Source organism: Pantoea sp. Ae19-2 (genome assembly GCF_059801205.1).
The window spans coordinates 1-112,625 of the sequence record NZ_JBCHWE010000003.1 but is presented as its reverse complement, the minus strand read 5'-3'; the positions used below and the strand labels follow the sequence as shown (position 1 = coordinate 112,625).

Below are 112,625 nucleotides of genomic sequence, written 5' to 3'. Positions count from 1 at the left end.
CACCCGGCTTCATGCCCTGGCCCTGCAGCGCTTCAATCGCGCCGAGCGCCATATCGTCGTTGGCGGAAAGGATCACCTGAGGCTTTTTCGGCAGAGACGGCAGAACGCTTTCAACGATGCGCATGCCTTCGGAACGCATCCAGTTCCCGGTCTGATCGGCGACGATCTTGTATTTATCGCCCCCGGCTTTCAGACCATCGCGGATCCCTTTAGTACGTTCGATATTGGAGGAGGAGCCAGGCTGCCCGGTCAGCAGCACGATGTCCGCGCCGTCAGGGAATTTGGCTTTCACAAAGTCCGCCACCGCCTGGCCGCCTTTATAGTTGTTGGCGCCAAAGTGCGGCACCGGCTTATCGCTAACAACCGAGCGGTCGAGTGTCACCACCGGCAGCTTGGCATCCTGAATTTCACCTACCGCGCTCGACACGGCGTTAACGTCGTTTGGCGAAACGATAAAGCCCTGAGCGCCACGGGTGATGGCGTTTTCCAGGTCCGCGACCTGCTTAGGAGAGCTGCCCTGGCTGTCGAGAACCTGCAGCTTGACGCCCATCTCTTTGGCGGCCTGCACAGCGGTGCGCTGCATATGCACTTCAAACGGCATCGCAAGGTTGGGGGTGCTAAAAACAATCTGTTCGTTTTCGGCCAGCGCCGGAGCCGTGGCCAGGGCGATGAGGGCGGCGAGGATCAGCTTTTTCATTGTTATCTCTCTTCTATGTGTAGGGTCTTCGGAGGTTACAAAGCAACTTCGCGCTGGCTACGCATTGACTCCAGCGCCTTGTCGGCCAGGTACAGGGCGCGTTCACCGTCATCGCCGCTGCACTCGGGTTTGGCCTCGCCGCGCAGGACGGCAACAAAGTGCTGCCATTCGGCGGCGTAGGCATCTTTGTAGCGCTGGAGGAAGAAGTGTTCTGGCAACGCGCTGGTGTTCCCGCCGTCGCCAAAGAATTGAACCTGGTTTTCCAGGATATTGCCCGCTGTTAGCAGGCCCTTAGCGCCGTGCAGCTCCAGACGCTGGTCGTAGCCATAGGCCGAGCGGCGGCTGTTCACAATGGTCGCCAGCGCCCCGGAGGCATATTTCAGGACGATAAAAGCAGTGTCGATGTCGCCTGCCTCACCAATCGCCGGATCTACCAGATTGCTGCCCTGGGCATACACGGCCACCGGCTCTTCGCCCATGATGAAGCGAGCCATATCAAAGTCGTGAATGGTCATGTCGCGGAACATGCCGCCGGAGACACGCACATATTCAGCGGGCGGCGGCGACGGGTCGCGGGAGATAATCACCAGCGATTCCGGCGTGCCGATGCGCCCCTGTAGCGCTTCGTTTTTCAGCTTGCGGAACTGAGGGTCAAAGCGGCGGTTAAAGCCGATAAACAGCGGCACATTATGAGCTTTCACCACTTTCAGGCAGTCGCGCACGCGGGCCAGATCCAAATGCACCGGCTTTTCACAGAAGATCGCTTTGCCGTGTTTGGCGGCAAGCTCAATCAGGTTAGCGTGAGTGTCGGTCGCCGAGGCGATCAGCACCGCATGAACCTCCGGGTCGCTCATCGCCTCGGCAACGCTCTGCTGGCGCGCCTGGTATTTTTCGGCAATGCGCGCGGCGTTTTCTGCATTAGGATCGACAACGGACCAGAGGGTGGAATGGGGATGGGCGGCAATATTGGCGGCGTGGATTTGGCCGATACGGCCCGCGCCCAGTAAAGCAATGTTAAACATGGCGGCTCCCGAAAGTGGTGTTGCAGTAGGGTCATGAGCCGGATCTTCCGGCTTTCACATGCAGCTGAATAACGACGCCTTAAATAAAACATTTATTTCATTTTAATGCAGAGTGAAAGTTTCATTTTTGCGCAGAGGTTAACATTTTGATAATTTATCGGCTGTATTTTGTTAGCAAAATCACAACACCGAATGAATTAAAACCTGCACAGAGAAGGGATTTGAGAGGAAGAGCGCGCCCATGCTCCAGTACGAGAAGAGAATAAAGCAAAAATGAAATAAACATTCCGCCAGACAGTCCAGCGGAATGCTGAAGGGTTAGTACTGACGGGCGTTTTTGAGCTTAGCGGCGGTTTGTTCAGCGGCATCGGCCACCGTGCTCGAGCGAGCAACCTGAGCGTCTCCGGTACGCCACCAGGCTTGGTAGCCGTGGGTCATAGTTTTAGGCAGCACTTTGATATCCAGCAGCGTTGGCCCAGGCTCATGCCGGGATGCCTCCAGCGCGGCAAGCAGCTCCGCCTCGCTATTGACCCGCCAGGCTTTGCAGCCGTAGCTTTCGGCATTTTGGGCAAAATCGACCTTCACCAGCGGGCCATCCAGCCTGCCGCTGTGTGGATTTCGATGGCGGTTTTCGGTACCAAAACTGCCCATGCCGTGGCCCATCTGCAGGTTATTGATGCAGCCGAACCCGGCATTATCGAACAGCAGAATGGTGATTTTTATCCCTTCCTGCACGGCGGTTTGCAGCTCGGAATGCAGCATCAGGTAAGAACCGTCCCCCACCATCGCATACACTGGCTGCTGCGGCTTCGCGAGCTTTGCCCCCACCGCCGCGGCAATCTCGTAGCCCATACACGAATAGCCGTATTCGAGGTGATAGCTGTCCGGCGTTTTTACCTGCCACAGGCGCTGTAAATCCCCCGGCAGCGAACCCGCCGCGCCCACCACGATAGCGTCATCTTCAATATGCTGATTCACCAGGCCCAGCACGCGGGTTTGAGTCAATGACGTACCTAGCTCACGGCTGTATTCCTGCAAAGTTTCGTCCAGATGGCCCGCCACTTCAGGGGCTTCTCCCGCCTGCCATTGCCGAGTCCACAGCCGCTGGCACTCCTCGCACCAGGCTGCTTGAGCGTTAGCAGCTTCGTTCTGCCAGGCGGCGTGATAGCCAGCCTGATGCAGCCCGGCAGTCAACTGCTCTAGCCCAATCCGAGCATCGGCCACCAGCGGCGTGGCGTCCAGCTTCAGGGCGTCGAATTCGGCTACGTTTAGCAGCAGGTACTCAGCCTCGGGTGAAAACAGCGATTTAGAGCCGGTGGTAAAGTCGGTCAGCCGGGTGCCGACGCCGATGATTAAATCCGCCTGCGGGGCCAGTAGGTTAGCCGCCAGGCCGCCCGTCACGCCGAGGCCTCCCAAATTAAGTGAGTGCTCGCTTACAAGCGCACCTTTTCCGCCCTGGGTTTCGGCAAACGGTAGCCCGAAGCGTTCCACAAAATCCTGAAAAACCTGATGCGCGCCGGAATAGCGAACCCCACCGCCGCAAATAACCAGCGGACGACGCTTGCTGGCAATGAGCTTTAGCGCGGCATGCAGCCGATTTTCATCCGGCGGACGCCGCTCGATATGGTGCACTCGCCGGGCAAAGAAGCTTTGCGGATAATCCCAGGCTTCACCCTGCACATCCTGCGGCAGGCAAATCGTTACCGCGCCGGTATCCGCAGGGTTAGTAAGCACTCGCATGGCGCTAATCATGGCGCTCATCAGCTGCTCCGGGCGGTTGATTCTGTCCCAGTAACGGGACACCGGCCGGAAGCAGTCGTTGGTGCTAATGCTCAGGTCATGAAACTGCTCGATTTGCTGGAGCACCGGGTCCGGCTGGCGGCTGGCGTAAATATCACCGGGCAAGAGCAGAAGCGGAATACGGTTGGCGGTGGCCGTTGCGGCGGCAGTCACCATATTGGCTGCCCCCGGCCCCACGGAGGAGGTCACGGCATAAATACGCTGCCGCCGGTGTTGCTTGGCGAAGCCGGTGGCGATATGCGCCATGCCCTGTTCGTTACAGCCCTGATGCACCTTCAGGTGGCCGGGGTCCTCCTCCAGCGCCTGCCCAAGCCCGAGCACGTTGCCGTGCCCGAAAATGGTCATTACGCCTTCCACAAAGGGCGCTTCCTGCCCGTCGATTTCAACGTACTGCTGATTTAAAAACCTGACCAGCGCCTGCGCCATGGTCATGCGGTGTGTGGTCATCTTTCCTCCCCTTAGCCCAGCGTCGGCATTGAGAATGCAGATCCTTGCTGATGGCTGGTTTCCGGCCAGCGAGCGGTGACGGTTTTCATCCGCGTATAGAAACGCACGCCGTCGCTGCCGTGCACGTTCAGCGGCCCGAAGATAGAACGCTTCCAGCCGCCAAAGCTGTGGAAAGCCATCGGCACCGGGATAGGCACGTTCACGCCGACCATGCCCACCAGAACTTCTTCGGTGAATCGCCTTGCAGTACCACCGTCACGGGTAAAAATCGCCGTGCCGTTGCCGTATTCGTGCTTGTTGATCAGTTCCAGCGCGCTGGCGTAATCCGGCACGCGCACCACGCTCAGTACCGGGCCGAAAATCTCTTCTTTATAAATGGTCATCTCAGGCGTGACATGGTCAAACAGCGTTGGGCCAACAAAATAGCCGCCTTCATGGCCTGCAAGCCTCAGGCCCCGACCGTCCACGCGCAGCGTCGCGCCCTGCTGCTCTCCGCTATCAATATAGCCCAGCACTTTGGCCCGGTGCGGTGCAGAAATGAGCGGCCCCATTTCGTTTTCCGGCTCCTGCCCAAGGCCCGGCCCCACACGCAGCGTAGCAAGCTGTTTTTCCAGCCCCGCGCACAGCGCATCTGCGGTTTCATCCCCCACGGCAACCACCACCGAAAGCGCCATGCAGCGTTCCCCCGCGGCACCAAAAGCCGCCCCCATAATGGCGTTAGTTGCCATCTCCAGATCGGCATCCGGCATCAAAATACAGTGGTTTTTCGCCCCGCCCAGCGCCTGACAGCGCTTGCCGTGGGCAGAAGCGGTCTGGTAAATGTATTCGGCAATCGGCGTAGAGCCGACAAAGCTAACGGCCTGAATCCTTGGGTCGGTCAGCAATACGTCCACGGCTTCTTTATCGCCCTGCACCACGTTAAACACGCCGTCCGGCAGCCCGGCTTCCTTCAGCAACTGAGCCAGACGCAGCGACAGAGACGGATCTTTTTCCGACGGTTTGAGCACAAAGGTATTCCCGGTTGCCAGCGCGATAGGGAACATCCACATCGGCACCATTGCCGGGAAATTAAACGGCGTGATCCCCGCACAGACGCCAAGCGGCTGCATCAGAGAATGGCTGTCCACGCCCGTACCCACGTTGGCCGAATGCTCACCTTTTTGCAGATGCGGGATGCCGCAGGCGAATTCCACCACTTCAAGGCCGCGGGTCAGTTCGCCCACCGCGTCAGAATAAACCTTGCCGTGCTCTTCGCTGATGAGCTTCGCCAGGCCGTCCATGTGTTCCTCAAGCAGGCTTTTAAAGCGGAACATCACGCGGGCGCGCTTAAGCGGAGACTGGCGAGCCCAGCCTGGAAACGCCTGCTGGGCAGCGGCAATGGCCTGCTCCGTCTGCCTGGCCGTGCTCATGGCGACCTGGCGGATCTGCGCGCCGGTCGCCGGGTTAAAGATCGCCTGTACCCGCTGGCCTTCGCCCGCGACGCATTCACCGTGGATAAAATTCGCTACCGTCTCCATCTCTGGCCTCTTGCTGTTAGGGTTGTCTCCCGAACACTGTATATGAAACAAACATTCCATTTTAAGTTCAAATAAAATAAATGTTGATTATTGTGATCAACACTTCGTTTTTATGTTAACCCGCAGAATGAGGTGCAAAGACTGAGACGTCAGTGTCGTTTCAGCCCCCGCCAGTTTTGGTGCATCTGTTTCATTTTTGCCAGTACTACGCTTAAATACGTTTCAGCGAATACTTTTGAGGATGGCAAATTGACCACCGCGACAACCCTGAGCGAACTCCAGCAGCAGATCCGCGACCGCTACGACAGCCTGAGCAAAAGGCTGCAGCAGGTTTCCCGCTACGTGCTGGATAACACCAATAGCGTGGCATTTGATACCGTGGCCGCCATTGCCGAACGGGCGGAGGTGCCGCCCTCAACGCTTATCCGCTTTGCTAATGCCTTTGATTTCAGCGGGTTCAACGAAATGAAACAGCTGTTTCGCATGAATCTGGTGGAAGAGACGGCCAGCTATACCGATCGGGCGAGGCTGTTCCGTGAGCTGGGCAGCGAAGCCGTGCCGGAAACGCCGCTGGATATTTTGCAGGAGTTTGCCCGCTCAAATGCTCAGGCCCTGCAGCAGCTGGCCGCCCGTACCGAACCGGAAATGCTGCAGCGTGCCGTGGAATTGCTGGCCGAAGCAGACACGATCTACGTTGTCGGCCTGCGCCGCTCCTTTAGCGTGGCGGCTTATCTGACCTACGCTCTGAGCCATCTGGATTGCCGCGCCGTGCTGCTGGACGGGCTTGGCGGCATGTTGCGTGAGCAGGTTAACCGGGTGAAAGCGAAAGATATTGTGGTGTCGATAAGCTTCTCCCCGTATGCCGAAGAGACGCTGATGGTGAGTGAAATTGCCGCCCAGGCGGGCGCTCGCCAGATAGTGATCACGGACAGCCAAATTAGCCCATTCGCCACGTTTAGCGATCTCTGTTTTGTGGTGAAAGAGGCGCAGGTAGACGCCTTCCGCTCGCAGTCCGCCACGCTTTGCCTGGTGCAGTCGCTGATGGTGGCGCTCGCGTATTATCAGGGCACGCCCCACAGCGCGCTCTCGCCGGAGGCCTGATTTTCGGATTGCCGAATGTCTCCGCAGGGTTAAGATGGAAACAACGTTTCAAAAATAACTCTTACCCTAAGGAGACACCATGCCCTACGAAGCCAGCCCGTCGCGTTATCAATCCATGCAGTATCGCTTCTGCGGCCAGAGCGGCCTGCAGCTGCCCGCGCTTTCTCTCGGCTTGTGGCACAGTTTTGGCGGCGTGAGTCCGCTGGAGTCCCAGCGCGATCTGCTGCGCACCGCGTTCGATCTGGGTATTACGCATTTCGATCTGGCGAATAACTACGGGCCGCCTCCGGGCTCGGCGGAAGAAAACTTTGGCCGCCTGCTGAAGCAGGATTTTGGCAGCTACCGCGACGAGCTGATTATTGCCACCAAAGCGGGGTATGACATGTGGCCAGGCCCTTATGGTTCCGGCGGCTCACGTAAGTACCTGCTGGCAAGTTTGGATCAGAGCCTGAAGCGCATGGGGCTGGAGTATGTCGATATCTTCTATTCCCATCGCGTGGATGAGAGAACGCCGATGGAAGAAACGGCCAGCGCCCTGGCACATGCGGTGCAAAGCGGCAAAGCGCTTTACGTCGGGATCTCCTCTTACTCCGCCGAAAGAACAGAGAAAATGGCCGATCTGCTGCGAGAATGGAAAATTCCGCTGCTTATTCACCAGCCCTCCTACAACCTGTTAAACCGCTGGGTCGATAAAAGCGGCCTGCTGGACACGCTGCAGCACAACGGCAGCGGCTGTATCGCCTTTACCCCGCTCGCCCAGGGCCTGCTGACCGGCAAATACCTGAACGGCATCCCGGAAGGCTCAAGGATGCAGGTGGAAGGCAATAAAATTCGCGGGCTGAATGAAAAGATGCTGACCGAGGCGAATCTCAGTAGCCTGCGCTTACTCAACGAGATGGCGCTGGAGCGTGGCCAGACAATGGCACAGATGGCGCTGAGCTGGCTGCTGAAAGATGAGCGCGTCACCTCAGTGTTGATCGGTGCGAGCCGGGCAGAACAGCTGAAAGAGAATGTGAAAGCGCTGGATAATCTGCACTTTACCGCAGAAGAGCTGGAGCGAATTGACCGCCACGTCGCCGATGGCGAGCTAAATCTGTGGCAGGCATCGTCCGACAAATAAAAGCCTAAGCCCCTGTAAACAGGGGCTTAGTTTTTAATATTTCCCGCTGCGGGAAAGCTTGTCGAGATAGCCCATCACAAACGCCGACAGCACAAACGTCAGGTGGATGATCACGTACCACATCAGCTTGTTGTCCGGCACGTTTTTAGCGTCCATAAAAATACGCAGCAGATGGATAGAAGAGATGGCCACGATGGATGCCGCGACTTTATTCTTCAGCGAGCCAGAGTCCATTTTCCCCAGCCAGCTTAGTTTCTCTTTGCCTTCATAAATATCCAGCGTCGAGACAAAGTTCTCATAGCCGGAAAACATCACCATCACCAGCAGGCCGCCGACCAGCGCCATATCCACCAGCGAGAGCAGGGTCAAAATTAAGTCAGCCTCCGCAATCGAGAAGATATTCGGGAGAACGTGAATGATCTCCTGGAAAAACTTCACCGTCAGCGCAAGCAGGGCCAGAGATAACCCGAAGTAAACCGGGGCCAGAAGCCAGCGCGAGGCGTACATCGCATTCTCAATAAAACGTTCCATAATGTCCTGTCTGGAAATAGCAAAAGGGCGTCATTATAGCGAATTCCGGCGTTTAAGCGTGAGCCCCGGACGCAGGATTACAGGGCTCACACGCTGTTCAGGTCGATCTCCGGGCGCTGATACTGTGGCCATACCAACGCGACCAGTGCAGGATAAGCGTCTCGGCTAAACTCGTTAAAACACTGGCGCAGGTTCAGCACTTCAATATCTGACAATGGCACCTGCTCACCTTCGGCACAGCGTTTTTTAATATTGTCATAATATTTATACACCGCCGAATTTAAATCACTGCAGCGGCGCTGGGCGCTAAATAAAACCGGCTGGGAAGTCAGTTCATCGATACGCATTTTTTTAATTGTGGCGTGAGTAAAATCAATATACTCACTGTTAATACGCCAATAATAGCTGGGCGTAATTTTAGACATCAGCATGCCAAAATAATCTTCACGCTCTTCGCTGGTGGTGATGGGTTGTATTTCACCCGCCGCACGATTTTTCTTATTATTTGAAGCGCTAAACTCCTTGAGCATAACCAATACAGCACACAACAAAATCAAAATGGTGACAATAGAATAAAATATGCTGTGCATAAGAAACTCCTGTTTTTTTTATTTTTGAATTGAGGCATCATATCGCGAATCTCTGAACCTGAATATTGAACCGATTCCAAAGGATCACATTCGATGCTGCCTGAACACTTCTTACCACGGCGCTATCCCGTTGTTGCACCGTCAACGCTCCCTGCAGAAGCTGAAAATAGTACCACGTCGGAAGTCGTTCAGGACAAGATTTTAACGCTGGAAAAAAACATCCTGAGCGGCAGTCATTATGCCGGGCAGGCCAAGAACCGCCTGCTTGAAGAAACCGACCGTCATATTAAAGAGCGGCTGCTGTGCGCGGTTAGGATAGAGGCGTTACATGCCCTGATAGGCGAACTGGTTGAAAAAGAACTTATTAGTACCGCCGATTTGCAGATGCTTATCGAAGACAAAACCGCCTGGGTGAGTAGCAAGGAGCAGGAAATTTGGGTTAATCAAATGACCCAAGAAAAACCCTGGCCATTATGCTATTCAATTGAGGAGTAGTGCTATGGCAGAACCTCTAAAAAAACAGCCCTTGTTAATTAGCGCTGATGAAAATAAAGACCATGAATTTACGTTAAGTAAAAATATAGCGATTCTGGTTCGCCTTAAGAATGAAAATATCACCCGTAATACGCAGGAAGTTACGGATATTACTTCGGCGCTTATCGATCTGAAGTGGATGAACCGCCGTGAAATCTTCCCGTGGCGCGCCAAAGAAGAGGTGTATGGGGCGGTGCTGGAAGAGATCCTCAGCCATCATCCAAAGCTTAAAGAGCAGATTCTTAAGCGGCTGGAAGGGCATTATCAGCGCCTGAAGGAGCAGGAAGCCCAGACGCTGTCGATGACCCGTGGTCTTGCAGAGAAGACGTGGAAAAGTTCTACGCTGTGAGTGGGGTTTGCCCCTTTCCCAGGCCCTCTCCCCAGTGGGGCGAGGGAATATAAAGAGTAATAAAATTTAACGATTTCTCTCTTTGGCTGTCTGTTAGTCACAAATAAGCTATATGAAGGTTCAGCTAAGGTTCCGTTCACCTCAAGCACAGCTTTTTATGCAGCCCCCAAACTTGTGAACGACTCGGTGGAGTCACCGTCACTCCCCCGAGACCCCGGACTCCCGGCCAAATAAATCGACCGCTGAAGCGGCAGACCTCCGTTTTATCTCCCAGTCCTGGGTCGGCTGAGATGCGCTCCCGACGCTCTCAGCCTCCGGCCGCTCCCGGCGTCCGGAGGCTGGCCAGTCGGAGAGAAAACGCAGGCGATTTAAGCCGGAATCGAGCCTCGCTTTAAGCTCAAAGCAACGCTGAACGCAACAGTCGCTGCAAGTCACACCGACACGCCCTTGTCCCCGGCTCTCATCGCCCCCGGTGATGACCCAACTCAGGCGGGGTTGAGCTGTCGGGAACAGCGAAAGAGAGCGATCGTCAGGAACGAATCGCGAACGACCCCGAATGTTTGGGTGATAGCCGGTGGGTTTACCGCTTCAGCGGCGATGAGCTCGCCGGGCGCCGGGGCTGTCCGGGGGATGGCGTTATCCCCCGGACACGTTCACCGTGCTCTGAACGCGCAGGGGAAACAGATTTACGGGTGAACGTAACAACTACGGAGAGAATAAACTTGAGTTGTTTTCACCCTCTCCCAAGAGGAAGAGGGCCGTGATGAGGGTCATCCCCACTTACTTCGCTTTCGTGACTTCCTGGCCGACCAGGCCAATCTTCAAATACCCTGCCTGGTGCAGCGTATCCATCACGTCCATCAGCGTTTCGTAGTCCACCGTTTTGTCCGCGCGGAAGAAAATGGTGGTGTCTTTTTTCCCTTCGGTTGCGGCAATCAGCGCATTGACCATCGACTCTTTGGTTACCGGGTCATTACCGATAAACATCGAATGATCGGCTTTTACCGACAGATAAACCGGCTTCTCAGGGCGTGGCTGTGGTTCACTGCTGGAGGCCGGAAGGTTAACCTTCACGTCCACCGTTGCCAGCGGCGCCGCCACCATGAAGATGATCAGCAGCACCAACATCACGTCGATAAACGGCGTAACGTTGATTTCGTGCATTTCACCATTGTCATCGAGGTTTTCGTTCAGACGCATTGCCATGGGGCATTAACCTACTCGCAGTTGCTGGGTATTACGCACCGGACGCGGCTGAGCGGTACCATCCAGGTCCAGATCGCGGCTTTGCAGCAGCAGAACCTGCGCGGCAACGTCGCTGAGGCTGGCTTTGTAGCTGCCGATCATACGCGCGAAGATGTTATAGATAACCACCGCCGGGATGGCAGCAACCAGGCCGATTGCCGTCGCCAGCAGCGCTTCTGCGATGCCCGGGGCAACGACCGCAAGGTTAGTGGTCTGGGATTGAGCGATACCGATGAAGCTGTTCATGATGCCCCAAACGGTACCGAACAGGCCGACGAACGGTGAAATCGCACCGATGGTGGCCAGGAAGCCGTTACCGCGCCCCATGTGACGCCCAACGGCGGCCACGCGGCGCTCAAGGCGGAAGCCGGTACGATCTTTAATGCCTTCGTTATCTTCCACGCCGGCTGAAAGTTCCAGTTCGTTCTGGGCTTCGTTGATTAACAGCGTGCTCAGGCTTTTACTGTCAAAGGCTTCTGCCACGCTGCTCGCTTCGTTCAGGGAGCGCACGTTAGCCAGCTGCTGCTGCTCTCGCTTGAGGCGACGTTTCTGGGTGATCAGCTCCACGCTCTTACTGAAAAAGATGGCCCAGGTGACAACAGAGGCCAGAATCAGGCCAATCATCACGATCTTCACTACGATGTCAGCATGTTGATACATGCCCCAAACGGACAGATCCGTCTGCATCAGATTACTCGTCACGTCTTACGCTCCAGCGAGAAATAAATGTCAAAACTGAGACTAATATATCAAAAAACTATCGAATTGATAGTCGTTCTCATTAGTATTTGCAGACTGCCGGAAATTGTTGAAGCATTCCTTGCGCTTACGCAGGAAAAGCGCCCACCTGGCGAAATGATGACTTTTTTCGCCAACCTGAGAAAACGCCATGATGCCCTTTGCCCATTCTGTGTTAATTTACGTCCAGACATCCAGATGGTTAGACGGGGAAGCGGAAATGGCGGAAAAACACATCGAAACGGCGCTGGTCAACGCCGGGCGCAGCAAGAAGTTTACTCAGGGTTCGGTTAACAGCGTGATTCAGCGCGCCTCCTCCCTCGTCTTTGAAAGCGTTGAGGCCAAAAAGCAGGCCACCGCTAACCGCGCTAAGGGCGAGCTGTTCTATGGCCGTCGCGGCACGCTGACCCATTTCTCGTTGCAGGAAGCGATGTGTGAACTTGAGGGCGGCGCGGGCTGTGCCCTCTTTCCCTGCGGCGCCGCCGCGGTGGCTAATACAATTCTGGCCTTTGTTGAACAGGGCGATCACGTTCTGGTGACCGAAACGGCCTATGAACCAACGCAGGATTTCTGTACCAAAATTCTCTCAAAGCTTGGGGTTAGCACTGGCTGGTTCGCGCCGGAGATTGGTGCCGATATTGCCAGCCTGATTCAGCCGAATACCAAAGTCGTTTTTCTGGAATCCCCCGGTTCCATTACGATGGAAGTCCACGATATTCCGGCGATTGTCGCAGCGGTAAGGCGCGTTGCCCCCGACGCTATCATCATGATCGACAATACCTGGGCGGCTGGCGTGCTGTTTAAAGCGCTGGAGTTCGGCATCGACATCTCCATTCAGGCGGGAACCAAATATTTAATTGGCCATTCGGATGCGATGGTTGGCACCGCGGTATCCAATGCCCGATGCTGGGATCAGCTGCGCGAGAATGCCTATCTGATGGGGCAAATGCTGGATGCAGACACCGCGTATATGACCAGCCGCGGTATTCGGACCCTGGGTGTTCGCCTGCGTCAGCATCAAGAAAGCAGCTTAAAAGTCGCCGAATGGCTGGCACAGCATCCGCAGGTTGAGCGCGTGAATCATCCAGCGCTGCCCGGCAGCAAGGGGCATGAATACTGGAAACGTGACTTTACGGGCAGCAGCGGGCTGTTCTCATTTGTGCTGAAAAAGCGGCTGAGTGATGAAGAGTATGAACAGTACCTCAATCATTTCGAGTATTTCAGCATGGCCTATTCCTGGGGCGGCTATGAATCGCTTATTCTCGCTAATCAGCCCGATGAGCTGGCGGAGATCCGCCCGGCAGGCGGCGTCGACTTTAGCGGCACCCTGGTTCGCCTTCATATTGGCCTGGAAAACGTGGACGATCTGATGGCGGATCTGGAAGCGGGTTTCCAGCGTATTGCCTAAAAAATCCGTTTATCGGTAATCGTGGAACAGTTTTTTGCCATTATCGGGATTTTGTTGAGCCTGGGATCAAGGTGTCGAGAAGATTTTAGCAGTACAATGTGTAGAAATTAAGGTGAGCCTAAGTTGCGGGTGTAATACTCGGGGCGAACTCAATAAGCGGTTCCACAGGAATACCTATGGCTGTTATACAAAATATTGTCGAGGCGCTTTGGCATCACGATTTTGCTGCGCTGGCCGACCCCCATGTGATTGGCATTGTCTATTGCGTTATGTTTGCGACGCTGTTCCTGGAAAATGGGCTACTTCCTGCTTCATTTTTACCGGGCGATAGCCTGTTGCTGCTCGCGGGAGCGCTGATCGCCAAAGGCGTGATGGGCTTTGTACCGACGCTGGTGATTTTAACCATCGCAGCCAGCCTGGGCTGTTGGCTTAGCTATTTACAAGGGCGCTGGCTCGGCAATACCCGCACGGTTAAAGGCTGGCTGAAACAGCTGCCAACCCAGTACCACCAGCGCGCCACGCAAATGTTTGACCGCCACGGTTTACTGGCGCTGCTCGCGGGCCGCTTCCTGGCCTTTGTTCGTACTCTGCTGCCTACCATGGCGGGGATTTCCGGCCTCAGCAACCGCCGTTTTCAGTTCTTTAACTGGCTAAGCGGCCTGCTGTGGGTCGGCGTTGTGATTAGCCTGGGCTACGCGCTCAGCATGATCCCCTTTGTTAAGCGCCATGAAGATCAGGTGATGACCTTCCTGATGATTTTGCCGGTTGCTCTGCTGATTGTGGGCCTGGTCGGCACGGTGTTTGTGGTGCTGAAAAAAAAGGTTAGCGCCGCGTAACCCTGCTTGATGAAGAAAGAGCGGATAAGCCCGACTTATTCGCTCTTCGCTTTTGCCTCATTAAATAACCCGCATCCGCGCCATATCTTCCCCCGGCGTCACGCCAAAATAGCGTTTAAACTCCCGGCTAAACTGAGACGCGCTCTCGTAGCCCACGCGGATAGCCGCCGCGCTTGCCTTCATACCGTCATGCAGCATTAACATTCTTGCCTTATGCAGACGGTAAGTTTTCAGGTATTGCAGCGGCGACGTGCTGGTCACCGACTTGAAGTTGTGATGAAACGCAGAAACGCTCATGTTAGCCTCGGCTGCCAGCTGGTCCACCGACAAGTTTTCGGTGTACTGGTTTTCAATCCGGCGCAGCACGCGGCTGATCAGGCTAAAATGCGTCTGGCGGCTTACCAGCGCCAGTAGCGCCCCGCCGCTTGGGCCCGTCAAAACGTGATAAAGGATCTCACGGATAATCTGCTTGCCCAGGACTCGGGCATCGAGAGGCCTCTCTAATACATCCAGCAACCGCTCTGCAGCGCAAAGAATTTCTTCCGACAGTTCGGCAGAATTTATCCCGTCGGTACAGGACTGCGGACGGAAGAGATCGTCTTCTCCGATGTCCATCAGCAAATCCTGCAGTTGCTGGATATCCACTTTCACACGCATTCCGGCGAGCGGTACGTCTGCCGTCGCAAAAGTTTCGCACTCGAAGGGTAAAGGCACCGTCAGCAGCAGGTATTCATTGGCGTCATAGCGGAATACGCGGTCATTAAGATAACCTGTTTTATGACCCGAAAAGAGAAAAACAATGCCCGGCTCGTACATGACCGGGGTACGCGCCATCGGTTTGGTGCCGTACATCAGCCGTACGCCATCAAAAAATACATCACTCTTTTCTTTTAAAATCAGCTGATTGATTTTATCCGTCAGCTGCTGGCAGATAGCCTGGCGGTTCATTTCCTACGTCTCCACGGCGCTTTTTATCCGGCTTACAGTGTGCGATGGATTCTGCGATTTCTCCAGTCATTTGGAGAAACAGGCAAGATAAAGGCAGGAATATGCATTGAGAGAGGCAGCGTGGCGGACCACAATAAGCGCCATCAGATTTAGCAATGTGACTCATCTAACGAACGGGAAACCCATCATGAATAACTTCAATCTTCATACCCCAACCCGCATCCTGTTTGGTAAAGGCTCCCTGGCAGAACTGCGTGACCAGATCCCAGCCGACGCTCGCGTACTGATTACCTACGGCGGCGGCAGCGTGATTAAAACTGGCGTACTGGACCAGGTTAAAGACGCGCTGAAAGGCCTCGACGTGCTGGAGTTTGGCGGCATCGAACCTAACCCGTCTTACGAAACGCTGATGAAAGCCGTAGAGATTGCGCGTAAAGAAAACGTGACTTTCCTGCTGGCAGTCGGCGGTGGCTCCGTGCTCGACGGCACTAAATTTATCGCCGCTGCGGCGCACTATCCGCAGGATATCGATCCGTGGAACATTCTGCTGACCCGCGGTAGCGACGTGAAAAGTGCGATCCCAATGGGTTCCGTGCTGACGCTGCCGGCCACCGGCTCCGAATCTAACAAAGGCGCAGTGGTTTCCCGCCGCTCTACCGGCGACAAACAGGCGTTCATGTCTGACTTCGTGCAGCCTGTCTTTGCGGTTCTGGATCCGGTTTACACCTACACCCTGCCGCCTAAACAGGTTGCTAACGGCGTGGTGGATGCCTTTGTTCACACCATCGAGCAGTACCTGACCTACCCGGTCAACGCCAAAGTGCAGGATCGTTTTGCGGAAGGCATTCTGCTGACGCTGATCGAAGACGGCCCGAAAGCGCTGAAAGATCCTGAAAACTATGACGTGCGTGCGAACGTGATGTGGGCTGCAACAATGGCGCTGAACGGCCTGATCGGGGCTGGCGTGCCGCAGGACTGGGCGACCCACATGCTGGGCCACGAACTGACCGCGATGCACGGCCTGGATCACGCTCAAACGCTGGCGGTGGTTCTGCCTTCGCTGATGAATGAAAAGCGTAACGAGAAGCACGCCAAACTGCTGCAATACGCAGAACGCGTCTGGAACATCACCTCCGGCAGCGAAGAAGAGCGTATTGATGCGGCCATCGAAGCAACCCGCAATTTCTTCGAGAAAATGGGCACCGCGACTCGCCTGTCCGCCTACGGCCTGGACGGCAGCTCCATCCCTGCTCTGCTGGTGAAACTGGAAGAAAAAGGCATGACTAAGCTGGGCGAACATCAGGACATTACGCTGGACGTTAGCCGCCGCATTTACGAAGCCGCGCGCTAAGAGAATCCAGGTTAGCGATTTGATCGCCTGAGTTTCGACTAGACTTAATACAAAACTTACACCGGGCTTGCCCGGTGTTTTTCGCACTATTAAGGAGGTACGCATGACTCATCCAACCTTAATCAAGCTCCAGGATGGCAACGTAATGCCGCAGCTTGGGCTCGGTGTCTGGCAGGCCAGCAACGACCAGGTCAGAACGGCCATTGAGAAAGCCCTGGAAGTGGGATACCGCTCCATTGATACCGCCGCCGCCTACAAAAACGAGGACGGCGTAGGTGCCGCGCTGAAAAGCGCAGGCATTGCGCGTGACGATCTGTTTATTACCACCAAGCTCTGGAACAGCGACCAGCAGCGGCCCCGCCAGGCGCTGGAAGACAGCCTTGAAAAACTGCAGCTTGATTATGTCGATCTCTACCTGCTGCACTGGCCGGTGCCGAGTAAAGATCATTATCTCGAAGCCTGGAAAGGGCTGATTGAGCTGCAAAAAGAGGGACTGGCGAAGAGTATTGGGGTGTGTAACTTCAATCTTAATCATCTCCAGCGGCTGATCGACGAAACCGGCGTTAGCCCGGTGATCAACCAGATTGAGCTGCACCCTCTGCTGCAACAGCGCCAGCTCCACGCCTGGAACGCGACCCACAAAATCCAGACCGAGTCCTGGAGCCCGCTGGCCCAGGGCGGTGAAGGCGTGTTTGATCAGAAAATCATTCGTGATTTAGCGGACAAATACGGTAAAACCCCGGCTCAGGTGGTGATTCGCTGGCACCTCGATAGCGGGCTGGTGGTTATCCCTAAATCGGTCACGCCTGCCCGTATTGCTGAAAACTTTGACGTGTTCGACTTCCGCCTGGACAAAGAAGAACTGGCTGAAATTGCGAAGCTCGACAGCGGCAAACGCCTTGGGCCAGACCCGGACGTGTTTGTCGGCTAAATCCGGCTTCTCTTTTCGTCCCCAAAACCACCTTCGCCTTCACCCGCAGGGTGGTTTTTTATTTCCCGCACACCCCCTGCTCCAGCGCTTTCTACGTGTAACACATCTGTTTGATCGTCGCGTGAATTTTCACGGCGTTCATTATTTGTTCTTTTAGCCGTAATCAAAAAGTCACACAACACCACGATAAATAGGGCCAGCTTCGCTAACTCATTTGGAATGGTTATGAACAGATCCCTTGCCGTAGTTACCAACTCTGACCTGGAGTCGCTGCCGCAGTTTGCGCCCGCGCCGGGGCGTAAAGTCCTGAGCGTTAAGAGTCTGAGTAAGGCCTATAACGCACACCAGACCGTGCTGCACGACATTAACTTCGACCTGCATGCCGGTGAACTGGTGGGCGTGATTGGCCGTTCAGGCGCAGGTAAATCTACGCTGCTGCATATTCTTAACGGTACGCATTCTGCCACGTCGGGCGAGATCCTCAGCTTTCCGGAAGTCGGGATGCCGCACGATGTGTCTAAACTCAGCGGTCGCGCCCTGAACCAGTGGCGCACCGAATGCGGCATGATCTTCCAGGACTTCTGCCTGGTGCCAAGACTGGACGTGCTGACTAACGTCCTGCTGGGTCGCCTGAGCCAGACCTCCACGCTGAAATCCCTGTTTAAGGTTTTCCCTGAAGCAGACCGCGCCCGCGCTATTTCGCTTCTGGAGTGGATGAACATGCTGCCCCACGCCCTGCAGCGCGCCGAGAACCTTTCCGGCGGCCAGATGCAGCACGTCGCTATTTGCCGCGCGCTGATGCAAAACCCAAGCATTCTGCTGGCCGATGAGCCAGTGGCTTCACTCGACCCGAAAAATACCCAACGCATCATGAAAGTGCTGCGTGAAGTGTGTGAGCAAGGCATCAGCGTGATGGTGAACCTGCATTCCATCGAGCTGGTGAAAGAGTACTGCACCCGCGTTATCGGGGTTGCAAAAGGAAATATCGTGTTTGACGGTCATCCGTCGATGTTAACGGACGACGTGCTGCATCTCTTGTACGGCGATGAAATCAATCAAGTGCATTAATTCTCTCTCCAATTGATACAACACAGGCAATGATAATGAAAAAGCAACTGACTGGCGCATTACGTTTATCCGCAGTGATTACTGGCCTTGTGATTGCAGGCCACGCTATGGCTGCTGACCAGCCGCGCGAACTGAACCTCGGGATCCTCGGCGGGCAGAATGCGACCCAGCAAATTGGTGATAACCAGTGTGTGAAGCAGTTCATGGATAAAGAACTGAATGTCGACACTAAACTGCGTAACTCTTCTGACTACTCTGGTGTTATTCAGGGCCTGATCGGCGGTAAAGTCGACCTGGTGCTGAGCATGTCTCCTTCTTCCTACGCTTCGGTGTACATGAACGACCCGAAAGCGGTGGATATCGTCGGCATCGCGGTTGACGATAAAGATCAGTCCCGCGGCTACCACTCCGTAGTGATCGTGAAAGCCGACAGTCCGTACAAAACCATCGAAGATCTGAAAGGCAAATCCTTCGGCTTCGCGGATCCGGACTCCACCTCTGGCTATCTGATCCCGAACCACGAGTTCAAACAGAAACTCGGCGGCACCGCGGACAACAAATACAACAACTTCTTCTCCAGCGTCACCTTCTCCGGCGGCCACGAACAGGACATCCTGGGCGTGCTGAACGGCCAGTTTGCTGGCGCGGTGACCTGGGCTTCCATGGTTGGCGACTATAACGACGGCTACACCGCCGGGGCGTTTAACCGCCTGATCCGTATGGATCACCCTGACCTGATGAAGCAGATCCGCATCATCTGGACTTCCCCGCTGATCCCTAACGGCCCAATCCTGGTCAGCAACAAGCTGCCAGCTGACTTCAAGGCCAAAGTGGTGGATGCAGTGAAGAAGCTTGATAAAGAAGATCACGGTTGCTTCGTGAAGGCAATGGGCGGCACCCAGCACATTGGCCCGGCATCTGTGGCTGACTTCCAGCAGATCATCGACATGAAGCGTGAGCTGGTTAGCGCCCGCTAATTGATGCCCACCGCATAAAAATCGCACCCCGGCAGCCTGCCTGGGTGCTTTTTTATCAGGACGGGGCAACCCGTCACCGGAAACAAACCGGATAATAAGTGATGATGTTGAATACGGAATTTGAGCGTTACTATCACCAGGTCAGAATGCGCCAGAAGCGCGACACCCTGATTTGGTCCCTGCTGCTGGTAGGCCTGTATCTTACCGCCGGTCATATCGCAGAGTTCAGCCTGACCACCATCTGGCAATCGCTGCCAAACTTCCTCGACTACATGTTCGAAACCCTGCCGACGCTGCACCTCCCGGTTCTGCTGGCCGACGTCCACACCAAAGGCTCGCTGGCCTACTGGGGATACCGCCTGCCGATTCAGCTGCCGCTGATTTGGGAAACGCTGCAGCTGGCGCTGGCGTCGACGCTGATTTCGACCTGCATTGCCGCTGTGCTGGCATTTTTGGCCGCCGGTAATACCTGGACACCGCCCGCCGTGCGCTTCGGCGTTCGTGCTTCAGTTGCCTTCCTGAGAACCATGCCGGAGCTGGCATGGGCGGTGATGTTCGTGATGGCCTTTGGTATCGGCGCTATTCCGGGGTTTCTGGCGCTGGCCCTGCACACCATTGGCAGCCTGACCAAGCTGTTTTACGAAGCCATCGAAAGCGCGTCCGACAAACCTGTGCGCGGCCTGGTGGCCTGCGGTGCCACGCCACTTCAGCGCGTGCGCTTCGCTCTGTGGCCGCAGGTGAAACCGATCTTCCTGTCCTACAGCTTTATGCGCTTTGAAATTAACTTCCGTTCCTCCACCATTCTCGGCCTCGTTGGCGCGGGCGGGATCGGCCAGGAGCTGATGACCAACATTAAACTCGACCGCTACGACCAGGTCAGCATCACGCTGCTGCTGATTATCGTGGTGGTTTCCATCCTCGATGTCCTGTCCGGCAGGCTGCGCCGCTGGGTTCTGGAGGGGAAAAAATGAGCATTTCACAGGCAACACCGGATATCGCTAAAAGCCGCGAGCAGCACCGCGAACTTTACCGGATGCAGGGACGCTATCTGCGTCACATCGGCCTGCTGGCCGCCGCCATCCTCGGCTACTACGTCTGGTTTTTCTTCACTTTCGGCATCGACTCCGGGCAAATCCTGACCGGCATCGCTCAGCTCGGGCGCTATTTCCTGCGTATGTTTGTCTGGCATGACTTTGTTAACTGGCCGTTCGCCTATTACTTCTCGCAAATCGCTATTACGCTCGCCATTGTCTTTGCCGGGACGCTAACCGCCACTGTGCTGGCGCTGCTGCTGTCGTTCTTTGCCGCCCGCAATATCATGCAGGGCCCGGTGGCAAGGGTCATTGCGCTGCTGGTGCGCCGCCTGTTCGACCTGCTGCGCGGCGTGGATATGGCAATCTGGGGGCTAATATTTGTGCGCGCCGTGGGGCTTGGCCCGCTGGCTGGCGTACTGGCAATTATCATGCAGGATACCGGCTTACTGGGCAGGCTGTATGCCGAGGGGCACGAAGCGGTAGAACGCTCTCCGAGCCGGGGATTAACCGCCGTGGGCGCGGCAGGCATTCAGAAGCACCGCTTCGGGATCTTCACCCAGTCGTTCCCGGCGTTTCTCTCCCTCAGCCTGTACCAGATTGAGTCCAACACCCGTTCAGCGGCGGTGCTGGGTTTTGTCGGCGCGGGCGGTGTCGGCCTGGTTTATGCCGAGAACATGCGGCTGTGGAACTGGGACGTGGTGATGTTTATCACCCTGATTCTGGTCTGCGTGGTAATGGCGATGGATGCTATTTCTGCCTGGCTGCGCCGCCGCTATATCACCGGGAAGCCGGTGCCGCTGTATTCTCCGCAATAACGCCTAAACGGGGCACGGTTTTCACCATGCCCCGGTTTCGCTATAAAGACCAGCTCAGCGTTTGCCAGCCGTAGCGAGCGCCCTGCGCCGCAAGCTTCTGGCAAGGATTTACCATCAGCACTTTATCGGCCTCAAGGCAGAGCGGTAGGTCGTTAATAGAGTCGGTATAAAACGTCAGTTCTCCGCTGTATTCGGGGTTCACCGTCAGCCACTCCTTCAGACGGGTAATTTTACCTGCCTGATAGCTCGGCACGCCGCTTATCACGCTGGTGTAGGCGTTATTGCCGGTCACCAGGTCGATACCGATGGCGTGTTCAATGCCCAGCCGCGGCGCAATGGCCTTCACCAGCAGGCTGACCGACGCAGAGATGATCATCATCTGCTGGCCCTGAGCGTGTAATTGCTCAATCAGGCGCTTCGCCTCCGGGTAAACCAGCGGCAGTACATCATTTTCTACGCAGCGAGCCACCAGCGTATCGATATCGGCAACTGTCATGCCGGCCAGCGGGGCCAGCGTGACGCCAACGTATTCGTGAATGTTCATTTCGCCACGCTGGTAGTCGAGCATCAGCTTGTGCTCTTTGGCCAGATAATCAGGGTCTTTGATCAGCCCTTCGCGAGAAAGGAAGCGGCTCCAGAGAGTGCTGCAATCGGCGTCAATCAGGGTGTGGTCGAGGTCAAAAACGTACAGCGGGTTAGACATGTTCATTTCTCATTTCAGCAAAGAGGCCGCCGGGCAGCTTAGCACCAGACCCGACGGGCAGGGATTCCCACTTCTCTTTGTCGCAGAAAAAAATGACAGCGGCATGAAAGCACGGGTTACTTCACATGCGGCTTCCTCTTTCCTGCTGCTGCCGGACGGCGCTGGTGCGCAAGCGGGGTATGTTTCGTCAGCGCCGGGCGGGCGTGACGAGCATGCCTGCGGGCCTCACGTATCTCTTCCAGGGTCGGGGCAGGCACCAGGCATTCACGTCTGCCGCCAATCAGGTGCTTTTTCCCCATCGCCTCCAGCACCTCACGGATCAGCGTCCAGTTAGCCGGGTCGTGATAGCGCAGCAGAGCTTTATGAAGGCGGCGCTGGCGGTCACCGCGAGGCACAACGATATCCTCGCTTTTGTAGTTCACCTTACTCAGCGGATTTTTACCCGTGTAATACATGGTGGTGGAGTTAGCCAGCGGCGACGGATAAAAGTTCTGAACCTGATCGAGGCGGAACCGATGCTGCTTCAGCCACAGCGCCAGGTTCACCATGTCCTCATCACGCGTCCCAGGGTGCGCGGAGATAAAGTATGGGATCAGATACTGCTCTTTGCCAGCCTGCTTCGAATAGGTATCGAACAGCTCTTTAAAGCGATGATAGCTGCCCATCCCCGGCTTCATCATCTTCGACAACGGCCCTTCTTCGGTATGCTCCGGGGCAATTTTGAGATAACCGCCCACGTGGTAAGTGGCCAGCTCTTTGATGTAACGCGGATCGGCAACCGCCAGATCGTAACGCACGCCGGAGGCAATCAAGATCTTCTTCACGCCCTGCAGATCGCGGGCACGGCGGTAGAGATCGATGGTCGGCTGATGGTTGGTGTCCATATGCTGGCAAATTTCCGGGTAAACGCACGACAGGCGACGGCAGGTTTGCTCCGCGCGCGGCGACTTGCAGCGCAGCATATACATATTGGCCGTTGGGCCACCGAGATCGGACACCACGCCGGTAAAGCCCGGCACGCTGTCGCGCATCGCTTCGATTTCGCTGATGATGGAATCTTCGGATCGGCTCTGAATAATGCGGCCTTCATGCTCGGTGATGGAGCAGAAAGAGCAGCCGCCGAAGCAGCCGCGCATAATGTTCACCGAGAAGCGGATCATCTCATAGGCCGGAATGCGGGCCTTGCCGTAGGAAGGATGAGGCACACGCTGGTAGGGGAGCGCGAACACGCTATCCATCTCTTCGGTAGAAAGCGGGATTGCCGGAGGGTTGATCCAGATATAGCGATCGCCGTGCTTTTGCATCAGCGCTCGGGCGCAACCGGGGTTAGTTTCATGATGCAGGATCCGCGAAGCGTGGGCATACATCACCTTATCGGCCTTCACCTTCTCAAAGGACGGCAGCAGAACATAGGTCTTTTCCCACGGCTTTGGTCGCGGCGGCTGCACGGTTACCGCTTTGGTTTCATCCGCCTTCTTGTCCTTCGGTTTATTGCCGTCGGCACAGGGGAGATCGTCCCCGTAAGGATGCGGAATGGGGTCGATTTTTCCTGGCGTATCAAGCCGGGTGGAATCGACGCCTGCCCAGCCGGGCATCGCTTCTTTGCGCATGATGGCGGTATTACGCACGTCGCAAATGTCAGCGATCCCTTCTCCGTTAGCCAGACGATGCGCCACTTCCACCAGCGGACGTTCACCATTGCCGAAGATCAGCATATCGGCTTTGGCATCAACCAAAATCGAGCGGCGCACGGTATCAGACCAGTAATCATAATGCGCGGTACGGCGCAGGCTGGCCTCGATGCCACCGAGGATCACCGGCACATCACGCCACGCTTCTTTGCAGCGCTGGGTGTAAACCAGAGAAGCACGATCGGGGCGCTTGCCTGCCACGTTATCCGGCGTGTAGGCATCGTCGTGGCGCAGCTTGCGGTCCGCCGTGTAGCGGTTAATCATCGAATCCATGTTCCCGGCGGTCACGCCAAAGAACAGGTTCGGCTTGCCGAGGCGCATAAAGTCCTGTTTAGAAGACCAGTCCGGCTGAGCAATGATACCGACACGGAAACCCTGCGCCTCTAACATACGGCCACAGATGGCCATCCCAAAGCTGGGGTGATCCACGTAGGCATCGCCGGTGACCAGAATGATGTCGCAGCTGTCCCAGCCGAGTTCGTCCATCTCCGCTCGAGACATGGGTAAAAACGGGGCCGGACCAAAACAGGCGGCCCAGTATTGAGGCCATGAAAAGAGTTCGCGTTCCGGCTGGATCAGGCTTTTGACGCTCATAATATTTCCGAAGAGATGATGTAGAAATGAACAAAAGGGCGGCGATTATACGCCTATTAGCAGTAATCTTTGAAGGGTTATTCGGTGTTTTACGCCCCTCACCCGGCCCTCTCACCAAAGGGGCGAGGGGAAAAAGACTCTGCGTAGAGTCCCATGCTATCCCTTCTCCCTTGTAGGGAGAGGGTTAGGGTGAGGGTAAAAACTAGGGTGCGGGCTGAACCAATAGCTGACCGATGGAGCCGCGATCGGCAAGCTCCAGCGTCTGGCTGGAGTAGAGGAACGGGAAATGCTCCCAGGAAGGTTGCCCAAAGTAGACCAGCAGCTCAACCTGCCCGTCTATCCACACGGTATCCTTCCAGCCGCGATCTTCCCCGAACGGCGAAGCCCCGTTGACGTTGCGCACCAGGAAACTAACGCCCTCAATGTGGAAAGACTGCGGCGTATCAGCGCGCACCGTCCAGCGTTCCCAGGTGCCCTGCTGAGTCTGAATATCAATCCGCTTCATATCCCACAGCTGGCCGTTAATGCCAGGATCGTCACCGAGGGTGATTTCACGGCTGCGCGTTGGGTTACCGCCGATAATCTCTTCCGGCAGAAGGCGCATTGGCAGCGTGTCGGTCACCAGCGGCAACAGCCCGGTAGGACGCAGCGTTAACACCAGCGTGGAAATCAAAATGCTCGAGGGCTCAAAGAAACCACGAATGCGATCCATGATCCCCGCCGCTTCACCGGCGGTAATCGAGACCTCTTTGCCTTCGGTCATGTCGATAAGAATTTCTCGCCGCTCTCCCGGGGCCAGCGACAGCTGCTTGACCGAAACGGGTGCCGGCAGGAACCCCTGATCGCTGGAAATCACCGCGATGGAGCGACCATCGCTCATTTGCAGCTGGTAGCGACGCGAGTTTGAGGCGTTCAACAAACGCAGACGCACCCAACCACGGGACACTTCCACGTACGGGCTTTGCACCCCGTTCACCAGCAGCGTATCGCCAACAAAACCGCCGCTGCCTGGCTCCTGATACTCTGGCGCACCGAAGTTGTCGAGTCGCTTGTCCTGGATGATAATCGGGAAGTCATCCACGCCGTAATGGTTAGGGATTGGCAGAGATTTGCTGACTTCATCCTCAATTAACCACATCCCCGCGAGGCCGTTGTAAACCTGCCTTGCGGTGCGATTCGGCGTGTTGGCGTGATACCACAGCGTAGCGGCTCGCTGGCGAATGGGTAAAACGGGCGCCCAGTCTACGTTCGGCGACATCATACGTGCGGCCCCGCCAATCAGCGGCCCCGGCACCTGCAGGCCAGCAATCGTCATCGCAACATTTTCCTGCAGACGGTTGCTGTAGATCATCTTCACGTCATCCCCGCTCCAGACGCGAATGGTTGGCCCCATATAGCGCCCGTTAAAGCCCCAAACGGGCGCCTTAGCGCCGCCGGTAAATGACCAGTGAGCGCGCTGCAGCGTCAGGAATAAGGGCTGGCCGCGACGAGATTCAAGCAGAGGGGGAACAGGTAAAGGCTGCTGCTGCCCTGCCGCGTTTGCCCTCAGCGGCACCGAGCCGGCACATAGCGCAACTCCGGATGCCTGAATAAACTGACGCCGACTGAGTGACATAATTGCTCCATGTAAAACTGAATAACGAAAGGCGATACAAACCGTACCGCCAAAGGCGGCATTTAACTCGCCTGATTCTTTTCAACTTTGCCGGCGGCTTCACGCGCGGCAACTTCTTGATTGAGTTCGTCGATTTTGGCCATCATCAGTTCACGACAGTCAGTGGCCAGCTTACGGACCTGATCTTTCCCATAAGCGCTGGTATCAATTGGCGGCAGCATTTCGACGATGACCAACCCGTTGTTCCAACGGTTTAGCTTAATTTTATTACTGGTATTGGAAACGCACACCGGAATAATCGGCACGCCCGCGGCAATCGCGGCATGAAACGCCCCGGTTTTAAACGGCAGCAGGCCTCGACCACGGCTGCGGGTCCCTTCCGGGAACATCCAGATAGAAACATTACGTTTGCGAATCTGCTCGACAACTTGGGAGATAGTACCGTGGGCTTTTGCCCGGTTATCCCGGTCAATCAACAGGTTGCCAGTCAGCCAGTAAAGCTGGCCAAAAAACGGGATCCACACCAGGCTTTTTTTCCCAACCGTTACCGTCGGCGGCTGCACGATACTCGAAGCCGTCACCATATCGTAGTTGTTTTGATGGTTACCGATGTAAATCGCGGTGGGATGGTTTTCTGCCCCGGCAGGTAAGCGGGTTTCAACCTTGAGACCGAATACCGGCGCCAGACGCCCGAAAAGGTGCCCAAAAGTTGCCACATGGCGCGGATTACGCGGGCTAAACAGACAATAAATTGAACCAAAGATGCATACCAGGATGCAGTAAATAACGACAATAATAAAACGTACAATCGCTAGCATAACTACCTCATGAGCCGAAGCCGTTGATAAGTATATCGGCTTTAGCGTAAAACACACCGGACGGCGGCAACGCTGCCGCCGTACCCCGGATTATTCTTCGCTGTCTCCAGCTCCAGCCCGCATTGGGGAATCGACGTCCACGCGGTCGATACGCTGCAGGCCACGCATCAGCGTCCCGCGGCGGCCTCGCTCACCGGTAATTTTCTGCAACTCTTCAGGGCGCAGCTTAATTTTACGCTTCCCGACGTGCAGCGTCAGCGTACTCTGCGGCGGCAGGATAAACAGATGTGCCAGCTTATCTTCACCTTTCGCCGCTTCGGCTGCCGGGATAGAGATAATTTTATTACCCTTGCCTTTCGACAGTTCCGGCAGGTCACTCACCGGGAACATCAGCATGCGCCCGGCGGCGGTGATCGCCAACAGCATGTCGTCTGCGCTGTGAATTTCCAGCGGAGGGAGGACGCGGGCGTTATCCGGAAGGGAAATCAGCGTTTTACCTGCGCGGTTGCGTGAAACAACGTCGTTAAAGGTACAGACGAAGCCATAGCCTGCGTCCGAAGCCATCAGCAGCTTCTGATCGTCTGCGGCCATCAGCACATAGTCAACCGTCGCACCCGGCGGTGGCGTCAGCTTACCGGTCAGAGGCTCACCCTGACCACGTGCTGACGGCAGCGTGATAGGATCCAGCGCGTAGCTTCGCCCTGTGGAGTCAATGAACGCCACCGGTTGATTGCTCTTACCTTTGGCTGAGCCAAGGTAGCTGTCACCGGCTTTATAGCTCAGGCCCGGCGCGTCAATATCGTGGCCTTTGGCGCTGCGCACCCAGCCCATTTGCGACAGCACAATCGTCACCGGTTCAGACGGCACCATGTCATGCTCGCTCATCGCCTTCGCTTCACCGCGCTCGTGCAGCGGAGAGCGACGGTCGTCCCCGTAGGTATCGGCATCCGACTGCAGCTCTTTTTTCAGCAGCGTGTTCATTTTGCGCTCTGAAGCGAGAATACCCTGCAGCTGATCGCGTTCTTTTTCCAGCTCGTTCTGCTCGCCGCGGATCTTCATCTCTTCCAGTTTGGCGAGGTGACGCAGCTTCAGCTCAAGGATCGCTTCGGCCTGCGTTTCGCTGATATCAAAACGAGACATCAGCACCGGCTTCGGCTCATCCTCGGTACGAATGATATGAATCACTTCGTCGATATTGAGGAACGCTACCAGCAAACCTTCGAGGATATGCAGGCGTTTAAGGACTTTCTCCAGACGGTAGTTCAGGCGGCGGCGCACCGTGTCACGACGGTAGACCAGCCATTCGCTGAGGATCTCCAGCAGGTTTTTCACCGCCGGGCGACCGTCCAGGCCAATCATATTCAGGTTAACGCGATAGCTTTTTTCCAAATCGGTGGTCGCGAACAGATGGTTCATTACCTGCTCAACGTCTACGCGATTGGAACGAGGCACAATCACCAGCCGGGTCGGGTTTTCATGATCCGACTCGTCGCGCAGGTCTTCAACCATTGGCAGCTTTTTCGCACGCATCTGGCTGGCAATCTGCTCCAGCACGCGAGCGCCTGACACCTGATGAGGCAGCGCGGTAATCACAACGTCGCCGTCTTCTTTGCGCCACACCGCACGCATGCGGATGGAGCCGCGCCCGTTCTGGTAGATTTTGCGAATATCTTCACGCGGCGTGATGATTTCCGCTTCGGTCGGATAATCCGGACCGTTGACGATATCCAGCAGGCTGTCCAGCGTCGTTTTTGGCTGGTCAATCAGCGTTATGGCGGCCTGAGCGACTTCGCGCAGGTTATGCGGAGGAATGTCTGTTGCCATCCCTACCGCAATGCCGGTTGTCCCGTTAAGCAGGATGTTCGGTAAACGCGCAGGCAGCATTTTTGGCTCCTGCAGCGTTCCGTCAAAGTTCGGGATGTAGTCTACCGTTCCCTGCCCGAGCTCACTGAGCAGCAGCTCCGCGTACTTCGACAGGCGGGATTCGGTATAACGCATGGCAGCAAAGGACTTAGGATCGTCCGGCGCGCCCCAGTTCCCCTGCCCGTCCACCAGCGGATAGCGGTAAGAGAACGGCTGCGCCATCAGCACCATCGCTTCATAACAGGCGCTGTCGCCGTGCGGATGGTATTTACCCAGCACATCACCCACGGTACGGGCTGACTTTTTGAATTTTGCGCTGGCGTTTAGCCCCAGCTCCGACATCGCATATACGATTCGACGCTGAACCGGCTTGAGCCCGTCGCCAATAAACGGCAGAGCGCGGTCCATGATGACGTACATGGAATAGTTGAGATACGCATTTTCCGTGAATTCGTGCAGCGCAAGACGCTCAGCACCATCATGAGTCAAATCACTCATTGCTCATTCATCCTCAAACTGACGAACCGATTGTGGCCACAATCGGCGTAATTGCCGCCGATAGTACCTTATCTGGCCTGTTGAGTCATAGCGATGAATAGCTTTATACGAAGCGGCAGCCCATATGGGCAAGCCGCATTTTCAGCGTTACTTCAGTTTGTTAATTTGCTTTACGTCGATTTCTATCGAGTTCCAGTCTTTATCCACTTTACCCTGAATTTCCACGGTGTCCTGAGGGGTGACCGTTTGGCCGTTCCAACGCTTATGGTCAATGTCTACGTTGATACTGTCGGTTGCATCGCGGAAAATATAATCTTCACCACCAATGCGCTGCTCAATTTTACCGGTCAGCGTCACCCAAGTGTCATCAGATAACGTTTTGGCCTGTTTTACCGTGGTTTTACTCCCCGTTGGGCCCACAAAGCCGCCCTGCTGTATAGGCTGAGTATGTACCGAGGCATTAGGGTCAACAAACCCCCCGGTCTGAGCAGCAAATAGAGGGGCTGAAGTTAAAGCGATAATGGCAAATAAAGCGGCTGTCTTTTTCATAATGTAATTCTCCTTTCGTTTCTTAGCCCCTAGTAAAGCGCCCAAATCTTAACGAGATCTTAACCCCTCGGCAGGAAGTGTTTTTTTATTACAAATTTGCGGTCTTTGCCGAAGGAGCAGGCTTTTCTTCTGTACACACAAAGACGACAGGTATTTACTGCTCGTCTTAACGGCAGCAACAAGGAGTGCGCCATGCGCCTGTTACTTATTGAGGATGACCCACTAATTGGTGACGGCATTAAAGCCGGATTAATCAAAATGGGGTTTGCAGTTGACTGGTTTAGCGATGGGCCAAAGGGGCAAGCCGCACTTGGCCTGGCCCCCTACGACGCCGTAGTGTTGGATCTCAGTCTCCCGGGCATGGATGGCCTGGATATTCTGCGCGCCTGGCGTAAAGAGGGGCACAGTCAGCCCGTACTAATCCTGACTGCCAGAGACTCGCTGGAAGAGCGCATTGAAGGATTACAGCTGGGTGCGGACGACTACCTTTGCAAACCATTCGCCCTGACAGAAGTGGCAGTGCGGTTGCAGGTACTCATCCGCCGGGCACACGGCCACGCGCAGCCAGAGATTACCCACGGAAATGTCGTACTTTCTCCGGAAAACCATACGGTATCTCTCAACGGCGAGCCCCTACAGCTAAAGCCTAAGGAATTCGCTTTACTCGAGTTGCTTATGCGTAATGTCGGGCGTGTTCTGCCACGTACACTGATCGAGGAAAAAATCTATAGCTGGGACGATGAAGTCTCGCGCAACGCCCTTGAAGTTCACATCCATCATCTCCGTAAAAAGCTGGGCAGCGGTTTTATTCGCACCGTACACGGCATCGGCTATACGTTAGGTGATGCATGCTAAGAACGTTGACCAAAAGCTTACGCACACGCCTGACCGTAGGCTTTATAGTGCTGACCCTTGCAGCAGCAGCCTTTGCCAGTGCCGCCGCTTGGTATGAAGCCCGTAAATCGCTCAACAAGCTCTTCGATACCCAACAACTGCTTTTTGCTAAGCGGCTAAGCGTGCTGGATTTCGATGGCGCAAACAGCGCCGAGCCACAGCTTCCTCGCAGTAAAAACATTCTGAAAAAACATCGCGGTAAGCTCGATGATGACACATTAGCCTTCGCCATTTTTACCGCTGAGGGCAGGCTTGTGCTCAATGACGGCGACAGCGGTAAAGGACTGATCTATTCATGGCATAGGGACGGATTTACTGATGGGCAACTCGATGATGATGACGATCTCTGGCGTCTGGTCTGGCTGACAACGCCTGATGGTCGTTATCGTATCGTGGTCGGTCAGGAGTGGGACTACAGGAACGATATGGCTCTGGATATCGTGTCCGCTCAGCTCACGCCCTGGTTAATAGCACTGCCGCTGATGCTGATCCTGCTGATTGGGTTAGTCAGCAGAGAGCTGGCACCGCTGCGAAAACTGGCGCAAAAACTACAGCGTCGCCCCCCCGGTGACAACAGCAGACTCGAGACTCAGCCTCTCCCGCTGGAAGTCAGGCCCCTTGTGGATGCCTTAAATCAGCTCTTTGAGCGTACAGAAGCATTTATGCAGCGTGAAAGGCGCTTTACGTCCGATGCCGCCCACGAACTCCGAACCCCGCTTGCGGCCCTGAAGGTACAGGCAGAGGTGGCTCAACTGGCGGAAGATGATGCCCAAGTCAGAGATCAAGCGCTGAACCAGCTTCATCAGGGCATTGACCGAGCCTCCCGTCTTGTTGAACAGCTGCTGACGCTTTCCCGGCTGGACTCTCTGGCTGAACTGAATGATGTCCAGGACGTGTCACTGCAGACTCTGCTTCAGGAAAGCGTGATGGAAGCCTGGCACGCGGCCCAGCGAGAGCATATTGATATCCACCTGCAGATGCCGGAAAAACCAGTAACCCAGCTCGTTCAGCCACTTCTGCTTGGGTTGATGTTGCGCAATATCATTGATAACGCCGTCCGCTACAGCCCTGCAGGCAGCGTTGTGAACGTCGTACTTAAGGAGAATGAGCTTGAGGTTACCGACAATGGACCGGGCGTGAACCCTGAATATCTTGCCTCTTTGGGGGAACGCTTCTTCCGCCCACCAGGGCAGCTAAAAACCGGCAGCGGGCTGGGGTTGTCAATCGTAAGTCGAATTGCGGCGTTGCACGGTATGCGGGCAACTTTCGGCAACGCAGAAAGCGGTGGTTTTAGGGTTCGCATCCGTTGGAACTGAGAAATTTCAGCCGGATTATTGCTCGTGCAGCAAAAGTCTTTGCACATCCTGGTCATTTTTTCACAGTAAGGTTCTCATTATAATGATTGGCAAACGTAATTATTTAAGGGCTAACAATGAGCAACATCCTGATTATCAACGGCGGTAAAAAATTCGGTCATTCCAACGGCCAGCTTAATGACACCATGACCGAAGTCGCGGAAAGCTATTTGCGCGACCTCGGGCATGATGTCCAGGTCACCCGCGCAGACAGCGAATATGACGTTAAAGCGGAAGTTGAGAAATTCCTTTGGGCAGACAGCATCATCTGGCAGATGCCGGGCTGGTGGATGGGCGCCCCGTGGACGGTCAAAAAGTACATTGACGATGTGTTCACCGAGGGCCACGGTTCGCTGTATGCCAGCGACGGCCGTACCCGTTCAGACGCCTCTAAAAAATATGGTTCCGGCGGCCTGATTCAGGGCAAAACCTACATGATGTCCCTGACCTGGAACGCACCTTTAGAAGCTTTCACCGAAAAAGATCAGTTTTTCCATGGCGTTGGCGTAGACGGTGTTTATCTTCCATTCCACAAGGCTAACCAGTTTCTGGGCATGGAAGGGCTGCCAACCTTTATCGCTAATGACGTCATCAAGGCACCTGACGTGCCACATTATGTAGCAGAATATCGCAAGCATCTGGCTGGTATTTTTGCTTAACTGTTTGCCGGATAACATAAGGAGTTAGTCATGCTGACAGTGATTGCAGAAATTCGTACACGTCCTGGGTCACACCATCGCCAGGCGGTAATTGCAGCGTTTGAGAAAATTATTCCAACCGTGCTGAAGGAAGAAGGCTGCCACGGCTACGCGCCGCTGGTCGATCATAACGCCCAGGTCGCGTTCCAGACTACCGCCCCGGACTCCATCTTCATGCTGGAAAAATGGGAAAGCGTTGCGCATCTGGAAGCCCATCTTGAGACGGCCCACATGAAAGAACATAGCGCCCGCGTGAAAGACGACGTGCTGGAAGTGCATATCCGCATTCTCGAAGAAGCCGTGAAGTAACTGGCGCCTGAGAATGCAAAAAGGGATGGCCTGAGCCATCCCTTTTACGTTTTGGAGAAAAACGTTTAGCCCTCGATATCGGCCATGTCGCCTTTTTCCTGCAGCCAGTTGCGGCGATCTTCCGAACGCTTTTTGGCCAACAGCATATCCATTGTCGCCAGCGTGCGCTGGTCGTCTTCATCGCTGATGGTCAGTTGAACCAGACGGCGCGTATTCGGATCAAGCGTGGTTTCGCGAAGCTGAAGCGGGTTCATCTCGCCCAGCCCTTTAAAGCGCTGCACGTTTGGCTTGCCTTTCTTGCGCTTAAGCTGTTCCAGCACGCCGGCTTTTTCTTCTTCATCCAACGCGTAATAAACCTCTTTACCCAGATCGATGCGGTAGAGCGGCGGCATCGCCACGTAAACGTGACCACCTTTCACCAGTGCCCGGAAGTGGCGCACAAAGAGCGCGCACAGCAGCGTGGCAATGTGCAGACCATCGGAGTCCGCATCCGCAAGGATACAGACCTTGCCATAGCGCAACTGGCTCAGATCTTCACTGTCTGGATCAATACCGATCGCCACAGAAATATCGTGCACTTCCTGCGAGGCCAGTACTTCGTCAGAAGAAACTTCCCATGTGTTCAGGATCTTCCCTTTCAGCGGCATGATCGCCTGATATTCGCGATCGCGAGCCTGTTTCGCGGAGCCGCCCGCCGAGTCCCCTTCCACCAGGAATAGTTCGGTCCGGCTTAAATCCTGCGCAGTACAGTCTGCCAGCTTACCCGGCAGCGCTGGCCCGCTGGTCAGCTTTTTACGCACAACCTTCTTCGCGGCGCGCATGCGGCGCTGAGCGCTGGAAATAGCCAGCTCTGCCAGCTGTTCTGCCGCCTGTACGTTCTGGTTCAGCCACAGGCTGAAAGCATCCTTCACTACGCCGGAGACAAAGGCCGCACACTGGCGTGAGGAGAGACGTTCTTTCGTCTGGCCAGCAAACTGAGGATCCTGCATTTTGACCGACAGCACATAGGCGCAGCGTTCCCAAATATCTTCCGCAGAGAGCTTCACGCCACGCGGCAGAATATTGCGGTATTCGCAGAACTCACGCATGGCATCGAGCAGCCCCTGACGCAGGCCGTTAACATGAGTACCGCCCTGCATGGTTGGGATCAGGTTTACGTAGCTTTCCGTCAGCAGCTCACCGCCTTCCGGCAACCAGAGCAGCGCCCAGTCAACGGCTTCGGTGTCGCCCGAAAAATTGCCGATAAACGGCGCTTCCGGGAGGGTAATCAGGCCATTTACGGCTTCGCACAGATAGTCGTTCAGGCCGTCCTGGTAGCACCAGCGCTGCTCGGTATTATTCACCTTATCGGTAAAGGTAATCTCAACCCCCGGGCACAGTACCGCTTTCGCTTTCAGCAGATGGCTGAGGCGTGAAACGGAAAAGCGCGGGCTGTCGAAGAAGCTTTCATCCGGCCAAAAATGCACGCTGGTCCCGGTATTGCGCTTCCCGCAGGTGCCAATCACCTCCAGATCCTGCACCTTCTCGCCGTTTTCAAAAGCGATGCTGTATACCTGAGCGTCGCGGCGGACGGTCACTTCAACGCGTTTGGAAAGGGCGTTAACCACAGAGATCCCTACGCCGTGGAGGCCGCCGGAGAATTGGTAGTTTTTATTCGAGAATTTACCGCCCGCATGCAGACGGCAAAGGATCAGCTCAATGGCCGGGACCTTCTCTTCGGAATGGATATCAACAGGCATCCCGCGCCCGTCATCAATGACTTCCAGCGACTGGTCGGCGTGCAGGATGACATCCACGCGCTTAGCGTGACCTGCCAGCGCCTCATCCACGCTGTTATCAATGACTTCCTGTCCTAAATGGTTAGGACGAGTGGTGTCAGTGTACATCCCCGGGCGGCGGCGAACAGGCTCAAGCCCGGTGAGTACCTCTATATCATCGGCATTATAGGATTGCGTCATGGTTTATTCATTCAGATAGCGAAACAGGAAATCGGCCGTCAGGCCTCAGCGCAAGCCGAGGAAGTCGACAATCTGTGTGAAATAATCTTCGAAGCCCGTGAAGGCATGATTGCCACCGGGTTTCACCGTCTGGCGGCAGAGCGCGTAGTAGGCTACGGCCTGGCGGTAATCAAGCACCTCATCGCCCGTTTGTTGCAGCAGCCAAATCAGGTCTGGCGCTTCCAACGGGTCAATCTGCATGACTTTCAGATCGTAAATATGGCGTGACTCTAGCACATATTGCTGCCCGGTGTAGGGGTTCTCGTTTTTACCAAGGTAACCCACAAGCAGCTCAAAAGGGCGAACCGCCGGGTTAACCACCACCGCAGGCAGCGTAAAGCACTGCGAAAGCCAGGTCGCGTAATAACCGCCGAGGGAAGACCCCACAATGCCCAGTGGCTCTCCTCCACGTTTGAGCACCAGCGACTCTAGCAGCTCGGAAGCCTCTGCCGGATAAGGCGGTAACTGAGGCACAATCATCTCAATTTCAGGATGATGCTGAGCCAACCACGCCTTAAAACGGGTCGCTTTTGCGGAGGCCGGAGAGCTATTAAACCCGTGCAGATACAGTAACGCAGGCATTAATAACCCTCAGAAGCCGTATCAGGGCTGAATTTACCGCTTTGCAGACGGCAAACTTCCGTCGTCAGGCTGCCGTCAGGATAAAGATCGAGCCAGCGCCACCCCGGCTCAATGGTGTCGAGCGTGAAATTGGCGCAGTGAGGTTTGAACTGGACGCATGTCGAAGGCGTGGCCAGCATTCTGCGACCGTTCCAGTCGAGATCCAGTTCCTGATGAATGTGCCCACAAAGCAGCGTTTTCACCTGCGGCCAGGGCTTAAGCACGGCATCCAGTGCGGCAGCATTGCGCAGGCTGTGCTGATCCAGCCAGCTACAACCCGCAGGAAGAGGATGATGATGCAGCAAAAGTAGGGTGTGGCGCTCTGGAGCCGCAGCCAGCTGACGCTCAAGCCATTCCAGCTGATAGTCGCTCAGTTCACCGTGGGGAACGCCAAAGACCTGGCTGTCCAGCAGCAAGATTTGCCAGCGATCGCCGATATAAACGCGCTTGGCCGGAGAAATACCCGCTTCCTGCAGAGCGTTAAACATTGCAGGCTGAAAATCGTGGTTACCCGGCAGCCAAACGCAAGGCGCAGAAATGCTGGAGACTCCTTCAGCAAAATGCTGATAAGCCTCCACGCTGTGATCCTGGGCCAAATCCCCGGTTGCCACCAGTAAGTCGCAGGCACGCTGTTCGGCCAGAATAGCGGTCAAGACCGCCTGATAGCTCTTCCAGGTATTAATCCCGAGCAGCGTTTCGTTCTTTCCAGCGAACAAATGGGTATCGGTTATTTGCAATATCCTGATTCGGCCTCCATCGGCCACAGGAAGGGTTAACAGGCTTTCCAAATGGTGTCCTTAGGTTTCACGCACTCACTACCCACCACACTTAAGCTGCTGATATCCAGGCGGCAGCTCGATTCATTCAGGGTATCAATATCATCCATTTATTCAGGGCGTTGTGCCGTTAACCGTCCTCAACCCTAAAAAAACTAGGTATACACAGGCACGGCCATTGCTCCATGCGCTAAACAGTAGCGCAGCCAATCAGCAAGAAACTGGTTAATTTGATGCTTTTCGTCGCGTTGATGCAACTTTTTATTCGGATAATCATATCGCGCTTTGAAGCGAAAGATCTGCTGGCTTGAACACACTTCCGCGACCATCGCGTCGTGATACAGCCTGACCGACATTGACGGCAGGCTCCAGTAACTCACCGAGGGGTGCGTTTGTTCTATTTCCACCAGGGTGGTATAACGTGTTGATTCTGAAATAGTTAATCGATATCTGGCGCTATTAACCTGATAGGTTACCGTTTCGCCCGCCGCATCATTTTTCGGCAGCAGGCGGCGCAGCTGCGCGAAGTTGGTTTCGCACAAACGCATCATTTCGGGGAAGTCAGGGGTATAGCGCTTCATAATCAGTGATTCCACTCTTTTCTTAGTTGCTCATAATGCAGCTGCAGCCATTGCAAAGCGATGACCGTTGCCGCGTTGTCGATGCTCCCCTCTTCGACACACTGGTAAGCCTGCTCCCGGCTCACCACATGAACACGAATATCTTCGTTTTCTTCCACCAGGCCATGAATACCTTTGGCCTGAGTGGCATCCACTTCGCCGACTAAAATAGACAACCTTTCGCTGGTGCCGCCGGGGCTGGCTAAATAGCTCAGAACCGGTTTGGTTCGGCCCACAGCAAGGCCAGCTTCTTCTACGGCTTCACGACGCGCAACATCTTCTACGCTTTCGCCCTCTTCAATCATGCCGGCGATCATTTCTAACAGCCATGGGGTTTCGCTGGTGTCCCAGGCGGCGATACGAATCTGCTCTATCAGCACGACTTCATCACGCACAGGGTCATAGGGTAGCAGTACCGCAGCGTGACCGCGTTCAAAAATTTCGCGCCTGACTTCGCCACTCATTTCGCCGTTGAATAAACGATGACGAAAACGATAAAGATCGAGTGAAAAAAAGCCACGATAAAGCGTTTCCCGTGCAATAATTTCTACATCCTTTTTGGCGAAAGTAGCCGCTAGCTTTTCTGACTTGTTCATAGATGATGTCCTGATGACAAATGGGCGCTGGCCGGGCGATTTCAACCCTGCGTAACTGCCCTTTCAATTTTGATGTGGTAGATTGGTGAAAATTAAGGTAGATGGCACTTTACGCCAACCTGCCCGGCTGACGGAATCTGTAGAATCGGCGATCATCTTTGACTCCTGTCGGCGTTAAACAAAATAATTCTGCTTCACAACAAGGAATGCAAATGAAGAAACTGCTCCCCATTCTTATCGGTCTGAGCCTAACGGGTTTCAGCGCCATGAGCCAGGCAGAAAACCTGCTGCAGGTTTATCAACAGGCGCGCACCAGCAACCCGGACCTGCGTAAATCCGCTGCTGACCGTGACGCCGCATTCGAAAAAATTAATGAAGCACGCAGCCCATTACTGCCACAGCTGGGCCTGGGTGCAGATTACACCTACGGTAACGGTTTCCGCGACTCTAACGGTATTAACTCCAACACGACCAGCGCAACGTTACAGCTGACGCAAACCATTTTTGATATGTCGAAATGGCGCGCACTGAGCCTGCAGGAAAAAACCGCAGGGATTCAGGACGTCAGCTTCCAGACCGATCAGCAGTCTCTGATCCTGAACACGGCCACAGCCTATTTCAACGTGCTGAGCGCCATTGACGCGCTTTCCTATACTGAAGCGCAGAAACAGGCCATTTACCGCCAGTTGGATCAAACGACTCAGCGCTTTAACGTAGGCCTGGTCGCCATCACTGACGTGCAGAACGCCCGCGCGCAGTACGACACCGTGCTGGCGAACGAAGTCACCGCCCGTAATAACCTGGACAACGCGGTGGAATCACTGCGTCAGGTCACCGGGAACGACTATCTGAGCCTGGCTTCTCTGAACGTAGACGGTTTCAAAACCACCAAGCCAGATGCGGTCAACAACCTGCTAAAAGATGCTGAAAAACGCAACCTTAGCCTGCTTCAGGCTCGTCTGAGCCAGGATCTGGCGCGCGAACAAATTCGCCTGGCTGAAGATGGTCATCTGCCGACGCTGAGCCTGAACGCATCCAGCGGCGTCACTAACAGCAGCTACAATGGTTCTAAAACTTCCGGCAATTCTCAGTATGACAACAGCTATAAAGGGCAGAACCAGGTTGGCCTGAGCTTCTCCCTGCCGCTGTACCAGGGTGGCCAGGTTAACTCTCAGGTTAAACAGGCTCAGTACAACTTTGTGGGTGCCAGCGAGCAGCTGGAAAGCGCGCACCGCAGCGTGGTACAGACCGTGCGTTCCTCCTTCAACAACGTGAATGCCTCTATCAGCACCATCAACGCTTATAAACAGGCCGTGGTGTCTGCGCAAAGCTCCCTTGATGCGATGGAAGCCGGTTACTCGGTGGGTACCCGTACTATCGTTGACGTGCTGGATGCGACCACCACGCTGTATAACGCCAAACAGCAACTCTCCAGCGCTCGTTATAACTACCTGATTAACCAGCTGAATATTAAATCAGCGTTGGGTACGTTGAACGAGCAAGATCTGATTGCGCTGAACAATACGCTGGGCAAACCGGTTTCAACCTCTGCGGACAGCGTTGCGCCGGAAAACCCAGAGCAGGATGCCCGCGCTGACGGTTACAACACCGCGCCAGCGACGGCTTCCACTAAGGCAACTCATGCCACTCCGGCTGCGGCCACCAGCGGGAAAAAAGCGAACCCATTCGCTAATTAATCGCCGGAATGCCAACGAAAGGGGCGTATTTTTACGCCCCTTTTTTTCTGTCTCGCGTTTGAACGTAAGGCAACGTAAAGATCTCCTGCCAACAGGCCAACATCGCTTCAATTTCAACCGCTCATCCCCTATCCTTAGCACCAAACCTACTGGGCTCAGGACTGATTAAATGAAACGGACAAAAAATATAAATCATTCATCGTTCCGCAAAAGCTGGAACGCACGCCATTTAACGCCGGTGGCGTTGGCGGTCACCGCCGTCTTTATGCTGGCCGGCTGTGAACAAAGCGACGAAACCGTCTCAATGTACCAAAACGCGGACGACTGCTCGCAGGCAAACCCGAGCAAAAGCGCGGAATGTACCACCGCCTATAATAACGCTCTGAAAGAAGCCGAGCGCACGGCACCGAAGTACGCTTCCCGTGAAGCCTGCGTGGCCGAGTTTGGCGAAGGCCAGTGCCAGCCAGCCCCTGCTCAGGCAAGCCTTGCCGGCGAAAGCCAGGCTCAGGCTCAACCGCAGCAAAGCGGCAGCTTCTGGATGCCGCTGATGGCGGGCTACATGATGGGCCGTCTGATGGGCGGCGGCGCGGGCTTTGCGCAGCAGCCGCTGTTTACCTCAAAAAACCCGGCCAGCCCGGCTTACGGCAAGTACGCCGATGCCAGCGGTAAAAGCTACGGCGCGGCCACCCCTGGCCGGACGACAACCGTTCCGAAAAGCGCGATGGCACCAAAACCTGCGACCACCTCAACGGTGACTCGTGGCGGCTTTGGTGAGTCAGTGGCCAAGCAATCCACCATGCAGCGCAGCAGCGCCACCTCCGGCAGCAGCCGTTCGATGGGCGGCTGATAAATCATGGAAAGAGTTTCTCTCGTTGAACGCCCGGACTGGCGCGAAAAAGCCACGGAATACGGCTTCAATTTTCACACCATGTACGGGGAGCCGTACTGGTGTGAAGACGCCTATTACAAGCTCACGCTGGCTCAGGTTGAACGCCTGGAAGAGGTCACCGCCGAGCTGCATCAAATGTGTCTGCAGGTTGTGGAAAAAGTGGTGGCCAGCGACGAGCTAATGGCCCGTTTCCGCATTCCGAAACACACCTGGGAATTTGTTCGCCAGTCATGGCGCAGCCAGCAGCCCTCCCTTTATTCCCGCCTGGATCTGGCGTGGGATGGCGTGGGTGAACCCAAGCTGCTGGAAAACAATGCCGATACGCCAACGTCGCTGTATGAAGCGGCTTTCTTCCAGTGGATCTGGCTTGAAGATCAGGTGGCTGCGGGCAATCTGCCCGAAGGCGCAGACCAGTTCAACAGCCTGCAGGAAAAGCTGATCGAACGTTTCGCCGAACTCAAGCAGCAGCATGGTTTCAATCTACTGCACTTTGCCTGCTGTCAGGACACGGTAGAAGATCGCGGCACCGTGCAGTATCTGCAGGACTGCGCCGCCGAATCTGACGTCGCCAGTGAGTTCCTGTTTATCGAGGAAATTGGCCTCGGCGAAAAAGGTCAGTTTACCGATCTGCAGGATCAGGTTATCAGTAACCTGTTCAAGCTCTACCCTTGGGAATTCATGCTCCGCGAGATGTTCTCCACCAAGCTGGAAGATGCCGGCGTGCGCTGGCTGGAGCCAGCCTGGAAAAGCATTATCTCCAACAAAGCCCTGCTGCCGATGCTGTGGGAGATGTTCCCGGGCCACCCTAACCTGCTGCCGGCTTATTTCGCCGAGGACAACTTCCCGCCGATGGAAAAATACGTCGTGAAGCCAATCTTCTCCCGCGAAGGCGCCAACGTGAAGATCATCGAGAATGGCCAGGAGATCGCGCGCGTTGACGGGCCGTACGGCGAAGAAGGCATGATCGTCCAGCAGTTCTATCCGCTACCAAAATTCGGCGACAGCTATACGCTGATTGGCAGCTGGCTTATTAACGATCAGCCTGCAGGGATCGGGATTCGTGAGGATCGCGAGCTTATTACGCAGGATCTTTCCCGTTTCTATCCACATATCTTTGTGGAATAGAGCATTAAAAAAGCGCCCATTGGGCGCTTTTCTGTTTATCCTACCACAACCGACAGCATACTCAGCGATCCCATCTCTATGCCGTCGACCGGAATCGTCACCGGCTCTTTGCCGTCCCACGCGCCCAGGACATAAAGCAGCGGCAGGAAATGCTCCGCCGTCGGGTTAGACAGTGAACCGCCTTCATGACTTAGATAGTTCACCAGCGGATGCTCCTCCGCAAGCCCCTTCCAGGTCAGGTTGGCTTTAACATAGTCGTTAAACGACTCAGCCCAGGGGTAAGGTGTATTTTCACCGTGCCAGCGCGCAGTTCTCAGGTTATGCACCACGTTACCGCTCGCCACCAGCATAATGCCCTGGTCACGTAGCGTGGCCAGTTTGCGGCCAGTCTCCAGATGCCAGGCTGCCGGCTTCGTGCTGTCAATGCTCAGCTGCACCATCGGGATATCCGCGTTAGGGTACATCTTGATCAGCACTCCCCACGAGCCGTGGTCAAAGCCCCATGCCTCTTTATCTAACGCCACCGGCGTTGGTGCCAATAATTCAACCAGCTGCTGCGCCAGCTCAGGCGAGCCAGGTGCCGGGTAATGCGTGTCATACAGCGCCTGAGGAAAACCACCAAAGTCGTGAATCGTCTTCGGTGCTTCCATCGCGGTCACGCCCGTTCCACGGGTGAACCAGTGGGCCGACACCACCACAATCGCTTTTGGCCGCGGCAGCGTTTCGCCGAGCTGAGCCCAGGCGCGGGTATAGCGGTTATCTTCCAGCACGTTCATCGGGCTACCGTGGCCAAGGAACAGCGCGGGCATACGTGGGCTTGTCATGATGGTGTCCTTAAATGGCTAAGATTCAATACACACAGATTACGCCCAATTTTTGTGGGAAGAACTCAGATAAGCATGATGATGATCATCAGAAATTTTGAACAGGTCTGAAAAGACGAAAACAGCGAGGCGGGCGTGAAGAACAAAAGCCCGATCGTGCTGACCGGGCTTTACTTTTTTAGCTGGCTTTACGCGCTTGCGCCTGGCGATATTCCACCAAATCTTCGATGGTCACAACCGCCATATTATGTTTGCGTGCAAACTCGATGCACTCCGGCGCACGCGCCATGGTGCCGTCGTCGTTGGTCAGTTCACACAGCACACCCGCAGGTTTGAAACCGGCCAGGGAAACGAGGTCGATAGTGGCTTCGGTGTGGCCGCCGCGAGTTAACACGCCGCCCGGCTGCGCACGCAGCGGGAAAACGTGACCAGGGCGGTGCAGGTCGCTCGGCTTAGCGCCGTCGGCAATAGCTGCACGAACGGTGGTCAGACGGTCGGCTGCGGAAACGCCGGTTGTCACGCCGTGAGCGGCTTCGATGGTCACGGTAAACCCGGTGCCGAAAGCGCTGGTGTTGTTTTCGACCATCATAGGCAGATCGAGCTGTGTACGGCGTTCGTCGGTCAGGCACAGGCAAACAATGCCGCTCCCGTGGCGAATGGTCAGCGCCATTTGCTCCACGGTCATGGTTTCAGCCGGGAAGATCATATCGCCTTCGTTCTCACGATTTTCATCGTCGAGAACCATGGCGCCACGGCCTTCGCGAAGCGCATCAAGAGCACGCTCAACGCGCTCAGTCGGGGTGCCAAATGCAGAAAGTAGCGTCTGATTCATGGTAATAAAAACCTCATTAATATTATGGTTACCAGAATCAGGGCAGTCTTAGGAGCTAAAAAAATAACGCGGGCAGGCCAGGGCCTGACGTGATCGTTACTCTCTCCCATCCGGACTTTAACCGTCGGCCCCGGAATTACACCGGATCTGCTGACCTTCAGGCAAAGCCTGAAGCGCTCGCGGGCTTTCAGCGTTCGCTGATTTACCGCCGGTGGGGAGTTTCGCCCCGCCCTGAGAATAAGCAGGTTCACTATAGCGCTAATCATTTTTGTGGGCAACGATTACACAGGCAACATTTCCAGTTTATCCCCTGGCAATCAGGCATTACAATTAGCCCTATTACTCGCCAGATAATGGAAGCCGCTATGATTGACCCGAAAAAAATTGAACAAATCGCCCGCCAGGTCCATGAGTCAATGCCGAAAGGGATTCGTGAGTTCGGGGATGATGTGGAGAAGAAAGTACGCCAGATCCTGCAGTCTCAGTTAACCCGCCTTGACCTTGTGAGCCGCGAGGAGTTTGACGTGCAAACTCAGGTCCTGCTGCGCACCCGCGAAAAACTGGCTCTGCTGGAGCAGCGACTGACCGAACTGGAAAACCGCGAAGCCCCGAAAGACGCCGAGTAACGCTCCGCCCCCTGACGCTCCCGCAAAGGAAAGCGTCAGGGGGAAATTCTCAGCGTAAAAATGCCTCACTCAACCGAACCCAATATGTAGCCCCCACCGAAATACAGGCATCGTTAAACTGATACAGAGGATGATGCACTGAATAGTCGTCTTTCCCCGTCGCCGTACCCAGCCAGAGATAACACCCCGGCACCTCTTCCAGCATAAAAGAGAAATCCTCGCTGCCCATCATGCTCTTCACGTGCTGAGGATCCGCGACGTTATCCGCGCCGAACGTATCCCGGGCAACCTGAAGCGCGAATGCCGTCTGTGCTTCGTTATTTATCGTCACCGGATAGCCAAAATCCACCTCTATACAGGCCTTCAGGCCAAAACTTTCCGCCTGAGCGTGGACGAGGGTTTCAACCCGTTGTTTGAGCGCCTCACGAACCTCTTTTTTAAAGGCACGCATGTTCAGCTTCAGCACGGCTGTGTGCGGAATAATGTTGTGTGTTGTGCCGCTCTGCAGGCTGCCCACGGTCACCACCGCCGCATCCTGCGGGTCGATATTGCGAGAGACAATAGTTTGCAGCGCCATCACAATAGAGGCTCCGGCAATCGTAGGATCGATACAGTGCTCCGGCATCGAGCCATGCCCACCTTTACCTTCCAGCGTGATGGTCAGGCTGTCAGAAGAGGCCATTAGCGCCCCCGGCTTCGTCACCCACTGACCGGCGGGGATCAGGGGGAAATTATGCAGCCCAAACACCGCGTCGCACGGGAACAGCCTGAACAGACCGTCGTCGATCATCCGCTTAGCACCGCCGATCTTTTCTTCCGAGGGCTGAAAGATCAGATGCAGCGTCCCGTTAAAAGGCTTCTTCTCCGCCAGGTAGCGAGCCGCAGAAAGCAGAATGGCGCAGTGGCCGTCATGCCCGCAGGCATGCATCTTACCTTCCACCTGGCTTGCCCAGGGCAGCCCGGTTTGCTCTTGCATCGGCAGCGCGTCCATATCGGCGCGGATCCCCAATCTTTTACTGCCGCTTCCCACTTTTAGTGTCCCAACCACCCCGGTGCCGCCTAACCCGCGATGTACTTCATAACCCCAGCCGGTCAGCAGTTCAGCAATACGATCGCTGGTGCGGAACTCTTCAAACCCCAGTTCCGGGTTTTGGTGGAAATCACGCCGAAGGGCGATCATCTCTTCTTCACGATCCAGAATCTCTTTAATCAACATAGGTAGCTCCTTGTATTAAGCGTCAGGTTGCGTTTTCCGTTCCCGCCAGACAAGCAGCGCCGCCAGCGAAACGAAAGAGCAAAAAATCAGATACCAGGCCGGCGTCATCGGCTGACCCGTCGCTTTAAGCAACCAGGTCACGTTAAATTGCGCAAAGCCGCCAAATAGGGTGACGCCAACGGCATACACAATGCTGATGCCCGAGGCCCGAACCGTTTTCGGAAATGCTTCGAGCAGCAGCAGGAACAGCACCACCGTGCACACATTCGCCAGCACCTGATCGACAGCGATTAACGCAATAGTGATCCACAGCGGCATACCGTTCAAAATCGACGCGAAGATTGGCCAAACCAACAAGAGTGAAACGGCAAAGCAGAACGTCATGATCGGCTTACGTCTGGGCAGCCTGTCCGCCAACTTTCCTGCGAAAAAAGGGATCAGGAGCGTCATCAGCGCCGCCGTCAGGCTTATCCAATAGGAGGTCGCCGCCGGCATGTGCAGCGTGTTCACCATGTATGCAGGCATGTAATAAATGATGATGTAGAACGTTGTCGTGCCTTTCATTATCAGCAAAATGCCCAACAGCAGAGCCCGACGATGCTCCCGCCAGAGGATTTTGGCCGAGTTCTCCTTTTGGGGAGTCGCTTCAGTATGATGCGTTTCCGGCAAATGGCGCCGGATGTACATCCCAATGGGCATGATCGCCAGACCCAGAATAAAGGGCACGCGCCAGCCCCAATCGTACAGGGCCTCTTCGCTGAGGTAGTGGCTCAATCCTGCTCCCATTGCCGCCCCAAAAAGTGCCGCGCCGCCCTGGCTGGTCATCTGCCAGCTCACGCGCTGCCCGCGCCGGGATTTATCTCCGGCCTCCATCAGCCAGCTGGTTGCCGCGCCGATTTCGCCCCCGGCGGAAAAACCTTGCAGCAGGCGGCCAGCAATCAACACGATGGGCCCCAGTATTCCGACCTGGCTGTAAGTCGGCGCAAACGCCACCAGCATCACGCCAAGGGCCATCAGTCCGAGGATCAACGTCATCCCGGAACGGCGGCCATGCTTATCCGCATAGTTACCCAGCACCAGGCTGCCCAATGGGCGCATCACAAAACCGACGCCAAAGGTCGCTACCGCCAGCAGCAGCGAAACATAGTCATTACTGGAGGGAAAAAAAAGGTGGCCAATGATCACTGAAAAGAAGCTATAAACCGCAAAATCATAGATTTCTAATCCGTTACCCAATGTTACCGCCACCAGAGACTTAGCGCTGGTTCGCTCTTCCAGAGGACGGCTTTGAGGCGGCATCGCGGCGATCAACCCGCTAGCCGCTGAGGCAATACTTGCAGATGATTTCATGCTCACTTCCTTCTCATTATTTTTTGCATGTCGGGCTGTGACTTCTGAGGGTGATTCGACTATCTGCATAAAAAAAGAACATCGCAAACATAAAAATTAGTTATGGCTTTGGTTATATTCTTCGTATCCTGAAAGTGCATTTTTTGCACTATGGCGAAAGCCGATGGCGGAGTGACAAATGAAAATCAAAATAAATCAATTAGATGTATTACTAGAAGTTGCCGCACAGGGCAGCATAGGCAAGGCTGCCCGGGCGCTGCATCTCACTCAACCCGCTATTTCCAAAACCATTCAGGAGCTGGAGACGGAAATCGGCATGCCAATTTTGCAACGCTCATCACGGGGCGTGACGCTAAATGAGTACGGGCAAGTGCTGTTGCGCCATGCCAGGGATATCGATCGCTCGTTACATCAGGCGCGGGATGAAATCGATAATCTGCTCGGAAAAGCCATGCGTCAGCTGCGCATTGGATTTACCTCCGCCGCCTCTTACGGTCCCTTTAGCACCACAATGAGCCAGTACCAGAGCCGCTTTCCCGGCGTGAAGTTAATCGCCATGGAAGGCAGGCCGCTCCAGATTCTGGATGCGCTCGCTAATCAGCGGCTGGATATGGCGGTGATGACCAGTGCCAGCGGAACGCCCATCGGCACGTTTTACCAGGAAACGCTCTACGCCCTCAGCAACACCATTATTGCCGGCGAGCATCATCCCGTCACCCACACCACCACGCTGAAAAGCCTGATGCAATTTCCCTGGCTGGACTGGGATGAGCCGGGAGAGCACTCTATTCTGGGCCAGGTCTTCCGCCGCTATAACCTGCCGCTACCGCCGACGATTGTGCACTGCTCCTCGCCGTGGATTATGGCGCGCATGATGGAACAGGCGCCCATTGTTAGCATGTGGACTTCGGTCAGGCTTCGCTTTCCTGGCTATGAAAAAAACCTTCGGCCACTGACGCTTAAAGAAGTGCTGCCGGCAACCAGCGTGAACATCGTTTGCCCCAGTATAGGGCGGCTGTCCACCGCAGGGACGACCTTTATGGAAATGCTGAGGATCAATTCGCGCGACTGGCTTCAGGACAGCGACGCGCTGGAAATGGTAGCGAGGATATAAAAAAGGCGGACAGCATTGAGCTACCCGCCTTGTTGTTCCTATACAGCTCGAATCAGAAGGTTTCCCAGTTATCGTCAGACGTAGCAGCCACGGCTTTACGCGGGGCAGTCGTCGTCGCGACAGCCTTCGGCGCAGCGGCCTGGGCTTTGGCCTGGCGTTCCTGAGCGATACGGAATACGGAAACGGACTGCGTGAGCCTGCTGGCCTGTTCTTCCAGCGCAGCGGCGGCGGCGGCAGACTCTTCCACCAGCGCGGCGTTCTGCTGGGTCACACGGTCCATTTCTGCAACCGCTAATCCAACCTGATCGATCCCGCGGCTTTGCTCGTCAGAAGCAGAGGCAATCTCGCCCATGATATCGGTCACGCGGGTCACCGCATTAACGATTTCCCCCATGGTTTCCCCGGCGCTTTCAACCAGCGTTGAGCCGGTATCCACCTTGCTAACCGAATCCTCAATCAGGGTTTTGATCTCTTTCGCGGCCTGCGCGCTACGCTGCGCCAGATTACGCACTTCCCCGGCTACCACGGCAAAACCACGTCCCTGCTCACCCGCACGGGCAGCTTCAACGGCGGCGTTAAGAGCCAGGATGTTGGTCTGGAAGGCGATGCCGTCAATGACGCTAATAATGTCAGCAATTTTCTGCGAACTGCCGGCAATTTCGCTCATGGTATGCACCACATTGTCTACGACTTTACCGCCGCGCTGCGCGGTTTCAGAGGCGCTTAGCGCCAGCTGGCTAGCCTGACGGGCGTTTTCAGCATTCTGTTTAACCGTGGCAGTCAGCTGCTCCATGCTCGCGGCCGTTTCCTCAAGCGAAGCCGCCTGTTGTTCGGTACGAGAAGAGAGATCGTTATTGCCGATGGAAATCTCGCTGGCGCCGCTATAAATGGCGTTCGCGCCGTTGCGAACCTCACCCACGGTAATCACCAGCTCGTTTTGCATATGGCGCAGATTCTCGGCCAGCTGCCCCATTTCGTTGGTGCCTTCCACGTCGATTTTGCGCACCAGATCGCCGCTGGCGATGTGGCGAATGCTTTCGATCAGGCGATTCAGCGGAGAGATAAGCGTGGTGCGGATCCCCTGCCAGACCACAAGGATCACCACCAGCACCACAATCAGGACACCAATCAGGATCCAAATCGCCATGCTGTAGGAGCTGTTGCTGCTGTCGACCGCTTCCTGATAAAGGTGGTCGTTTTGCTGCAGATAGTTAACGTATTGCTTCTCAAAGCCATCCTGATACCCCTGGGTTGGCTGATCGAAGAATTCATTAATTTTCCCCGCGCCAAGCAGTTGAATCAGCTCTGCCAGCGCACCGTGATAAATATCGTAGTTGCGCTTAATTTCTTGTGCGGCCGCGTCGCTTTGGCGTGGATCGCGCGGTAAAGCTTCATAAGCCGCCCACTCAACCTCAGCCTGTTTCAGCGAAGTGCTGGCAATCGCCATCAGTTCTTCAACGGTTGCACCGCTGCCAATTTTATTGGCATCCATCATGTAGCGAATACCGGCGCGGTTCAGGGTGTTACGGGTCTGCAACAGCGCGACCCAGCTGCCGTTCAGCGTTGACTGCTGCTGACGAATGGTTTGTAGAACGGTGAAATTTTCTTTGTCCTGCTTCAGCGCATTGAAGAACAATCCGCCGGAAGCTATCTGCAAAATGCCAAACAGCCCCAGGACGACCAGTAAGCTTGTAACGATTTTGATACGGTTTAACATTGCTTCTCATTCCCTGTAAGACAAGTCTTAATCATCGGCGTAACAGCAGAAAACTTTACCCAAAGCGTTTTTTTGCCGTTTTTTCTGCTACTCCCAGGAAATGGCCTGGCAATAATTCATCCTCCACACCTGCGGGGTTAAGTCGTAACACATTCATAATCCGAGTTTTTTTCACTATCATTTTTTTAATAGTCAACCAGCCCGGAGGAAGGCATGCTTACCGTTGCTATCTGTGAAAGAAATAGCCATTTTGCCAATGGCATTAAAATTATTATCCAGCAGCTCTGCCGTCAGTTTAGCGAGACTTATCATTTCCTACCGTTGGCGCACCAGGACGTCGCCGATCTGGTTTTTTTCGCGCTAGACGACAACTGGTCAACCGCCAACTGCTACAAAATACCGCAGACGACGCGCCATCAGCGGGTGATCCTCATCTGCAAAAAGCAGGATCAGGAGAACCTGATGTTTCGTCCCTGCCTGTATATGCTGCCGTCTATCTACCGTGAGGATGAGGTCGAAGATGTCAGGCTCAAACTGGCCCCCTGGATAGATCCAGAACGGCGCAAAAAAAACACCCTGCCCGTGCCTACGTCTATTTGCCACTACTGCACAACGCGGCATTTCAACATGCAGGAGCGTGAATTACTGAAGCTAATGGCCTGTGGTTACTCGCTGATTGACGCGGCTTTTATTATGCATATTGATGAAAATACTGCGCGGGATAAACGACTGTCGATTATGAAAAAACTTAATATCAAGAGCCAATATAAACTCATGAATTATATCAAACTCAACCTGCCGTTCTTGCTGGATTGAATTATTTAATTAAGTATTTTCTTATTATGCCAGGGAATTACTCTTAATTATAAAAAAAACGCGCCCCTCACTCTTCAGGGTTGCGAATTTTCGCAACCTGGAATAAGCCATCCCCGGTATTCACTCATTCGAGGCGCTGAGAGAATACGCTCAGAAAAATCTCCAAATTTGCTGAAAGCACACCACCTCTTCCTCTCAGGGCATTGATTGCTCAGCAATTCAGTTATAGCTGTCACAATTAGCGACAAAATAATGATAAATATTTCTAGAGATAACAATTTATTATCTGTTGACCAGCATATTTCCGGTTTCCGTCTGGAACCGATTGTTAATTTATTTAGCGGACACGTTATTAGCCACGAAGTACTCAGCCAGCTCGCCGCGCCATCACGCGATTCCGAGGTTTTTTTTGCAAACCTGTCGGCAGCCGACAGCGTGGCGCTTTTTTGCCGTCAGGCCAACCTGCTGAAGTCCCGACAGGCATCCGGTAGCTTCTTCCTTAACCTTCCCATTATGGCGCTGATTGACGAGCGGCTATTCGCCCGGCTGCTTGATGTTTGTGAATCATGGATAACAATTGAGATACAGGATGCTCCACTTTTTGATACGTGCTCCAGGCGGCATCAGCTTTGCCTGCGGGAGCGAATTAAGCTGTTACAGCAACAAAGGATATCGGTATGGCTGGATGACCTTACCGAGGGCTGTATTGAAAGCTTCCACCGCTACGCCATTGATGTCGGCGGAGTAAAAATTGATAAGCAAGCATTCTGGACGCTCGGTAAAAATCCCAGGGCACTTCAACGCCTGGTCGCACGGTGCGCGGACATTTCACCTCACATTATCATTGAAGGTATCGAAGACACACATCATCTCGAGCTCGCTCTCCAGTCAGGTGCCAGCTTCGGGCAAGGCTATTTATGGCCGCATAAACGCTGGCTGCTCTCTGATACCTTGTCATTGTGAGCAGGCTTATGTGCGCAGCTATGAGGCGAAATAAACACCGTCGTACCAGGACTGATTATCTTCTAAACCCCGCCAACTCCACCGCGCCACTTTTTTTTGATCGACTCGAATATATTCAACAGCAATTGATTGGGGGGCAAAAACCAAAGAAGCCCGACGCCATCCTCGTTTCTGCCGACAATTTCCTCAGCAGCGCAATCACCGGCACGCTTTTCCATCGCCTTAACATTCCCGTGCTCTCTTCGCTGGATGACGTTATCGCGCATCAGGTGCACTCTCCCGTACCGCGACTGATCGTCGACCTCGACAGCCTGGAGATCCCCACACTTGACGTTTTGAAGGCCATTCGCCAACAAATTATCACCACGCCGCAACACCAAATCATGCTGCTTAGCGCGCAGCGAAAGCCCGAAATAACACGATTTATTCAGCAAGCCGTTGGCTGCAAGATTGTCCAGCGTCGTCTGCCCCCGGACAAACTGAAACAGGCTTTAAGCCCCGGCGCCCCAGATTTGGCGGCGAGTTACGACACGCAGGTTTTTTCCCTCAGAGAGTGGGCGATTTTACTGGCGCTGAGCCGCGGAGAGTCATTGAAATCAATCGCCCTTTTACTTGAGAAACCCTATCATTACGTCGTTTATCGCTTCAACGTTTTGCTGACCCGACTGGCGCTCGATAACCGCAGTAAATTGCTGCACCTTCTACATGAAATTTCTGTTGCAAATAGCGCACATTGGCTATCGAACTAACCTACTGAGGCATAAGATATTTTAAGAATTTACTTAATTTCAATGTTCAAATTGAGTTAAAAACAAACAAAAAATTAACAATTACAACTATTCCTGGAAGCAATTATTCCGCTATGACGCCATTCAGCACTTTTTGATCCAAAACAAAATAACAACATTCAGAACTAAATGTCATTTTTTCTCCAATAAAAAGTCTTTTAACCCACCTTAACTAAAAAATTAGGTTCGTTAATTCAATTTAGAAAAAGGTCAATTAACTACACAGCATTTCGTATTGACTTAGACTTATTCCAGGAACATCAGACTTTTCCCACAAAAACTGCGCTGTATAATCACCTCATCACATATTTATATTTGCCATGGCATCTATAAGGATTACATGTGAAGTTATTTAGGCAGTCATTCTCCCGCCGACAATAACGAATTTAAAAAGGAAGAGAGTTAAAAAAAACAAGGAGGTTCCCGCATAAAGACCGGCAACCGCCAACTCACTGTTTATCACTTTCGCTGCCATTGACGCTGTGTCAAAGCGATGTTTTTATCAAACAATCGAGGCAAAAAAAAATGAAACCGGCATCCGTAATCATTATGGACGAGCATCCTATTGTCAGAATGTCGATAGAAGTTCTCCTCCAGAAAAATAAAGATATTAATGTTGTTTTAAAAACAGATGATGGTCGGGAAGTTATCGACTATATGCGCGCGAATCCAGTCGATCTGGTGATTCTTGACGTTGAACTCCCCAACACAGATGGCTTTACATTACTTAAAAGAATCAAAGGATTACAGGAAAAAACCAAAATCCTTTTCCTGTCGTCAAAATCAGAGTCGTTTTACGCAGGGCGCGCTATTCAGGCCGGCGCCAACGGATTTGTGAGCAAACGTAAGGAACAGGAAGATATATTTAACGCGGTTGAAATGTTGCTTTCTGGCTACTCCTTTTTCCCTTCGGAAACGCTGCATTTTATCAGCAGCCATAAATCACGCCGGGGAACGATGGACGATATGCCGTTATCCAACCGCGAAATCACAGTCTTGCGTTATTTGGCAAACGGTCTGTCGAATAAAGAGATTGCCGAACAGCTATTACTGAGTAACAAGACCATTAGCGCACATAAAGCTAATATATTCTCTAAACTCGGACTCACTTCCATTGTCGAGCTGATTGACTATGCCAAGGTGCATGAACTGCTATAAAGGACCATTACGCACCGGAAGCGGAAATACCGGGAAGACTCCTCCCGGTTATTTTCTGGAACCATTAACGATGCTTTAATTGTAGTTAATCAGAAACGTCGCATCCGCATTGGCCAGCCCGGCATCCGCGTTGTCCGCCGTGGCAATATAGTTTGCCCAAAACTTGAGCGTCACATCGCCGTTGGCATCAACCGGCATCGTTTTACTGGCATCATTCAACAACAATCGGGACTTATCCTCATTCAGTAGCTCAATGGCCACATTTTTCGCCGTACTGGCAGCGTTTAGCGCCAGCAGTCCCGTGCCGGTACTCTTGCCATTAAAGGTGATAGAGGCGGTACCGCTCGGCGGGCAGCCGGTTAGCTTCAGGTTAAACGGCATTGCCTGAGTTGTGCTCCCGGCGGTGCGCAGCTGTTTGGTCGGCCACGAGCCAAGCTTCACCGTCTTATTGTCCCCGCCCGTCTCCACGACACAGGTGTAATCCACGATTGTTCCATGCAGCTCAACGTTGATTTCCCCCAGCGGCGAAGCCGCTTTCACTGAGGGCACGCAGAGTATCGGGACCAGCGCCAGCGCGCTCAGGATAAACTTGTTCATCAGGTCCCCTTAGTCGAAATCAACGCGCAGATAGCCACGAGCCGTGAACGGCCCTTCCTTCGGCTTAACGCCCGTCACGCTGACCGGCCAGGCGCGAATTCCCACCCGGGCCGCAGCGGCATCATCAAGCTGGAAATTAATCTTGCTGCCAAGGTTGTTTGGCGTCAGCGGCGTACCGCTGGCGTTCGCCACGATAAAGCCCAGATCGCTGTTATCGGATATCATCATATTGCCGCTGCTTTTCTCAGCCTCAAGGCGCAGCGTGAGGTAAGCCTGGGCATCGATATTAGTGCATTTGATGCCGACCGTTTTACTTTGCGGCGTCACGCTTTGCGGGCGGTTACCGGCTCCGGCCTGGCTGAATAACGATGCCCCGATGCTGCCAAAATCAAACTCCACCACCTGCCCGGCGTTGATTTCGCAGGTCTGCGGGACTTCAACTTTGCCGCTGTAGCTGATGGTGTAAACGACCGTATCTAACGGGTCCGCAGAGGTGGTCGTTACGTAGACCCGGAACATCGTCTGGCGTGGAATCGGCACCATGTTAATAAAACGGCGGGTGACTTTAAGGCGAAACACCAGCTTCGAATCCTGTACGCCAAAAGGCTGCTGCTTAGAGACGTTCGGGTGGCTCCCCATTTGAATATAATTGCGCGGCGGGTAGAACGTACCAGCATAGCTGTCGGTGATCTGCATCGCCCCGTTAAGATAATCATTAATCTTCAGGTACTGATAACTGCCCACCACTTCCTGAACCGGCAGCTCCGTCTTGTAGCTTCGCATCGTCGTGTTCCCGATCGTGCCGGCCGGGCATTTGGCATTTACCCCGACCCACTGCGTTTTTTCCGCCAGGGTAACGACTTGCCCAACGTTGTTATTGCTGCTGTTAAATTTGTCCGACAGGTCATAAGAGACATCGGTGACGGTGCCGCTGGAGTTGTAGCACACCGTTGCGGCAGCAGGACCTGCGCAGGCCAGCAGCAAGCCACCCGCGATAACATTGCTCAGTTTCATTTTCATCTTCCTGAATCTCTCCGCACGCTATGAACAGGTGGCGGTTGCCATGACGATAGCCTGTTTCAGGCTCTCTTCCGGCAGGGAATAGTTGGCGCGGCACTGGGAACCCTTCCCGTCGCCCCACTGGATCAGCAATTTGCCCTTCAGCGGCAGGCCGCTGAGGTAAATCTGCCCGTCGTCACCGGCCATGCTGGTCACACCGCTTTGCTCTTCCCGCACCACGGAACCAAACGGCACCGGGCGGTCGCCGCGTTTAACGGTGAGGATGGCGCGCACGCCAATTCGGGCATCGAAGGTGGCGCGGACCAGGGCACCCTCCGTCGGCACTACGCTGCTGACGTTGTTTTCAATGTCGGTGTGGTTGTCCATTGTGTTGGTGTCGAGCGCTACGCGGTTGTAGCGGTAAACCGTGGCATACGGCATAACGGCATAGCCACGCCAGTCGGTTTTCACCCCGGTCTGGTTTTCAATGCTGACGCCGGAAGCGCCCGGCGCTTTAATCAACACGTTGGTGTCGCCCAGCGGCTGGCTGAAGGTCACCCCGTCCGCATGGCCGACCACGCCGCCGGAAGCCTGCCAGTTGAAGTCATGCTGGTTGCGGTCATAGTTGTAGCCCAGGCCAAGCGTGCCGTACGTGGCCTGCCAGTTGGCAGTGGCGCTGCCGGAATAGCCGTTATTGCTGGTATGCCCCTGACTCACGCTGTAGTTCAGGTTGCGACCTTCCAGCAGCGTGCCGCCGACCCCGGATTGCCAGCTATTTTTGCCGTCAGAGCTGCGGCTTGTGGCCATCGTGGCGTAGGCACGATCCAGCGCCGTATCGCGCGAATAACCGTGCCCAAGCAGCGTGCTAAACGGAATCGAAAGGTTGAAGGCGACAATCCGGTTGGTGTCTGCCAGGCCGAGCGACTTACTCCACGACCAGGAAAGCGAGTAGCTGATCCCGCGCCAGCCGCTGGAGTACCCCAGCTGGTACCAGGTGTTGTCCTGATCGGTTCCCCAGTAAGTTTGCTGGCTGCCGGAAACATAGACCGAGCCGTAATCCCCCAGAGACTGGGAGATATTGACCTGAAATCGGCCCTTTTTGTTGTAGCGCAGGTTGTGATAGCTGGTCGCCACCAGCTCCTGCCGGTTGCTGTCATTGTTTTGCCACTCGTACTGGTAGCCTTCCATATTCCGGTAGGCCACATCATCCAGAGTGTAAAAACCGCGCGTGGAGTAGCGATAGCCCAGCAGCTGGAAGTTAGTTCCGTAGCCGCTCAGGGATTTGGCGTACAGGAAGCGCAGCGACTGCCCCTGATGATCGCTGTCATCCGCCAGCTTGCTGCGCGCATGGGTAAGATCGAGCGAAATCGCCCCCCAGTCACCGAGGTTTTTCCCGGCACCTAACGCAACGGCGGTATAGCGTTCTGCCAGCTGTGTCCCACCATAGGCGGTGTAGCCGTTCGGCAGACCGGCAATCAACGTACCCTGAGTAAAGAACGGCTTATCCTGCTGGTTATTCCCGCTGCGGAAATCCCCCATCACCACATCATATTTAAATCGGCCTTCACGCTGCAGCATCGGCACGGTGGAATAAGGCACGGAGTATTTCTGCACAGAGCCGTCTTTCTCCTCTACCGTAACCTCTAAGTCACCGCTTGAAGAGGTCGGGTTAAGGTCGCTGATGGCAAACGCGCCCGGAGAGACATAACTCTGATAAATCACGTAGCCGTTCTGGCGGACAACAATCTTGGCGTTGGTGCGGGCAATCCCGCGCACGGTTGGCGCGTAGCCCTGCAGGCTGTCCGGGTACATGCTGTCGGAAGAATAGAGGCGCGCCCCACGAAACCCGAGGCTGTCGAACACATCGCTGCCGGTGTTGCTGTCGCCCATGACCAGCTCGCCCTTGAGCGGGATAATCGTGCGCTGCAGCGTGGTACTGATATTCTGCCATTGATTCTGGTGGTGGCCATCGCCGCTGGTGTAGTTCCAGGCCCCGTTATTGCGCAGGCGCCACGGGCCCAGATTCAGGCCGCTTTGCAGGTTCAGATAGTAGCTGTCGTTGTAAGTGCCGCGGTTGCCGGTGAAGGTGTAGTTCAGCAGCGCCGCCGGGATCCCTTCATCCCACTGATCCGGTGGAATGTAACCGCGGGCGCTGTTGATTAAAGAGGCCTGTGGCAGGCTAATATCCAGTCGCAGACGCGAAAAGTCATAGCTCATTTCAGCGCCTGGCACGGCCGTAATCACGGGGACGCACTCCCCGGACTTATATTTCGCCAGCTCAGGATACGCCAGCATATTCAGCCCGAGCCGCTTGAGCCAGTCGACGTCGAGGCAGGCCGTCAGCCCGCCGGACTTCACGGCTTCAGAAGCAGGGACTTTCGATTCCGTCGCCGTAAAATGCACGTCTTCGGTGGCAACAAATTCATCGTTGCGCCAGATGTCCACGCGATAAACGCCCGGCGGCTGGCTGCTGCCTTTTTCGAAGCGAGACAGATCCGCCACCGCCGCGGTATCGTCCGACAAAAATGCCGGGTTGAAATAGCTCTCAGCGGCAGCGAACGCGGGCCAAAATGAGGCCACAATGGTCGCCGCCAGCGGCGCTAGCGTAAACACTTTACGCGAGACTGATCTCTTCATGATTTATCGGCTTCCCTTTGCCCGCCTGGCGTTACTGCATGACACCCGCTTGTGCTTTGGTCACCGCGCCGTAGTCGTTCATAGTCTGGAAGCTCACCGCCCCCTGAACGCCAGACGGTACGGCAACCTGCACGCTATTTTTCGGTGCCACCATGGTGTTAGGCAGTTTTTCACTCCCCATTTTCAGGTTGACCAGTGAAACGTAGTAAGGCGACGGGTTACTGATCTTCAGGTACTGACCGTTGCGCGCGAAGCGAATCTCTTTCAGCGCATCTTCCGGCTGCATCTGCAGATTTTTAGGGCGTACAAACAGTTTGATGCGGGAAAGCACCGCCAGTTGAAGGACGTTTTTTCCCTCAACGCTGTTTTTATCCACGGAAGGAATGGCCTTCACGTTCATCCAGAAAATAGACTCGCGATCCGTCGGTAACGCCGGCCCGGCATAGATAATACGCAGCGTGTTTTCGCTTTTTGGCTCACTGACAAACAGCGGCGGCGTAACCACAAAACTTTTCTCTTTCTGGCCGAGATCGTTCTCGATCCATGAGTTCACCAGGAAGCGCTCTTTCGGATCGCTGTTGGTGATGGCCAGCGAAGTTTGTTTCGCGTCGGCCGGATAAATAACGCGCGTAGCGCCCAGGGCAATACCGCCCGCAGCCTGCGCATTAAAAGTCATCATCATTAAAGAGAGCATCAGTGCCGAAGCGGCTTTATATAATTTGTTCATCACGACAGGTACCATCAAAATAGCCAGAATGGAAAAGCAGAGGTTCAGGGATAAACCAGCGTGAACCAGACGTCAGAGCGAATATTTCCGGGCGACATATGCTTAGAAACCGCGCGATAACGGGCAGTAAAATGAAAACTCATTTCCTGCGTAGTTATTTCCGAATAAGACGCCGGTTCGCTATTGGGAATAATCAGCTGCTGCTGTTGGTCGAATAATGCGAGGCCAATGCCGCTGCTGGCGTCATTGCCACTTACGCTGGACGTGGCCAGAAAGACCAGAGGATCTTCCGCAGGAGTAGATCCCTGAAACGCGATGCCCACATGGTCATAAACCTCCGGGCGACAGTCCGTCAGCCGAAGGGTAAAAGGGATGCTGGGCGGCGCGTAGCTGCCAACATCTTTAAATACGTTGCTCGGGTACTGGCCCATTTGCACCGTCATTTCCTGACTTTCAGGTGCGACGGCGCAGGCGCCGTTAACCAGCTCACCCTGCATATGCACTTCCCCACCGTGGATAACCACAATGCGCTTTGCCTGAACGGGATTCACCGCAGCCAGCATCGCCAGGAGCAGGATTTTCCTTATCATCATCGTCCTCTCTGGACTCGCGTCGGACAAGCCTCATCCGTGAGGCTGAATCATCCCTGTGCTCTCAGCCGTGGCTGATTATTCGTATTTCATAACGAAAGTTGCGTCCGCGTTCGCAGCACCGGCAGTCGCGGTGGCAGCGGTTGCTTTATAGCGAGCGGTGAACGGAATGGTGTTCTCACCGTCGTTCAGAGTCTGAGCGGTAGAGAAGGTAGAACCGTTCGGAGACAGGGTCTTAGAGGTACGATCCAGGATCTCGATACCCACGCCTTTCGCGGTGGTTGCATTCCCGCTGGAGTTTACCGCCAGCAGCGTTGGGTCGGTCGCATCAGTCTGGCCGGTGAATGCCACAGAAGCGGTGGCCGCCACGGTGCTATCGCAATCGGTCAGAACGATGTTGAATGGGATCTGGGAAGAGGTATCGCCCACTTTGGTGAAAGCGGCGGTACGGTACTGGCCCAGTTTAACGATCTGGCCGTCGGACTGAGTGCTTACCGCACAAGCGGCGTTAACCAGCTCGCCCTGGAAGTGCACGGTCCCGCCATTAACGGTAACAGGATCTGCTGCGTTAGCGGCGCTGCTGACCAGAGCAACGGTTGCGATCAGAGAAGAGGCGATTTTGCTTAATTTCATGGGTATTCCTTCATATATAAAACGCACATCGGAGTCAGGCATCCTTCATGACTCCGTTTGAATCATCATCGGTCTTAAATGACCGCATAACGCATTCCCCACATCCTGTGGGAATTCCTTAGAATGCTCAGTGGTTTCATTAGAATTAAAGACAAACGTTTCCCCAGCACATAATTTAATGTGCCGTATAAAGTTATCTTTAATAATTCAAGATGAAATTTTTATATATTCGTGATGGGCTACGAAGTATGGCTAAATTAAGCTAAATTTTATTTAAGTAATAGATACCAATTCTTTATGTTGCATAAGCTCAGTCTTAATAACGCCTAAGAAATGACCAGGTAAACCTTTCGGGAAAATGATTCTGGAGAGATAAAAGCCTCGTTAATTTAGGGGGTTATATTATTCTCTTAGCCCCAGAAAATTGTTCGTTTTTTGTTAAATTTGTTTATTTTTTGTTTGATTCAGATAAAGGGATCTTGAACGCCTGCCGCGCAATACTGAGTGAAGTTGCCAAAAGGTTAAAGACGTTGCGCAAGCGGTGATACACTGGAAGGCTTGCCCCAAACTTTGACCCAGGACTTCAGGATGAATGAAACCGCCCCCCATACCATTCCGGCAACCTCAGTAACACGCCCCAACTGGTCGGCAGTCTTTGCCATCGCGTTTTGCGTGGCCTGCCTGATTACCGTTGAGTTTTTGCCGGTTAGCCTGCTGACGCCGATGGCGCAGGAACTGAATATCTCCGAAGGCCTTGCCGGGCAGTCGGTCACGGTCACCGCCTTTGTGGCGATGTTTGCCAGCCTGTTTGTCACCAACCTGATTGGATCGACCGATCGCCGCCGCGTGGTGCTGCTTTTTGCCGTGCTGCTCACCGCCTCCTGCCTGCTGGTTTCGTTCGCGGGCAACTTCTCTCTGCTGCTGCTTGGTCGCGCCTGTCTTGGGCTGGCATTGGGCGGGTTCTGGGCAATGTCGGCCTCGCTGACCATGCGCCTTGTGCCCGCGCGCACGGTGCCTAAGGCGCTGTCCGTTATCTTCGGAGCCGTCTCGATTGCGCTAGTGATTGCCGCCCCGCTGGGCAGCTTCCTCGGGGGGATCATCGGCTGGCGCAACGTCTTTAACGCCGCCGCCCTGATGGGCGTCGCCTGTATTATCTGGGTCTGGAAAGCGCTGCCTTCTCTGCCAGGGGAAGCGGCGCACCAGAAGCAAAACATGTTTGGCCTGCTCAAACGCCCGGGCGTGCTGGCGGGTATGCTGGCAATTTTCATGGCGTTCGCCGGGCAGTTCTCGTTCTTTACCTATATTCGCCCGGTTTATATGACCCTGGCGGGCTTTGACGTGGACGGCCTGACGCTGGTGCTGCTGAGCTTCGGTATTGCCAGCTTCGTCGGCACCTCTCTTTCCGCCCCGATCCTGAAACGATCGCTCAAGCTGGCCCTGGCCTGCGCGCCATTAATTCTCGCTATCAGCGCGGCGATACTGGTGCTGTGGGGGACGAACAAAGCCGTGGCATCGGTGATTGCTATTGTCTGGGGGCTGGCCTTTGCCCTCGTACCGGTCGGCTGGTCAACGTGGATCACCCGCTCGCTGGCAGATCAGGCGGAAAAAGCCGGGTCAATTCAGGTGGCCGTAATTCAACTGGCCAACACCTGCGGGGCGGCAATAGGCGGCCTCGCGCTGGATAACCTCGGCCTGCTGGCCCCGCTTATCTTGTCCGGCAGCCTGATGCTGCTGACAGCGGTGCTGGTTACGGTGAAGGTGCGGGCTTAAGTTGTAAAAACAACAAGGCCCGCACCTGGCGGGCCATATTCGTGATGAGAAGCTACAGGCGTTTAGTTAATTCACGGCGAGCCAGCTCTGCTAAAAAACCACTTCGGCTGGCGTACTCCCTATTACCACTGACATAGCTATCGATTCTCGCCAGCAAGGATTGTGGCAACGTAATATTCAATTTTACCGATTTACCTTCGTACCGGGTAATATCGATATCAACAAATCCCCAAACGCCCCCCTGGCAACTCTCATCATTTTTATGATCGTTAATCGTCAGAGCAACAGGCACCGCTCTGCCTTTCTCGCTTTGATATTCCAGATGAGCATTAATCGCGCCATGGGCGTCATCGATAGCCTCATCGATGGTGTCTCCGGCGAAATAGCAGCCTTCAATATCCGGCACAAACCCTGACCAGCTTCCACTTTCGGCCTGGTGCAAATACACAGGATATTTCATACGTTCCTCTCTCCTGAAAGCGCTACTCGTTGGCACGCCACTTATTCATTTCTCACCCAGTTGCTTAAGAATTTTATGCAACGTTCCGGGGCCAAATCCTTGGTTGGGTGGGGTACCACGACAGGGTTTGCCTCACCTTCTTTTTCAAAAATGTGGTGGCTGCCTCTGGTACGCACGTGTAGCCATCCCAACTTTTTCAACATCCTTATCAGCTCTGCACTTGTCATTCCTTCATCCATGAAGTGAAATTTGGTGGTTATAATAACCACCAAAAGAGCGAATATCAATCACACCTTCGGATGCTCAGCCGCGCCAGAAAGGCTTATCCCCGAGGATTGTCGCGCGGTGCATGATACGGCGAGCCGGGAGATAATCGGCGTTGGCGTAATGCTGCGTCACGCGGTTGTCCCAGATGGCAATATCGTTTTGCTGCCAGCGCCAGCGTACCTGGAACTCTGGTTTGGTGATGTGGGCAAACAGGAAGCCCAGCAGCGTCTCGCTCTCTTTTTCTGTCAGGTTAACAATGCGCGTGGTAAAGCCTTCGTTGACGAAAAGCGCCTGCTTGCCGCTGACCGGATGCGTGCGAATCACAGGATGGCGCAGCGGCGGGTTCTTCGCCACGGCTTCGCGCCAGCGCTGGTGTTCGACTTCGCTGTGGGCGTACTTATACTCCTGGAACGATTTACGGAAATCGTGCTCGGCCTCGAGCCCGGACAACAGCTTTTTAAACGGCTCGGACAGCGCCTCATAAGCGGCAATCCCGCTGGTCCACAGCGTATCGCCGCCGGTTTCCGGCAGCTGCTTCGCCGCCAGAATCGCTCCGGCAGGCGGCGTTTCAATAAAGGTCACGTCGGTGTGCCAGTTGTCGTTATCCGGCGGATTATCGTTGTGGGTATCCAGCACGATAATTTCTTCCACGCCTTCGGCATGCGGGTAAACCGGGTGAATATGCAGATCGCCGAAACGCAGAGCCAGCGCGCGCTGCTGCTCGGGCGTAATTTCCTGCTCGCGGAAGAACAGCACCTGATGGCGGATCAGCGCGTGGTAAATCTGCTCGAACTGGTTGTCGCTCAGGCCGCGCGTTAAATCCACGCCGTCAACCTGCGCCCCGATATACGGCCCCAACGGCTTAATGTTCACTTTTTCACTCATTGCCCTTCTCCATGCCACGGGGTCAGGCGGCGCTGTAGCGCCCGTAGCCCCAGTTCTAAACAAAATGCGATGACGGCAATGACGCCGATCCCGGCCAGCACCACGTCGGTCGCCAGAAACTCACCGGCGGACTGCACCATAAAGCCCAGCCCGCGCGTGGCGGCGATAAGCTCTGCGGCCACCAGCGTGGACCAGCCCACGCCCAGCCCAATGCGAAATCCGGTCAGAATTTCCGGCAGCGCGCCCGGCAAAATCACATGCCAGATAACCTGCCAGCGAGATGCCCCGAGCGCCTGAGCCGCACGAATGCGTACCTGCTTCGCGCTGCGCACGCCCGCCATGGTGGACATGGCCACCGGCGCAAAAATCGCCAGGTAAATCAGCAGGATTTTGGATGTCTCGCCGATGCCAAACCAAATCACCATCAGCGGTAAATAGGCCAGCGGCGGCACCGGGCGGTAAAGCTCGATCAGCGGATCAAGAATGCCGCGCACGGTGGGACTCAGCCCCATTGCAATGCCCACCGGGATGCCTATCAACACCGCAGCGGCAAGCGCGGTAAGAATGCGCCCCAGGCTCGCGGCCAGATGCTGCCAAAGCGTGGCGTCCATAAAGCCCTGCGGCCCGGCGATGGTGATAAGCTTCGCCAGCACCTGCCCCGGTGGCGGCAGAAACAGCGGGCTTATCCAATGCTGCGCCGCCACCCACCACCACAGCAGCACCAACGCCACCAGCGTGGTTGCGCTCAGGGTAAGCTGACGCGAAAACGGCCAGCGCAAGGCAAGCCTGCGGCGCACGGGTTTGTCCGGAATCACTATGCTCATAAGAAGCCCTCCCGCTGATCGAACACGCGGCTCAGCACGTATTCACGTTTGGCGATAAATTCTGGATCGGATTTGATGCTTCGGCACGGCTCTCCGGCGGCAAAGCGACGGCCAAAATCAAGCTGAAGCCGCTCCAGTACGCGGCCAGGGCCTGGCGAGAGCAAGACCAGTTCCGTCGCCAGAAAGACCGCCTCTTCAATGTCGTGGGTGATCAGCAGCACCTGCCGACGGCTTTCGTGCCACAGCTTCAGCAGTAGAGTTTGCATCTGCTCGCGGGTAAAGGCATCCAGCGCACCAAACGGCTCGTCCAGCAACAAAAGCTGGGGCTTCGTCGCCAGCGCCCGGGCAATGCCCACCCGCTGCCGCTGCCCGCCCGAAAGCTGCCAGATGGCGTTTTTCGCCTTATCTTCCAGTCCAACCTTGCGCAGCATGTCGAGCGCAATCTCTTCCCGCTCGGGCTTAGCCTGCCCGGCAAGCTGCAGTCCGAAGGCCACGTTATGCAGTACCGATCGCCAGGGCAGCAGCCCTTCGTTCTGAAAAACAACCCCGCGCTCGGCGCCAGGGCCTGCAACCGTTTTGCCCTGAAGCGTAATGCTGCCGGAATGATAGGGAACGAAACCGGCGATCAGGTTAAGCAGCGTGGTCTTACCGCAGCCGGAAGGGCCGAGCACCACCAGCAGCTCGCCCTCGTCCACCGTCAGATTAATGTCGTCGAGTACCGGCTTGCCGCCGTACTCCGCGCTGAGATGCGAAACCTGTAGCATCGCCGTGTCTCCTGTTTACTGCGCCAGCGGCTTCACGAAGCGGTCGGTCACAAACTGGCTATAATCGGTGGCGACCGCCGGCACTTTGCCCTGCTCTTTCAGGAAGTGCGCGGTGTCCACGATGGCTTTATTCACCGGGCCGCTAAGCTGCTCAACCTGCTGCTTCGCCGTCAGGTAGGTATTGCCCTTCACCAGCCCCGGGACGTCGTTTTCCGGTACGCCGCTCAGGCGCGAAAGCTTGCTCAGGTTGTCCGGCTGCTGAAGCCAGCCGTCAGGATTGTCGAGGTAGCCTTTCTGAGCCGCAACGGCGCTGCGGGCAAAAGCGGTGACCACATCAGGATGTTTTTCAGCAAAGTCTTTACGTACGACCCAGACGTCAAGCGTCGGGGAGCCCCATTTGCCCACCTGCGCCGAGTCCGTGAGCACGTTGCCGTCTTTTTCCAGCTCGTTCACCGCCGGAGCCCAGACGTAAGCGGCATCGATATCCCCGCGCTGCCACGCGGCAATAATTGCCGGAGGCTGAAGATTTAGAATTTGAACCTGATCCGGCTTGATGCCCCAATGCTTGAGGGAAGCCAGCAGGCTGTAATGGGTAGTAGAAATAAACGGCACGGCGATGCGTTTGCCGATCAGGTCCTGCGGCGTTTTGATGCCTTTTTTGACCACCAGCGCTTCAGAGTTACCGAGCTGGGAGGCCAGGAGGAAGACTTCAATCGGTACGTTTTGGCTGGCGGCAACGGCCAGCGGGCTGGAGCCGATATTGCCGATTTGCACATCGCCCGAGGCGAGCGCACGCACCACGCTCGCGCCGCTGTCGAACTTACGCCATTCCACTTTCGCCCCGCTATCTTTGGCAAAAGCGTCGTCGGCTTGCGCAACTTTGGCGGGTTCGGCGGAGGTTTGGTACGCCACGGTAACGTCCACCGCGTGGGCCTGAGCCGCAATTAGGGCCAGTGCAACCAGCCAGAGTGAGTGTCGTTTTGCTGCCATGATTCTGCTCCTGTCTCGGGGGAGAGAGCAGTATTTCCAACGGCAACGATTCCATAAAAGAATAAAAAATTATCGCTAATGCCTTTCCGTCCTTAGAAAAAAAGTGGGCAAGGTTAGCTGCTGAGCGGGAATAACGCCGCCCGCAGAAGGCGGGCGGGCAAGAGTCATATTAACTTAAGTCAAATCAACGTTCTTACTGCCAAAACACCAGGTCATGATAAACCCGGCCACATAGGCGATAACAATCCCGGCAACGTAAACCGCCATCCCGGCGAAGATCCCCTGATGGGAAGTCATCAGCGGAATCGACACCAAACCTGACGGCCCAAACACCGTATTCAGTCCGACGGGCAGCCCCAGCCAGGCCACCAGCCCGATAAAGAACCCGCCGATGCCGCCACCGATACAGGCGGTAATAAACGGCTTCAGGCGCGGCAGCGTCACGCCGTAAATCAGCGGCTCACCAATGCCCAGCAGGCCGGGAATAATCGCCCCTTTGATTTGCGTACGCAGGACCGAGCCTTTCGGCGAGCGGGCAAACAGAGCCAGCGCCGCGCCCACCTGCCCCGCACCGGCCATCGCCAGAATCGGGAACAGCGAGTTAAAGCCCTGGGCATCCATCAGCGCGAAGTAGACCGGGACAAATCCCTGGTGAATACCAAACACCACGGCAATCAGGAACAGCCCGGCCAGAATCGCCGTGCCGAACGGGTTGCCGTTCAGGTGCATAAACAGCCAGGACATGCCTTTGAACAGCTCGCCGCCGATGGGCATGATCGCCACAAAAGTGATCGCCCCGGTGATCAATAAGGTGATCGTCGAGGTGAGGATCATATCCAGGTTGTCCGGGATCATCCGTCGAACCTGGCGTTCGATCCACGCTCCGAGCATACAGGCCAGCAGCACGCCAATAATGTTGCCGCGCGGGTCGATAGCCAGCCCGAAGAAGGTATCCATCCCGGCGTAGTAGCCCACTTTGCCTTCCGGCACGTAGCGCAGAATAAACAACGAGGCGATGATTGCCCCGTTCACGCCGGTGCCGCCGAAAGCTTTCTGGGTGTTGAAGCCAATCAGAATGCTCAGGAAGGTAAACAGCCCGATGCTGAATACCTTCATATAGGCGATAAGCTGGGTCAGCCAGGCCGCAGGCGCTGTGCCTTCAACGATCAGCGTTTGCTGCAGCAGCGTGGCAATACCCAGCAGCAGCCCGGCGGCGATAAAGCCCGGGATCAGCGGCGTGAAGATGGTGGCAAACTTGGTGAGGAAGTTATGCACCGCGCTGTTCTGCTTCGCCTTCATCTGCTGTTTGTTCTGGCTGGCGAGCGCGGCCAGGTCCGCGCTTTCGCCACGCTCCGGCTCGCTTAAGCCCTCCTGCTTTAACAGGCCATTCATCAGCTCGCTGGCGGTTTGCGCTTTGCCGGGGCCGAGAATAATTTGCAGCTGGTCGTCGCCGTTGACCACGCCCATCACGCCGGGGATTTTCTTCAGGTCGTCGTGCTGAACGAGATCTCTGTTTTTGAGCGTCAGCCTGAGGCGCGTCATGCAGTTGCCGCAGACAAGGATATTGCCGCTGCCGCCCGTCAGGCGCAGGATGTCTGCCATCATCGAGCCGGTGATTTTCGCCATAGCTACCCGTTTAACCCCCGTAATGCTTCACGTATAAAGCCTTGTTTTTTCGCCAGCAGATCGCTTGCCTCTTCGGCTGACAGGCCGCTCAGCAGCATGAAGATCGCCGTTTTGCAGTGGCGGCGGCAGGCGCTAAGCGCCGCTTCGGCCTGCTCCGGGCTGCATTCGGTCGCCGCCACCACAATATTGACCTGGCGCTGGATCAGCTTGGCGTTGGTGGCTTCCACATCCACCATCAGGTTGCCGTAGACTTTGCCGCTGCGAATCATCGACCCGGTAGTGATCATATTCAGGATTAGCTTTTGCGCCGTCCCGGCCTTCATGCGTGAAGAGCCGGTGACGATTTCCGGGCCGACGACCGGTTCAATGGCGATATCCGCCGCCAGGCTCATTTCGCTGCCCGGATTACAGGAGACTGCGGCGACGGTGGCCCCCACGCTTTTTGCATAGGCCATAGCGCCCAGTACGTAAGGCGTGCGCCCGCTGGCGGCAATCCCTACCAGCACGTCACGCGCGCTGAAGTTCAGGTTACGCAGATCCTGCTCACCCATTTCACGGTTGTCTTCGGCGTTTTCTACCGCCTGCAAAATGGCCGGGTGCCCACCGGCAATCAGCCCGACGACCTGCTCACGCGGCGTGCCAAAGGTTGGCGGGCACTCACTTGCATCCAGGATCCCCAGACGGCCGGACGTTCCTGCGCCGCTGTAAATCAGCCTGCCGCCCTGGGCGAAAGCCGCCACCACTTTATCGACAACCTGAGCGACCTGCGGCAGCGTGGCTTCCACCGCCAGCGGCACCTGCTTGTCTTCATTATTAATAACTTTAAGCATCTCTAAGGTGGGCAGAGTGTCGATTTCCGCGCTGGCCGGATTGCGGCCTTCGGTGACCAGTTTGGTTAAGTTAATTTTCATCGGGACATCCGTTATGTGTGTTCTGTTGTGCATAGTATGGAATATTTTATTCCATGTGCGTGAACACAATCACGAATATTTTATTCCAAAACAAAGGAAATAGCAGAATAACTCGGGCGAGAAAGCCGCCCTTGCGGGCGGCAAAAGAGGGAATCAGGCGATGCGGGTAAAACCGGCTTCCAGGTCAGCAATCAGTTCTTCAACGTTTTCCAGGCCAATATGGACTCGCACCAGCGTGCCGCTGAAGTCAACTTTGCCTGCCGGACGAATGTCGTTCAGCTCTTCCGGCTGGTTGGCCAGGATCAGTGACTCAAACCCGCCCCAGGAATACGCCATATGGAACAGCGTAAAATTATCCAGGTAACCCGCAAGCTGCTCGTCCGTCAGGCGCTGTTTTAGCACAAAGGAGAACAGGCCGGAGCTGCCGGAAAAGTCGCGTTCGAAGAACGCATGTCCCGGACATTCAGCCAGCGCGGGATGGTTAACCCGTTCCACCAGCGGATGAGCCGACAGCCAGCGGGCAATCGCGAGGCTGCTTTCCTCATGTTGCTTCAACCTCACCCCCAGCGTGCGCAGGCCACGGGCAGCCATATACGCCGTATCGGCATCCAGCGTCTGGCCCATCAGGTACGAGTTTTCACGCAGGCGATCCCAACAGCGTTCGTTGGCAACCGCCGTCCCCAACATGCCGTCCGAATGGCCGATGGTGTATTTGGTCCCGGCCTGAATCGAGATATCTACACCACAATCCAGCGCACGGAATAGCACCCCGGCGGCCCAGGTATTGTCCAGCATGACAACAATTTCTGGGTTAACGGCGCGAATAGACTTAATCATGCCGGGCACGTCCTGAACCTCCATGGTAATTGAGCTCGGAGACTCAAGGAAAACAACGCGGGTATTCGGCTGGATGAGCTCAGCGATCCCGGCGCCAATCAGCGGATCGTAATACGTTGTTGAGACGTTGAATTTGCTCAGGATCTTGTTGCAGAAATCCTGCGTTGGCTCATAGGCCGCGCCGGTCATCAGGATATGATCTCCGCCGCTGACAAAAGCCAGAATCGCATTGGTGACCGCCGCCGCGCCGCACGGATAAAGCGAGCACCCGGCACCGCCTTCTAACTCCGTCATCGCCTTCTGGAAGGAAAAATGCGTCAGCGTGCCTCTGCGGCCATAGAACAGTTCGCCGTTTGCCCGGTTGGCAGTGGCAAATTTTTTGGCTTTCACGCTGTCAAATACCAGCGAGGACGCGCGCTGGATAACCGCATTTACCGCCCCCTGGGTGTAGCGTTTTTCACGCCCGGCGACGATCAGCTGAGTTTCAAGATGACTTTTCTGTTTCATAAAATTCTCCCGTTATTTCCTGATTCATTCCATTCAGAGGGCTTAGCCAGCGAGGCTGTTTGCGGCCAGCGGAGCGCTGGTTTCCGGTTCACCACGCTTCTTTCCGGCGAAGCGTTCCACGATTTGTGCCGCATTAAGATCGTGGATCACGTTGATGAGCGTGGCCGGTGCATCGGTAATGGTGCCAAGCACCACCAGCAGCGGGATGGCTTCCATCGGCAGCCCCAGCGTCGTGACAATAAAGATCTCCCCGAGGAACGCGCCGCCCGGCACGCCGCCAACGATGATGGCCGACAGCACGGCAATCAGCATCGCGAGGAAGAAGGTTTCGCTGGTAAATGGCAGGCCAAGAACTGAATAGATAAAGACGATTTTCAACGCGGCAATCATCGCCACGCCGCCTTTATTGAGGTTCACCAGCAGCGGAATCGAGACATCGACGATTTCAGGGTTGATGCCCATAGCCTTGCCCGCACGCAGCGTAACCGGCAGAGTACCGAGCGAAGAGCAGGTGCCCAGCGCGGTCGCGGAAGGTTCAATCGCGTGTTTCCAGAACGCTTTTACTGCCGGAAGCCCGCCGCCAATCCACGAATAGAAAATGGAGCCAAGCACGTAATAGATAAGCGTTGCCGCCATAAATAATCCGATGGCTCGAGCGAAGGTCATCAGCAGCGAAGCATCCTGGCTCGCCATGGTTGCAGCGAAGTAGCAGCCCAGGCCGACAGGTGCCACCTTCATGATAATAGAGACAATTTTCATGATAACGGTATTGGCGTCCTGCAGCAGAGCGGCGATGCGTTTACCCGCATCCGCCGACTGACCAATCGCTACACCGGCGATAATCGCAATCACGATCAGCGCCAGGATGTTCGACTTGGAGAACAACCCGACAAAGTCGCTGGTGGTCACCATGCTGACAAAATCCATCTCCCCTGAGCCGCCTTTCACCGAATGGGAAAGATCGATGGTCACGCCATGTGCCGGGTTGTACCAAAGCGCCAGCAGCACAATGCCTGCGGCGGGAATAAGCGCCATGGCGATGGAAACAATAAAAATAACCACCATGATGCGGCCTAACCGTTTAAGGTCGGTCATGCCGGCAATAGATGACATCACGCTGACGCCAACCAGCGGCACAATAATCACAAACAACAGGTTGAGGAATATTTGCCCGACAGGTTGTAATTTAATGGCGTAAGTTGGGGCATAAATACCCAGCAAGCCGCCGACAATGAGAGCAAATAAAAGAACAAAAGATGATTTGTAAGGTTCGAGGCGTGTCCACATAAAGGATACCTTCTCAATAAAAGTAATAATAACTGGGACGAAAATCACAATTACCAACTGCTGTAATTAAATCCCCGGACTTTTGTGATGAAAATCACTAATAATGTATAAAATTCATTTTCCAACTTATTTATTTACTACAGCGCAATAGTTACACTTTTGAAATTGGATTGGTATGGGGAATTAATACCGTTTCCTCAAATCACTTGTGAATAAAAGGAAAAAATGAGCGCGCCAATTTCACTCAAGCATCTCGAGGTATTCGTCAAAATTATCGATTGCGGCGGGCTGTCTGAAGCGGCGGCACAGCTCAGCGTGTCGCCTTCGGCGGTGAGCAAGAGCCTGGCGGCGCTGGAGGATTTACTGGGCACAACGCTTATCAAAAGAACGACCCGCAGCATCACGCTAACCGATGCGGGGCAATATTTGTTTAACCGCGCTAATAAGTTAATTAAAGAATTCGACGACACGCTAAATACCACATCAAGCTATTACAACAATCCGCAGGGTGAATTGCGCATCACCTGTTCTATTGCGTTTGGCTACGCCAGGCTGGTCAACCTTGTTGATAAATACCGGGCGAACTTCCCCGATGTGAATCTTTATATTGATCTCAACGATAACTTTATTAATCTTAATGAATCCGACTTCGATATCGCCCTGCGAATATCCACCTCTCCGCCGCAAAATTACGCCATGCGCAAACTGGCTCCAGTTCGCTGGGCTTACTGTGCCACCGCAGACTACCTCAGCAAGAAAGGGATGCCGGGCAAACGCACGGATCTGGTCACGCACGACTGCCTGGTTTACCCAGGGCTGACACCGCAGATTAAAACTACAGACGAGCACGAACGGCAGCACCTGGTAAAAATGCGTACGCCAATCCAGGCCAACAGCAGCCTGGTACTGCTTAAATCCGTACTGGAAAATCAGGGCGTCGCCTACCTGCCCACCTATCTGATTGGCGACCATATTCAAAAGGATGAACTAACCCCGCTGCTGCTGGACGGCATCATCACTTACGAAACCCATGCGCTGTACGCCCTCTATTTCCCGAGCAAATACAGCAATCCTAAGGTCAGGTCGTTTATTGATTTCCTTGTGGGGGAGCTTTCGCCGCAGCCAGCGTGGGACAACTGGATCCCTTAATTATTTCCCTTTAGTTTTTCTGTGTTATTATCCGCCCGTTGTTTCTACCGAACTTACTCAGAGGCTTGATGCTGGAGAATGTCATCATCTGATAATCAGTGCCCCGCCTGTCACAGGCCGGACTGATTATCACTGCGCTTAACTCTTATGCGAACACACGCGTTGTGTTGGCACGTTTTGCACATGATGATAAAAGGTTTTTCAGCATGAATTTATCCCGTCAGGAACAGCGTACCCTTCACATTTTAGCGAAAGGGGGACGCATCGTTCACACTCGCGACTCGTCAGGCCGCGTCACCGCCGTTGAATGTTACTCCCGCGAAGGGTTACTGCTTAGCGACTGCACGCTGGCCGTGTTCAAAAAGCTCAGAACCAAGAAGCTGATTAAATCCAGCAACGGGCTGCCATACCGGATCAACACCAGCGGGTTGAACAACGTTCGCGCCCAGCCGGATAACAGGTAATTGACGAGAGTCTGGATGAAACAGGCGTTTTGAAGGGCTAAAACAGATAACGGGCCATCTGGCCCGTCGAGACTGATGACAAAGCTCATGCGGATAAAGTTCTGCAATCTGTTACCTGAAAATAAACTGGAGAATCAATCCATTGATTTTCGGCTGCTCGCCACAAAGAAGGAAAAACCACGCTTTTTCCTTCTTTGTCTGCAACTTTAACGGGCCGCATGGCCCGTTATTTCAATGTTCGAGCTCGGCGGCCCGGAATTCTTCTTCGCAATACTGGTTGAAGCGTTCGCAGAACCACGTTTTCTGCTCACGGCTCATGTTGCCTGTCACGGCCTGGAGATTCACCTGCTGCCCCGAAGCCTGCATATGCGCGAAGCTGCGCGCCAGAAAATCAAAATTCTTTACTGCCTGTAGATCTCTGTTCATCAGCATATCCCTCTGTGAGTTAACTTTTGGGTAAGTCATATGCTTCTGGTTTCAGTATCGACCCGCCGACGATTATTTTTTGAACAATGAATGCGCTTTTGGGATTTCTCCCTGCGATATATCGAAACGCGACTTTAGCGCTGCCGAATCGGCCTTGTGAACTGCGCCGCCTCCAGCGTTAACTTTGCGGCAGTAAACCTGTCGCTGCGCACGCCAAGGACCTCCTTTTCCCACAGCGGATTCAGCGGCACGTGGTAGCCCGCGTTCTTGGCCTGAAGCACCAGCTCCGCAAGATCGTCTTTGTTTTCAATAATGCACAAAGGTGCAAAGCGCCCGATTTTATGGGGCAGCGCGAACGTGGCCGGGTAGTTGCTCTCAGGATCGGTAACCGGGTTGGCGCTGTCCGTTGCGTGATGCACCACTTTTTCCCCGTCCCCCACCAGCGCCTGGTGCTCAGGCAGCGTGCGGTAATTTTCCAGCCGCTGGCGAAATACCTGATGCGACACATCCGGCACCTGCAAATTATCCTCAGGCCCTAACTCGCTGACGTGCGGGGCGATGACCAGCAGATCATAATCCGCGGTGAAGGGCCGGGCTTCAGCGTGTGGGGCAAGCACCTGCAGGGGTACACCGTGATGGGAAATTTGATACCGCGCTTCTCCGCTGCCCGGCAGGCGCCGGGCCTCAAACGCATAAAGCTCCCCGCCCGGCCCGCTGGCCCTGAGATGACTCACGCCGCCGGCGCTCTCAGGTGACAGCTTGTCGATAAGCCCCTGCTCAAACAGGTCGTGCAGGCGGCTCTGGGAAACTTCCAGCGGCACGGCGGCAGCATGCCCGTCAACAATGCAGGCCTGCGTTTGCAGGTTAAACTTCGCGATTCGCTCGGGCGAGGCATTCTCCAGCTTGCTGAACCGCTGCTCCACGCAGATAAACCCCGCCTGCGGCCCCCACGAGGCGCTTTTCCCCTTGATGTGAAATCCTTTGGTCGGATACCCGGCCTCAATCAGCGCCGTTGCCAGCTTGTCCACCGGGCGAACGGCAATGATGCAATTGTGTTCCGAGGCGACTTTTTGAAGCGGGATAAGGTGCTCAGGCACGATGCCGGTTTTGCCTTTGATGTGTGAGACAAGCTGCGGGAGATCCGTGCCGGGCGTTTGACTCGCTATGGACAGGTGAAGTTCTAAAGGGCGATACGCCGCAGGGGAGGATTCAACTTTCATTTTTACGGCCAGGCTCCCGGCGATAAACAACAAGCCATTGAGGCTGCGACCGGGAAAAGGCGGCCGGGGCAGCATCACGCGAAAACATCACCCAGGTGAATGCTCGCGGATTGCCCCGCCGCCCTGGTTCCGGTTAAGTCTTGTCTTTCACCGTTTCGGTTCCACCGTTATTTTTCACCGAGGCAATGCCTTTATCCCGGGATTGCTCCGTGGCGTACATCTGGCTGGTACCAATCACCTGATGATTGCCGGCCTTGAGGTTGAAGTAGAACTTCCCGTTGCTGGCAACCTTCTTGTCGTAGCGCTCCTCCAGCGGGCTGTTGGTTCGCACGGAGGCGATACCGTTGTCCGCCGAGGCGCGGGTTTTATACAGCTCGCTGGTGAGGACCACTTCGCCATTGCCCGCCTTGAGCACGAACTTAAACTGCCCGTCGCTGCTTTTGCTTAATTCGAACCAACCAGACATGTTAACTCCTTGATTAAAATCATAAACAGTTAATAGATTGGGTGAACGTCAAAAACAGTATGTACGAAAAACAAACAAATCGCCCACCCCACCTGCGCCCTGGCGGGACAAATGTCCCGGCCACGATGCGGATTTAAGATCCCGCTGGCAGTTTTCACGCTAATCTGTGGGCAACGCGGGACGGGCGTCCTGTCCTTATTTGACGGGAAATTTTATAGTGAACAGCATGAAAAACGAGAACAGACCCGGCGACTGGCTGAACGTCATTGAACGCGTGACCGGCGACCCGGTGCTGTATGAGCTGCTGAAGTATTGCCCGCTGGATATTCTGCGCAGCTGGCAGCTAAAACATTACCCACGCGGCTCGCTGATTTTTCGCCAGGGGGAAATTTGCGATGAATTCCACCTGATTGTTAAAGGGGAAATCGACGTTTTCACCACCGCCGACGACGGGCGAAAATATTCCCAGGCGCTCTATAAAAAAGGCGACATTCTGGGGGAGCTGGAAATCTTCGAGCGACGGCAATACATCTGCTCGGTAGAAACGGTTAGCGACGCGGCGCTTTTAGTGCTGACGCGGGAAGAGTTTATTCGCTGGCTGGGGTTAGACAATTACTTTAATCAAAAAATATTACAGGCCGTGAGCGATCAATATTATCAGCTCTCCAAAAAGGCCGGGGAAGACATTCTTTATTCGTTACATCAGCGTCTTTGCCTGGTGCTGTGGCAGAAATACCAGCAAATACAGGGCAGTATTCCGCTTAATAAGCAGCAATTAAGCGAGCAGTTTGCGGTGGCTCCGCGCAGCATTAACCGCATTTTATCCGAACTGCGGGAAGACAATATCATTGCGATTCACGGCGAGCAGATTCAGGTTCTCGACCCTCAGCGCCTGCGCCAGCACGCCGAACATTAAATAACAGCAGCCAATCCTGAGCCATCCCAAATGGCTCGTTTAACGCCAGGTAACTATCATGACCCAACTCCAGCCCCATATCCGGCTCAGCCGGGAGATGACGCACGCCCGTTATGCGCTCCTGCCGGGCGATCCGAAACGCGTGGAACACGTCGCGCAGTTTCTGGACAACGTGGAAGACTTCGGCAGCAACCGGGAATATCGCGCCCTGCGCGGCTGGTTCCGCGGCGTGGAAGTGCTGGTGATGTCCACCGGCATGGGCGGGCCTTCTACCGCCATCGCCGTGGAAGAGCTGCGCCAGATTGGCGTCACCAATCTCATCCGCATCGGCAGCTGCGGAGCGATGCAAAACCACATCCGCCTCGGCGACCTGGTGATCGCCACCGCCGCCGTGCGGGACGAAGGCACCAGCCAGATGTACATCGACAAAGGCTACCCGGCCTGCGCGGACATCGGCCTGGTGCACCACCTGACTCAGCAGGCCAAGCACCAGGGCTACGCCAGCCACTGCGGCTATGTGCGCAGCCACGACAGCTTCTACACCGAACGCGAAGACGAGATTAACCAGTTCTGGTCCGGCAAGGGCATTCTGGCTGCGGATATGGAAACGGCACCGTTGATGGTAGTTGGCGCATTGCGCGGTTTGCGCATCGCCTCCGTGCTTAACGTGGTGGTTGAGCACAGCGGCAATCTGGAAGAAGGCATTAACAACTACCAGCAGCAGGAACACTCCTGCCTGCAGGGTGAATCCCGCGAGATTTTACTCGCCCTCGAAGCGCTCTACCTTGACAGCCAGGAGCAGTAATCATGGATTTCTTCAGCATTAAGAATGTGATGGTCACCATTCCGCTCGGCGAGGGCGGCTACGCGCTCTCGTGGATCGAGGCCATCGGCACCGTCTTCGGCCTGCTCTGCATCTGGTTCGCCAGCAAAGAGAAGATCATCAACTACCTGTTCGGCCTGATTAACGTCACGCTGTTTGCGGCGATCTTCTTCCAGATCCAGCTTTACGCCAGCCTGCTGCTGCAGGTGTTCTTCTTCGCCGCCAACCTTTACGGCTGGTACGCGTGGAGCCGCCAGAACGAGGCCAACGAGGCCGCGCTGAAGATCCGCTGGCTGCCGCGCAGCAAGGCGTTCACGCTGGCGGCGGTTTGCCTGGTTGCCATCGCGCTGATGACCTTCTTTATCGACCCGGTCTTCGCCGTGCTGACCCACATCGCAGTGGGCATTATGCAGAGTCTTGGCGTCCCGGTTCAGATGCCGCAGCTCCAGCCGGATGCCTTCCCGCTGTGGGACTCCGCGATGCTAATCCTGTCGATTGCCGCGATGGTGCTGATGACGCGTAAATACGTCGAAAACTGGCTGCTTTGGGTGGTTATCGACGTGATTAGCGTGGTGATTTACGCCATTCAGGGCGTATATGCCATGTCGCTCGAGTACATCCTGCTGACGGCCATTGCGGTGATGGGGTCCATGGCGTGGATCAAGAGCGCCCGCTCGATCGGCTCCCGGCCTCTGGCTTGAATCGTTTTATTCACATCAAGGGCCGCTTAGCGGCCCTTTTTCCCGTTCAAATATATCTCATTTATCAAGCCGGATGAAAATAAAAAGCTTTTTAAAAATCTCGCGATTTTCAGCGACCGCTTTCAACTCCCTCAGCGTATTCATCTACACTTTATTTCAGGCACAGCAGCGAGATAATTTTTAACGATCGTTAGCAGGTCTTTTTCACTCTCTCTTTTTACTGCCTTATCCGTTTTTATTTTCATTCAGGCCGCTCCCTTTAATCGCTCAAGACCACAGGATAACCTCATGAAAATATTATTTTTAAAAATCTTCACGCTGAATTTCAACCCACAACTTTACCTATCAGAGCAATCAAACAACTCGCAAAACAGTTTGTTATAACCAGCTGACTGCCGCGTATAAGCCCGCAGCACAAAATTTTGCGACATCTGTTTTTTGCACCTTCTAATAAAAGTACGGGGTTAAACGATGAATAAGTTAAAAACATTAAAACTGGCGCTGAGTATTACCGCCCTCGCCTGCACCGGGCTGGCACAGGCCGCCACTGTCGCCATGAACACCGTCGACGCCAGCGGCACTTCCACCCCGGCGGGCACCATTGAATACCACGCCACCCAGTACGGCGTGGTCTTTACGCCGAACCTGAAAGGCCTGCCGCCGGGCATTCACGGCTTCCACGTTCACACTAATCCGAACTGCGGCCCCGCCATGCAGGACGGCAAAATGGTGGCTGGCCTGGCGGCGGGCGGCCACCTTGATCCGGCCCACACCGGCAAACATGAAGGCCCGTGGGGCAACGGCCACCTCGGCGATCTGCCTGCGCTGTACGTCGACAGCGACGGTACCGCGACCTATCCGGTGCTGGCTCCTCGCCTGCGCATGTCAGACTTAAAAGGCCACTCGCTGATGATCCACGCCGGCGGCGACAACCACTCTGACCATCCGGCAATGCTCGGCGGCGGCGGTGCGCGTATGGTTTGCGGAGTGACGTCATGAGCAAGCGCTTCTTAACGACGGCGTGCTTCACGCTGATGATGGGCGGACTTCCGACCCTGGCGAACGCGGCTGATACCTCCATCGACGCGCCCAAAGGTGAGCACCTGCAAACCGAGCTTTATGCCCGAGGCGTGCAGATCTACCGCTGCGCGGCGGCGGACGCCGAAGCCAAAACCGGGAGCTGGGTATTCCAGGCCCCGGAAGCCGATCTGTTCAGCGACAAAGCCCTGAAGCACCTCGTCGGCAAACACTTCGACGGCCCACACTGGCAGGCCACGGACGGCAGCGTGGTGGCCGGCGCGCTAAGCGCCACTCGCCCGTCGAAAGATAAAGGCTCGATTCCATGGCTGCTTCTAACCGGCACCTCAGAGGCCCAGCCAGGCCTGTTCGCCAACGTGAGCAGCATCCAGCGTGTGGACACCCGTGGCGGCGTAACCGGCCCCACGGTTTGCGACCCGGCAACCTTTGGCGCGACGCTGAAAGTGCCTTACACGGCGACTTATAAGTTCTATACGAAGTAGCAGCCTGCGAAGTCCTGGTCGGAAGGCCGGGGCTTTGTGCTGATGGAGTTGTCTTCAGGGGAACGGGCGTTCACTGATATTTTATCAGCTCCCCTTTTTCGCTTAATCGATATTGACCATCACGAAAAATAACTACTGTATTTTTATATCTATCCTGCCACACCGTAAAAGCTTTATCTTTATCGATGCAATTTAACGGTGGCTCGAGATCGTCAAAACATAGCCGATCGTAACCATCCGTTTCTACATAACCGTCCCCAAAATACCAAAATATAATTTCAAAAAAGCATCTTTCCCTGTACCTGGAACATCATATTTTTCTTTGAGCATATCTTTATTTTTCAACCACCAGTGTACTTTACCTTTATTTGTTAAGGGGAAGTTTTTCACTAAAATGTGGCTATAACTATTTCTCTTATGAACTGCAACAATTTCTACCGGTCGAAATGCTAACCATAAGCAATATCCTGCCAATAGACCGCCAGCTAGAAATTTCAGTCCCCTTATTATGTTACCTTTCAATTTAATCACTCCAAAAAACTGACTAAAATATAAAGCATTTTCTGTTTATTCAAAACTGCAGACATTATATTCTAATATTCAAGCCTGACAATCTTACCGTTCTCTTCCTCTCGATAAATAGCATCATCCACAGTAAATGTAATTCCTCTGTTTTTACTTTTCCTTATAGTAAAAACAGAGTTTTTATCAATGCAGTTTATTTTGGTATTCATATCATCAAAACAAAGCCTGTCATACTTACCCTCTTCTTTATAGCCATCCTTAAAAAGCCAAATAGTGATAGTAAAAGCCTCATAAGATGCAGGCTTTGGAATATCATACTTTGCTTTAAGTGCATCCTTATTTTCTAACCACCAGTCAATCTTACCTTTGTCTGTGAACGGGAAGTTCTTGACCAAAATACTGCTGTAGTTATTTCTCTGATTAACAGCGACGATTTCAACAGATCGAAAGAACAGCCATAAGCAGTATACCGCCACTATACATCCAGCCAGACAGAAAAAACCCACCATCATTTTATTTTTTAACTGCATTTCGCCGCCCAATAATATGAATAGTGGCTTCCATATTGGTAATAAAGGGTTTGAAGGCAAACTCGCTGTAGCGTTGCAGGACAAACCATATACGAAATAATCGAATACTTTTAAATTTTATTTTTAAAATATCATCATCATCCAATCAAAAATGATCCTGAACTTTATAGTGAACCTTAGCGTGATATTGTTCGTTATCAATCGTTAGGGACTTAATTGTGATATGCGTTGCCCAGGTATCATGCACTGTAATTCCCATACCATTCACCCGATCCCGAAGACGATCGAATTTTGGTAGTATTCCGTTCATAATTGTTTCTGTTAGCTCATTTTTATATTTTGCAGGATAACATCTACGCTCCCAATCAATTTGGATATCAAAAACTTTCTTCAGACGGAGCCGCGTACTGTTTTCCTCCGAGCGATCGCTCAATATTTGCTCCTCCAGCGCACTATTCAGTAATGGATGACTGAAGGGCTTCCCGTCACACTTTTGCATGTGCGTGATCATTAGTTCGATCAAAGATGTGTAAGGACCGTCCCACGAAAATGGACGTGATAAATACCGGAACTCATCAAAGAGGATGCGAGTGCACTCCCATTCTGTCAGTTTTTTTACCTCCTTCTTAGGGCGAAAGAACTGCACCATCGGATGCTCATATGAAGGGCTCTCCGTCAACGTGTAAGGATTTACACTTGTAGAAATATCTGTCAGGTGGAATTTTGCCTTCAGATCGATTTCGGACAGATCGCCGGACTTCATATCTTTGGCGTTTTTGTCATCCATCTTTTTCTGGGTTTCAAATATCTTGCAGGGAAATTGTAAGGCCGACATAAATCACGTCCTTGTATATTTTGGTCTCTACCATCCCGGTAGCCAGGCATGATAAGCAGTCTTTAGCCGCTGTGTAAGTGTTGTACATTATTAAGAGTCTGAATTCAGATTTCTTAATTGGGATTTTATTCATATCAGAGATGTTGATTTACGTCGCTCCCCAGCGCCACTGCTAGATCGGAGCCGGTACCCTGAAAGGCCTGCCGCCGGGCATTCACGGCTTCCACGTGTACACTAATCCGAACTGCGGGCCAGGCATGCTGGACGGCAAAATGGTGGCCGGCGCGCTAAGCGCCACTCGCCCGTCGAAAGATAAAGGCTCGATTCCGTGGCTGCTGCTGACCGGCACTTCAGACGCACAGCCGGGCCTGTTCGCCAACGTGAGCAGCATCCAGCGCGTGGACATCCACGGCGGCGTAACCGGCCCCACGGTTTGCGACCCGGCGACCTTCGGCGCGACGCTGAAAGTGCCTTATACGGCGACTTATAAGTTCTATACGAAGTAGCAGCATAAAGCCCTGGCCTTACTGCCAGGGCTTTATGCTGCTGGGATCAATTCAGAGAGTAAGCACTAATTCGGGTGCTGAATACTTATTCCGCCGGAAGCGTTCTCCGTGATAGAAAACTCTGCTGTGACCAGATGAGAGGAAGAATTATCAGATTTTACATCGTAAGCGACTGAGTATTTTTTGCCGGGAGAGAAGGTAAAACCAAAGGCGGGCAGACAGTCTCCCTTCGCGACATAAACTGGAGCATCATCGAAAGTCTTGTACTGCACGTTCCCATGCCCTTCGTTAATTTGTACGGCCGTTATGCGCTCGCCGCTGCCAAGAGGAGACACCACGCAAACAATATTACCTTTGGCCACGACTTCTGCAGGCTGACGCGGCACCATTCTGTCGCCCGGACCAGGACACCCGGCCAGCAAGAGCACGGCAGCGGCTAACAAACATTTTCTCATAGCGTTGTTCTCACCTTCCCTGTGACTATTTTGCGATACAGCACCGGAACTTCACGGCTACTGTCTGTACCTCTGTATTTCCCCATCCGCCCGGGCCTTTGGTAGTAGGACCACGCGTCTATACCATAAACCAATAACAGCCAGTAATCCGCTAAAATGGAGGCCTGCTGCTCCAGGGAATAATCTGTTAGCGCCTCTTTATCTAATTTATAGGTATATTCAGCCGCCCAGCTAAAAGCCCCCCTTAGCCTTACCCATTGCCCGTGTTGATGTTGCCACACATGGCCCAGCTCATGGATAAAAACATATTTATCTTCAAGAAAGACGCTGCCAGATGAGAAATCATCTTTATACATCGTCTTGCGGTACCACAATTCTCCGTTTGGCGTCATCGCGTAGTTTTGTTTCTGCAGGCCGAACGGGAGATAGCTGTCGCAATGAATCCATACTCGGCTGTAAGAAATTGAATCTCCGAAAACCCGGCGAGCCATTGCAATTTCGCCCAATGTCATTCTTCTGAGGCTGCCCTCTTCCGCCTGTGCGCTCATTCCTTTTCCTTAAGGTTTGCTTTTCCACAGCATAAAACCAACGCTCAATATAATCTATGTCCCGATTTCTTATTTTTCGATAGTCAGAATTTGGCGCTTAGAAATTTATGGGATAAAAAAATGTTATGTAGCCGGTGATTGCAAAAAGTTGTGGCCGTTGGGCAGTGACCTCTGTCTAATGGAGACCACTTTATTCGCCAGGACAAACCAAGATGAAAATCCTGAAAAGCGGCATCCGCGACGTGATTGCCAGCGAAGACGTTACCGTGATTGAGCCGGTTATGTTCAGCGACAAAGGCCTGAAGCACCTCGTCGGCAAACACTTCGACGGCCCACACTGACAGGGGACGGACGGCAGCGTGGTGGCCGGAGCGCTAAGCGCCACTCGCCCGTCGAAAGATAAAGGCTCGATTCCATGGCTGCTGCTGACCGGCGCTTCCGAAACGCAGCCAGGCCTGTTTGCCAACGTGAGCAACATCCAGCGCGTGGAAACTCGTGGCGGCGTAACCGGCCCCACGGTTTGCGACCCGGCGACCTTTGGCGCGACGCTGAAAGTGCCTTATACGGCGACTTATAAGTTTTATACGAAGTAGCGGCATGCAAAGTCCTGTCTGAAAGGCCGGGGCTTTGTGCTGACGGAGTTGTCTTCAGGGGAACGGGCGTTCACTGATATTTTATCAGATCCCCTTTTTCGCTTAATCGATATTGACCATCACGAAAAATAACTACTGTATTTTTATATCTATCCTGCCACACCGTAAAAGCTTTATCTTTATCGATGCAATTTAACGGTGGATCCAGATCGTCAAAACATAGCCGATCGTAACCATCCGTTTCTACATAACCGTCCCCAAAATACCAAAATGTAATTACATAAAAACCATCCTTCTCTGGCCCTGGAGCACCATATTTTTCTTTGAGCATGGCTTTGTTTTTCAACCACCAGTGTACTTTCCCTTTTTTTGTAAAAGGAAAACCTTCCACTAATACATCGCTGTAACTATTTCTCTGATGAACAGCAACAATTTCTACCGGTCGAAATGCTAACCATAAGCAGTATCCAGCCAATAGACCGCCAGCTAGAAATTTTAGTCCCTGTATACTACGTCTCAACAATTCGGGTACTGTCATGCTTATTAAACCTTTATAATTAAAATTTCTTATCAATATCTCTGCCGTACAACCAACCATTATTTATTGATTTTTATAACCCTGCCATTTTCATCAATTCGATAAATCCCATCGGAGAGAGTAAATCTGGTTCCATACCTCTTGCTATTACCGACAGTAAGCACTGTGTTTTTATCAATGCAGTTTCCTTTTGTTGCCATATCATTGAAACAAAGCCGATCATATTTCCCCTCTTCTTTATAACCATCATTAAACAGCCAAAAAACAACACTAGAACTACCGTAGGATGAAGGCTTAGGAATATCATACTTCGTCTTTAGCATTTCTTTATTTTTCAACCACCAGTCTATTTTACCTTTGTTAGTAAAAGGAAAGTTACTTACTAAGACATCGCTATAGCTATTTCTCTGGTGTACGGCAATAATTTCTACCGGACGAAATAACAACCATAAGTAACCCTCTAAAAAAACACCACCAGATAATAACAGGCTAATTATTATTTTATTTTTTAATTCCATTGCGCTTCCCAATAATATGAATAGTGGCTTCCATATTGGTAATAAAGGGTTTGAAGGCAAACTCGCTGTAGCGTTGCAGGACAAACCATATGCGAAATAATCGAATGTTTTTGAATTTTATTTTTAAAATATCATCATCATCCAATCCAAAATGATCCTGAACTTTATAGTGAATTTCAGCGTGATATTTTTCGTTATCAATCGCTAGGGACTTAATTGTGATATGCGTTGCCCAGGTATCATGCACGGTAATCCCCATGCCATTCACCCGATCTCGAAGACGATCGAATTTAGGCAGCCTGCCGTTCATAATAGCCTCACTCAGATCCTTTTTTTGTTCTGCTGGATAGCATTTTCTATCCCAGTCAATATTAGTACCTTTAGGCGGAGCCGCGTACTGTTTTCCTCCGAGCGATCGCTCAATATTTGCTCCTTCAGCGCACTGTTCAGTAATGGATGACAGAAAGACTTCCCGCCACACTTTTGCATGTGCGTGATCATTAGTTCGATCAAAGATGTGTAAGGACCGTCCCTCGAAAAAGGACGTGATAAATACCGGAACTCATCAAAGAGGATGCGAGCACACTCCCATTTTGTCAGTTTTTTTACCTCCTTCTTAGGGAGAAAGAACTGCACCATCGGATGCTCATATGAAGGGATCTCCGTCAACGTGTAAGGATTTACACTTGTAGAAATATCTGTCAGGTGGAATTTTGCCTTCAGATCGATTTCGGACAGATCGCCGGACTTCATATCTTTGGCGTTTTTATCATCCATCTTTTTCTGGGTTTCAAATATCTTGCAGGGAAATTGTAAGGCCGACATAAATCACGTCCTTGTATATTGTTGTCTCTTCCATCCCGGTAGCCAGGCATGATAAACAGTCGCTTGCCACTGTGTAAATGTTGTACATTATTAAGAGTCTGAATTCAGATTTCTTAATTGCGATTTTGTTCATATCAGAAATGTTGATTTATATCGCCACCAATGGCTCTACGATAAATTGGGATCATAAAAGCCCATGAGTTATGCTCAATAAAATTCATTCTATTCACCGGGGCAGACCACTATGAAAATACTAAAAAGCGGTATCCGCGACGTAATTGCCAGCGACGACGTCACCATTGTGGAGCCGGTCAACCTCTACGAATGCACGCTGCAGAGCGGCGTATTCGTCGGGCCTTTTGTTGAGATCCAGCGCCACTGCATGATCGGCTCTGGTACCCGCGTCCAGTCCCACTCGTTCCTGTGCGAAAATGTCACCACCGGCAAAAACTGCTTTATCGGCCACGGCGTCACCTTCGCCAACGACCTGTTTCGCAGCGGCAGGCCAGACCCCAACCCGGAGAACTGGATAGCCATTACCCTCGGCGATAACGTTACCATAGGCAGCGGCAGCACTATCCTGACGGAGCATATTTGCAGCGGCGCGGTGATTGGCGCAGGCAGCGTGGTGACGAAAGATATTCTGGTGGCTGGGGTTTATGTTGGGAGCCCGGCGCGATTGGTGCGGGAATTATAACGACTGCCGTTAGCCGTAAAGCTGATAACCGGCATAATCGCGACGCCATCGGAATAGAACAAGTCAGAGTTGGTAAACGAATACACACGACCGGTGAGCGTGACGTTAACGTGGCTGCCATAACCCGTAACCTTCGCATTGCTTACTGCTGATATCAAAAACGGGGCACGATTCTTCAGATGCTCCACTGGATCGCCAGATAGATTGCCGTCCAGATAATAGCGATAGACATCCGAAACCGTAGCGCCTCCGCCGTTGTAGCGGGTAATATATAAGAACGTAGCATCGGTGACTTTTTGGCGGGCGAAAAACACCTCATTCGGCGAGCCATTGAAGTAATACTGATATACCGCATATCCAGCAACCAGCAACCAGCAACCAGCAACCAGCAACCAGCAACCAGCAACCAGCAACCAGCAATAACAGTACAACGGTTAACGCACAGTGCAGATCTAAATAACCGAGTTGTTTGGCATAATCCATTCCCTGTTTAATCCGGCACCGATCGTGTGGTTCATTCCCAAGAAAATTCACTGACTTTTAGATTCTGCTTACAGATTTTTAGCCCCCGGCAGGCAGTATATAATCACCTACAATTTACATTCCATTTTTGCTATAAAGAAATAAGCAGGCAAAGACATTATTAATAGTCCATATTGGTGAGCTGCCCATTGTTGTCAATAAAAAATCGGTGTATATAGCGTTTATCATTCAGGCCATAAGAAATCGCATAGCTATAGCCGTACTTCCATTTCACATTGATACAATTATCGGGATATGTTAGATGTAGCCCTTCATCATTTTTTATTACGGTGTATCCTTTTTCCTGAGTTGTTTCTATTCGGTAATAATTCAATACATCATTTTTATCAACGCTGAAACAGAGCTTTTCTTCATTGATGTACGTATATCTTGCCTGTGGCGCAGGTTTACCCCCTGGGCAACCTGTAAGCATAATGACAACCGTAAATATAGACGCTATTTTCCTCACCCGGGGAACCCCTTTAAAATCGATTTGTATCTTGAGATCAATGAATGAACAGGTTCATTAACATTGTAATTACGATATTCATGCAAGTCGCTATGACCCTGTAAGCCATAATTTAACAATAACCAATAATCACTGACTATTGATGCTTGCTGTTCTAATCCGTAGCGAAGTAAATCAGCTTTATCCAGACTATAGCTATAATCGACGAACCGGGAGAACATTCCTCTTGTTCTTACAAACATCCCTTTTTGGGATTGCCATACATGCATCATCTCATGCATGAATAAGTGCTTTTTTTGTATCTCTTTCTCTAACGAAAAATCCGGTGAATATGTACCTTCCCTGTACCACATCTCTCCATTTGGGCTCATGGCAACACCAACTGGCTGTAGATTGAAGGGAAGATAACTTTTCCTATGAACCCAAACCCTGCTGTAATTGATACTGTTACCATAAAGTGTCTTAGCTAATGCAATCTCACTTAATGTTAACTGCCTGACTCCCCCGGGAGTTATAGGTGTTCCCGATGTAGGTTTTGTCCTTTCACCAACTGTCATTAAAAATCCCTTTTTCGTGTTATCATTAATTATCCACCGTACTACACCGTGATAACAAAAGATAACACCCAGTCGGAAGATTATTCTTAAATAGTAAAAATTCAGATAATGATCACAAGTCAGCGTTCGTTAATGAAGGAAAGCAAGTTTTGAAATAATTTTTCATAGAACGTAATTTATTATTTAAACAATACCCATCAAATATCTTTACCAATTAAAAAGTCATGTATATGAATTATTAAATCAATATCGAAAGATAGCGTTATCTCGTTCTACTTCTCATGAGGATAAAACTACGTTTGCGTAATATCCAGCGATTTCTTTTTCTTTTAAGTTAGCTACCGAACTAAGAAATAACCGTTAAATTAATAGTTGGAGGGAATCATGACTAAAGGTTGGCATCCGGCGGATATCATCGCCGGTTTACGCAAGAAAGGAACATCCCTGGCAGCACTTTCACGAGAATCAGGCTTGGTTTCTTCAGCGCTGGCAAATGCACTTATGCGACCTTGGCCGAAAGGTGAGTTTTTGATTGCTAAGGCGCTTGAGGTTCACCCGAGTGAGATATGGCCTGAGCGGTATGTTGGGGCTGATGGGGAGATCGTGAGAGATCTCTTCGCGGGAATCGGGAGTTAATGCCTTCGTCTCAGTGATTGCCTGGTCGTAAAAGTTTTGGGACAAACCACTTATATGTGGCGAAGGCCGGACTCGAATTTCACACCTAATAGACTGATATCAATATTGTTTATAAACAGGAATAAATAGTTATACCCGCACTTGTACCCACAAGTTAAAATCCGTACAAAAAATAGACATTGCAAGTAGGTATAAAGCCATACCAGTAGAACACTGATATGGCTGTTGAAGCAAGATTCAGGCAGGCAGGAACGTTTTCTTCAGAGGCACCAAAAGTTTAGTCTCGATATCAACTTGTTCGTAGTTCTCAATAAGCGCACGGACGAGATCATCAAGTGTCCAGAGCGTCAGTGGTATTGTCGAACGGTCGGCTTCATATCGAGCATCTTTCGTAAAACCCCCTGTACTGACATAAAGCCCGCGATCGTCTTTATGGCGACCGCCGATAAAGCTGCGTATCTGTTGGCTTCCCATCTGTTCCCTGCGGTGCTTTACTTCAACGATGATACGCGGATTTTCAAAACCGAACCCATCAGGTGAAGCAATGATGTCTTTACCCCGATCAGCTCCCGCAGGTGAGACCTGCGTTTTATAGCCCATACTGCGTAAAACTCCGGCAACAAGATTTTGCATCTCATCCCAGTCAAGAGAGTTGATACGATCTTTGATACCCTCAAACGCCAGCATTTCCATATCGCGAAGCGGATCAGAAACAACCTCATCTTCATCCATCGCAATTGGATTCTGAGTAATTACATCTGCAGTGGGTTTCTTATCCTGCAAAAGCTCTTCTAGCGCATATTCTGGAAGCTGGAAAACCGTCAGCGTAGAACCCAATGTGTTTTTGGTAGCAACAGACAGTCTATCGCGGTCGATTTCTTGAGTATTCCATTTAACCTGCCGAGCGATACCCATCCCCTCTTCCACCCATTCAGGATGATACTGGAAGTCTGAAGTAACTTTGCCTAGCAAATAAGTACGGTTGGCTGGCGAATAGGTAATAACCCAATCACCCTTTTGGATCTCATTCACAAAACGCCAGACCTGCGATGCGCCAGAACGGGCTGTTCCGAGCTTTGTTAAGGGATCAGCCTCCTGGTATAAGGCGAGTAACTGGGCTCGGGATAGGCCGGGTTTGACTAATGGAGCCAGCTGAGACCAACCGATGCCTACAATTTGCTTATCGCGAAAATCGTCATAGAGCTTGCCGCCGTCACCGCGGATCATCCACATTCTGTTGCCCATACCAGTCCCTTCATGAGGAAAAGAAATTATGCTGGATCATAAGCTTGTTCGTAGTATGCGTCAAAACCATCAACAACGACGGCCCAGCATTCCCGGATTGTGCTTGCGATAATGTGCCCAGTTAAAATTACAGCTTCAATTTGCATGATGTTTCGTCCATATAAGTAAAAGCACCAACCAGCATCGGCAGGTGCTTTTTGGAGTGAGTAAATAAGTAAGACTGCAATGTGAATCAGGGAGGCTATTCCCAATGTTCACCGTGCCGCGCTAATACGATTTCTTTTCAATAAACCAGTTGCCTGTCGCGCCCGCAGAATATCGACCGCCCGCAGATATGGGGACTGTTCTTGCCAGTTGAATCCCCTGCGATCAATACGAACCAGCCCGTACTTTTCCACCAGAAAATTAACGGCATCGGCCAAAGATATACCGGCATCGATATGTTCCTGAATTACCGTTTCATCACTGAATGGCGTGTCGTTGAGTGTCAGGCCATAATGTTGTTCCAGCAGGCGTGCAAGCAGCATTTGCCACACTGCCACGGGCGACAGACATAGCTTCGCCGCCTGCGGAGTTGTTGCAGGTAGAGTTTTCATATTTGCTCTTGTGGAGTTAGTTAACGTTGAGTGGGGTAAACGGCGATGTATACGTAGCCGTAACTGCCAAGGGTATCGGCTTCGCAGGTGAAACCATTGTGGTACAGGGTGACACAGTGGGCATGGCGAGGATTCATTTCACCAGTAGTCAACATCGACTCCATCTGGCTGATAAAATGTGGGAATGCCACATCCAGCTTAAGACATTCTGCTTCGCTGAACTTACCGGTGATACTGGCCCGGTCAGCCAGATAGTGCAGCCGGTTTCCCTCCTGTACCAGACGAGCGCCAAAGCAAGGTGTCACATTACGATTCAGACCCCACTTGAGAAATGAATCGTTCTCTGAGTCAGTAGATTTCATTGAAGTGCCCTCATATCCAGCCTCGCTCTGCAAACGACACAATTCCATCTGAACCGATAACCAGATGATCGAGAGTGTTCACATCAACCAGTGCCAGTGCTTCTTTAAGCCTGCCCGTAATGTTGCGGTCACATTGGCTGGGCTCCGGATCACCGGATGGATGGTTATGCGCCAGCACAACAGCAGCAGCATTGAAGCGAAGCGCTGACTTCACCACCTCACGGGGATGGACCTGGACATGGTTAACCGAACCGGCAAATAGCGTTTCACTCTCCAGTAAACGGTGCTGGTTATCGAGATAGAGCACCATAAACACTTCCCGTTCTTGTCCTGCCAGCTGTAACCGAAGCCAGTCACGGGCAGCCGTACTTGAGGTAAAGGACATGCCGGGCTGGCGCAGATATTTATCCAGCAGGTTGATAGCACGTCGAATGGTCCGTTGGGCATAAGGTGTCAATCCGGAGGTCGCGGGGAGCAGGCAACCATGCTGGGCCATAACCGCCAGCGGAAAGAGTTCAGGCTGCGATGACTCCAGGGATAATACAGTATTCATGTCAGGCATTCCTTAGTCGATAAGATGCATAATGGCGCTGCATTCCGGATGGTTTAGCGCGTAGTCGCGTAAGCGATAATAGTGTCCAGTCATAGCGTCACACTCGGTGCGGCAGGCGTGGTGGCTGTAAGCCATCAGGCAGACTGCTATACCGGCAGCCTCTCCGCTCATCTCCGCATCGTTGCCATTCATCGGGTTGAACAACGTCCATTTCTCACCGTCAGGCTCCGGGGCCATAAATGCGCCGCTATTGCTGAGTGTGTAAAAGCTCCAGACGCCGCCGCTGTAATCAGCGCACAGGCGATCCATCCAGCCGAAGATTTGGGGCTCAAGGGTTATCCATTGTGGGATGGAGCCAAAGTGCTGCGGCCAGAAGCCGATGCGTAGCTCGTCAGGGACCACCGAGGCAGTAATTGCTGCCTGCTCAGCGAACTCAGGGTTGTGTGTATCCATTAAACTATCTCCTTATGCCGGAACGGTTGTTTAACGCTCGAAAAACGCGAGCATGTTTTCTGCCATTACCCACAGGGCGCGATTGAGCTTCACATCGCCATCAATACCGGTAACAGCACGGGTGCGGCTGCTTTTCCCCTGAGCTGTTCGCCCCGACAATCCACCTTTCATCAGGTTCTCCTGCACGCGCTGGTATACGGTCCACAGGTCATCGCTGTAGTCCTCCCGGCGACGTGGGGTCAGCAACTGCGATACCGTGACCGGCTGGTAGTCCTCACCAAATCGATACTTCAGTGCAGCATTCGCCAGTGCGTGACGAGCGGGTACAGGTAGCGCCAGTGACTGCATTGCATCGCGCTTCTCCTCTACCCGGTCAAACACCCCGAGCACTTCGTAAGCCCCCTCAATCACCTTCTCGACAACATTACCCTTATGCGGCACCCGCACTTCGCCAAATGACTGACCACAAACCAGTCCGTTGGTACAGACGCCGCGAAACAGCCCCGGCAGCATCTGGTAGCTTGATGAACCGTCATGGCTGTTGAGAAGAATGATTTCCGGCACCTGATGGCCGGTCAGTTGACCGACACGACGCAGGCGAAGCATGTGTTTGGTGTGCTCCCGCTTGCTCTGGTCGCGAACTTTTGTCTGGCAGGCAAAGAACGGCTCAAAGCCTTCACGCTGCAGGCTTTCGAGGATGGTGATGGTCGGAATGTAGGTGTACCTGTCTGAACGAGATTCATGTTTGTCACTCCCGAACACGCTGGGAACATGACTCATCAGCTCTTCGTGGGTCAGAGGCCGGTCACGGCGTATCTGGTTTATACGGCCAAAGCGGCTGGCTAATCGCATGGGTAACTCCTTATGCAGTGGGTAAAAAGACAAAAGGCCACACTTCCCGAAGGAGGTGTGGCCTGACTTTGTTTATATCGATGATGTGCTGGTGGTGGTTATGCAGGAAATTTGCTGATGCCATAACGAGTGATATACCGGTTCAGCCAGTAACCGGCATCCGGCTCAAAGTTCCAGGCTCGCCAGACCATGCAACGCTCATGACGGATAACCAGACGGAAATGCGTACCTTGGTCGTCCTCTATAGCTATGTTGGAATATTGAGCCGCAACCGCCTCTGCCTGCTGGGACGAATACGGTCCCTCAGGTAGTTCAGTGAGTTCAGGCATACAGGCTCCTTAAAACAAAAAGCCCCTGTGGCATAAGCGACAGGGGCTGAATCAAACGGGTAAAGAATTGGCTAAGACGCCTTACCTCCGACAACCGTGACTTGCAGCGGTTGGTAATACTGCGGGTCGAAAACAGACAGTGGCAGGTCAATCTGGTAACCATTGCGCTCTTCCGTTGCCTTCATGATTTCAACAGAGCTGACGTTTTCCACGCATTCGTTCTCCAGCGAGGCTTCCTGAGAGCGAGTCGCATCGCTCTCACCAAATGCAGCCACTGCCATATTCCCCATGGCCAGCGTGTTCCCCCCTTTATCTTTCAGACGCAGGGAAAGTGTCAAAGGCCCGAATCCTTCACCACTTCCGCCGTTGTCCAGGCGAAACTGCCAGACGCAGGCATTGCCTGGCACCCAGACCATGTCTGTGTTGCGGATACTGATGTAACGCTGTTCTTCGGCCTGAGCCGGTGACAGCAGACAAAGGCTCAGAGCGAAAACTGAGATAACGCCTTTCAGCTTCTTCATGGATTTTTCTCCTGATTCTCCGGCAGATAGAGTTTTCCCATTTCCTTGCCATCGTGCGAATACACCACCGATTTTTCACCCGTATAGCTGTCGGTTTCAATTCTGAAACTCAGAGTGATATTGTCCGCAAGGCACAGGGCTGCCATCAGTGGCTGCACCGTTTTCTGCTGCATATCAGCAATGTAGTAATAATTGCCTGACTCGCATCCTTCCGGTGACTGGCGGGTTTTCATCACCGTATATTGCGGTGTACCGAAGGCATCCTTTTTTACCCATTCCTGGGCAATATCGGATTTATGCGAGACAACCTTGCTGAATGGTGGTGGAGTCAGGTCTTTAAACCTGGCTACCGCTTTCACGCCAGCATCTTCCTTGCTGTCGCAGCCAGAGGCACTCATTGCACCGATAACTGTCAGAACGGCAAGCACAGGTGGATACAATTCCTTCATGGTGCAGATTCCTTATTATTCGTCCGTTCCGTTGCTTCAGCAGTTGCCAGTTCGTCGGCACAACTCAGCCAGACTCTGTTGGGCTACCCACTGCTGCAATTTCTGCTCTGAGGCAGAACGCTTCGCCGCCAGGGCAGCCTGCTGCTGTTTGTTGACACAGTTTTCCGGAAATGCAGCAAGCACCTGCTTGCTGTGAGGTTCATTAACCAGCTCCAACTGATACTGGGTGTCGATGATAGTGAAGTAACACCCTTTCCCCTGGTCTTCACCCTGATAGATCGATGTCAGGTCGGAATAATAACCGCTGGCAGGTTTCAAATTCAGCTTGCGCACGGTATGTGTTTTCTTGTCGGCGAGAAAATAAGCACCACCACCACGCTGACGCAGCAGGAATTGCCTGGTCCAGGGATAATTGCCGATCACACTGGCCTGATAGAGCGTATTGTTTAGCGTGTCGTTATCCATGCCATCGGCCGATTTCCAGCCATCCGCCTGCATGTACTGCCAGAATTTGACGGTACCCACGACAGTTTCGGCAGACGCCGGAAAGGTAGCGCCAGCGCAGAGACTGACGGCCAGTGCCGTTGTGGTCAGTAATTTCTTCATCATGATTCCTTATGAGGTAAAAGACCGTCGCCGGTTCTGGCGAGCAGTGAATGAAAAACGTGAAAATGGGGAAGGGCTCTGAGTAATTCCGGTTCGGCGAGAACGTTACGAATCTGAAGGTCGGGCACGAACAGTTCCGGGTGCAAGGTAACCGCATGGATATCTTTCAGCGGAAACACTGCCACGCGATGATGATGCTCTCCAGTCAGATACCAATGCCCGCCGCAGAGTACGAGGCGGTATGGTGCAAGCCCTGAGCAACGACAACCTTCAGCCAGCAGCGTCACGCGACGATGCTCTGATATGGCCCTGACAAGGCGTGTAAATATGCCTGCCCTGGGCGGCGACAATGACTCCGATTCTGCCCATATGAGGCACGGAGACTCACCGGGCCCACTCAGCAGTGAGCTGACCATGTGGTTATCCATGTCAGGAAACAAGGCCTCCACACCTGACTGACGAGCAAAAGTCAGCACCGCCAGTTCGCGCTGATGGCTACCTGAAAGCAGACGACAGGTGCCGTCGCGATATTCCAGGTCCAGGTACATCAGTCGCTCACGAAAATCGCGGCGGAGGGTACGGAGCGATACACCAAACTCTGCGGCAAGAAGACCCATATCCAGTGTTTCGCCAGCAACAAGGCGGCTGATAATGAGGGACAGCCGAACCGCCAGCCGCTCATGGCGACGCTCAGTCTGGGACATTAGATTTTCTCCATCCTGTTAACAGGCTGAAAATTAAGTGATTAGTGTAACGAAGGGGTCGGACAGGGTATGGACATGGGAAGGCGTATTTTTTCAGTATGTGGATTTCAGCCATGATGCGGCTTTGCGCCTAATCGATGGGTTGGTTGCTCATTAATTGAGCGCGGCAAGGACAGGGAGTGTCCGCCATAAGCGGTTTGTCAGAAGAAAATCCAGTCCCAGACGACACGGGCAACAGTCACCACTGCTTCCCGTACGGTTCGAATCACAGCCCTTACAGGCTCTGGCAGAAAAGATGATGACTCCACAGTGCCAATCATTTCATCCACTGCATTACCAAAGCGCTCGCGTGCCTGCTTTTTTACTGGCTCTGTGCAGAGCCTGCCATGCAACTGTGTCGTTAGTGGACTGGTGGCCCGGTCAGGCAGGCTATTCATCATGGTATCTACCAGAAATTCTATACCCCACCCGGTTCGTGCTGACACCACACAAACAGGGTGATGCGGCAGAAACTGCTGTTGTACGGCATTTCGCTTCGCCTTAATCGTCGACATCTGAGCCAGGGAAGGCAGGTTATCGGCAACACTCCACTGATGGCAGGGCTCGGCCTTGTCAGCCTGATTAACAACAAACAGCACCCGGCGCTGATACGCCAGCATCACTTTGTGATAAAAGTGTTCATCCACTGACAGTGCCCGATCATCAGCTTTGATGACCCATAACACCAAATCCAGCTCGGGTAGGATGCGACGATACAGTGCGGTGTATTTTTCGTCACGTTGCTCGCTTTCACCAACACCAGGTAAATCAACAATCATCAGGCTGTGATTGCCATTGCGAAACCGGAAGCGCAGCACATCGCGCGTGCAGGCCGCCACATCGCTGACAGGCGTGACTTCGCCCTGGAACAGGGCATTGCAGAGAGACGATTTACCTGACCCGCTTTTGCCCATAATGCCAATAACCGGCTCGTACTGTGTGAGACTACGAAGGCGTTTAAGAATAAGACTGCGAAGAGTGGGAGGCAGTGAAGCTAGAGGCTTCTCAATGGCCAGAAGGCCGTCAGTTTTTTGCATACGGAGATCTCAATGTGAAAAATAAAAAGACCCGCGATCCTGTAAAGGATGCTGGGTATTCACTGAGATAATATCTGTCTGAAATTATTTGGAGTGAATGCTATTTATCTTCTGCATATCTGGCATCGTGCCAGGCATTCATAATGATAACTTCCAGCTCTTCGTTAATTTTTCGACCATTTTTCTTTGCAAGCATATCGAGCTTTTCTTTAATGTCCTTCTGGACATAGGTGTTAATCACTTTTTTGTCAGCAATGTTTTCCCGGAACACATTCTGATTGTATGTTTTTTTCATCCGTTGAATCATCAGACGCCGAGTGTCGGGATGGGCAGGCCAGGAATACAGCACGGCCGTGAGAAACGTAACCACCTGTTGCTGTCTGATTTCAGTCATAAATGAAGGCATGTAATCGGGTTTGATATGCTCCATAACATATTTAAAAGCCCATGCACATTGTTTATGATTTTTAAGGTCAATCCATTTAAATGGTTCTGGTAACTCCCGGTTTCGCTGAATCCAGATATTTTTTAATGAAGAGAGTGTTTTGATCTTAAAAATTAACTCGACATCCCAGCTATCGAAACAGGTGTGGAGTACTAAAAGTGCATGCTGGTAGGTTTCTGGAATAACAGCCAATACGCCATGCCGAATAACCGGAGGCCGTTCACGGTAAAAATCAACCTCTAGTGGATTGATTTCCTTAGGGCCCATGGTTGAAAGTATATTCCATGCAAAATAAGCGGAGCTATAGTCCTTTATCCATTCAAAATTCGTCTCCGGGACGATACTGGATAATAACCCATTTTTCATTTCCCGTACAAACTTATTGTACTCATGGGTGTTTTTAAATTCATTATTAAGGTCTCTCAGGATCATGTCCATAACCTCCTGATTTTTATAATCAGTTATGAGGATTAGCGGAGTGCGCTCCCGGTATCCTTCGATGCTTTTCTTCATGTATTCGATATAAAACCGGCACGCTCTTTCTGTTCTGTCCGTCAGCTGTTCTTTCATAATTACATTTTCATTGATTTTAAAGTGGGTATCACTACGTAGGTTAATGCGTGTGTAATGCGTAGTCAAATGCGTTGCTTTCTGCGTCGATATATGCGTAATAAAAAGTGTAGTGAAAGTTATGTTTTATGTAATGTGTAGTGATGCGGGATTAGCTAGTTTTCGATGTAAAACAAGAGGATAAGCCGCTCACTGACCTTCGGGAAAGTAAGAAGGGCTTTTTCAAAGGACAGGTAGTCCGGTGACTATAAGCCCATGAAGACAAAAGAGGAAGGATGACGGTTGCCTGAGCGATTGATGTCTGCAACAGATGAGGTAACAGAAAAATGTAAGACAGTCATGCACATGAGCGCGTCGAAATACATCTCAGAACCGGTTGACCCCTAGAGGTCAACATAATCCGCTTTTTTTACGTATCTCCCCATGGGTATGCCCCGGAGCAGTGACCGCAATTAAATATCACTAATCCGGCTGACCTTTCTTAACCGGAGATACAAATCATGACTACCCGCCCCTCACTGACCGAAGACCAGTTCGTTGACATGGCATTTATCACCAGTCTGCTGCAAATGACAGATAAGTGGATTTATAAGCTAATTAAGGACGGAATCTTTCCCAAGCCAATCAAGCTGGGGCGAAGTTCCCGATGGTTAAAAAGCGAAGTCGAAAACTGGCTACAGGAGCGAATCGACCAGTCCCGTAAATAACCTCACTCTTAACTAATCCCACTGGCAAGAAAATAACTATCCGGCTCATCCGGAGGTTTTCTGCTACCTGTCATTTGCCCCTGAAGGAATAAGCATCATGAAAGACTATAAACCGCGTTACGAAGAACTTCACAAATACTACCAGACCTGGCTGACCGACTTTACGAAGTTAACGGTCAGGTCGGGTATGTGTCACCAGAATATCTACCATAACCATACCCTGACGGTTGGCAGCCTTAAGTTTCCGGGAGAGGAAGAGGTTATTGCTGTTGTTCCCCAGTGCCTGCAGCGGATTATTTATGGCAGAGCAGCAACCCCACTGACTGTTAATGATGACCTGAGCGTCAGTTTATTTACTCAGGAACATCTGCTGGCTCACCATCCCATGCTGGAAGGTATTCTGCTGTCTGAGTGCGTGCGGTTAAAACAGCGTCCTGTGGCAAATAAACTCATCAGTTTGTTTCGGCAGTTCAGCGGTAGCGAGCTACGTCTGAAGCTGGTCTGGCTATGCTGGTACGATTTGATGCTGGGTAATTGCCTAGATGACTGGACCGACCATCTCAGATTCAAAAAAGATAAAGAGATGGATATCTGGGTCAATGACCGGCAGGCAGAAAACTCTGCGCTGACCAGTCTGATGGACGAGTACGTCTGCTTTGCATGGCGGACGACAGCCGAGCCACTGAATCAGGCCTGATGCCTTGCCCTGCAAGATTTCTGAAGGCACTAGTGAGTGTGATTATTAATATCGGTTATTAGTATTATTAATAGGCATTCCCTCTTAATCCTTCACCCTGATTAATCCCAGCATTACCAGATCTTTCAGTAGCCCTGTCAGATACTGCGTCATAGCCTCCCCTCCGGAGGCTTCCTCACATCTGCTGATCTTTGTCAGCACGAAGGAATCTGTTCTATGCAAAACAAACCGCAATGGGAGCCAGACTGGTATCTGGAATCTCTTCTGAACATCCATATTGACGAAATGGTTGATCGCTATGCCTGCCTGCGGGCACTCCGAATCGACTTGTTCTATCAGCATCACACCGCTAAGTACTACCTGCAAAACCACTATCATCTTGAATGGGATCTCCGGTTACTCATGGATTACATGATGCAAATGGGCGCAGTCGTGGGTTATTTCTGGGTTATCGAATGGACAGAAGACCATCACTACCATGCGCACGTAGTCTTCTGGGTAGATGGCAACCGCAGTCGGAAGGTTTATCCCTGGGCTGAGAAGGCCCGTGAGTTCTGGACGTTAATTACCGAAGGTGACGGGGGCTTCCATCGTAGTGAATACAAAAAATATTACAGAGCCAATATCAATATCCCGGTGCGTTACAGCGAACCAGACAGTATCGACAACATCCGACAGGTGTTGGCGTATATGACCAAAATTCAGCAGAAACATGGCCTGCTGCTGTTCGGCTGCAACGATGTCCCTGAACGACCAGCAACCGGGCGACCACGCAAGACTGACTTCTGAGTAAGGCAGTTTTTTACGCCAGCAATTCATAGTGTGACTACCACACGGCTATTTACCTCGCAACACCTTTAAACCTTCCAACCGCATAGCTTCTGTCTGCCCTTCAGGGACGGCTTATGCCTGCGTGTTGGCTGGCTGGAGCCTAGAATATGTTTGCCAAATCCTTTCTCGCTCTCGACGGTAACGGTGGTCTGAACGGTGCACGTACCGCGCAGATAGCCCCTTATGATAGCGATACCTGCCACCTCTGCGGTTGCGCGCTGCAATGCCATCCTGAGTACAACAACGAATGCCCGTGGTTCGAACACACCGAAACGGGTCTCACCAGCAATGGTCGACAGCATTGTCCCTATACCAATCCGGATGCCAGTGAACAGCAACTGGTCAGACGGTTGCAGGCCTCCTCCCCGATGCCACTCCCAGGGTCAGTAAAGCCGACTGGCAATGCACACAATGCGAGAGCAGTTACTATGGTGAACGTTACTGCCTAACCTGTCGTACCAGAGACTTCAGCCAGTCAAAATGGGTGACATCATGAGAATGTTGAAATGTTTCTCGCCACTAACGCACTGGGTATTTATATCGCCACTGACATGGTCGAAGCACCACCAACTTGATAAACTCTCTCGTAAATTCTTACGGGGCAGAAACTATTTGGACGATTGTGTCGTCACCTCTTTGCCGCGTTACATGCATTGTTTTCACCGGACACCATATGGCTATCAAGAAGAACGAACTTTACTCCTCCCTTTGGGCGAGCTGCGACGAGTTGCGTGGCGGAATGGATGCTTCACAGTACAAAGACTATGTGTTGACTCTACTGTTTATGAAGTACGTCTCTGACAAAGCTAAGGGCAACCCTTACGCGATGATTGAAGTGCCGGAAGGTGCAAGTTTCGACGATATGGTTGCTCTCAAGGGCAACAAAGAAATTGGCGAAAAAATTAACAAAACCATCAGATTACTGGCTGAAGCTAATGACCTGAAAGGTGTTATCGACATTGCCGACTTCAATGATGAAGACAAGCTGGGCAAAGGCAAGGAGATGATCGACCGCCTTTCCAAGCTGGTGGCAATCTTTGAAGGGTTGGATCTCTCAGCCAACCGCGTTGACGGAGACGATCTGCTGGGTGATGCCTATGAATATTTGATGCGTCACTTTGCTACAGAGTCAGGTAAATCCAAGGGGCAATTTTACACCCCTGCAGAGGTGTCACGCATTCTGGCGAAAGTGATTGGCATCAGCAAACAGACACCACAAGATGCTACCGTTTATGACCCTACCTGTGGCTCAGGATCACTATTGTTGAAAGCTAGTGACGAAGCAGGTCCGAAGGGGCTGACCATTTATGGCCAAGAGATGGATTATGCGACCAGCGCACTGGCACGCATGAATATGATCCTTCATGACAACGCCACCGCTAAAATATGGAAAGGCAACACCCTAGCCGATCCGCACTGGAAAGATGGCAACGATAATCTGAAAACCTTCGACTTTGCTGTAGCTAACCCCCCTTTCTCTAACAAAAACTGGACCAGCGGGCTGGATGCTGCGAACGATACTTTTGACCGTTTTGTCTGGGGTACACCACCAGAAAAGAACGGCGACTATGCTTTCCTGTTGCACATCATCAAAAGCCTGAAAAGTACCGGCAAAGGTGCTGTGATCTTACCTCACGGCGTTCTGTTCCGTGGCAATGCTGAAGCACGTATTCGTGAGAATCTGCTCAAACAGGGTTATATCAAAGGCATCATTGGCCTGCCCGCTAACTTGTTCTACGGCACGGGTATCCCAGCATGCATCATTGTCATCGATAAAGAAGATGCTCAGCTCCGAGCGTTCAACGCTAATGGCGAGAGTCAGCAAGGCATCTTTATGATCGATGCCAGTAAGGGCTTTATTAAAGACGGCAATAAAAATCGCCTACGCGCCCAGGACATCCATAAAATTGTCGATGCGTTTAATCGCGAGCAGGAAATCCCCCGCTTCAGTCGCATAGTCCCACTGTCAGAAATTGCGGCCAACGACTTCAACCTCAATATCCCTCGCTATATCGACAGTAGCGATCCGGAAGATCTACATGACCTTTCGGGGCATTTGGCTGGTGGCATCCCTGATCGTGATATCGATGCTCTCAGTGCTTACTGGAAAATTTTCCCGACTTTACGTCAGGAACTGTTCGAACCTGCCCGGCCTGGCTACAGCAATGCTCGAGTCGAAGCAAGTGAAGTTAAGGCCACTATCCTGGCACACCAAGAATTTGCTGCTTTCAGAGCTGGAGCACTGCTCCCCTTTGAGAAGTGGTTTGCAGGTTGTCAGCTTGATGAAATTGCTCGTGGTGACTCACCGAAACAGCTGATTGAAGAAATTGGTGAGCGCCTCCTCGTTACTTATGCTTCAGAAGTCACGACAGATACTCCGCTTCTCGAGAACTATGCCATCTATCAGTTACTAATGGATTATTGGATGGAGGTGATGCAGGACGATGTTTATGTCCTGAGCCAGGATGGTTGGCAAGCAGGCAAAGTACTACGTGAACTGATTGTGGAAAAAGGCGAAAAGCTCAGAGAAACGCCGGATTTGGTAATTGGTAAGAAAAAATATAAGGCTGAACTGTTGCCGCCAGCTCTTTTAGTGGCGCGAAATTTTGCAACCGAGAAGCAGAAACTTGATCAACTTCAGGTCGCTTATGATGAAGCAGCACAAGAACTTGAAAGCTTCCTTGAAGAAAACAGCGGTGAAGATGGACTACTTGCCGATGCGATGAATGACAAAGAAAAAGTGACTGCTTCCAGCATTAAGACTCGGCTAAAAATTGTCACAGATAAAGAAGAAAAGGCAGTACTTAAAATTGCGCAAGCATTGTTCGATGCTGAATCAAAAGCCAAAAAAGCGCATAAAGATGCACAGGAAAAACTGGATCTTGCAGTATTTGCTTATTATCCCAAACTCAATGATAACGAAATAAAAATCCTGCTGGTACAGGACAAATGGCATGCCAGCCTGACTAGTACTCTGGAAGCGGAGATTGAGCGAGTAACTCAGAGGCTGGCAAATCGTGTAAAAGATCTGGAGCAACGTTATAACTCTACACTACCTATTCTCACCCAAAATGTGGCTGAGTTGGAAGCGAAAGTCGCGGCTCATCTGAAGGCGATGGGGCTGGAGTGGAAATGATCAAAAACCCAGAAAAAATGCAAAGTAAAAAATCGATTGCTTCACCGCAAGAGTCTGTTGCGACAAGCTTTAGACTAACTGAATTAGGACTCATTCCAGAGGATTGGGATGTTGTTTCAATTCATGAAGTTACTGACATCCGAGTTGGTAAAGACGTCAACGAGAAGAGAATATCTACAGAATTTGACAATAAATTCTGTTATCCCGTATTTTCAAATACTGTAGATGAGCCAGGTATATATGGATACTACGATTATGCCGAATATCTAGGGGATGCTGTCACCGTCGTTGGGCGCGGTGTAGGGCTTGGTACCGCAATTTGTCGGTCTGGAGGGTTCGGCGCAATTGGCCGTTTGATCGTATTATTCCCTAAAGGGAATATCATATTTCTATCCAATTATATTAATCATTCAGTTAATGTATTCAATGAAAGTAGCGGTGTTCCACAATTAACTGGAGTAGCTCTTGGTAATTGCAAAATTGCATGGCCACCATTAAAAGAGCAAATAGCCATCGCTAGTGTACTCTCCGATACCGATGCACTGATTACTGAGCTTAAGCAGTTAATTACCAAAAAGCAGTTCATCAAAAATGCCACCATGCAGCAGTTACTGACTGGCCGTACCCGCCTGCCACAATTTGCTCAATATTCCAATGGCACCCTTAAGAACTATAAGTCCAGTGAGTTAGGACTTATTCCTGAAGATTGGGAAGTCGCTCGTCTAGTACAGGTAGCAAGAGTTATAGATCCACATCCTAGCCACAGGGCTCCACCAGAAGAGTCTTATGGTGTTCCTTTCGTAGGCATTGGTGATTTGAATGAATCAGGTGAACTAATCAATTCTGAAGTAAGAAGAGTTAATCAAAGCATTCTTCAAGAACATTCAGAAAGATATACCTTACATAATCAACCTATAGGTCTTGGTAGGGTTGCTTCGATTGGTAAAGTCATCCGTTTACGTCTAGGTAAAGAGCCTTATGCTATTTCACCAACATTAGGTGTAATTGATGGTTTCGCCTGCACTAATGATTTTTTATTTTATTATTTGAAATCAGAGTCTGTAACAGAGCAGTTTAGCCGGGTGATGAGCGGTTCCACTAGATCCTCTGTTGGTATGAACGTCCTAAAAGAGATATTAGTCGTAAAAATATCAAATGAAGAACAAATCTCCATCGCTGCCATTCTCTCAGATATGGATGCTGAACTCAAAGCGCTAGAGCAAAAGCTCGCAAAATTCCGTTCTATAAAGCAAGGAATGATGCAACAGCTGCTGACCGGCCGTATCCGTTTACCGTTGGAACAGCAGCCATGAAACATGCCCTTGATAAGACAGTTCTGTCGGTCAAGGGTCTACTGAGCCTGACTGACGTAACCATTCCGGCCTATCAGCGTCCTTATAAATGGACGGTAAAAAATATCAGTGAACTGTTTGCGGACATAAACAGTCATCTCGATAAATCGGCCTACCGCTTGGGCTCAGTAGTGTTTCATCAGCCTGAGAGCAATGAAGAACATAGACTGGATATCGTCGATGGTCAGCAACGAACTTTAACATTAATACTGGCAGTATGGGCCATTATCGAAACCCGACTTGCTGAATTGGAACGTCAGGATTTGCAGGAAGCGCTAACCCAGCTAAAGCCCTCCGTTGAAGGTTTTATGGGACGGCAACGCTTTGCCAGTCAGGTATCGGAATACAATCTGTACCAGAATTATCAGGAGCTAAAACGTAGGGTTAGCCATCGAGAATTCAGCGAGCAACATATTGATTTTCTCCTCAACCGCTGCCAGTTGGTGGTCTTTGTGCTAACTGACCTGTCTGAAGCCTTTCAGTTCTTCGACTCACAAAATGCCCGAGGGCGGGATCTGGATCCACACGATCTGCTTAAGGCCTTCCATCTACGTGAATTCGCCAGCCATGAGGTAGAACTGAAAGCTGCTTCCGTTGCCCATTGGGAAGGATTACCCAGCGATGACCTGGCTAATCTTTTCGCATCCTATCTCTACAGGGTACGTCAGTGGTCGCAGGGAAATTCAGCTCGTTTCTTTGGTAAGGATGAAGTCGGCCTATTCAAAGGGATCAACCTTGATCAGATTGGTCAGTTCCCTTATGTGGAATCTTTGCGCATAGCTCACCATTTTGTAGATGATTATAACAATCAGTATCAGCGCAAGATTGATGGCCAGAAAATGCGTTTCCCTTTCCATCTGGATCAAATGGTTATCAATGGAAGACGTTTTTTCGAAATGGCAGAACACTACCAGCAACAGGTATCGGCAATTATCGCCAGTGAGCATGCCAGCACTCATACTCAAAAGCCGTTAATGATTCAGGGCATAGTCCTTGGTGAAATGGCAACTCAGATACTAAGAACGTTAAATAGCTATCGAAATCGCTATCGAACAGGGGATCAATATATACGCACTATGTTTGATTGTGCTCTGATCTTTTATATCGACAAATTTGGTGGGCAGTCGTTATCTGCAGCGATTGAAAAAAGCTTTATCTGGGCATACAGATGCCGAATCCGACAGCAGGTTGTACAGCTAGCGACTATGGATAAGTACGTGCTGGAAAATAATCTGTTCCGGGTAATCAAAGAAGCCAGAGTACCTGGTGATGTGCTATCTATACCATTACTCACAATTCGGGCTTCAGAAAATAATAATAACCGCCGTACCGGTAACCATGAGCAAGATGAGCTGGTGAGACTGTTCAAGGAGATGAACTACTATGAGTGATGCACAGGTAACTTCCTATACGGTCAGATCATTACTGGGCGATGCATCTCGTTATCTTATCCCCATGTATCAGCGTAACTATGCCTGGGGAGAGGGGGAAATCACTCAACTTGTGCAGGACATACTCGACTACCAGCAAAAAAGCCTGCATAGCCCACTCCCTCAAACTTACTACATCGGCACGTTGGTCGTTTTCACTCGTCCTGATGGGCGATCAGAGATAATCGACGGACAGCAGCGTTTCACTACCCTATCTCTTCTTGCTAACTGGTTAAAAAAACATGCGGGATCCACGCTGAATATGAGCTGGTACCAAGGCATTAATCTGGGTTTCGAGAGTAGACCAAAATCCAGTGAGACCTTTGCACGCCTCTGGCAAGGTGTGGAACCGCATAAACTGCGGAGCAAGGATTTTAATGAAGGGCTGATCAATGGCTATGAGCTTATTGGCAAGGTGCTGCGCGACTTGAAACTGGTTGGAGAGCCGTTAAACCATTTTTGTTCCTATCTGTTCGACTATGTACAAATTGCCCGAATAGAAGTGCCTGCCGATACCGACCTCAATCATTTTTTTGAGGTGATGAACAATCGAGGCGAGCAACTTGAAAAGCATGAAGTGGTAAAAGCACGGCTCATGGCTGCGCTCAACAAGATAACGGACCAGCAAGATCGACAGAGCAGCCTGAACACCCTCTCACGAGTTTGGGATGCTTGCTCTAACATGGAACGTTATGTCCAGTACGGTTTCACACCAGCCGAGCGTCATCGCTTATTTGGTCAGGAAAATTGGGGGCAGTTTGTGCCTGCTGATTTTAATTCGCTAGCTGACATGCTTATCTCATCGGTTTCGGAGCTTAGCACAACAGAGAACCAAACAACCCGCACACTGGCTGACATAATCAAGTCATCTTCAATCGTAAGTAGTGATAGAAGTGAAGAAGATGAAGGTAGCTCAGAGCGTTTTAATAGTGTTATCAACTTCTCCAACTTCCTACTCCATGTGTTGCGTGTCTGTAGCCAAACTGGAAAGGACAGAGTGGATGTTCCGCTTGATGACAAACAATTAATCGACCAGTTCGAACTTCAGTTATTAAAGCAGAATGACCCGGTTAAAACGGTACAGGATTTCGTCTTTGCACTTCTCAAATGCAAATACCTTTTTGATCAGTTCGTGATAAAACGAGAGTTCGCGAAAGGTAGCGATAGCTGGAGTTTGAAGCGCCTGCGTTGGTATTCGGAAAAGAGCACCAGCTATACCAATACGTTTAATGAAGATGATGGTAGCTATGTAGACATCAACCGACAGATTCTGATGCTACTTTCCGCATTCCATGTTTCAACCCCTACTCTGGTTTATAAACACTGGTTGAATGGAGCTTTGTACTATCTGTTTAATGCCCATTCCGCTGAAAACCAGATAGATGCAAGGAAGTACCTCGGTTATCTGGAGCATCTCGCCTCCGCGTTTGTCTTTCAAAACTTCCTAGCAGAACAAGAACCAAAATCATATTTTGAGATCATCTACGGTAAAGGGGCACCTCTCCAACCTGTGGTACTGTCGGACAAGACTCAGAAGAAGATGCGCTTTGGTATGATAGCAAACAACTTGGTGTTCAATTACCTGGACTACTTACTTTGGTGTCGTGACAGAAATAAAGCTGAGGTAGTGAAACGTTTTGAATTTACGTTCCGAAGTTCAGTAGAGCATTTCTACCCTCAGCACCCCATGGATGGCTTTAGGAAATTACCAGATACATCGTTGCATTCCTTCGGCAACCTCAGCCTGATTAGCCACAGCAAGAATTCGCGACTTAGTAATTTCCAGCCAAAACAAAAGCAAGAGTACTTCGAAACGAGCCTTGAACGTAATGAAATTGATAGTCTGAAACTGCTCGCCATGATGGAGCTGATGAAGAAGAACAATCAGTGGGGGGAAGAAGAAATCGCCACTCACGAAGCAGAAATGCTGGCAGTGTTAACCAGTGCCGGTGGTAGTGATAGCGTATTTAGGGAGGTGTTATGAACAGTGTAGGTCAACGTGAACGCATGACACAAAAACGTGTTATCCAGTTATTCACCGATCATCTCGGTTATCACTATCTTGGTAACTGGCACAAAAGAGAAGACAACCGGAACATCGAACCAGGCTTAGTTTCTGCCTGGTTAACAAAACGCGGCGTTTCAGAAGTACTAATAGCCAGAGCATTACGGCAACTGGATCGAGCCGCAAGCCTCGGTGAAGGCCGTATCCTCTATGATGCAAACAAAGAGGTGTATCGCCTGCTACGCTACGGCGTGAAGGATAAAGAAGGTGCTGGTGAGCAGAATCAAACCGTGTGGTTGGTGGACTGGAAAAATCCAGAAGCCAATGATTTTGCTATAGCTGAAGAAGTGACCTACAACGGTGAAAATAAAAAGCGCCCGGATTTGGTGCTGTATGTTAACGGTATTGCGCTTGGTGTCATTGAGCTAAAACGTTCTACAGTGTCAATTTCAGAGGGTATCCGCCAAAACCTCGATAATCAGCAAAAAGCATTCATCCGCAACTTCTTCACTACCATCCAACTGGTGATGGCCGGCAATGATTTAGAAGGACTTCGCTATGGCGTAATCGAAACGCCGGAGAAATATTACCTTCAATGGAAAGAAGCCGCTGAATCACCTCACACCAACATGCTTGATCGTCACCTGGCTCAGATATGCAATAAACAGCGCCTGCTGGAATTGATCCACGACTTTATCGTTTTTGATGCCGGAGTGAAAAAAACCTGCCGTCATAACCAATATTTTGGCGTCACTGCAACAAAACCTTTTATTCAACGCAATGAAGGGGGGATTATCTGGCATACACAAGGCAGCGGTAAAAGCCTTACAATGGTTTGGCTTGCAAAGTGGATCAGAGAAAATATTACCGACAGCCGAGTTTTGATCATTACCGACCGTACAGAACTTGATGAACAGATCGAAAAAGTGTTTAACGGCGTGGAAGAAGAGATCCTTCGCACCCGGAGCGGCGCGGATCTCGTGGCTCGCCTGAATCAAACTAAACCCTGGCTTATATGTTCGCTAGTACATAAATTTGGTCGTCAGGAGGAGGATGACAAAGACGCTGACACGGACGATTTTATCGAACAAATGAAACGAAATATCCCCGCCGATTTTAGCCCAAAGGGGAAATTATTCGTGTTTGTGGATGAGTGCCACCGAACCCAATCCGGCAAATTGCATTCGGCAATGACAAGCATTCTGCCAGATGCACAATTTATCGGTTTCACCGGTACCCCACTGATGAAGAAAGATAAGAAGAAGTCAGTGGAGGTCTTCGGGCCTTATATCCACACCTATAAATTCGATGAAGCAGTCAATGATGGGGTTGTTCTGGACTTGCGCTACGAAGCTCGTGACATCGATCAGCGGGTCAAATCTCAGAAAAAAGTCGACCAGTGGTTTGATGCTAAGACATCAAAACTTTCTCGCCTTGGCCAACAGCAACTCAAGCAGAAATGGGCTTCGATGCAGAAGTTGTTGTCGAGCCGCTCGCGGCTGGAACAGATTGTAGCTGACATCCTTCTCGATTTTGAACAAAAACCACGACTCGCCGACGGCCGAGGTAACGCCATGCTGGTTTGTTCCAGTGTCTATCAAGCCTGCAAATGCTATGAGATGTTTAGTGAAGCTGGTTTTGCCGGTAAATGTGCGATTGTGACGAGCTACCAGCCAAATGTCAGTGAGATTAAAGGCGAGGAGAGCGGCGAAGGACTGACTGAGAAACTAGCCAAGTACAACATCTATCGCAAAATGCTTGCGGAGTATTTTGAACAACCTGAGGCTGAAGCAGCCAAACGAGTAAGTGATTTCGAAAAAGAGGTCAAACAACGCTTCATCAAAGAACCAGGCCAGATGCGCCTTCTGATAGTCGTTGATAAGTTATTGACTGGCTTTGATGCTCCGTCAGCCACATACCTCTATATCGATAAGAAAATGGCCGATCACAACCTTTTCCAAGCGATATGTCGCGTTAACCGGTTGGATGGTGAAGATAAAGAATACGGCTATATTGTCGACTATAAAGACCTTTTCCGCTCATTGGAAAAAACAGTGCAGGACTACACCGCAGAAGCTTTTGACGGCTACGACAAAGAAGATGTAGCCGGTTTACTGAAGGATCGATTGCAGCAGGCAAAAATCGATCTGGATGGTGCTCTGGATGCCGTTCGCACCCTTTGCGAACCAGTAAAAATGCCACGCAATCAACTTGATTATCAGCATTATTTTTGTGGAGAATCAGGGGCGTCGATAGAGCAGTTATCTGAGAAAGAAGCTTTACGTCTAACATTGTATCAATCCGTGGCGAAGCTTATCCGTGCTTTTACCAATCTGGCAGGTGAGCTAACAGATGCTGGTTATAGCGAGCAGCAGGCAAATCAAATCCGCATTGATGTTGAGTTTTATACAAAAGTCCGCGATGAAATCAAAATAGCCAGTGGTGATTTCGTGAACATGAAGCAATTTGAGCCAGGTATGCGGCAGATGCTGGATCTTTGGGTGGATGCCGATCCTAGTGAAACTCTTATGGATTTTGAGGAACTAGGGCTGCTTGAGTTGATTATTGAACGCGGAGAAGAAGCACTGGATGGACTTCCAGCCGACATGCGTGGCAACCAAGAGGCGATGGCTGAAGCGATTGAAAATAACGTTCGCAGAACCATTGTTGATGAAAACCCAGTCAACCCGAAATACTACGAAAAAATGTCGGTGTTGCTTGATGAACTGATCGCACTTCGTCGTCAACAGGCGATCTCCTATCAGGAGTATCTGGAGCACGTACGTGAACTGGCGAAGCAGGTTAAACATCCGCAGTCAGGTAGTAAAAGTACTTATCCAGCAAGTATTGATACCCTCGCCAAGAAAGCGTTGTATGACAACCTCGGGCAGGATGAAGTGTTAGTTATAAAGATAGATACTGCAGTACGTCACACTAAAAAGGCCGACTGGTATGGGGATCGTTTTAAAGAGCGCGAGATCAGCTTTGCTATCGCGGAAGAAATTAAAGGTTATTCAGTAACGGTCGCGGATGTTATGGCTCTGGTGAAGGCACAGAAGGAGTACCGCTGATGCCATTAGTTACCTTTGGTGAGCTCACTCTCGATTTACAGCGCAAGCAAATCAAAAATCTGCATATCAGCGTACTGCCTCCGGATGGCCGAGTGAGAGTATCGGCCCCCGTCTCACTATCAGACACAGCTATCAGGATGGCTGTTGTCAGAAGGCTAGTATGGATCCGACAGCAGCAAGCACAATTTCAGGCTCAGCCGCGCCAGAGTGAACGAGAAATGTGTAGTGGCGAAACACACTACCTTTGGGGAAGAGGATATCGGCTGGATGTAGTTTTAGTAGATAAGCCCGCTGAAGTGAAACTTCAGGGTGGTTGGATACGTATGAAAGTACCTCCACATTATGATACGGCCCAGCGGGAAGCGGTTCTCAACCAGTGGTATCGTGGTATTTTAAAACAAAGACTGCCTAAGTTAATGGCAAAATGGCAGCAAGAGGTAAAGGCTGAAGCCAGTTTTGTTGGCATCAAGCGAATGAAGACCAAATGGGGTAGCTGTAATCCACAGACAGCACGTATCTGGATCAATCTCGAACTGGTAAAAAAACCACCTGAATGCCTTGAATTCATTGTGGTTCACGAGCTAGTTCATCTACACGAACGCAAGCATAATGAGCGTTTTATCGGCCTGATGAGTATTCATTTGCCAAACTGGCGTGAACACAGAGCTAAGTTGAATAAAATGCCCTTGGCTTATAATCATTGGGGATATTGAAATTTAATCAGAAAATGGTTGATACTATTGCATCAACCATTTCCATCAATTATCAATAAAATCTTTCATTTCTCTTTCTAATTCGTGCAATGTTGATAGTAGTTCTTCACGCTGTTGACGTAATCTCTCAAGATCAACAAAAACCTGCTCCTCATGCTTCTTAACATACCGAGATATATTTAAATTAAAATCATTTAATTGTATTTCATCATAAGAAGCCACATGTGAAAAATCATCGACACTACTCCTTTCAAAGTAGCATTTCGATACTTTTTCAATGATTTCATTTGTTATCAAATTGCGCCCTTTTACGGGTTTAGCCAAATCAGATGCGTCAATAAACACGACATTAGAATTGTTTCTATCTCTCCTGAATATCAAAATAGCGGTTGGTATCGCTGTCCCAGGAAGCAACCTATCTGGTAGACCTATTACCGCATCTAACAACCCTTCACTGATTAAATTTTTCCTTATACTCTCCTCTTGACCTCCACGGAACAATACCCCGTGAGATACCAGCATGGCCATTCTACCAGTTGCACTTTTAAGTGTTGAAACCATGTGCAAAATAAAGGCATAATCACCCTTAGACTGAGGTGGGAAACCTAAATTAAAGCGACCATAATCATTACGTACTAAATCATCATGATTCCAACCGAAAATATTTAACGGAGGGTTAGAAGCAACTACATCAAACTGCATCAATCTATTATCTGTATCCAGAAGCTGAGGGTTAGATATAACATCCCCCCATTCTATCCGACTATTAATTTCGTTATGCATAATCATATTCATTTTAGCCAAGGCCCAAATGGATCTATTAACTTCTTGACCAAATAAAGTATAATTATTGCTTCTAAAGGATTTTTTTATTTTTTCCCCTAGGGTAATTAAAAGAGAACCAGACCCACAAGTAGGATCACAAATACTATCTCCATCCCTAGGCTGCAATAACTCTGCAAATAGTAGTGAAACACCTTCTGGGGTATAAAATTCTGCCCCCCTCATAGCTGAGTCAGATGCAATTTTTTCAAAAAGATATCTACATGCTACTTTTATCTTTTTATTACCATCCTGGGTATAATCAAATTTCATTTCAGGACTTGCAAAAATATCGAGTAATTCATTAAGCATCCGGTCTCTTTCTGATTTTGCACCAAAATTAACCGTCGCAAATTTTATCGACTCGAATAAATAACCACCTCTACTTTGGCAGACCGAATCAATGGCCTGATCAATTAATCTCAGCGAATCATCAATCCTCTCTCCGATATAATCACCATGATTCTTAGCATCATGATATATTTTATAAAAACTAGCATCCTCTGGCACTCGAGAAACAATTTCTAACAACTCAGAATATTCTTCATTGATTAAATCGTATTCATAATCAGCCTTAACATCAGAAATATATTTCAGCAATAACATTGAAAATATATAATCTTTATAAGAAGATGAGTCAACCTTCCCTCTAAACAAATCACAAGCAAGTAAAAGTGATTTATGAAGCACCTTCATTTCACTCATTTTCTAACTCCTCGCTATTAATGATACTTTCACATATACCATCAAAGAGCATATCGCCATTTTGTATTAGTGAATTATAGACTATTTTTTGTTTATTCCAGTTTCTATTAATAGAACCAATATTTTCTTGAACCCCCAAATTTGGGAGTTTAACAGTCATTTTAGAAACCGTTTTTGAATTAATTTTACTAATACTAGTACCTTCACTCAAACTGCGAATATATTTACTTCCAGAAGTAGAGTTTATATACCAATGTAAATAATGTGGTAGTATTAGATTTTCATTACATCTAATTACTGCTAACTGATTGGACGTAATGATTGGTTTGCCTAGATTCCCTTCGATAATCCCAGCTGAAAACACAGGTCCCCGCAGACGTAATAAAATATCATTAGGGAAAAGATAATGCTTCTCAGGATTACCCTCTGGGATAACAGAGGTTAAAGCACCTAGATCTAAACTGCCGTCCAGCCCAATATCTTTCGTCTGGATGAGATAACAGGAGCCTTGCTCACCAGCATCTTGTATTGCCGATTTAAAGGGCATCCCTAAGCGGATCTCAGCAACACTCTCTAATGTAACAATTTTATGCATAAGTAAGTTAGGGAGATTACTCTCCCTTTCCTCCAGTAGTTTTAAGCACAATCGAGTGTTTCCAATTCACATCCCCCACACGTACATCTAAATCCATCTGCAATGAGGAAAAGGAGAGCGCGTGTACCAGCATAACAATACAAGCCATATTTCCCCCCTTACTTATTGACTTTTTACGCAGGGATTGATATTTTTTCTCGTTCATTTTGTTAGAGCCTCTCATAGCGGTTTTGGCCAGAATGTTTCGGGTAAATAGCAGTTGCAGCTGCTATTTACTCCCTCTCTTACCTAGGTAGTAGCGTCGTACTAGGTCAGTGAGAAGACTATAACAGGTTACAGAGAATTTATGCAACAGTAGCGTCGTACTACTTTTTCGCGATGTCATTGTCTCTATGCATCATGGGCTCACTAACCTCATGATTATTCTCATTTATCTTGCGAATTCATGATAGAAAAATATTTTGGTGTTACTTTCCAAAATCAAACGGACTTACCCCTATCTCCCGATTCGCATCCAGATAATCCGCCCACCACTGCAACATCAACCTGCGCTCCCCCAGATGTTCCGCTTTATGGATGTAGGCAGCCCTAACAGAGCTACGCTCCTGGTGACTCATCTGCCTTTCTACCGCATCCCTCGACCACAATCCCGATTCAATCAAAGAACTACACGCCATCGTCCTGAAACCATGCCCGCACACTTCCGTTTTCGTGTCATAGCCCATCACTCGCAGCGCCTTGTTCACCGTGTTCTCACTCATGGGTTTACGCGGATCGTGATCGCCAACGAAGATCAGCTCTCGATTCCCACTCATGCCTTTGATCTGTTCCAAAATGCCTAAAGCTTGCCGCGACAACGGAACAAGATGAGGTGTCCGCATCTTTGAACCACGCTGAGAATGTTTAACGCCTTCCAGCAGTTCACGCTCACCCGGAATCGTCCACATAGCCGTTTCAAAATCCACTTCAGACCAGCGGGCAAAACGCAGCTCGCTTGAACGGATGAAAACCAACAACGTGAGTTCGACAGCCAGCCGGGTTAACGGCCTGCCAGAATAGTTATCGATGCGGTGAAGTAAGTCAGGAATATGATTAAGTTCCAGAGCAGCACGGTGCTGTCTTTTCGCCGTAGCAACCGCACCAGCAATCTCTTGCGCGGGGTTGTAGTCGATTAAACCACTCTGCACAGCAAAGCGCATAATCGCGGTAGTTCGCTGTTGCAAACGAGCCGCAACTTCGAGTCGTCCGGATGATTCCACCGCTTTGATGGGGACAAGCAGATCCCGCGTCTTCAGTTCCGCAATGTTCCGCTTACCGATGGCGGCAAAGAGATTATCCTCCAGACTTTTCAATACACGAGCGCTATGCGATGCCGACCATTTCTGATTACTGGCATGCCAGTCTCGGGCGACTACTTCAAACGTTATCGCTTCCTGCTCTTGTTCTACCTTAACGGCTTTCTTGTTCTCACTTGGATCGACACCGTTAGCCAACAGCTTACGGGCTTCATCCCGGCGCGCCCTGGCACCTGCTAGCGAGACTTCGGGGTATTTACCAAGCGCCAGCATCTTCTCTTTGCCGCCAAAGCGATAACGAAGCCGCCAATATTTGGAGCCGTTCGGGTGAACCAACAAAACCATGCCTTCACCGTCAGTAAGTTTATAGGCTTTTGCTTCAGA

Annotated in this window: 116 protein-coding genes, 4 pseudogenes and 1 riboswitch (1 of these 121 running past the window's edge); of the genes and pseudogenes, 48 read left to right on the top strand and 72 right to left on the bottom strand. The window is 52.2% G+C overall.

Annotated features, from left to right (window positions below; genetic code table 11):
• The 4 genes from AAIE03_RS22735 to AAIE03_RS22720 form a co-directional block, all read right to left on the bottom strand.
• Positions 1-697, bottom strand: the 5' portion of a protein-coding gene (locus AAIE03_RS22735) for a sugar ABC transporter substrate-binding protein (protein ID WP_336708685.1). Its footprint begins 233 nt before the window's first position; the window shows 697 of its 930 coding nt (coding positions 1-697); its start codon is at positions 695-697; its stop codon lies beyond the left edge, outside the window.
• Between the two features lie 35 nt (positions 698-732).
• Positions 733-1,719: an inositol 2-dehydrogenase gene (gene iolG / locus AAIE03_RS22730; RefSeq protein ID WP_498563240.1), complete on the bottom strand. Its 987-nt coding sequence runs from the start codon at positions 1,717-1,719 to the stop codon at positions 733-735.
• Positions 1,720-2,037: 318 nt separating this feature from the next.
• Entirely contained in the window at positions 2,038-3,966 is a 1,929-nt protein-coding gene (gene iolD / locus AAIE03_RS22725) for a 3D-(3,5/4)-trihydroxycyclohexane-1,2-dione acylhydrolase (decyclizing) (protein ID WP_336708683.1), read from the bottom strand.
• A gap of 11 nt (positions 3,967-3,977) precedes the next feature.
• Positions 3,978-5,483 carry a CoA-acylating methylmalonate-semialdehyde dehydrogenase gene (locus AAIE03_RS22720; protein WP_008457016.1) on the bottom strand — a complete coding sequence of 502 codons (1,506 nt, stop codon included), beginning with the start codon at positions 5,481-5,483 and terminating at the stop codon, positions 3,978-3,980.
• 249 nt (positions 5,484-5,732) lie between these two features.
• On the opposite strand from AAIE03_RS22720, the gene AAIE03_RS22715 reads away from it, so the two are divergent.
• Complete coding sequence (locus AAIE03_RS22715) at positions 5,733-6,584, top strand: MurR/RpiR family transcriptional regulator (RefSeq protein WP_008457013.1); 852 nt, start codon at positions 5,733-5,735, stop codon at positions 6,582-6,584.
• 79 nt (positions 6,585-6,663) lie between these two features.
• Positions 6,664-7,704, top strand: a complete 1,041-nt coding sequence (gene mgrA, locus AAIE03_RS22710) for an L-glyceraldehyde 3-phosphate reductase (RefSeq protein WP_166995208.1) — start codon at positions 6,664-6,666, stop codon at positions 7,702-7,704.
• A 33-nt stretch (positions 7,705-7,737) separates the two neighbouring features.
• Here mgrA and AAIE03_RS22705 read toward each other — a convergent pair whose 3' ends face one another.
• Entirely contained in the window at positions 7,738-8,235 is a 498-nt protein-coding gene (locus AAIE03_RS22705; protein ID WP_008457009.1) for a TIGR00645 family protein, read from the bottom strand.
• Positions 8,236-8,321: 86 nt separating this feature from the next.
• On the bottom strand, positions 8,322-8,825 hold the full coding sequence (locus tag AAIE03_RS22700) for an ESA_00282 family adhesion-associated protein (protein ID WP_008457007.1): 504 nt from the start codon (positions 8,823-8,825) through the stop codon (positions 8,322-8,324).
• 93 nt (positions 8,826-8,918) lie between these two features.
• On the opposite strand from AAIE03_RS22700, the gene AAIE03_RS22695 reads away from it, so the two are divergent.
• Both AAIE03_RS22695 and AAIE03_RS22690 read left to right on the top strand, forming a co-directional pair.
• On the top strand, positions 8,919-9,320 hold the full coding sequence (locus tag AAIE03_RS22695; protein WP_166995206.1) for a hypothetical protein: 402 nt from the start codon (positions 8,919-8,921) through the stop codon (positions 9,318-9,320).
• A gap of 4 nt (positions 9,321-9,324) precedes the next feature.
• Positions 9,325-9,708: a hypothetical protein gene (locus AAIE03_RS22690; RefSeq protein WP_008457003.1), complete on the top strand. Its 384-nt coding sequence runs from the start codon at positions 9,325-9,327 to the stop codon at positions 9,706-9,708.
• A gap of 780 nt (positions 9,709-10,488) precedes the next feature.
• Here AAIE03_RS22690 and exbD read toward each other — a convergent pair.
• Positions 10,489-10,914 (bottom strand): TonB system transport protein ExbD, encoded by a 426-nt coding sequence (gene exbD / locus AAIE03_RS22685; RefSeq protein ID WP_008460960.1) that lies wholly within the window; start codon positions 10,912-10,914, stop codon positions 10,489-10,491.
• A 6-nt stretch (positions 10,915-10,920) separates the two neighbouring features.
• Complete coding sequence (gene exbB / locus AAIE03_RS22680; protein ID WP_166995204.1) at positions 10,921-11,655, bottom strand: tol-pal system-associated acyl-CoA thioesterase; 735 nt, start codon at positions 11,653-11,655, stop codon at positions 10,921-10,923.
• Positions 11,656-11,911: 256 nt separating this feature from the next.
• Between exbB and metC (AAIE03_RS22675) the strand changes: the two genes are divergently transcribed.
• A complete protein-coding gene (gene metC / locus AAIE03_RS22675) occupies positions 11,912-13,099 on the top strand; it encodes a cystathionine beta-lyase (protein WP_166995202.1) in 1,188 nt (395 codons plus the stop codon).
• A gap of 176 nt (positions 13,100-13,275) precedes the next feature.
• A complete protein-coding gene (gene yghB / locus AAIE03_RS22670) occupies positions 13,276-13,935 on the top strand; it encodes a DedA family general envelope maintenance protein YghB (RefSeq protein ID WP_008460953.1) in 660 nt (219 codons plus the stop codon).
• A gap of 60 nt (positions 13,936-13,995) precedes the next feature.
• On the opposite strand, the gene AAIE03_RS22665 is transcribed toward yghB, so the two are convergent.
• Entirely contained in the window at positions 13,996-14,883 is an 888-nt protein-coding gene (locus AAIE03_RS22665) for an AraC family transcriptional regulator (RefSeq protein ID WP_008460951.1), read from the bottom strand.
• 187 nt (positions 14,884-15,070) lie between these two features.
• Here AAIE03_RS22665 and yqhD point away from each other — a divergent pair, with 187 nt between their 5' ends.
• From yqhD to phnE (AAIE03_RS22635), 6 genes are all read left to right on the top strand, one after another.
• Positions 15,071-16,234, top strand: a complete 1,164-nt coding sequence (yqhD, locus tag AAIE03_RS22660) for an alcohol dehydrogenase (RefSeq protein ID WP_166995200.1) — start codon at positions 15,071-15,073, stop codon at positions 16,232-16,234.
• Between the two features lie 103 nt (positions 16,235-16,337).
• Positions 16,338-17,165, top strand: coding sequence for a 2,5-didehydrogluconate reductase DkgA (gene dkgA, locus AAIE03_RS22655; protein ID WP_008460946.1), 828 nt, complete (start codon positions 16,338-16,340; stop codon positions 17,163-17,165).
• A gap of 225 nt (positions 17,166-17,390) precedes the next feature.
• Complete coding sequence (gene phnC, locus AAIE03_RS22650; RefSeq protein WP_498563239.1) at positions 17,391-18,233, top strand: phosphonate ABC transporter ATP-binding protein; 843 nt, start codon at positions 17,391-17,393, stop codon at positions 18,231-18,233.
• 35 nt (positions 18,234-18,268) lie between these two features.
• Positions 18,269-19,210 carry a phosphonate ABC transporter substrate-binding protein gene (phnD, locus tag AAIE03_RS22645; RefSeq protein ID WP_008460942.1) on the top strand — a complete coding sequence of 314 codons (942 nt, stop codon included), beginning with the start codon at positions 18,269-18,271 and terminating at the stop codon, positions 19,208-19,210.
• Positions 19,211-19,311: 101 nt separating this feature from the next.
• Complete coding sequence (gene phnE / locus AAIE03_RS22640) at positions 19,312-20,181, top strand: phosphonate ABC transporter, permease protein PhnE (protein ID WP_034810028.1); 870 nt, start codon at positions 19,312-19,314, stop codon at positions 20,179-20,181.
• Positions 20,178-21,059 carry a phosphonate ABC transporter, permease protein PhnE gene (phnE, locus tag AAIE03_RS22635; protein WP_008460938.1) on the top strand — a complete coding sequence of 294 codons (882 nt, stop codon included), beginning with the start codon at positions 20,178-20,180 and terminating at the stop codon, positions 21,057-21,059. The genes phnE (AAIE03_RS22640) and phnE (AAIE03_RS22635) overlap by 4 nt, the downstream gene beginning before the upstream one ends.
• A 40-nt stretch (positions 21,060-21,099) precedes the next feature.
• On the opposite strand, the gene AAIE03_RS22630 is transcribed toward phnE (AAIE03_RS22635), so the two are convergent.
• The 6 genes from AAIE03_RS22630 to AAIE03_RS22605 all read right to left on the bottom strand — a co-directional run bounded on the left by AAIE03_RS22630 (position 21,100) and on the right by AAIE03_RS22605 (position 29,390).
• Positions 21,100-21,762 (bottom strand): HAD family hydrolase, encoded by a 663-nt coding sequence (locus tag AAIE03_RS22630; RefSeq protein ID WP_336708677.1) that lies wholly within the window; start codon positions 21,760-21,762, stop codon positions 21,100-21,102.
• Positions 21,763-21,878: 116 nt separating this feature from the next.
• On the bottom strand, positions 21,879-24,047 hold the full coding sequence (locus AAIE03_RS22625) for a YgiQ family radical SAM protein (RefSeq protein WP_336708675.1): 2,169 nt from the start codon (positions 24,045-24,047) through the stop codon (positions 21,879-21,881).
• Positions 24,048-24,249: 202 nt separating this feature from the next.
• Positions 24,250-25,662 carry a cell division protein FtsP gene (gene ftsP / locus AAIE03_RS22620; protein ID WP_039297975.1) on the bottom strand — a complete coding sequence of 471 codons (1,413 nt, stop codon included), beginning with the start codon at positions 25,660-25,662 and terminating at the stop codon, positions 24,250-24,252.
• A 62-nt stretch (positions 25,663-25,724) separates the two neighbouring features.
• Positions 25,725-26,480 (bottom strand): 1-acylglycerol-3-phosphate O-acyltransferase, encoded by a 756-nt coding sequence (locus tag AAIE03_RS22615; RefSeq protein ID WP_008460931.1) that lies wholly within the window; start codon positions 26,478-26,480, stop codon positions 25,725-25,727.
• 90 nt (positions 26,481-26,570) lie between these two features.
• Positions 26,571-28,841, bottom strand: coding sequence for a DNA topoisomerase IV subunit A (gene parC, locus AAIE03_RS22610; protein ID WP_336708673.1), 2,271 nt, complete (start codon positions 28,839-28,841; stop codon positions 26,571-26,573).
• Between the two features lie 147 nt (positions 28,842-28,988).
• On the bottom strand, positions 28,989-29,390 hold the full coding sequence (locus tag AAIE03_RS22605) for a YgiW/YdeI family stress tolerance OB fold protein (RefSeq protein WP_336708672.1): 402 nt from the start codon (positions 29,388-29,390) through the stop codon (positions 28,989-28,991).
• A 192-nt stretch (positions 29,391-29,582) separates the two neighbouring features.
• Between AAIE03_RS22605 and qseB the strand changes: the two genes are divergently transcribed.
• The 4 genes from qseB (at position 29,583) to AAIE03_RS22585 (ending at position 32,646) form a co-directional block, all read left to right on the top strand.
• Positions 29,583-30,245, top strand: a complete 663-nt coding sequence (qseB, locus tag AAIE03_RS22600) for a quorum sensing response regulator transcription factor QseB (protein WP_336708671.1) — start codon at positions 29,583-29,585, stop codon at positions 30,243-30,245.
• Positions 30,239-31,600 (top strand): quorum sensing histidine kinase QseC, encoded by a 1,362-nt coding sequence (gene qseC / locus AAIE03_RS22595; protein WP_336708669.1) that lies wholly within the window; start codon positions 30,239-30,241, stop codon positions 31,598-31,600. Before qseB ends, qseC begins: the two co-directional genes overlap by 7 nt.
• Positions 31,601-31,716: 116 nt before the next feature.
• Positions 31,717-32,298: an NAD(P)H-dependent oxidoreductase gene (locus AAIE03_RS22590; protein ID WP_039297985.1), complete on the top strand. Its 582-nt coding sequence runs from the start codon at positions 31,717-31,719 to the stop codon at positions 32,296-32,298.
• A gap of 30 nt (positions 32,299-32,328) precedes the next feature.
• Complete coding sequence (locus AAIE03_RS22585) at positions 32,329-32,646, top strand: putative quinol monooxygenase (protein WP_008460925.1); 318 nt, start codon at positions 32,329-32,331, stop codon at positions 32,644-32,646.
• A 65-nt stretch (positions 32,647-32,711) separates the two neighbouring features.
• On the opposite strand, the gene parE is transcribed toward AAIE03_RS22585, so the two are convergent.
• The 5 genes from parE to nudF all read right to left on the bottom strand — a co-directional run bounded on the left by parE (position 32,712) and on the right by nudF (position 37,256).
• Positions 32,712-34,604 carry a DNA topoisomerase IV subunit B gene (parE, locus tag AAIE03_RS22580; RefSeq protein WP_008460924.1) on the bottom strand — a complete coding sequence of 631 codons (1,893 nt, stop codon included), beginning with the start codon at positions 34,602-34,604 and terminating at the stop codon, positions 32,712-32,714.
• Between the two features lie 45 nt (positions 34,605-34,649).
• Positions 34,650-35,225, bottom strand: a complete 576-nt coding sequence (yqiA, locus tag AAIE03_RS22575; RefSeq protein ID WP_008460923.1) for an esterase YqiA — start codon at positions 35,223-35,225, stop codon at positions 34,650-34,652.
• Positions 35,225-36,052: a 3',5'-cyclic-AMP phosphodiesterase gene (cpdA, locus tag AAIE03_RS22570; protein WP_336708667.1), complete on the bottom strand. Its 828-nt coding sequence runs from the start codon at positions 36,050-36,052 to the stop codon at positions 35,225-35,227. Before cpdA ends, yqiA begins: the two co-directional genes overlap by 1 nt.
• 143 nt (positions 36,053-36,195) lie before the next feature.
• Positions 36,196-36,621, bottom strand: coding sequence for a DUF1249 family protein (locus AAIE03_RS22565; RefSeq protein WP_008460921.1), 426 nt, complete (start codon positions 36,619-36,621; stop codon positions 36,196-36,198).
• A gap of 2 nt (positions 36,622-36,623) precedes the next feature.
• On the bottom strand, positions 36,624-37,256 hold the full coding sequence (nudF, locus tag AAIE03_RS22560) for an ADP-ribose diphosphatase (protein ID WP_166995184.1): 633 nt from the start codon (positions 37,254-37,256) through the stop codon (positions 36,624-36,626).
• Positions 37,257-37,468: 212 nt separating this feature from the next.
• On the opposite strand from nudF, the gene tolC reads away from it, so the two are divergent.
• The 3 genes from tolC (at position 37,469) to AAIE03_RS22545 (ending at position 40,967) form a co-directional block, all read left to right on the top strand.
• Positions 37,469-38,953, top strand: a complete 1,485-nt coding sequence (tolC, locus tag AAIE03_RS22555; RefSeq protein ID WP_442892295.1) for an outer membrane channel protein TolC — start codon at positions 37,469-37,471, stop codon at positions 38,951-38,953.
• A 169-nt stretch (positions 38,954-39,122) separates the two neighbouring features.
• Positions 39,123-39,800 (top strand): DUF1190 family protein, encoded by a 678-nt coding sequence (locus AAIE03_RS22550; RefSeq protein WP_008460913.1) that lies wholly within the window; start codon positions 39,123-39,125, stop codon positions 39,798-39,800.
• A 6-nt stretch (positions 39,801-39,806) separates the two neighbouring features.
• The gene (locus tag AAIE03_RS22545) at positions 39,807-40,967 is read left to right on the top strand and encodes a glutathionylspermidine synthase family protein (protein WP_008460911.1); all 1,161 of its coding nucleotides are present in this window, start codon (positions 39,807-39,809) and stop codon (positions 40,965-40,967) included.
• Between the two features lie 35 nt (positions 40,968-41,002).
• On the opposite strand, the gene ygiD is transcribed toward AAIE03_RS22545, so the two are convergent.
• Positions 41,003-41,791, bottom strand: coding sequence for a 4,5-DOPA-extradiol-dioxygenase (ygiD, locus tag AAIE03_RS22540; protein ID WP_336708663.1), 789 nt, complete (start codon positions 41,789-41,791; stop codon positions 41,003-41,005).
• 178 nt (positions 41,792-41,969) lie between these two features.
• Positions 41,970-42,623, bottom strand: coding sequence for a 3,4-dihydroxy-2-butanone-4-phosphate synthase (gene ribB / locus AAIE03_RS22535; RefSeq protein ID WP_336708661.1), 654 nt, complete (start codon positions 42,621-42,623; stop codon positions 41,970-41,972).
• 94 nt (positions 42,624-42,717) lie between these two features.
• Positions 42,718-42,866, bottom strand: a riboswitch (FMN riboswitch).
• Between the two features lie 122 nt (positions 42,867-42,988).
• On the opposite strand from ribB, the gene ubiK reads away from it, so the two are divergent.
• Positions 42,989-43,249, top strand: a complete 261-nt coding sequence (gene ubiK / locus AAIE03_RS22530) for a ubiquinone biosynthesis accessory factor UbiK (RefSeq protein ID WP_008460905.1) — start codon at positions 42,989-42,991, stop codon at positions 43,247-43,249.
• 49 nt (positions 43,250-43,298) lie between these two features.
• Here ubiK and AAIE03_RS22525 read toward each other — a convergent pair whose 3' ends face one another.
• Together AAIE03_RS22525 and AAIE03_RS22520 are read right to left on the bottom strand one after the other, a co-directional pair.
• Entirely contained in the window at positions 43,299-44,465 is a 1,167-nt protein-coding gene (locus AAIE03_RS22525) for an amidohydrolase (RefSeq protein WP_166995178.1), read from the bottom strand.
• Between the two features lie 15 nt (positions 44,466-44,480).
• Complete coding sequence (locus AAIE03_RS22520) at positions 44,481-45,815, bottom strand: MFS transporter (protein WP_166995176.1); 1,335 nt, start codon at positions 45,813-45,815, stop codon at positions 44,481-44,483.
• A 178-nt stretch (positions 45,816-45,993) separates the two neighbouring features.
• On the opposite strand from AAIE03_RS22520, the gene AAIE03_RS22515 reads away from it, so the two are divergent.
• Positions 45,994-46,929: a LysR family transcriptional regulator gene (locus AAIE03_RS22515; RefSeq protein ID WP_336708659.1), complete on the top strand. Its 936-nt coding sequence runs from the start codon at positions 45,994-45,996 to the stop codon at positions 46,927-46,929.
• Between the two features lie 52 nt (positions 46,930-46,981).
• On the opposite strand, the gene tsr is transcribed toward AAIE03_RS22515, so the two are convergent.
• Positions 46,982-48,646: a methyl-accepting chemotaxis protein gene (gene tsr / locus AAIE03_RS22510; protein WP_336708658.1), complete on the bottom strand. Its 1,665-nt coding sequence runs from the start codon at positions 48,644-48,646 to the stop codon at positions 46,982-46,984.
• Between the two features lie 213 nt (positions 48,647-48,859).
• Between tsr and fimW the strand changes: the two genes are divergently transcribed.
• From fimW to fimZ, 4 genes are all read left to right on the top strand, one after another.
• A complete protein-coding gene (gene fimW, locus AAIE03_RS22505; RefSeq protein WP_008460898.1) occupies positions 48,860-49,462 on the top strand; it encodes a fimbria biosynthesis transcriptional regulator FimW in 603 nt (200 codons plus the stop codon).
• A gap of 207 nt (positions 49,463-49,669) precedes the next feature.
• Positions 49,670-50,425 carry an EAL domain-containing protein gene (locus AAIE03_RS22500; RefSeq protein WP_498563238.1) on the top strand — a complete coding sequence of 252 codons (756 nt, stop codon included), beginning with the start codon at positions 49,670-49,672 and terminating at the stop codon, positions 50,423-50,425.
• Positions 50,426-50,445: 20 nt separating this feature from the next.
• The gene (locus AAIE03_RS22495) at positions 50,446-51,174 is read left to right on the top strand and encodes a DNA-binding response regulator (RefSeq protein WP_498563237.1); all 729 of its coding nucleotides are present in this window, start codon (positions 50,446-50,448) and stop codon (positions 51,172-51,174) included.
• A 564-nt stretch (positions 51,175-51,738) separates the two neighbouring features.
• Complete coding sequence (gene fimZ / locus AAIE03_RS22490) at positions 51,739-52,371, top strand: fimbria biosynthesis transcriptional regulator FimZ (protein ID WP_008460895.1); 633 nt, start codon at positions 51,739-51,741, stop codon at positions 52,369-52,371.
• 75 nt (positions 52,372-52,446) lie between these two features.
• Here the strand turns inward: fimZ and sfmF are convergent, their stop codons facing one another.
• The 6 genes from sfmF to fimA all read right to left on the bottom strand — a co-directional run bounded on the left by sfmF (position 52,447) and on the right by fimA (position 58,554).
• Entirely contained in the window at positions 52,447-52,968 is a 522-nt protein-coding gene (gene sfmF / locus AAIE03_RS22485) for a fimbria assembly protein (RefSeq protein WP_008460892.1), read from the bottom strand.
• Positions 52,969-52,977: 9 nt separating this feature from the next.
• Positions 52,978-53,982: a type 1 fimbria D-mannose specific adhesin FimH gene (gene fimH, locus AAIE03_RS22480; protein WP_166995169.1), complete on the bottom strand. Its 1,005-nt coding sequence runs from the start codon at positions 53,980-53,982 to the stop codon at positions 52,978-52,980.
• A gap of 27 nt (positions 53,983-54,009) precedes the next feature.
• A complete protein-coding gene (locus tag AAIE03_RS22475) occupies positions 54,010-56,604 on the bottom strand; it encodes a fimbrial biogenesis usher protein (RefSeq protein WP_336708653.1) in 2,595 nt (864 codons plus the stop codon).
• 31 nt (positions 56,605-56,635) lie between these two features.
• Positions 56,636-57,331 carry a type 1 fimbria chaperone FimC gene (gene fimC, locus AAIE03_RS22470; protein ID WP_498563246.1) on the bottom strand — a complete coding sequence of 232 codons (696 nt, stop codon included), beginning with the start codon at positions 57,329-57,331 and terminating at the stop codon, positions 56,636-56,638.
• A gap of 44 nt (positions 57,332-57,375) precedes the next feature.
• Complete coding sequence (fimI, locus tag AAIE03_RS22465) at positions 57,376-57,921, bottom strand: type 1 fimbrial protein subunit FimI (protein ID WP_008460884.1); 546 nt, start codon at positions 57,919-57,921, stop codon at positions 57,376-57,378.
• 78 nt (positions 57,922-57,999) lie between these two features.
• The gene (gene fimA, locus AAIE03_RS22460) at positions 58,000-58,554 is read right to left on the bottom strand and encodes a type 1 fimbrial major subunit FimA (protein WP_008460883.1); all 555 of its coding nucleotides are present in this window, start codon (positions 58,552-58,554) and stop codon (positions 58,000-58,002) included.
• Positions 58,555-59,142: 588 nt separating this feature from the next.
• On the opposite strand from fimA, the gene nepI reads away from it, so the two are divergent.
• A complete protein-coding gene (nepI, locus tag AAIE03_RS22455) occupies positions 59,143-60,324 on the top strand; it encodes a purine ribonucleoside efflux pump NepI (RefSeq protein ID WP_166995166.1) in 1,182 nt (393 codons plus the stop codon).
• A 52-nt stretch (positions 60,325-60,376) separates the two neighbouring features.
• On the opposite strand, the gene AAIE03_RS22450 is transcribed toward nepI, so the two are convergent.
• The 10 genes from AAIE03_RS22450 to AAIE03_RS22405 form a co-directional block, all read right to left on the bottom strand.
• On the bottom strand, positions 60,377-60,784 hold the full coding sequence (locus tag AAIE03_RS22450; protein ID WP_008460879.1) for a type II toxin-antitoxin system HicB family antitoxin: 408 nt from the start codon (positions 60,782-60,784) through the stop codon (positions 60,377-60,379).
• Between the two features lie 41 nt (positions 60,785-60,825).
• On the bottom strand, positions 60,826-60,987 hold the full coding sequence (locus AAIE03_RS22445; protein ID WP_336708739.1) for a type II toxin-antitoxin system HicA family toxin: 162 nt from the start codon (positions 60,985-60,987) through the stop codon (positions 60,826-60,828).
• A gap of 100 nt (positions 60,988-61,087) precedes the next feature.
• Positions 61,088-61,936 (bottom strand): taurine dioxygenase, encoded by an 849-nt coding sequence (gene tauD, locus AAIE03_RS22440; RefSeq protein ID WP_166995164.1) that lies wholly within the window; start codon positions 61,934-61,936, stop codon positions 61,088-61,090.
• Entirely contained in the window at positions 61,933-62,760 is an 828-nt protein-coding gene (gene tauC / locus AAIE03_RS22435) for a taurine ABC transporter permease TauC (protein WP_166995162.1), read from the bottom strand. The genes tauD and tauC overlap by 4 nt, the downstream gene beginning before the upstream one ends.
• A complete protein-coding gene (gene tauB / locus AAIE03_RS22430) occupies positions 62,757-63,524 on the bottom strand; it encodes a taurine ABC transporter ATP-binding subunit (RefSeq protein ID WP_008460871.1) in 768 nt (255 codons plus the stop codon). Before tauB ends, tauC begins: the two co-directional genes overlap by 4 nt.
• Positions 63,525-63,539: 15 nt before the next feature.
• Entirely contained in the window at positions 63,540-64,514 is a 975-nt protein-coding gene (gene tauA, locus AAIE03_RS22425; protein WP_336708648.1) for a taurine ABC transporter substrate-binding protein, read from the bottom strand.
• 174 nt (positions 64,515-64,688) lie between these two features.
• Positions 64,689-66,140 (bottom strand): PTS N-acetylmuramic acid transporter subunit IIBC, encoded by a 1,452-nt coding sequence (murP, locus tag AAIE03_RS22420; protein WP_336708646.1) that lies wholly within the window; start codon positions 66,138-66,140, stop codon positions 64,689-64,691.
• Positions 66,141-66,142: 2 nt separating this feature from the next.
• On the bottom strand, positions 66,143-67,051 hold the full coding sequence (murQ, locus tag AAIE03_RS22415) for an N-acetylmuramic acid 6-phosphate etherase (protein WP_336708644.1): 909 nt from the start codon (positions 67,049-67,051) through the stop codon (positions 66,143-66,145).
• 153 nt (positions 67,052-67,204) lie between these two features.
• Positions 67,205-68,395 carry a cystathionine beta-lyase gene (gene metC / locus AAIE03_RS22410; RefSeq protein WP_336708643.1) on the bottom strand — a complete coding sequence of 397 codons (1,191 nt, stop codon included), beginning with the start codon at positions 68,393-68,395 and terminating at the stop codon, positions 67,205-67,207.
• 42 nt (positions 68,396-68,437) lie between these two features.
• The gene (locus AAIE03_RS22405) at positions 68,438-69,682 is read right to left on the bottom strand and encodes a dicarboxylate/amino acid:cation symporter (protein ID WP_498563236.1); all 1,245 of its coding nucleotides are present in this window, start codon (positions 69,680-69,682) and stop codon (positions 68,438-68,440) included.
• A 225-nt stretch (positions 69,683-69,907) separates the two neighbouring features.
• On the opposite strand from AAIE03_RS22405, the gene AAIE03_RS22400 reads away from it, so the two are divergent.
• Together AAIE03_RS22400 and AAIE03_RS22395 are read left to right on the top strand one after the other, a co-directional pair.
• Entirely contained in the window at positions 69,908-70,831 is a 924-nt protein-coding gene (locus AAIE03_RS22400) for a LysR family transcriptional regulator (protein WP_336708640.1), read from the top strand.
• A gap of 206 nt (positions 70,832-71,037) precedes the next feature.
• Positions 71,038-71,295, top strand: a complete 258-nt coding sequence (locus AAIE03_RS22395) for a YjhX family toxin (RefSeq protein ID WP_336708638.1) — start codon at positions 71,038-71,040, stop codon at positions 71,293-71,295.
• Between the two features lie 231 nt (positions 71,296-71,526).
• Here the strand turns inward: AAIE03_RS22395 and AAIE03_RS22390 are convergent, their stop codons facing one another.
• The 3 genes from AAIE03_RS22390 to AAIE03_RS22380 all read right to left on the bottom strand — a co-directional run bounded on the left by AAIE03_RS22390 (position 71,527) and on the right by AAIE03_RS22380 (position 73,407).
• Positions 71,527-71,727, bottom strand: a complete 201-nt coding sequence (locus AAIE03_RS22390; RefSeq protein WP_071530516.1) for a glycogen synthesis protein GlgS — start codon at positions 71,725-71,727, stop codon at positions 71,527-71,529.
• 128 nt (positions 71,728-71,855) lie between these two features.
• Positions 71,856-72,941 (bottom strand): anthrax toxin-like adenylyl cyclase domain-containing protein, encoded by a 1,086-nt coding sequence (locus AAIE03_RS22385; protein ID WP_498563235.1) that lies wholly within the window; start codon positions 72,939-72,941, stop codon positions 71,856-71,858.
• Positions 72,942-73,074: 133 nt separating this feature from the next.
• The gene (locus AAIE03_RS22380; protein WP_008460852.1) at positions 73,075-73,407 is read right to left on the bottom strand and encodes a YegP family protein; all 333 of its coding nucleotides are present in this window, start codon (positions 73,405-73,407) and stop codon (positions 73,075-73,077) included.
• Between the two features lie 217 nt (positions 73,408-73,624).
• Here AAIE03_RS22380 and AAIE03_RS22375 point away from each other — a divergent pair, with 217 nt between their 5' ends.
• The 5 genes from AAIE03_RS22375 (at position 73,625) to AAIE03_RS22355 (ending at position 77,367) form a co-directional block, all read left to right on the top strand.
• On the top strand, positions 73,625-74,323 hold the full coding sequence (locus tag AAIE03_RS22375) for a Crp/Fnr family transcriptional regulator (RefSeq protein WP_442892294.1): 699 nt from the start codon (positions 73,625-73,627) through the stop codon (positions 74,321-74,323).
• A gap of 58 nt (positions 74,324-74,381) precedes the next feature.
• Positions 74,382-75,128, top strand: coding sequence for a nucleoside phosphorylase (locus AAIE03_RS22370; protein WP_336708633.1), 747 nt, complete (start codon positions 74,382-74,384; stop codon positions 75,126-75,128).
• Between the two features lie 2 nt (positions 75,129-75,130).
• Positions 75,131-75,847: a nicotinamide riboside transporter PnuC gene (gene pnuC / locus AAIE03_RS22365; protein WP_336708631.1), complete on the top strand. Its 717-nt coding sequence runs from the start codon at positions 75,131-75,133 to the stop codon at positions 75,845-75,847.
• Positions 75,848-76,318: 471 nt separating this feature from the next.
• Positions 76,319-76,846 carry a superoxide dismutase family protein gene (gene sodC / locus AAIE03_RS22360; RefSeq protein ID WP_008460845.1) on the top strand — a complete coding sequence of 176 codons (528 nt, stop codon included), beginning with the start codon at positions 76,319-76,321 and terminating at the stop codon, positions 76,844-76,846.
• Positions 76,843-77,367, top strand: a complete 525-nt coding sequence (locus AAIE03_RS22355; protein WP_336708630.1) for a DUF3455 domain-containing protein — start codon at positions 76,843-76,845, stop codon at positions 77,365-77,367. Before sodC ends, AAIE03_RS22355 begins: the two co-directional genes overlap by 4 nt.
• Before the next feature lie 70 nt (positions 77,368-77,437).
• On the opposite strand, the pseudogene AAIE03_RS22350 reads toward AAIE03_RS22355, so the two are convergent.
• From AAIE03_RS22350 to AAIE03_RS22340, 3 genes and pseudogenes are all read right to left on the bottom strand, one after another.
• A pseudogene (locus tag AAIE03_RS22350) lies at positions 77,438-77,895 on the bottom strand (DUF943 family protein).
• Between the two features lie 65 nt (positions 77,896-77,960).
• Positions 77,961-78,422: a DUF943 family protein gene (locus tag AAIE03_RS22345; RefSeq protein WP_336708628.1), complete on the bottom strand. Its 462-nt coding sequence runs from the start codon at positions 78,420-78,422 to the stop codon at positions 77,961-77,963.
• Positions 78,406-79,257: pseudogene (locus AAIE03_RS22340) on the bottom strand (YPO3983 family protein). The gene AAIE03_RS22345 and the pseudogene AAIE03_RS22340 overlap by 17 nt, the downstream one beginning before the upstream one ends.
• Before the next feature lie 227 nt (positions 79,258-79,484).
• Here AAIE03_RS22340 and AAIE03_RS22335 point away from each other — a divergent pair.
• Positions 79,485-79,763, top strand: coding sequence for a DUF3455 domain-containing protein (locus tag AAIE03_RS22335; RefSeq protein WP_442892293.1), 279 nt, complete (start codon positions 79,485-79,487; stop codon positions 79,761-79,763).
• A gap of 65 nt (positions 79,764-79,828) precedes the next feature.
• On the opposite strand, the gene AAIE03_RS22330 is transcribed toward AAIE03_RS22335, so the two are convergent.
• Both AAIE03_RS22330 and AAIE03_RS22325 read right to left on the bottom strand, forming a co-directional pair.
• A complete protein-coding gene (locus tag AAIE03_RS22330) occupies positions 79,829-80,218 on the bottom strand; it encodes a putative T6SS immunity periplasmic lipoprotein (RefSeq protein ID WP_166877930.1) in 390 nt (129 codons plus the stop codon).
• A complete protein-coding gene (locus AAIE03_RS22325; RefSeq protein WP_213715504.1) occupies positions 80,215-80,766 on the bottom strand; it encodes a type IV secretion protein Rhs in 552 nt (183 codons plus the stop codon). The genes AAIE03_RS22330 and AAIE03_RS22325 overlap by 4 nt, the downstream gene beginning before the upstream one ends.
• 212 nt (positions 80,767-80,978) lie before the next feature.
• Between AAIE03_RS22325 and AAIE03_RS22320 the strand changes: the two genes are divergently transcribed.
• A complete protein-coding gene (locus AAIE03_RS22320) occupies positions 80,979-81,107 on the top strand; it encodes a hypothetical protein (protein ID WP_336708626.1) in 129 nt (42 codons plus the stop codon).
• Positions 81,108-81,128: 21 nt separating this feature from the next.
• On the top strand, positions 81,129-81,359 hold the full coding sequence (locus AAIE03_RS22315) for a DUF3455 domain-containing protein (RefSeq protein ID WP_336708625.1): 231 nt from the start codon (positions 81,129-81,131) through the stop codon (positions 81,357-81,359).
• A gap of 70 nt (positions 81,360-81,429) precedes the next feature.
• Here AAIE03_RS22315 and AAIE03_RS22310 read toward each other — a convergent pair whose 3' ends face one another.
• From AAIE03_RS22310 to AAIE03_RS22300, 3 genes and pseudogenes are all read right to left on the bottom strand, one after another.
• Positions 81,430-81,897: a DUF943 family protein gene (locus tag AAIE03_RS22310; RefSeq protein WP_336708623.1), complete on the bottom strand. Its 468-nt coding sequence runs from the start codon at positions 81,895-81,897 to the stop codon at positions 81,430-81,432.
• A 59-nt stretch (positions 81,898-81,956) separates the two neighbouring features.
• Positions 81,957-82,415, bottom strand: a complete 459-nt coding sequence (locus tag AAIE03_RS22305) for a DUF943 family protein (RefSeq protein WP_336708622.1) — start codon at positions 82,413-82,415, stop codon at positions 81,957-81,959.
• Positions 82,399-83,192: pseudogene (locus AAIE03_RS22300) on the bottom strand (YPO3983 family protein). Before AAIE03_RS22300 ends, AAIE03_RS22305 begins: the two are co-directional and overlap by 17 nt.
• A 292-nt stretch (positions 83,193-83,484) precedes the next feature.
• Between AAIE03_RS22300 and AAIE03_RS22295 the strand changes: the two are divergent.
• Positions 83,485-83,937 carry an acyltransferase gene (locus tag AAIE03_RS22295; RefSeq protein WP_336708621.1) on the top strand — a complete coding sequence of 151 codons (453 nt, stop codon included), beginning with the start codon at positions 83,485-83,487 and terminating at the stop codon, positions 83,935-83,937.
• Here AAIE03_RS22295 and AAIE03_RS22290 read toward each other — a convergent pair.
• The 3 genes from AAIE03_RS22290 to AAIE03_RS22280 form a co-directional block, all read right to left on the bottom strand.
• A complete protein-coding gene (locus tag AAIE03_RS22290) occupies positions 83,898-84,329 on the bottom strand; it encodes a hypothetical protein (RefSeq protein ID WP_498563234.1) in 432 nt (143 codons plus the stop codon). The two genes, AAIE03_RS22295 and AAIE03_RS22290, sit on opposite strands and share 40 nt — an antisense overlap.
• A gap of 251 nt (positions 84,330-84,580) precedes the next feature.
• Positions 84,581-84,928 (bottom strand): putative T6SS immunity periplasmic lipoprotein, encoded by a 348-nt coding sequence (locus tag AAIE03_RS22285; protein WP_336708617.1) that lies wholly within the window; start codon positions 84,926-84,928, stop codon positions 84,581-84,583.
• On the bottom strand, positions 84,925-85,485 hold the full coding sequence (locus tag AAIE03_RS22280) for a type IV secretion protein Rhs (RefSeq protein ID WP_336708615.1): 561 nt from the start codon (positions 85,483-85,485) through the stop codon (positions 84,925-84,927). The genes AAIE03_RS22285 and AAIE03_RS22280 overlap by 4 nt, the downstream gene beginning before the upstream one ends.
• A 384-nt stretch (positions 85,486-85,869) precedes the next feature.
• Between AAIE03_RS22280 and AAIE03_RS22275 the strand changes: the two genes are divergently transcribed.
• Positions 85,870-86,121 carry a helix-turn-helix domain-containing protein gene (locus AAIE03_RS22275; RefSeq protein ID WP_336708613.1) on the top strand — a complete coding sequence of 84 codons (252 nt, stop codon included), beginning with the start codon at positions 85,870-85,872 and terminating at the stop codon, positions 86,119-86,121.
• A 237-nt stretch (positions 86,122-86,358) separates the two neighbouring features.
• Here the strand turns inward: AAIE03_RS22275 and AAIE03_RS22270 are convergent, their stop codons facing one another.
• The 13 genes from AAIE03_RS22270 to AAIE03_RS22210 all read right to left on the bottom strand — a co-directional run bounded on the left by AAIE03_RS22270 (position 86,359) and on the right by AAIE03_RS22210 (position 94,882).
• A complete protein-coding gene (locus AAIE03_RS22270; RefSeq protein ID WP_368913910.1) occupies positions 86,359-87,348 on the bottom strand; it encodes a restriction endonuclease in 990 nt (329 codons plus the stop codon).
• Positions 87,349-87,620: 272 nt separating this feature from the next.
• Positions 87,621-87,962 (bottom strand): TA system toxin CbtA family protein, encoded by a 342-nt coding sequence (locus AAIE03_RS22265; protein ID WP_001616568.1) that lies wholly within the window; start codon positions 87,960-87,962, stop codon positions 87,621-87,623.
• A gap of 20 nt (positions 87,963-87,982) precedes the next feature.
• Entirely contained in the window at positions 87,983-88,324 is a 342-nt protein-coding gene (locus AAIE03_RS22260) for a type IV toxin-antitoxin system YeeU family antitoxin (RefSeq protein ID WP_053274373.1), read from the bottom strand.
• Positions 88,325-88,334: 10 nt separating this feature from the next.
• Positions 88,335-88,877 carry a RadC family protein gene (gene radC / locus AAIE03_RS22255; protein WP_045259572.1) on the bottom strand — a complete coding sequence of 181 codons (543 nt, stop codon included), beginning with the start codon at positions 88,875-88,877 and terminating at the stop codon, positions 88,335-88,337.
• Between the two features lie 12 nt (positions 88,878-88,889).
• The gene (locus AAIE03_RS22250) at positions 88,890-89,330 is read right to left on the bottom strand and encodes an antirestriction protein (protein ID WP_039268716.1); all 441 of its coding nucleotides are present in this window, start codon (positions 89,328-89,330) and stop codon (positions 88,890-88,892) included.
• Positions 89,331-89,360: 30 nt separating this feature from the next.
• The gene (locus AAIE03_RS22245) at positions 89,361-90,182 is read right to left on the bottom strand and encodes a DUF932 domain-containing protein (RefSeq protein WP_498563233.1); all 822 of its coding nucleotides are present in this window, start codon (positions 90,180-90,182) and stop codon (positions 89,361-89,363) included.
• A gap of 98 nt (positions 90,183-90,280) precedes the next feature.
• Positions 90,281-90,511 (bottom strand): DUF905 domain-containing protein, encoded by a 231-nt coding sequence (locus AAIE03_RS22240; RefSeq protein WP_498563232.1) that lies wholly within the window; start codon positions 90,509-90,511, stop codon positions 90,281-90,283.
• 71 nt (positions 90,512-90,582) lie between these two features.
• Positions 90,583-91,032, bottom strand: a complete 450-nt coding sequence (locus AAIE03_RS22235; protein WP_498563231.1) for an IrmA family protein — start codon at positions 91,030-91,032, stop codon at positions 90,583-90,585.
• Positions 91,029-91,481, bottom strand: coding sequence for a YfjS/YafY family lipoprotein (locus AAIE03_RS22230; RefSeq protein ID WP_498563230.1), 453 nt, complete (start codon positions 91,479-91,481; stop codon positions 91,029-91,031). Before AAIE03_RS22230 ends, AAIE03_RS22235 begins: the two co-directional genes overlap by 4 nt.
• Before the next feature lie 36 nt (positions 91,482-91,517).
• Positions 91,518-92,087 (bottom strand): hypothetical protein, encoded by a 570-nt coding sequence (locus AAIE03_RS22225; protein ID WP_498563245.1) that lies wholly within the window; start codon positions 92,085-92,087, stop codon positions 91,518-91,520.
• Entirely contained in the window at positions 92,087-92,791 is a 705-nt protein-coding gene (locus AAIE03_RS22220; RefSeq protein ID WP_219976651.1) for a WYL domain-containing protein, read from the bottom strand. Before AAIE03_RS22220 ends, AAIE03_RS22225 begins: the two co-directional genes overlap by 1 nt.
• Positions 92,792-92,991: 200 nt before the next feature.
• Positions 92,992-93,867 carry a GTPase family protein gene (locus tag AAIE03_RS22215; protein ID WP_498563229.1) on the bottom strand — a complete coding sequence of 292 codons (876 nt, stop codon included), beginning with the start codon at positions 93,865-93,867 and terminating at the stop codon, positions 92,992-92,994.
• A gap of 100 nt (positions 93,868-93,967) precedes the next feature.
• Positions 93,968-94,882 carry a hypothetical protein gene (locus tag AAIE03_RS22210; protein ID WP_498563228.1) on the bottom strand — a complete coding sequence of 305 codons (915 nt, stop codon included), beginning with the start codon at positions 94,880-94,882 and terminating at the stop codon, positions 93,968-93,970.
• 500 nt (positions 94,883-95,382) lie between these two features.
• Here AAIE03_RS22210 and AAIE03_RS22205 point away from each other — a divergent pair, with 500 nt between their 5' ends.
• The 10 genes and pseudogenes from AAIE03_RS22205 to AAIE03_RS22160 all read left to right on the top strand — a co-directional run bounded on the left by AAIE03_RS22205 (position 95,383) and on the right by AAIE03_RS22160 (position 108,824).
• Positions 95,383-95,589, top strand: coding sequence for a helix-turn-helix transcriptional regulator (locus AAIE03_RS22205; protein WP_004108780.1), 207 nt, complete (start codon positions 95,383-95,385; stop codon positions 95,587-95,589).
• A gap of 97 nt (positions 95,590-95,686) precedes the next feature.
• A complete protein-coding gene (locus AAIE03_RS22200) occupies positions 95,687-96,286 on the top strand; it encodes a hypothetical protein (RefSeq protein ID WP_498563227.1) in 600 nt (199 codons plus the stop codon).
• A 216-nt stretch (positions 96,287-96,502) separates the two neighbouring features.
• Positions 96,503-97,075 carry a hypothetical protein gene (locus AAIE03_RS22195; protein WP_498563226.1) on the top strand — a complete coding sequence of 191 codons (573 nt, stop codon included), beginning with the start codon at positions 96,503-96,505 and terminating at the stop codon, positions 97,073-97,075.
• 149 nt (positions 97,076-97,224) lie between these two features.
• A pseudogene (locus tag AAIE03_RS22190) lies at positions 97,225-97,613 on the top strand (putative zinc ribbon protein).
• Positions 97,614-97,790: 177 nt separating this feature from the next.
• Entirely contained in the window at positions 97,791-100,253 is a 2,463-nt protein-coding gene (locus AAIE03_RS22185; RefSeq protein ID WP_498563225.1) for a type I restriction-modification system subunit M, read from the top strand.
• On the top strand, positions 100,250-101,566 hold the full coding sequence (locus AAIE03_RS22180; protein WP_498563224.1) for a restriction endonuclease subunit S: 1,317 nt from the start codon (positions 100,250-100,252) through the stop codon (positions 101,564-101,566). Before AAIE03_RS22185 ends, AAIE03_RS22180 begins: the two co-directional genes overlap by 4 nt.
• Complete coding sequence (locus tag AAIE03_RS22175; protein WP_498563223.1) at positions 101,563-102,996, top strand: DUF262 domain-containing protein; 1,434 nt, start codon at positions 101,563-101,565, stop codon at positions 102,994-102,996. Before AAIE03_RS22180 ends, AAIE03_RS22175 begins: the two co-directional genes overlap by 4 nt.
• Entirely contained in the window at positions 102,989-105,019 is a 2,031-nt protein-coding gene (locus AAIE03_RS22170; protein ID WP_498563222.1) for a DUF262 domain-containing protein, read from the top strand. The genes AAIE03_RS22175 and AAIE03_RS22170 overlap by 8 nt, the downstream gene beginning before the upstream one ends.
• Complete coding sequence (locus AAIE03_RS22165) at positions 105,016-108,111, top strand: type I restriction endonuclease subunit R (RefSeq protein ID WP_498563221.1); 3,096 nt, start codon at positions 105,016-105,018, stop codon at positions 108,109-108,111. The genes AAIE03_RS22170 and AAIE03_RS22165 overlap by 4 nt, the downstream gene beginning before the upstream one ends.
• On the top strand, positions 108,111-108,824 hold the full coding sequence (locus AAIE03_RS22160) for a M48 family metallopeptidase (RefSeq protein WP_498563220.1): 714 nt from the start codon (positions 108,111-108,113) through the stop codon (positions 108,822-108,824). The genes AAIE03_RS22165 and AAIE03_RS22160 overlap by 1 nt, the downstream gene beginning before the upstream one ends.
• A gap of 45 nt (positions 108,825-108,869) precedes the next feature.
• On the opposite strand, the gene AAIE03_RS22155 is transcribed toward AAIE03_RS22160, so the two are convergent.
• The 4 genes from AAIE03_RS22155 to AAIE03_RS22140 all read right to left on the bottom strand — a co-directional run.
• A complete protein-coding gene (locus AAIE03_RS22155) occupies positions 108,870-110,351 on the bottom strand; it encodes an N-6 DNA methylase (protein WP_498563219.1) in 1,482 nt (493 codons plus the stop codon).
• Positions 110,344-110,946, bottom strand: a complete 603-nt coding sequence (locus AAIE03_RS22150; RefSeq protein WP_337894687.1) for a restriction endonuclease subunit S — start codon at positions 110,944-110,946, stop codon at positions 110,344-110,346. Before AAIE03_RS22150 ends, AAIE03_RS22155 begins: the two co-directional genes overlap by 8 nt.
• Before the next feature lie 16 nt (positions 110,947-110,962).
• Complete coding sequence (locus tag AAIE03_RS22145; RefSeq protein WP_001003202.1) at positions 110,963-111,151, bottom strand: hypothetical protein; 189 nt, start codon at positions 111,149-111,151, stop codon at positions 110,963-110,965.
• 262 nt (positions 111,152-111,413) lie between these two features.
• Positions 111,414-112,625, bottom strand: a 1,212-nt coding sequence (locus tag AAIE03_RS22140; RefSeq protein WP_498563218.1) for a tyrosine-type recombinase/integrase, incomplete at its 5' end; no start/stop codon positions are given.

What these genes read in the sequence shown, in the direction of transcription:
- iolG (WP_498563240.1), bottom strand. Translation starts at nt 1,719, where the DNA reads ATGTTTAACATTGCTTTACTGGGCGCGGGCCGTATCGGCCAAATCCAC.
- iolD (WP_336708683.1), bottom strand. Translation starts at nt 3,966, where the DNA reads ATGACCACACACCGCATGACCATGGCGCAGGCGCTGGTCAGGTTTTTA.
- AAIE03_RS22720 (WP_008457016.1), bottom strand. Translation starts at nt 5,483, where the DNA reads ATGGAGACGGTAGCGAATTTTATCCACGGTGAATGCGTCGCGGGCGAA.
- mgrA (WP_166995208.1), top strand. Translation starts at nt 6,664, where the DNA reads ATGCCCTACGAAGCCAGCCCGTCGCGTTATCAATCCATGCAGTATCGC.
- AAIE03_RS22705 (WP_008457009.1), bottom strand. Translation starts at nt 8,235, where the DNA reads ATGGAACGTTTTATTGAGAATGCGATGTACGCCTCGCGCTGGCTTCTG.
- AAIE03_RS22700 (WP_008457007.1), bottom strand. Translation starts at nt 8,825, where the DNA reads ATGCACAGCATATTTTATTCTATTGTCACCATTTTGATTTTGTTGTGT.
- AAIE03_RS22695 (WP_166995206.1), top strand. Translation starts at nt 8,919, where the DNA reads ATGCTGCCTGAACACTTCTTACCACGGCGCTATCCCGTTGTTGCACCG.
- AAIE03_RS22690 (WP_008457003.1), top strand. Translation starts at nt 9,325, where the DNA reads ATGGCAGAACCTCTAAAAAAACAGCCCTTGTTAATTAGCGCTGATGAA.
- exbD (WP_008460960.1), bottom strand. Translation starts at nt 10,914, where the DNA reads ATGGCAATGCGTCTGAACGAAAACCTCGATGACAATGGTGAAATGCAC.
- metC (WP_166995202.1), top strand. Translation starts at nt 11,912, where the DNA reads ATGGCGGAAAAACACATCGAAACGGCGCTGGTCAACGCCGGGCGCAGC.
- yghB (WP_008460953.1), top strand. Translation starts at nt 13,276, where the DNA reads ATGGCTGTTATACAAAATATTGTCGAGGCGCTTTGGCATCACGATTTT.
- AAIE03_RS22665 (WP_008460951.1), bottom strand. Translation starts at nt 14,883, where the DNA reads ATGAACCGCCAGGCTATCTGCCAGCAGCTGACGGATAAAATCAATCAG.
- yqhD (WP_166995200.1), top strand. Translation starts at nt 15,071, where the DNA reads ATGAATAACTTCAATCTTCATACCCCAACCCGCATCCTGTTTGGTAAA.
- dkgA (WP_008460946.1), top strand. Translation starts at nt 16,338, where the DNA reads ATGACTCATCCAACCTTAATCAAGCTCCAGGATGGCAACGTAATGCCG.
- phnC (WP_498563239.1), top strand. Translation starts at nt 17,391, where the DNA reads ATGAACAGATCCCTTGCCGTAGTTACCAACTCTGACCTGGAGTCGCTG.
- phnD (WP_008460942.1), top strand. Translation starts at nt 18,269, where the DNA reads ATGAAAAAGCAACTGACTGGCGCATTACGTTTATCCGCAGTGATTACT.
- phnE (WP_034810028.1), top strand. Translation starts at nt 19,312, where the DNA reads ATGATGTTGAATACGGAATTTGAGCGTTACTATCACCAGGTCAGAATG.
- phnE (WP_008460938.1), top strand. Translation starts at nt 20,178, where the DNA reads ATGAGCATTTCACAGGCAACACCGGATATCGCTAAAAGCCGCGAGCAG.
- AAIE03_RS22630 (WP_336708677.1), bottom strand. Translation starts at nt 21,762, where the DNA reads ATGTCTAACCCGCTGTACGTTTTTGACCTCGACCACACCCTGATTGAC.
- AAIE03_RS22625 (WP_336708675.1), bottom strand. Translation starts at nt 24,047, where the DNA reads ATGAGCGTCAAAAGCCTGATCCAGCCGGAACGCGAACTCTTTTCATGG.
- ftsP (WP_039297975.1), bottom strand. Translation starts at nt 25,662, where the DNA reads ATGTCACTCAGTCGGCGTCAGTTTATTCAGGCATCCGGAGTTGCGCTA.
- AAIE03_RS22615 (WP_008460931.1), bottom strand. Translation starts at nt 26,480, where the DNA reads ATGCTAGCGATTGTACGTTTTATTATTGTCGTTATTTACTGCATCCTG.
- parC (WP_336708673.1), bottom strand. Translation starts at nt 28,841, where the DNA reads ATGAGTGATTTGACTCATGATGGTGCTGAGCGTCTTGCGCTGCACGAA.
- AAIE03_RS22605 (WP_336708672.1), bottom strand. Translation starts at nt 29,390, where the DNA reads ATGAAAAAGACAGCCGCTTTATTTGCCATTATCGCTTTAACTTCAGCC.
- qseB (WP_336708671.1), top strand. Translation starts at nt 29,583, where the DNA reads ATGCGCCTGTTACTTATTGAGGATGACCCACTAATTGGTGACGGCATT.
- qseC (WP_336708669.1), top strand. Translation starts at nt 30,239, where the DNA reads ATGCTAAGAACGTTGACCAAAAGCTTACGCACACGCCTGACCGTAGGC.
- AAIE03_RS22590 (WP_039297985.1), top strand. Translation starts at nt 31,717, where the DNA reads ATGAGCAACATCCTGATTATCAACGGCGGTAAAAAATTCGGTCATTCC.
- AAIE03_RS22585 (WP_008460925.1), top strand. Translation starts at nt 32,329, where the DNA reads ATGCTGACAGTGATTGCAGAAATTCGTACACGTCCTGGGTCACACCAT.
- parE (WP_008460924.1), bottom strand. Translation starts at nt 34,604, where the DNA reads ATGACGCAATCCTATAATGCCGATGATATAGAGGTACTCACCGGGCTT.
- yqiA (WP_008460923.1), bottom strand. Translation starts at nt 35,225, where the DNA reads ATGCCTGCGTTACTGTATCTGCACGGGTTTAATAGCTCTCCGGCCTCC.
- AAIE03_RS22565 (WP_008460921.1), bottom strand. Translation starts at nt 36,621, where the DNA reads ATGAAGCGCTATACCCCTGACTTCCCCGAAATGATGCGTTTGTGCGAA.
- nudF (WP_166995184.1), bottom strand. Translation starts at nt 37,256, where the DNA reads ATGAACAAGTCAGAAAAGCTAGCGGCTACTTTCGCCAAAAAGGATGTA.
- tolC (WP_442892295.1), top strand. Translation starts at nt 37,469, where the DNA reads ATGAAGAAACTGCTCCCCATTCTTATCGGTCTGAGCCTAACGGGTTTC.
- AAIE03_RS22550 (WP_008460913.1), top strand. Translation starts at nt 39,123, where the DNA reads ATGAAACGGACAAAAAATATAAATCATTCATCGTTCCGCAAAAGCTGG.
- AAIE03_RS22545 (WP_008460911.1), top strand. Translation starts at nt 39,807, where the DNA reads ATGGAAAGAGTTTCTCTCGTTGAACGCCCGGACTGGCGCGAAAAAGCC.
- ygiD (WP_336708663.1), bottom strand. Translation starts at nt 41,791, where the DNA reads ATGACAAGCCCACGTATGCCCGCGCTGTTCCTTGGCCACGGTAGCCCG.
- ribB (WP_336708661.1), bottom strand. Translation starts at nt 42,623, where the DNA reads ATGAATCAGACGCTACTTTCTGCATTTGGCACCCCGACTGAGCGCGTT.
- ubiK (WP_008460905.1), top strand. Translation starts at nt 42,989, where the DNA reads ATGATTGACCCGAAAAAAATTGAACAAATCGCCCGCCAGGTCCATGAG.
- AAIE03_RS22525 (WP_166995178.1), bottom strand. Translation starts at nt 44,465, where the DNA reads ATGTTGATTAAAGAGATTCTGGATCGTGAAGAAGAGATGATCGCCCTT.
- AAIE03_RS22520 (WP_166995176.1), bottom strand. Translation starts at nt 45,815, where the DNA reads ATGAAATCATCTGCAAGTATTGCCTCAGCGGCTAGCGGGTTGATCGCC.
- AAIE03_RS22515 (WP_336708659.1), top strand. Translation starts at nt 45,994, where the DNA reads ATGAAAATCAAAATAAATCAATTAGATGTATTACTAGAAGTTGCCGCA.
- tsr (WP_336708658.1), bottom strand. Translation starts at nt 48,646, where the DNA reads ATGTTAAACCGTATCAAAATCGTTACAAGCTTACTGGTCGTCCTGGGG.
- fimW (WP_008460898.1), top strand. Translation starts at nt 48,860, where the DNA reads ATGCTTACCGTTGCTATCTGTGAAAGAAATAGCCATTTTGCCAATGGC.
- AAIE03_RS22495 (WP_498563237.1), top strand. Translation starts at nt 50,446, where the DNA reads ATGAGGCGAAATAAACACCGTCGTACCAGGACTGATTATCTTCTAAAC.
- fimZ (WP_008460895.1), top strand. Translation starts at nt 51,739, where the DNA reads ATGAAACCGGCATCCGTAATCATTATGGACGAGCATCCTATTGTCAGA.
- sfmF (WP_008460892.1), bottom strand. Translation starts at nt 52,968, where the DNA reads ATGAACAAGTTTATCCTGAGCGCGCTGGCGCTGGTCCCGATACTCTGC.
- fimH (WP_166995169.1), bottom strand. Translation starts at nt 53,982, where the DNA reads ATGAAACTGAGCAATGTTATCGCGGGTGGCTTGCTGCTGGCCTGCGCA.
- AAIE03_RS22475 (WP_336708653.1), bottom strand. Translation starts at nt 56,604, where the DNA reads ATGAAGAGATCAGTCTCGCGTAAAGTGTTTACGCTAGCGCCGCTGGCG.
- fimC (WP_498563246.1), bottom strand. Translation starts at nt 57,331, where the DNA reads ATGAACAAATTATATAAAGCCGCTTCGGCACTGATGCTCTCTTTAATG.
- fimI (WP_008460884.1), bottom strand. Translation starts at nt 57,921, where the DNA reads ATGATAAGGAAAATCCTGCTCCTGGCGATGCTGGCTGCGGTGAATCCC.
- fimA (WP_008460883.1), bottom strand. Translation starts at nt 58,554, where the DNA reads ATGAAATTAAGCAAAATCGCCTCTTCTCTGATCGCAACCGTTGCTCTG.
- nepI (WP_166995166.1), top strand. Translation starts at nt 59,143, where the DNA reads ATGAATGAAACCGCCCCCCATACCATTCCGGCAACCTCAGTAACACGC.
- AAIE03_RS22450 (WP_008460879.1), bottom strand. Translation starts at nt 60,784, where the DNA reads ATGAAATATCCTGTGTATTTGCACCAGGCCGAAAGTGGAAGCTGGTCA.
- AAIE03_RS22445 (WP_336708739.1), bottom strand. Translation starts at nt 60,987, where the DNA reads ATGTTGAAAAAGTTGGGATGGCTACACGTGCGTACCAGAGGCAGCCAC.
- tauD (WP_166995164.1), bottom strand. Translation starts at nt 61,936, where the DNA reads ATGAGTGAAAAAGTGAACATTAAGCCGTTGGGGCCGTATATCGGGGCG.
- tauC (WP_166995162.1), bottom strand. Translation starts at nt 62,760, where the DNA reads ATGAGCATAGTGATTCCGGACAAACCCGTGCGCCGCAGGCTTGCCTTG.
- tauB (WP_008460871.1), bottom strand. Translation starts at nt 63,524, where the DNA reads ATGCTACAGGTTTCGCATCTCAGCGCGGAGTACGGCGGCAAGCCGGTA.
- tauA (WP_336708648.1), bottom strand. Translation starts at nt 64,514, where the DNA reads ATGGCAGCAAAACGACACTCACTCTGGCTGGTTGCACTGGCCCTAATT.
- murP (WP_336708646.1), bottom strand. Translation starts at nt 66,140, where the DNA reads ATGGCGAAAATCACCGGCTCGATGATGGCAGACATCCTGCGCCTGACG.
- murQ (WP_336708644.1), bottom strand. Translation starts at nt 67,051, where the DNA reads ATGAAAATTAACTTAACCAAACTGGTCACCGAAGGCCGCAATCCGGCC.
- metC (WP_336708643.1), bottom strand. Translation starts at nt 68,395, where the DNA reads ATGAAACAGAAAAGTCATCTTGAAACTCAGCTGATCGTCGCCGGGCGT.
- AAIE03_RS22405 (WP_498563236.1), bottom strand. Translation starts at nt 69,682, where the DNA reads ATGTGGACACGCCTCGAACCTTACAAATCATCTTTTGTTCTTTTATTT.
- AAIE03_RS22400 (WP_336708640.1), top strand. Translation starts at nt 69,908, where the DNA reads ATGAGCGCGCCAATTTCACTCAAGCATCTCGAGGTATTCGTCAAAATT.
- AAIE03_RS22395 (WP_336708638.1), top strand. Translation starts at nt 71,038, where the DNA reads ATGAATTTATCCCGTCAGGAACAGCGTACCCTTCACATTTTAGCGAAA.
- AAIE03_RS22390 (WP_071530516.1), bottom strand. Translation starts at nt 71,727, where the DNA reads ATGCTGATGAACAGAGATCTACAGGCAGTAAAGAATTTTGATTTTCTG.
- AAIE03_RS22385 (WP_498563235.1), bottom strand. Translation starts at nt 72,941, where the DNA reads ATGAAAGTTGAATCCTCCCCTGCGGCGTATCGCCCTTTAGAACTTCAC.
- AAIE03_RS22380 (WP_008460852.1), bottom strand. Translation starts at nt 73,407, where the DNA reads ATGTCTGGTTGGTTCGAATTAAGCAAAAGCAGCGACGGGCAGTTTAAG.
- AAIE03_RS22370 (WP_336708633.1), top strand. Translation starts at nt 74,382, where the DNA reads ATGACCCAACTCCAGCCCCATATCCGGCTCAGCCGGGAGATGACGCAC.
- pnuC (WP_336708631.1), top strand. Translation starts at nt 75,131, where the DNA reads ATGGATTTCTTCAGCATTAAGAATGTGATGGTCACCATTCCGCTCGGC.
- sodC (WP_008460845.1), top strand. Translation starts at nt 76,319, where the DNA reads ATGAATAAGTTAAAAACATTAAAACTGGCGCTGAGTATTACCGCCCTC.
- AAIE03_RS22355 (WP_336708630.1), top strand. Translation starts at nt 76,843, where the DNA reads ATGAGCAAGCGCTTCTTAACGACGGCGTGCTTCACGCTGATGATGGGC.
- AAIE03_RS22345 (WP_336708628.1), bottom strand. Translation starts at nt 78,422, where the DNA reads ATGCAGTTAAAAAATAAAATGATGGTGGGTTTTTTCTGTCTGGCTGGA.
- AAIE03_RS22330 (WP_166877930.1), bottom strand. Translation starts at nt 80,218, where the DNA reads ATGAGAAAATGTTTGTTAGCCGCTGCCGTGCTCTTGCTGGCCGGGTGT.
- AAIE03_RS22325 (WP_213715504.1), bottom strand. Translation starts at nt 80,766, where the DNA reads ATGAGCGCACAGGCGGAAGAGGGCAGCCTCAGAAGAATGACATTGGGC.
- AAIE03_RS22320 (WP_336708626.1), top strand. Translation starts at nt 80,979, where the DNA reads ATGAAAATCCTGAAAAGCGGCATCCGCGACGTGATTGCCAGCGAAGAC.
- AAIE03_RS22310 (WP_336708623.1), bottom strand. Translation starts at nt 81,897, where the DNA reads ATGACAGTACCCGAATTGTTGAGACGTAGTATACAGGGACTAAAATTT.
- AAIE03_RS22305 (WP_336708622.1), bottom strand. Translation starts at nt 82,415, where the DNA reads ATGGAATTAAAAAATAAAATAATAATTAGCCTGTTATTATCTGGTGGT.
- AAIE03_RS22295 (WP_336708621.1), top strand. Translation starts at nt 83,485, where the DNA reads ATGAAAATACTAAAAAGCGGTATCCGCGACGTAATTGCCAGCGACGAC.
- AAIE03_RS22280 (WP_336708615.1), bottom strand. Translation starts at nt 85,485, where the DNA reads ATGACAGTTGGTGAAAGGACAAAACCTACATCGGGAACACCTATAACT.
- AAIE03_RS22275 (WP_336708613.1), top strand. Translation starts at nt 85,870, where the DNA reads ATGACTAAAGGTTGGCATCCGGCGGATATCATCGCCGGTTTACGCAAG.
- AAIE03_RS22270 (WP_368913910.1), bottom strand. Translation starts at nt 87,348, where the DNA reads ATGATCCGCGGTGACGGCGGCAAGCTCTATGACGATTTTCGCGATAAG.
- AAIE03_RS22265 (WP_001616568.1), bottom strand. Translation starts at nt 87,962, where the DNA reads ATGAAAACTCTACCTGCAACAACTCCGCAGGCGGCGAAGCTATGTCTG.
- AAIE03_RS22260 (WP_053274373.1), bottom strand. Translation starts at nt 88,324, where the DNA reads ATGAAATCTACTGACTCAGAGAACGATTCATTTCTCAAGTGGGGTCTG.
- radC (WP_045259572.1), bottom strand. Translation starts at nt 88,877, where the DNA reads ATGAATACTGTATTATCCCTGGAGTCATCGCAGCCTGAACTCTTTCCG.
- AAIE03_RS22250 (WP_039268716.1), bottom strand. Translation starts at nt 89,330, where the DNA reads ATGGATACACACAACCCTGAGTTCGCTGAGCAGGCAGCAATTACTGCC.
- AAIE03_RS22245 (WP_498563233.1), bottom strand. Translation starts at nt 90,182, where the DNA reads ATGCGATTAGCCAGCCGCTTTGGCCGTATAAACCAGATACGCCGTGAC.
- AAIE03_RS22240 (WP_498563232.1), bottom strand. Translation starts at nt 90,511, where the DNA reads ATGCCTGAACTCACTGAACTACCTGAGGGACCGTATTCGTCCCAGCAG.
- AAIE03_RS22235 (WP_498563231.1), bottom strand. Translation starts at nt 91,032, where the DNA reads ATGAAGAAGCTGAAAGGCGTTATCTCAGTTTTCGCTCTGAGCCTTTGT.
- AAIE03_RS22230 (WP_498563230.1), bottom strand. Translation starts at nt 91,481, where the DNA reads ATGAAGGAATTGTATCCACCTGTGCTTGCCGTTCTGACAGTTATCGGT.
- AAIE03_RS22225 (WP_498563245.1), bottom strand. Translation starts at nt 92,087, where the DNA reads ATGAAGAAATTACTGACCACAACGGCACTGGCCGTCAGTCTCTGCGCT.
- AAIE03_RS22220 (WP_219976651.1), bottom strand. Translation starts at nt 92,791, where the DNA reads ATGTCCCAGACTGAGCGTCGCCATGAGCGGCTGGCGGTTCGGCTGTCC.
- AAIE03_RS22215 (WP_498563229.1), bottom strand. Translation starts at nt 93,867, where the DNA reads ATGCAAAAAACTGACGGCCTTCTGGCCATTGAGAAGCCTCTAGCTTCA.
- AAIE03_RS22210 (WP_498563228.1), bottom strand. Translation starts at nt 94,882, where the DNA reads ATGAAAGAACAGCTGACGGACAGAACAGAAAGAGCGTGCCGGTTTTAT.
- AAIE03_RS22205 (WP_004108780.1), top strand. Translation starts at nt 95,383, where the DNA reads ATGACTACCCGCCCCTCACTGACCGAAGACCAGTTCGTTGACATGGCA.
- AAIE03_RS22200 (WP_498563227.1), top strand. Translation starts at nt 95,687, where the DNA reads ATGAAAGACTATAAACCGCGTTACGAAGAACTTCACAAATACTACCAG.
- AAIE03_RS22195 (WP_498563226.1), top strand. Translation starts at nt 96,503, where the DNA reads ATGCAAAACAAACCGCAATGGGAGCCAGACTGGTATCTGGAATCTCTT.
- AAIE03_RS22185 (WP_498563225.1), top strand. Translation starts at nt 97,791, where the DNA reads ATGGCTATCAAGAAGAACGAACTTTACTCCTCCCTTTGGGCGAGCTGC.
- AAIE03_RS22180 (WP_498563224.1), top strand. Translation starts at nt 100,250, where the DNA reads ATGATCAAAAACCCAGAAAAAATGCAAAGTAAAAAATCGATTGCTTCA.
- AAIE03_RS22175 (WP_498563223.1), top strand. Translation starts at nt 101,563, where the DNA reads ATGAAACATGCCCTTGATAAGACAGTTCTGTCGGTCAAGGGTCTACTG.
- AAIE03_RS22170 (WP_498563222.1), top strand. Translation starts at nt 102,989, where the DNA reads ATGAGTGATGCACAGGTAACTTCCTATACGGTCAGATCATTACTGGGC.
- AAIE03_RS22165 (WP_498563221.1), top strand. Translation starts at nt 105,016, where the DNA reads ATGAACAGTGTAGGTCAACGTGAACGCATGACACAAAAACGTGTTATC.
- AAIE03_RS22160 (WP_498563220.1), top strand. Translation starts at nt 108,111, where the DNA reads ATGCCATTAGTTACCTTTGGTGAGCTCACTCTCGATTTACAGCGCAAG.
- AAIE03_RS22155 (WP_498563219.1), bottom strand. Translation starts at nt 110,351, where the DNA reads ATGAGTGAAATGAAGGTGCTTCATAAATCACTTTTACTTGCTTGTGAT.
- AAIE03_RS22150 (WP_337894687.1), bottom strand. Translation starts at nt 110,946, where the DNA reads ATGCATAAAATTGTTACATTAGAGAGTGTTGCTGAGATCCGCTTAGGG.
- AAIE03_RS22145 (WP_001003202.1), bottom strand. Translation starts at nt 111,151, where the DNA reads ATGAACGAGAAAAAATATCAATCCCTGCGTAAAAAGTCAATAAGTAAG.